General features: G+C 46.4%; 104 protein-coding genes (2 of these 104 only partly in view). 55 read left to right on the top strand and 49 right to left on the bottom strand.

Annotation, left to right across the window (positions count from 1 at the left end):
- The 3 genes in view from LFX17_RS19150 to LFX17_RS19160 are tightly spaced (at most 1 nt apart) and all read right to left on the bottom strand, a layout consistent with a single transcriptional unit that may run on beyond the window.
- Window positions 1-605, bottom strand: the start of a protein-coding gene (locus LFX17_RS19150) for an AZOBR_p60025 family cell surface glycopolymer formation protein (RefSeq protein ID WP_238748441.1). Its footprint begins 643 nt before the window's first position; only the first 605 of its 1,248 coding nucleotides appear in the window; its start codon is at window positions 603-605; its stop codon lies off the left edge, out of view.
- A gap of 1 nt (window position 606) precedes the next feature.
- Window positions 607-2,178 (bottom strand): hypothetical protein, encoded by a 1,572-nt coding sequence (locus LFX17_RS19155; RefSeq protein ID WP_238748461.1) that lies wholly within the window; start codon window positions 2,176-2,178, stop codon window positions 607-609.
- On the bottom strand, window positions 2,175-2,576 hold the full coding sequence (locus tag LFX17_RS19160; protein ID WP_238731796.1) for a Fur family transcriptional regulator: 402 nt from the start codon (window positions 2,574-2,576) through the stop codon (window positions 2,175-2,177). The genes LFX17_RS19155 and LFX17_RS19160 overlap by 4 nt, the downstream gene beginning before the upstream one ends.
- Before the next feature lie 334 nt (window positions 2,577-2,910).
- Between LFX17_RS19160 and LFX17_RS19165 the strand changes: the two genes are divergently transcribed.
- Window positions 2,911-3,588 (top strand): biliverdin-producing heme oxygenase, encoded by a 678-nt coding sequence (locus tag LFX17_RS19165; protein ID WP_238731797.1) that lies wholly within the window; start codon window positions 2,911-2,913, stop codon window positions 3,586-3,588.
- Window positions 3,563-4,780 (top strand): MFS transporter, encoded by a 1,218-nt coding sequence (locus LFX17_RS19170; RefSeq protein WP_238748470.1) that lies wholly within the window; start codon window positions 3,563-3,565, stop codon window positions 4,778-4,780. Before LFX17_RS19165 ends, LFX17_RS19170 begins: the two co-directional genes overlap by 26 nt.
- A 128-nt stretch (window positions 4,781-4,908) precedes the next feature.
- Here LFX17_RS19170 and LFX17_RS19175 read toward each other — a convergent pair whose 3' ends face one another.
- Genes LFX17_RS19175 through LFX17_RS19185 form a run of 3 tightly spaced genes read right to left on the bottom strand, consistent with a single transcriptional unit; the run spans window position 4,909 to window position 8,331 of the window.
- Entirely contained in the window at window positions 4,909-7,038 is a 2,130-nt protein-coding gene (locus tag LFX17_RS19175) for a TonB-dependent receptor plug domain-containing protein (RefSeq protein WP_238731799.1), read from the bottom strand.
- A 6-nt stretch (window positions 7,039-7,044) separates the two neighbouring features.
- Window positions 7,045-7,749: an HmuY family protein gene (locus LFX17_RS19180; RefSeq protein WP_238731800.1), complete on the bottom strand. Its 705-nt coding sequence runs from the start codon at window positions 7,747-7,749 to the stop codon at window positions 7,045-7,047.
- Between the two features lie 18 nt (window positions 7,750-7,767).
- Entirely contained in the window at window positions 7,768-8,331 is a 564-nt protein-coding gene (locus LFX17_RS19185) for an LIC20153 family lipoprotein (protein ID WP_238731801.1), read from the bottom strand.
- A 247-nt stretch (window positions 8,332-8,578) separates the two neighbouring features.
- Between LFX17_RS19185 and LFX17_RS19190 the strand changes: the two genes are divergently transcribed.
- A complete protein-coding gene (locus LFX17_RS19190) occupies window positions 8,579-9,343 on the top strand; it encodes a leucine-rich repeat domain-containing protein (RefSeq protein WP_238748760.1) in 765 nt (254 codons plus the stop codon).
- 12 nt (window positions 9,344-9,355) lie between these two features.
- Here LFX17_RS19190 and LFX17_RS19195 read toward each other — a convergent pair whose 3' ends face one another.
- Window positions 9,356-10,123, bottom strand: coding sequence for a hypothetical protein (locus LFX17_RS19195; RefSeq protein ID WP_406600718.1), 768 nt, complete (start codon window positions 10,121-10,123; stop codon window positions 9,356-9,358).
- 99 nt (window positions 10,124-10,222) lie between these two features.
- Between LFX17_RS19195 and LFX17_RS19200 the strand changes: the two genes are divergently transcribed.
- Entirely contained in the window at window positions 10,223-11,758 is a 1,536-nt protein-coding gene (locus LFX17_RS19200) for a peptidase M30 (RefSeq protein WP_238731802.1), read from the top strand.
- A gap of 34 nt (window positions 11,759-11,792) precedes the next feature.
- Here LFX17_RS19200 and LFX17_RS19205 read toward each other — a convergent pair whose 3' ends face one another.
- From LFX17_RS19205 to queA, 4 genes are all read right to left on the bottom strand, one after another.
- Complete coding sequence (locus LFX17_RS19205; protein WP_118957249.1) at window positions 11,793-12,101, bottom strand: YbaB/EbfC family nucleoid-associated protein; 309 nt, start codon at window positions 12,099-12,101, stop codon at window positions 11,793-11,795.
- 159 nt (window positions 12,102-12,260) lie between these two features.
- Complete coding sequence (locus LFX17_RS19210; RefSeq protein ID WP_238748478.1) at window positions 12,261-13,649, bottom strand: hypothetical protein; 1,389 nt, start codon at window positions 13,647-13,649, stop codon at window positions 12,261-12,263.
- Between the two features lie 283 nt (window positions 13,650-13,932).
- Complete coding sequence (locus LFX17_RS19215; RefSeq protein ID WP_238748492.1) at window positions 13,933-15,558, bottom strand: S16 family serine protease; 1,626 nt, start codon at window positions 15,556-15,558, stop codon at window positions 13,933-13,935.
- A 217-nt stretch (window positions 15,559-15,775) separates the two neighbouring features.
- Entirely contained in the window at window positions 15,776-16,840 is a 1,065-nt protein-coding gene (gene queA, locus LFX17_RS19220) for a tRNA preQ1(34) S-adenosylmethionine ribosyltransferase-isomerase QueA (RefSeq protein ID WP_238748500.1), read from the bottom strand.
- Here queA and LFX17_RS19225 point away from each other — a divergent pair.
- The 9 genes from LFX17_RS19225 to LFX17_RS19265 all read left to right on the top strand — a co-directional run bounded on the left by LFX17_RS19225 (window position 16,839) and on the right by LFX17_RS19265 (window position 27,260).
- Window positions 16,839-18,287, top strand: coding sequence for a glycosyltransferase family 87 protein (locus tag LFX17_RS19225; RefSeq protein WP_406600719.1), 1,449 nt, complete (start codon window positions 16,839-16,841; stop codon window positions 18,285-18,287). The genes queA and LFX17_RS19225 overlap by 2 nt on opposite strands.
- Window positions 18,288-18,309: 22 nt before the next feature.
- Window positions 18,310-19,455 (top strand): glycosyltransferase family 4 protein, encoded by a 1,146-nt coding sequence (locus LFX17_RS19230; protein ID WP_238748509.1) that lies wholly within the window; start codon window positions 18,310-18,312, stop codon window positions 19,453-19,455.
- Between the two features lie 4 nt (window positions 19,456-19,459).
- A complete protein-coding gene (locus LFX17_RS19235; RefSeq protein WP_238748518.1) occupies window positions 19,460-20,062 on the top strand; it encodes an LIC20162 family protein in 603 nt (200 codons plus the stop codon).
- Window positions 20,063-20,398: 336 nt separating this feature from the next.
- A complete protein-coding gene (locus LFX17_RS19240; protein WP_238731809.1) occupies window positions 20,399-21,784 on the top strand; it encodes a hypothetical protein in 1,386 nt (461 codons plus the stop codon).
- Between the two features lie 73 nt (window positions 21,785-21,857).
- Window positions 21,858-23,273, top strand: coding sequence for an MBOAT family O-acyltransferase (locus LFX17_RS19245; protein WP_238748520.1), 1,416 nt, complete (start codon window positions 21,858-21,860; stop codon window positions 23,271-23,273).
- Between the two features lie 14 nt (window positions 23,274-23,287).
- Window positions 23,288-24,448 (top strand): SGNH/GDSL hydrolase family protein, encoded by a 1,161-nt coding sequence (locus LFX17_RS19250; protein WP_238748528.1) that lies wholly within the window; start codon window positions 23,288-23,290, stop codon window positions 24,446-24,448.
- On the top strand, window positions 24,445-25,842 hold the full coding sequence (locus LFX17_RS19255) for an MBOAT family O-acyltransferase (RefSeq protein ID WP_238748530.1): 1,398 nt from the start codon (window positions 24,445-24,447) through the stop codon (window positions 25,840-25,842). Before LFX17_RS19250 ends, LFX17_RS19255 begins: the two co-directional genes overlap by 4 nt.
- Window positions 25,843-25,851: 9 nt before the next feature.
- Window positions 25,852-26,919, top strand: a complete 1,068-nt coding sequence (locus LFX17_RS19260) for a DUF1574 domain-containing protein (RefSeq protein ID WP_238748539.1) — start codon at window positions 25,852-25,854, stop codon at window positions 26,917-26,919.
- A complete protein-coding gene (locus LFX17_RS19265; protein ID WP_238731814.1) occupies window positions 26,916-27,260 on the top strand; it encodes a nucleotide pyrophosphohydrolase in 345 nt (114 codons plus the stop codon). Before LFX17_RS19260 ends, LFX17_RS19265 begins: the two co-directional genes overlap by 4 nt.
- Here the strand turns inward: LFX17_RS19265 and LFX17_RS19270 are convergent, their stop codons facing one another.
- Both LFX17_RS19270 and LFX17_RS19275 read right to left on the bottom strand, forming a co-directional pair.
- Window positions 27,261-27,674 carry an ExbD/TolR family protein gene (locus tag LFX17_RS19270; protein ID WP_238731815.1) on the bottom strand — a complete coding sequence of 138 codons (414 nt, stop codon included), beginning with the start codon at window positions 27,672-27,674 and terminating at the stop codon, window positions 27,261-27,263.
- The gene (locus LFX17_RS19275; protein ID WP_238731816.1) at window positions 27,671-28,204 is read right to left on the bottom strand and encodes a MotA/TolQ/ExbB proton channel family protein; all 534 of its coding nucleotides are present in this window, start codon (window positions 28,202-28,204) and stop codon (window positions 27,671-27,673) included. The genes LFX17_RS19270 and LFX17_RS19275 overlap by 4 nt, the downstream gene beginning before the upstream one ends.
- A 237-nt stretch (window positions 28,205-28,441) precedes the next feature.
- Between LFX17_RS19275 and LFX17_RS19280 the strand changes: the two genes are divergently transcribed.
- The 3 genes from LFX17_RS19280 to LFX17_RS19290 all read left to right on the top strand — a co-directional run bounded on the left by LFX17_RS19280 (window position 28,442) and on the right by LFX17_RS19290 (window position 32,658).
- The gene (locus LFX17_RS19280) at window positions 28,442-29,182 is read left to right on the top strand and encodes a ubiquinone/menaquinone biosynthesis methyltransferase (RefSeq protein ID WP_238731817.1); all 741 of its coding nucleotides are present in this window, start codon (window positions 28,442-28,444) and stop codon (window positions 29,180-29,182) included.
- 148 nt (window positions 29,183-29,330) lie between these two features.
- Window positions 29,331-31,226: an LruC domain-containing protein gene (locus LFX17_RS19285; protein ID WP_238748560.1), complete on the top strand. Its 1,896-nt coding sequence runs from the start codon at window positions 29,331-29,333 to the stop codon at window positions 31,224-31,226.
- Window positions 31,227-31,269: 43 nt separating this feature from the next.
- Window positions 31,270-32,658: a PrsW family glutamic-type intramembrane protease gene (locus LFX17_RS19290; protein WP_238748590.1), complete on the top strand. Its 1,389-nt coding sequence runs from the start codon at window positions 31,270-31,272 to the stop codon at window positions 32,656-32,658.
- On the opposite strand, the gene LFX17_RS19295 is transcribed toward LFX17_RS19290, so the two are convergent.
- From LFX17_RS19295 to rpmG, 3 genes are all read right to left on the bottom strand, one after another.
- On the bottom strand, window positions 32,641-34,704 hold the full coding sequence (locus LFX17_RS19295) for a hypothetical protein (protein WP_238748598.1): 2,064 nt from the start codon (window positions 34,702-34,704) through the stop codon (window positions 32,641-32,643). The genes LFX17_RS19290 and LFX17_RS19295 overlap by 18 nt on opposite strands.
- A gap of 159 nt (window positions 34,705-34,863) precedes the next feature.
- The gene (locus tag LFX17_RS19300; protein ID WP_238731821.1) at window positions 34,864-35,319 is read right to left on the bottom strand and encodes a TraR/DksA family transcriptional regulator; all 456 of its coding nucleotides are present in this window, start codon (window positions 35,317-35,319) and stop codon (window positions 34,864-34,866) included.
- Window positions 35,320-35,336: 17 nt separating this feature from the next.
- Complete coding sequence (rpmG, locus tag LFX17_RS19305; protein ID WP_002998847.1) at window positions 35,337-35,501, bottom strand: 50S ribosomal protein L33; 165 nt, start codon at window positions 35,499-35,501, stop codon at window positions 35,337-35,339.
- A 415-nt stretch (window positions 35,502-35,916) separates the two neighbouring features.
- Between rpmG and LFX17_RS19310 the strand changes: the two genes are divergently transcribed.
- Entirely contained in the window at window positions 35,917-37,011 is a 1,095-nt protein-coding gene (locus LFX17_RS19310; protein WP_238748600.1) for a helix-turn-helix transcriptional regulator, read from the top strand.
- Between the two features lie 2 nt (window positions 37,012-37,013).
- Here LFX17_RS19310 and LFX17_RS19315 read toward each other — a convergent pair whose 3' ends face one another.
- The 12 genes from LFX17_RS19315 to LFX17_RS19370 form a co-directional block, all read right to left on the bottom strand.
- Complete coding sequence (locus LFX17_RS19315; RefSeq protein ID WP_238731823.1) at window positions 37,014-37,280, bottom strand: hypothetical protein; 267 nt, start codon at window positions 37,278-37,280, stop codon at window positions 37,014-37,016.
- Window positions 37,281-37,503: 223 nt separating this feature from the next.
- Entirely contained in the window at window positions 37,504-38,139 is a 636-nt protein-coding gene (locus LFX17_RS19320; RefSeq protein ID WP_238748602.1) for a hypothetical protein, read from the bottom strand.
- A complete protein-coding gene (locus LFX17_RS19325; RefSeq protein ID WP_238748762.1) occupies window positions 38,139-38,822 on the bottom strand; it encodes an LA_1694 family PerA/PerB upregulated protein in 684 nt (227 codons plus the stop codon). The genes LFX17_RS19320 and LFX17_RS19325 overlap by 1 nt, the downstream gene beginning before the upstream one ends.
- Before the next feature lie 32 nt (window positions 38,823-38,854).
- Entirely contained in the window at window positions 38,855-40,270 is a 1,416-nt protein-coding gene (locus LFX17_RS19330) for an LIC10707 family hydrolase (RefSeq protein WP_406600720.1), read from the bottom strand.
- A gap of 11 nt (window positions 40,271-40,281) precedes the next feature.
- Window positions 40,282-40,833: an LIC_10705 family lipoprotein gene (locus tag LFX17_RS19335; protein ID WP_238748763.1), complete on the bottom strand. Its 552-nt coding sequence runs from the start codon at window positions 40,831-40,833 to the stop codon at window positions 40,282-40,284.
- Window positions 40,834-40,892: 59 nt separating this feature from the next.
- Entirely contained in the window at window positions 40,893-41,573 is a 681-nt protein-coding gene (locus tag LFX17_RS19340; RefSeq protein WP_238748607.1) for an LA_3478 family PerA/PerB upregulated protein, read from the bottom strand.
- A gap of 13 nt (window positions 41,574-41,586) precedes the next feature.
- A complete protein-coding gene (locus LFX17_RS19345; protein WP_238748609.1) occupies window positions 41,587-42,306 on the bottom strand; it encodes a hypothetical protein in 720 nt (239 codons plus the stop codon).
- The gene (locus LFX17_RS19350; protein ID WP_238748611.1) at window positions 42,297-42,632 is read right to left on the bottom strand and encodes a hypothetical protein; all 336 of its coding nucleotides are present in this window, start codon (window positions 42,630-42,632) and stop codon (window positions 42,297-42,299) included. The genes LFX17_RS19345 and LFX17_RS19350 overlap by 10 nt, the downstream gene beginning before the upstream one ends.
- A gap of 619 nt (window positions 42,633-43,251) precedes the next feature.
- Window positions 43,252-44,196 carry a bile acid:sodium symporter family protein gene (locus LFX17_RS19355; protein ID WP_238748613.1) on the bottom strand — a complete coding sequence of 315 codons (945 nt, stop codon included), beginning with the start codon at window positions 44,194-44,196 and terminating at the stop codon, window positions 43,252-43,254.
- A gap of 199 nt (window positions 44,197-44,395) precedes the next feature.
- Window positions 44,396-45,553, bottom strand: coding sequence for an aminotransferase class V-fold PLP-dependent enzyme (locus tag LFX17_RS19360; protein ID WP_238731831.1), 1,158 nt, complete (start codon window positions 45,551-45,553; stop codon window positions 44,396-44,398).
- Window positions 45,554-45,561: 8 nt separating this feature from the next.
- Entirely contained in the window at window positions 45,562-46,446 is an 885-nt protein-coding gene (locus tag LFX17_RS19365) for a ferritin-like domain-containing protein (RefSeq protein ID WP_238731832.1), read from the bottom strand.
- 62 nt (window positions 46,447-46,508) lie between these two features.
- On the bottom strand, window positions 46,509-47,135 hold the full coding sequence (locus tag LFX17_RS19370) for a lysoplasmalogenase (RefSeq protein ID WP_238731833.1): 627 nt from the start codon (window positions 47,133-47,135) through the stop codon (window positions 46,509-46,511).
- Between the two features lie 86 nt (window positions 47,136-47,221).
- On the opposite strand from LFX17_RS19370, the gene LFX17_RS19375 reads away from it, so the two are divergent.
- From LFX17_RS19375 to LFX17_RS19440, 14 genes are all read left to right on the top strand, one after another.
- On the top strand, window positions 47,222-48,211 hold the full coding sequence (locus tag LFX17_RS19375) for a TerC family protein (protein ID WP_238748615.1): 990 nt from the start codon (window positions 47,222-47,224) through the stop codon (window positions 48,209-48,211).
- An 88-nt stretch (window positions 48,212-48,299) separates the two neighbouring features.
- Window positions 48,300-50,186 carry a methylmalonyl-CoA mutase family protein gene (locus LFX17_RS19380; RefSeq protein ID WP_238748631.1) on the top strand — a complete coding sequence of 629 codons (1,887 nt, stop codon included), beginning with the start codon at window positions 48,300-48,302 and terminating at the stop codon, window positions 50,184-50,186.
- Window positions 50,183-52,381 (top strand): methylmalonyl-CoA mutase, encoded by a 2,199-nt coding sequence (gene scpA / locus LFX17_RS19385; protein WP_238748699.1) that lies wholly within the window; start codon window positions 50,183-50,185, stop codon window positions 52,379-52,381. The genes LFX17_RS19380 and scpA overlap by 4 nt, the downstream gene beginning before the upstream one ends.
- A 14-nt stretch (window positions 52,382-52,395) precedes the next feature.
- The gene (gene meaB, locus LFX17_RS19390; protein ID WP_240009332.1) at window positions 52,396-53,448 is read left to right on the top strand and encodes a methylmalonyl Co-A mutase-associated GTPase MeaB; all 1,053 of its coding nucleotides are present in this window, start codon (window positions 52,396-52,398) and stop codon (window positions 53,446-53,448) included.
- A gap of 307 nt (window positions 53,449-53,755) precedes the next feature.
- The gene (locus LFX17_RS19395) at window positions 53,756-54,130 is read left to right on the top strand and encodes an LIC20211 family lipoprotein (protein WP_238732078.1); all 375 of its coding nucleotides are present in this window, start codon (window positions 53,756-53,758) and stop codon (window positions 54,128-54,130) included.
- The gene (locus LFX17_RS19400) at window positions 54,102-54,755 is read left to right on the top strand and encodes a hypothetical protein (protein ID WP_238748700.1); all 654 of its coding nucleotides are present in this window, start codon (window positions 54,102-54,104) and stop codon (window positions 54,753-54,755) included. The genes LFX17_RS19395 and LFX17_RS19400 overlap by 29 nt, the downstream gene beginning before the upstream one ends.
- A complete protein-coding gene (locus tag LFX17_RS21080; protein WP_406600721.1) occupies window positions 54,703-55,287 on the top strand; it encodes a hypothetical protein in 585 nt (194 codons plus the stop codon). The genes LFX17_RS19400 and LFX17_RS21080 overlap by 53 nt, the downstream gene beginning before the upstream one ends.
- Before the next feature lie 8 nt (window positions 55,288-55,295).
- Window positions 55,296-57,869 carry a TonB-dependent receptor plug domain-containing protein gene (locus tag LFX17_RS19410; RefSeq protein WP_238731840.1) on the top strand — a complete coding sequence of 858 codons (2,574 nt, stop codon included), beginning with the start codon at window positions 55,296-55,298 and terminating at the stop codon, window positions 57,867-57,869.
- Entirely contained in the window at window positions 57,869-58,387 is a 519-nt protein-coding gene (locus LFX17_RS19415; RefSeq protein WP_238731841.1) for a hypothetical protein, read from the top strand. The genes LFX17_RS19410 and LFX17_RS19415 overlap by 1 nt, the downstream gene beginning before the upstream one ends.
- Before the next feature lie 97 nt (window positions 58,388-58,484).
- Window positions 58,485-59,099: a MotA/TolQ/ExbB proton channel family protein gene (locus tag LFX17_RS19420; protein ID WP_238731842.1), complete on the top strand. Its 615-nt coding sequence runs from the start codon at window positions 58,485-58,487 to the stop codon at window positions 59,097-59,099.
- Window positions 59,100-59,117: 18 nt separating this feature from the next.
- Window positions 59,118-59,522, top strand: coding sequence for an ExbD/TolR family protein (locus LFX17_RS19425; RefSeq protein WP_135570503.1), 405 nt, complete (start codon window positions 59,118-59,120; stop codon window positions 59,520-59,522).
- 19 nt (window positions 59,523-59,541) lie between these two features.
- Window positions 59,542-60,180, top strand: coding sequence for an energy transducer TonB (locus LFX17_RS19430; RefSeq protein ID WP_135570505.1), 639 nt, complete (start codon window positions 59,542-59,544; stop codon window positions 60,178-60,180).
- 181 nt (window positions 60,181-60,361) lie between these two features.
- Window positions 60,362-60,820, top strand: a complete 459-nt coding sequence (locus LFX17_RS19435; RefSeq protein ID WP_238731843.1) for an LIC_20196 family exoprotein — start codon at window positions 60,362-60,364, stop codon at window positions 60,818-60,820.
- A gap of 12 nt (window positions 60,821-60,832) precedes the next feature.
- The gene (locus LFX17_RS19440) at window positions 60,833-63,232 is read left to right on the top strand and encodes a C1 family peptidase (protein ID WP_238748702.1); all 2,400 of its coding nucleotides are present in this window, start codon (window positions 60,833-60,835) and stop codon (window positions 63,230-63,232) included.
- A gap of 73 nt (window positions 63,233-63,305) precedes the next feature.
- Here the strand turns inward: LFX17_RS19440 and LFX17_RS19445 are convergent, their stop codons facing one another.
- The 3 genes from LFX17_RS19445 to LFX17_RS19455 all read right to left on the bottom strand — a co-directional run bounded on the left by LFX17_RS19445 (window position 63,306) and on the right by LFX17_RS19455 (window position 66,575).
- Window positions 63,306-64,658 (bottom strand): EAL domain-containing protein, encoded by a 1,353-nt coding sequence (locus LFX17_RS19445; RefSeq protein ID WP_238731845.1) that lies wholly within the window; start codon window positions 64,656-64,658, stop codon window positions 63,306-63,308.
- A gap of 103 nt (window positions 64,659-64,761) precedes the next feature.
- Window positions 64,762-66,180, bottom strand: coding sequence for a UTP--glucose-1-phosphate uridylyltransferase (locus LFX17_RS19450; RefSeq protein ID WP_238748703.1), 1,419 nt, complete (start codon window positions 66,178-66,180; stop codon window positions 64,762-64,764).
- Window positions 66,168-66,575, bottom strand: a complete 408-nt coding sequence (locus LFX17_RS19455) for a hypothetical protein (protein ID WP_238731847.1) — start codon at window positions 66,573-66,575, stop codon at window positions 66,168-66,170. The genes LFX17_RS19450 and LFX17_RS19455 overlap by 13 nt, the downstream gene beginning before the upstream one ends.
- 51 nt (window positions 66,576-66,626) lie before the next feature.
- Between LFX17_RS19455 and LFX17_RS19460 the strand changes: the two genes are divergently transcribed.
- Window positions 66,627-67,634, top strand: coding sequence for a lipase family protein (locus LFX17_RS19460; protein WP_238748704.1), 1,008 nt, complete (start codon window positions 66,627-66,629; stop codon window positions 67,632-67,634).
- A gap of 141 nt (window positions 67,635-67,775) precedes the next feature.
- On the opposite strand, the gene LFX17_RS19465 is transcribed toward LFX17_RS19460, so the two are convergent.
- Genes LFX17_RS19465 through LFX17_RS19475 form a run of 3 tightly spaced genes read right to left on the bottom strand, consistent with a single transcriptional unit; the run spans window position 67,776 to window position 71,691 of the window.
- Entirely contained in the window at window positions 67,776-68,342 is a 567-nt protein-coding gene (locus tag LFX17_RS19465) for a CsgG/HfaB family protein (protein ID WP_238731849.1), read from the bottom strand.
- On the bottom strand, window positions 68,342-70,468 hold the full coding sequence (locus LFX17_RS19470) for a 7TM diverse intracellular signaling domain-containing protein (RefSeq protein ID WP_406600722.1): 2,127 nt from the start codon (window positions 70,466-70,468) through the stop codon (window positions 68,342-68,344). Before LFX17_RS19470 ends, LFX17_RS19465 begins: the two co-directional genes overlap by 1 nt.
- Window positions 70,465-71,691 (bottom strand): TraB/GumN family protein, encoded by a 1,227-nt coding sequence (locus tag LFX17_RS19475; protein ID WP_238731850.1) that lies wholly within the window; start codon window positions 71,689-71,691, stop codon window positions 70,465-70,467. Before LFX17_RS19475 ends, LFX17_RS19470 begins: the two co-directional genes overlap by 4 nt.
- A 192-nt stretch (window positions 71,692-71,883) precedes the next feature.
- Between LFX17_RS19475 and LFX17_RS19480 the strand changes: the two genes are divergently transcribed.
- The 4 genes from LFX17_RS19480 (at window position 71,884) to LFX17_RS19495 (ending at window position 74,797) form a co-directional block, all read left to right on the top strand.
- Window positions 71,884-72,390, top strand: coding sequence for a chemotaxis protein CheD (locus LFX17_RS19480; protein WP_135780092.1), 507 nt, complete (start codon window positions 71,884-71,886; stop codon window positions 72,388-72,390).
- Window positions 72,391-72,396: 6 nt separating this feature from the next.
- The gene (locus tag LFX17_RS19485; protein WP_238748705.1) at window positions 72,397-73,248 is read left to right on the top strand and encodes an HDOD domain-containing protein; all 852 of its coding nucleotides are present in this window, start codon (window positions 72,397-72,399) and stop codon (window positions 73,246-73,248) included.
- The gene (locus LFX17_RS19490) at window positions 73,245-73,784 is read left to right on the top strand and encodes a shikimate kinase (protein WP_238748706.1); all 540 of its coding nucleotides are present in this window, start codon (window positions 73,245-73,247) and stop codon (window positions 73,782-73,784) included. The genes LFX17_RS19485 and LFX17_RS19490 overlap by 4 nt, the downstream gene beginning before the upstream one ends.
- Before the next feature lie 116 nt (window positions 73,785-73,900).
- On the top strand, window positions 73,901-74,797 hold the full coding sequence (locus LFX17_RS19495) for a tyrosine-type recombinase/integrase (RefSeq protein WP_238731853.1): 897 nt from the start codon (window positions 73,901-73,903) through the stop codon (window positions 74,795-74,797).
- A gap of 69 nt (window positions 74,798-74,866) precedes the next feature.
- Here LFX17_RS19495 and LFX17_RS19500 read toward each other — a convergent pair whose 3' ends face one another.
- The 4 genes from LFX17_RS19500 to LFX17_RS19515 are packed head-to-tail and all read right to left on the bottom strand — an operon-like array spanning window position 74,867 to window position 78,680.
- Window positions 74,867-76,297 carry an MFS transporter gene (locus tag LFX17_RS19500; protein WP_238748707.1) on the bottom strand — a complete coding sequence of 477 codons (1,431 nt, stop codon included), beginning with the start codon at window positions 76,295-76,297 and terminating at the stop codon, window positions 74,867-74,869.
- A gap of 19 nt (window positions 76,298-76,316) precedes the next feature.
- A complete protein-coding gene (locus tag LFX17_RS19505) occupies window positions 76,317-77,123 on the bottom strand; it encodes an SDR family NAD(P)-dependent oxidoreductase (protein ID WP_238748708.1) in 807 nt (268 codons plus the stop codon).
- A gap of 24 nt (window positions 77,124-77,147) precedes the next feature.
- Window positions 77,148-78,251, bottom strand: coding sequence for an MBL fold metallo-hydrolase (locus LFX17_RS19510; protein WP_238731856.1), 1,104 nt, complete (start codon window positions 78,249-78,251; stop codon window positions 77,148-77,150).
- Between the two features lie 60 nt (window positions 78,252-78,311).
- A complete protein-coding gene (locus LFX17_RS19515) occupies window positions 78,312-78,680 on the bottom strand; it encodes a hypothetical protein (protein ID WP_238731857.1) in 369 nt (122 codons plus the stop codon).
- Between the two features lie 490 nt (window positions 78,681-79,170).
- Here LFX17_RS19515 and LFX17_RS19520 point away from each other — a divergent pair, with 490 nt between their 5' ends.
- The gene (locus LFX17_RS19520; RefSeq protein ID WP_238731858.1) at window positions 79,171-80,403 is read left to right on the top strand and encodes a hypothetical protein; all 1,233 of its coding nucleotides are present in this window, start codon (window positions 79,171-79,173) and stop codon (window positions 80,401-80,403) included.
- Window positions 80,404-80,418: 15 nt separating this feature from the next.
- On the opposite strand, the gene LFX17_RS19525 is transcribed toward LFX17_RS19520, so the two are convergent.
- The gene (locus tag LFX17_RS19525) at window positions 80,419-82,593 is read right to left on the bottom strand and encodes an adenylate/guanylate cyclase domain-containing protein (RefSeq protein WP_238748709.1); all 2,175 of its coding nucleotides are present in this window, start codon (window positions 82,591-82,593) and stop codon (window positions 80,419-80,421) included.
- Window positions 82,594-82,773: 180 nt separating this feature from the next.
- Between LFX17_RS19525 and LFX17_RS19530 the strand changes: the two genes are divergently transcribed.
- Window positions 82,774-83,253, top strand: a complete 480-nt coding sequence (locus tag LFX17_RS19530) for a peroxiredoxin (RefSeq protein WP_238748710.1) — start codon at window positions 82,774-82,776, stop codon at window positions 83,251-83,253.
- Window positions 83,254-84,993, top strand: coding sequence for a M61 family metallopeptidase (locus LFX17_RS19535; RefSeq protein WP_238731861.1), 1,740 nt, complete (start codon window positions 83,254-83,256; stop codon window positions 84,991-84,993).
- On the opposite strand, the gene LFX17_RS19540 is transcribed toward LFX17_RS19535, so the two are convergent.
- Both LFX17_RS19540 and LFX17_RS19545 read right to left on the bottom strand, forming a co-directional pair.
- Entirely contained in the window at window positions 84,969-85,508 is a 540-nt protein-coding gene (locus LFX17_RS19540) for a DUF1564 domain-containing protein (RefSeq protein WP_238731862.1), read from the bottom strand. The genes LFX17_RS19535 and LFX17_RS19540 overlap by 25 nt on opposite strands.
- A 215-nt stretch (window positions 85,509-85,723) precedes the next feature.
- A complete protein-coding gene (locus LFX17_RS19545) occupies window positions 85,724-86,479 on the bottom strand; it encodes an SDR family NAD(P)-dependent oxidoreductase (protein WP_238732080.1) in 756 nt (251 codons plus the stop codon).
- Window positions 86,480-86,555: 76 nt separating this feature from the next.
- Here LFX17_RS19545 and argB point away from each other — a divergent pair, with 76 nt between their 5' ends.
- Window positions 86,556-87,428, top strand: a complete 873-nt coding sequence (gene argB, locus LFX17_RS19550; RefSeq protein WP_238731863.1) for an acetylglutamate kinase — start codon at window positions 86,556-86,558, stop codon at window positions 87,426-87,428.
- A gap of 153 nt (window positions 87,429-87,581) precedes the next feature.
- Window positions 87,582-89,330, top strand: coding sequence for a GAF domain-containing SpoIIE family protein phosphatase (locus tag LFX17_RS19555; RefSeq protein ID WP_238731864.1), 1,749 nt, complete (start codon window positions 87,582-87,584; stop codon window positions 89,328-89,330).
- Between the two features lie 196 nt (window positions 89,331-89,526).
- On the opposite strand, the gene LFX17_RS19560 is transcribed toward LFX17_RS19555, so the two are convergent.
- Window positions 89,527-90,822, bottom strand: a complete 1,296-nt coding sequence (locus LFX17_RS19560; RefSeq protein WP_238731865.1) for an ATP-dependent 6-phosphofructokinase — start codon at window positions 90,820-90,822, stop codon at window positions 89,527-89,529.
- Between the two features lie 107 nt (window positions 90,823-90,929).
- On the opposite strand from LFX17_RS19560, the gene LFX17_RS19565 reads away from it, so the two are divergent.
- From LFX17_RS19565 to LFX17_RS19575, 3 genes are all read left to right on the top strand, one after another.
- Window positions 90,930-91,874 carry an LIC_20087 family outer membrane protein gene (locus tag LFX17_RS19565; RefSeq protein WP_238748711.1) on the top strand — a complete coding sequence of 315 codons (945 nt, stop codon included), beginning with the start codon at window positions 90,930-90,932 and terminating at the stop codon, window positions 91,872-91,874.
- Window positions 91,875-91,969: 95 nt separating this feature from the next.
- Window positions 91,970-92,158 (top strand): hypothetical protein, encoded by a 189-nt coding sequence (locus LFX17_RS19570; protein ID WP_238731867.1) that lies wholly within the window; start codon window positions 91,970-91,972, stop codon window positions 92,156-92,158.
- Window positions 92,143-92,430, top strand: a complete 288-nt coding sequence (locus LFX17_RS19575) for a type II toxin-antitoxin system RelE/ParE family toxin (protein ID WP_238731868.1) — start codon at window positions 92,143-92,145, stop codon at window positions 92,428-92,430. Before LFX17_RS19570 ends, LFX17_RS19575 begins: the two co-directional genes overlap by 16 nt.
- Window positions 92,431-92,466: 36 nt before the next feature.
- On the opposite strand, the gene LFX17_RS19580 is transcribed toward LFX17_RS19575, so the two are convergent.
- The 5 genes from LFX17_RS19580 to LFX17_RS19600 form a co-directional block, all read right to left on the bottom strand.
- The gene (locus LFX17_RS19580; protein ID WP_238748712.1) at window positions 92,467-92,796 is read right to left on the bottom strand and encodes a hypothetical protein; all 330 of its coding nucleotides are present in this window, start codon (window positions 92,794-92,796) and stop codon (window positions 92,467-92,469) included.
- Between the two features lie 45 nt (window positions 92,797-92,841).
- Window positions 92,842-96,588 carry a methionine synthase gene (gene metH / locus LFX17_RS19585; RefSeq protein ID WP_238748713.1) on the bottom strand — a complete coding sequence of 1,249 codons (3,747 nt, stop codon included), beginning with the start codon at window positions 96,586-96,588 and terminating at the stop codon, window positions 92,842-92,844.
- A 46-nt stretch (window positions 96,589-96,634) separates the two neighbouring features.
- Complete coding sequence (locus LFX17_RS19590; protein WP_238748714.1) at window positions 96,635-96,934, bottom strand: indolepyruvate ferredoxin oxidoreductase subunit alpha; 300 nt, start codon at window positions 96,932-96,934, stop codon at window positions 96,635-96,637.
- Between the two features lie 76 nt (window positions 96,935-97,010).
- Window positions 97,011-98,321 (bottom strand): adenosylhomocysteinase, encoded by a 1,311-nt coding sequence (gene ahcY / locus LFX17_RS19595; RefSeq protein WP_238731872.1) that lies wholly within the window; start codon window positions 98,319-98,321, stop codon window positions 97,011-97,013.
- A gap of 1 nt (window position 98,322) precedes the next feature.
- Complete coding sequence (locus LFX17_RS19600) at window positions 98,323-99,300, bottom strand: ArsR/SmtB family transcription factor (protein WP_238748715.1); 978 nt, start codon at window positions 99,298-99,300, stop codon at window positions 98,323-98,325.
- Between the two features lie 381 nt (window positions 99,301-99,681).
- Here LFX17_RS19600 and LFX17_RS19605 point away from each other — a divergent pair, with 381 nt between their 5' ends.
- Both LFX17_RS19605 and LFX17_RS19610 read left to right on the top strand, forming a co-directional pair.
- Window positions 99,682-100,278 carry a TetR/AcrR family transcriptional regulator gene (locus tag LFX17_RS19605; protein WP_238748716.1) on the top strand — a complete coding sequence of 199 codons (597 nt, stop codon included), beginning with the start codon at window positions 99,682-99,684 and terminating at the stop codon, window positions 100,276-100,278.
- Complete coding sequence (locus LFX17_RS19610) at window positions 100,275-100,721, top strand: acyl-CoA thioesterase (protein ID WP_238748717.1); 447 nt, start codon at window positions 100,275-100,277, stop codon at window positions 100,719-100,721. Before LFX17_RS19605 ends, LFX17_RS19610 begins: the two co-directional genes overlap by 4 nt.
- A 108-nt stretch (window positions 100,722-100,829) precedes the next feature.
- Here the strand turns inward: LFX17_RS19610 and LFX17_RS19615 are convergent, their stop codons facing one another.
- A complete protein-coding gene (locus tag LFX17_RS19615) occupies window positions 100,830-101,660 on the bottom strand; it encodes a TIGR01458 family HAD-type hydrolase (protein ID WP_238748718.1) in 831 nt (276 codons plus the stop codon).
- Window positions 101,661-101,771: 111 nt separating this feature from the next.
- On the opposite strand from LFX17_RS19615, the gene LFX17_RS19620 reads away from it, so the two are divergent.
- The 6 genes from LFX17_RS19620 to chrA all read left to right on the top strand — a co-directional run bounded on the left by LFX17_RS19620 (window position 101,772) and on the right by chrA (window position 107,706).
- Entirely contained in the window at window positions 101,772-102,764 is a 993-nt protein-coding gene (locus LFX17_RS19620) for an LEA type 2 family protein (RefSeq protein ID WP_238748719.1), read from the top strand.
- A gap of 163 nt (window positions 102,765-102,927) precedes the next feature.
- Complete coding sequence (locus LFX17_RS19625) at window positions 102,928-103,443, top strand: LB099 family protein (protein ID WP_118957181.1); 516 nt, start codon at window positions 102,928-102,930, stop codon at window positions 103,441-103,443.
- Between the two features lie 21 nt (window positions 103,444-103,464).
- On the top strand, window positions 103,465-104,031 hold the full coding sequence (locus LFX17_RS19630) for a tetratricopeptide repeat protein (RefSeq protein WP_238748720.1): 567 nt from the start codon (window positions 103,465-103,467) through the stop codon (window positions 104,029-104,031).
- 74 nt (window positions 104,032-104,105) lie between these two features.
- Complete coding sequence (locus tag LFX17_RS19635) at window positions 104,106-105,560, top strand: polysaccharide deacetylase family protein (RefSeq protein ID WP_238748721.1); 1,455 nt, start codon at window positions 104,106-104,108, stop codon at window positions 105,558-105,560.
- Window positions 105,561-105,604: 44 nt separating this feature from the next.
- Window positions 105,605-106,351 (top strand): class I SAM-dependent methyltransferase, encoded by a 747-nt coding sequence (locus tag LFX17_RS19640; RefSeq protein WP_238748722.1) that lies wholly within the window; start codon window positions 105,605-105,607, stop codon window positions 106,349-106,351.
- Window positions 106,348-107,706, top strand: coding sequence for a chromate efflux transporter (gene chrA, locus LFX17_RS19645; RefSeq protein ID WP_238748723.1), 1,359 nt, complete (start codon window positions 106,348-106,350; stop codon window positions 107,704-107,706). The genes LFX17_RS19640 and chrA overlap by 4 nt, the downstream gene beginning before the upstream one ends.
- Here the strand turns inward: chrA and LFX17_RS19650 are convergent.
- On the bottom strand, window positions 107,697-110,579 hold the full coding sequence (locus LFX17_RS19650; protein ID WP_240009333.1) for an adenylate/guanylate cyclase domain-containing protein: 2,883 nt from the start codon (window positions 110,577-110,579) through the stop codon (window positions 107,697-107,699). The two genes, chrA and LFX17_RS19650, sit on opposite strands and share 10 nt — an antisense overlap.
- Before the next feature lie 373 nt (window positions 110,580-110,952).
- Between LFX17_RS19650 and LFX17_RS19655 the strand changes: the two genes are divergently transcribed.
- The 3 genes from LFX17_RS19655 to LFX17_RS19665 form a co-directional block, all read left to right on the top strand.
- Entirely contained in the window at window positions 110,953-112,692 is a 1,740-nt protein-coding gene (locus LFX17_RS19655; protein ID WP_238731883.1) for a diguanylate cyclase, read from the top strand.
- Between the two features lie 128 nt (window positions 112,693-112,820).
- Window positions 112,821-114,758 (top strand): long-chain fatty acid--CoA ligase, encoded by a 1,938-nt coding sequence (locus tag LFX17_RS19660; protein ID WP_238748725.1) that lies wholly within the window; start codon window positions 112,821-112,823, stop codon window positions 114,756-114,758.
- Window positions 114,759-114,931: 173 nt separating this feature from the next.
- Window positions 114,932-115,343, top strand: partial view of a DoxX family protein gene (locus LFX17_RS19665; RefSeq protein WP_238731885.1) — the 5' portion only. Its footprint extends 8 nt past the window's final position; the window shows 412 of its 420 coding nt (coding positions 1-412); it begins with the start codon at window positions 114,932-114,934; the stop codon falls past the right edge of the window.

Below are 115,343 nucleotides of genomic sequence, written 5' to 3' on the forward strand. Positions count from 1 at the left end.
CACATCCACTTCTCTTTTTTATAAAACCAATATGTGATCACCAAAAGTCCCGTTAGAACGGCGTCGCTGACTAAGAGCGCATAACTTCCCAAGAGGAACGGAGAGAATAAATAGAAGCTTGCATAGATCCCGAATTTTTCTCGGCATAAGTCGCGCAGCAAATGCCAAGAGACAAGAATTGCGGCCAGATTGAGGAAATACATTCCGAAAACGGTTCCCCAGGGGCCGAACCATCCGAAGATCGAAACGAACAACGGATATCCGATTCGGGGCGCTCGAATATTTTCCTCGAATCCTTTCGGCCATTCCAAATGGAATTCGCTTAACATTCTGGAATAATAGTAAAAGATTTGTCCGTCGTATCCGGCGCCGAGATCGCCTGGCCGACCTAAAAATATGACCGCCCCTTTCGGAGTCGTTTCCGGGTTTTGAACCGCGAATTGCATTCCGAAGTTGATCTGCGAACTCGGGTTCCAATCGTATTTTCTCCAGATCAGAAGGGAGGCAAGCGCGTATAACGCGAAAAATAAGGGAAGAATTACGAACGGGTTTTCAAGCCAAGAACGAACTTTGCCGAAAAAGGAATTCGTCCTTTCCGTCCGCATATCATTTTCTTTCCGGAGAAGAATTTAAAAAATCCTGAATCGCCTGCCGATAAAGGGAAGAACTGCGTTTTGCCGCGTTGAAAGTCAGGTGATGCGGGTCCAAAAACGATTTCTTGTCAGGGATCGCGTCCTTGAGATCGTAAAAACCGAAGATTTCGTTTTTATGGGAATTCAGAAATCCGAGATAACCGGAATACCACTTTCCATTTTTATAATATTTGCTTTCGATCGGATTCTCGGGAGAATTGATTACGATCAGCTTCTGCCCTTTCGCCTTAAACTTCTCGATCGTCTTTTCCAGGAACCGAATTTCGGACCAAATAAAATACGGGGAATTTCCTAGGATTTCCTTGTTTCGTTGGATTTTCTTGAGACGATTGAGAGCGCCTTCGTTTTCGGGATTAAAATAAAGACGTCTTTCATAGTCTTTGAAATAGTCTTCATCGGACATGTTCCCCACCCTGTCATCGTCCAATCCGTGAATTCGATCGTAGGAAATATCGGAACGGACTTCCCTTCTGCAGAAATTCTGCGTGAGGCGGATTCCATACGTTGCAGGAATTCCGAAAATTCGCGCATCGACTTCGTCCGAACTGGTCGTCGGGGATACGGTGAATCGTAAGTTTGCGAATTTCGTTTTTACACCCGGCTCGTCTTCGAATTCAATATCCAGAGACTTCCAACCCGGTTTATCGTATGTCTCTTCGAGTAAGGCCGGGTACTTCATCGGCGCTCCGCTCGGAGTGATCTCTTCGATGGAAACTCGTATGCCCGGTTTTTGAACGAAAATTTCTTCCGATAACTTCCCGTCTTTGAGTTCGCATTCGATCGTGAATTGGGGAGGAGTCCAGCCTCTTAGAAAAATCCCTTCTTTCGGCATCGCGCCGGTGTAATAGTGATAGGAACGCATGGTTCTCGTATGATGTTCCATGTATTCCGTCCAAGGATCGTATAAGAAACTTCTAAAACGATTGAGGAGAATCGCGGCCTTGGTCAACTGCGCGAAAAATTCTCCCTTCGTGTATTCTTTCCAGTGGTCGGCGAGGAATTCTCCGGGAAAAATGAATCGATTCTGATGACGGATCTTGTAATCCTTCATCCGAGCCTGTTCGTCGAAACTCGCCGAAGAACTTTCCGTTTTTTGAATATAATCTAATTGTAAATCGGCCGGGTTTAGAACGTAAACGACAAGTTCCGGTTTTTTCGCCAGGATGTCGTCCGAGTAATAATAAAAGTCAGTGGGAGACAACGCAGGATGGGAATAGAATTCCGCTCTGAAGGTTTCGGCGTCTTTTGCCCCGGAAGATCGAAGTTCTTCCGTGATTTGTTTCGGATAAGAAGAATACAAGGCGACGCTGCTTCCTGTCACAAGAATCCCTTTCTCGTTTGGATCGAAGCGGATGTTCCTGCGTTTGTGAAGAAAGTTATACCACGGAGAGGTATCCCATTCGAGTTCGTTCGGAAATTCAAAGAGTGCGAAGGGAAAGAGGATTCTATCGATGAAAATAAATCCCAGGATAAGAAGGAGAGAGATCCAAATTGTTTTGAGTTTTACTTTAGATTCGGAATTCATTTTGCCTTGGAATTACAGTCGGAGCAGGTTCCATAGAGAATGATCTCATGGGTGTCCACGGTAAATCCTTTCGGACTTTTGTCCAGAGGAAACGGACAGATTTCAATATCGAACACTCGATCGCATTGTTTGCAGTGAAAGTGATGATGATGGTGAAGATGGCTCGCTTCAAAGCGCGAGGATTCTCCCGGCAAATGGATCTCGTTGATCGCTCCGGTTTCCATCAAATGATTGACCGCTCTGTAAACGGTCGCGATTCCTAAGTTGTCCAGATTTTTGCGGGATAGTTCGTAGATCTCTTTGATCGAAAGCGGACCTTTAGCGGTTTCGAGAACCTTGAGGATTTCCCCCTTTTGTTTCGTGTTTCTGAGGGCGATTTTTTTCTCTTCTACTTTCATGGGAACGACAAGTTTGCGATCCTCTTAATTCTCGGCGGCCGACCTTTGCCCTGTCAATCGCAAATAACCCAGTGGGACTTTGTGGGAACTCATACAAAACCTCTCTTTCAAGGGAGAATTCTTCCGTTGCAGTGGGAATGCAGGAGTTCCCACAAAATTTTACGGTTCGATTTGGAAATTCGAAGGAGTTCCCACCGAGTTTCCGCATTCAATTTGAGAATCCGCAGGAGTTCCCACAAAATTTTTCAGTAAAACAACCTTTCTTCTTCAAAAATAAGTTTGATTCTCAGTATCAACTTCTGAGAATTGTCACAGTATTGTCAGGAGAACCGTAATGAATTTAGCAACACTACTTCGGGAAGGAACATCCGAAGAACACAAAGCCGCAGAAAGTTCCGCCTTCATTCGCTGTTTTATGAAAGGGGTTTTGGAAAAAGGAACTTACGCGCGCCATCTGGAAGCATTTTACTTCGTTTATGAAGCGATGGAAGAAGAACTCGAACGTCACGCAGACAACGTCGTACTCAAATCGATTCGTTATCCGGAATTGTATCGCAAGAACGCACTTTTAGAGGATCTTCAGTTTTTTTACGGATCTTGGAAGGCGGCGGATCACAAACCGACTGCTGCGACACAAATTTACGTGGATAAGATCCGTAAAATTTCAGCGACACAACCCGAACTCTTAGCGGCACATTCTTATGTTCGTTACTTAGGGGATCTTTCCGGCGGACAAATTCTGAAGAAGGTCGCTGCAAGAGCGTTGGCGCTTCCGGAAGGAAAAGGAATTTCTTTCTACGAGTTTCCGGCGATCACCGATATGAACGCGTTTAAAGGAAATTACCGCACCGCTCTGGATTCGCTTCCTGTAAGCGATGACGTAAAGCAGCAGATCCTAACGGAATCTAAGCAGGTATTCCTCTTGAACCAAGGAATTTTCTCCGAGCTGGAACAGGATCTGATTTCTGCGATCGGTAAGGAAGCGTATGACGCAGTTCTTGCAAAAGGCTGATCGAAAAAAATCCCCTTATTTTTTACCGGTGGCAGTCTTTCTGGCGATGCTTCCGGTAACGATGATTGTTCCCGTATTTAAGGAAATCGTAAAGGACCGTTTTCAATCGGGTAATGGAGAAGTCGCCTGGTTCCTGAGCATTGCGATGCTCGGGTCCTTTTTCTTTTCTCCCGTTGCGGGATTTCTTTCGGATTATTTCGGAACCCGCAGAAAAATCATCGTTCTTTTCTGCGGCTTGGACGCGTTGTTGTTGGGACTACTTCCGTATGCGGACAATCTCGCCACCCTTCTACTGCTTCGTTTTTTGGAAGGAGGCGCGCACGTATTCGTGATCGGACTTCTTCTCGCTTCCGTCGCCGACGTGGAGCACGGCGAATCCAAACTCAAATTCGGAAACGGCGCCTTGATGGGTTTGTCCGGTATGCTTCTTTCCTTGGGAGGGGCCGTCGGTGTTTCACTCGGCTTTCTCGGTAAACACGATCCCACTCTTCCGTTTCGGATGGGTTCGGGGATCTTACTCTTTCTCGCGTTGGTCGTTTATCAATTTGTCCCCGAAGAAAAGTTCAATCGAAGCAAAAAACATTCTTGGAAAGAATCCGGTATCGTCTTTTTATCCCATCCACTTCTTTTATTCCCCTTGGCGTTTCAGTTTCTGGATCGCTTCACTTCGGGTTATTTTATGAGTTCTCTCAATCTTCGTCTTCGCGAAGAATTTTCCCTCAATCCTTCCGAGACGGGAAGAATGTTGTCCTTGGTTTTTTTACCGATGGCCTTGTTGTCGTATCCCGCGATCCGTCTTTCCAAACGAACCGGTAAATACTTTCCGGTCGCGATCGGTTCTTTGATCTACGGAATTTCATTGACTCTTTCCGGAATGTTTCAATCCGTTTTGTGGATCGGCGTTTCATTGTTGTTCTGCGGATTGGGTGCGGGTTTAATGTTTGCGACATCGTTGCGTTTGGCTTCTTCTCTTTGTACGCGTGAGAACAACGGCCTTGTCATGGCGGGTTTGACCGGTTTCGGTTCTCTCGGTTTCTTTTTGGGTCCGATTTCTTCCGTGGGTTTGGATCGTATTACCGCTGCGGTGAATCCTGCTTGGAATTCTTCTTTGACCGCGGTTGTGTTCGGACTCGCTCAGATCGTGATCGTTCTTGTCAGCGTTCCATTTTACAAAACCTTAAATAAGAAATAACTTTAGAATCTTATAAAGTTATTTAAGCGTCATCGATTCGAAAGCGACGAATGGTAAAATCCGTTTTCAATCGACGCGTGTGAAAGGTTCGTTAAGAGCTACGCCGCCCTCCGAAACCGTGCCGTTTTTTAAAATTGAGCCGAAAATCCGCCGTAGTAGAAGCGAGGCCGCGTCGGGTTGTAGGCGAGTTCGTATTGATTCAATACGTTGTCCACACCGACAAACAAAGCGAAACGTTTTTCAAAGAATTTCTGTTCCATGCGGATGTTGATGATGGTGAACGGTTTCCCGTACGTGACCGGAGGATTTTCGTTCAGCTTGACTTCGGTCGGAATGTAATCCTGTCCCGCTGCGGATAAGTTGTTCGTAGAACTGTAGAACGGACGTTTGTCGAGATGTTTTCCTCTCAGGTTGAATTGAAAACCGCTCGGTGTATTGTAGATGAAGTTCGCCGAAGCCTGATGAAGCGCTCTTCCTTCCAGAGGACGGTCGGTCGTTAAGTCTCTCGTGTCAGTGTGGTTGTATCCCAATTCCAACGTGAAATGTTTTAAGAACCGGTATTGAACTCCGAATTCTCCGCCTCTCGTATATGCCTTTGCGATATTCTGCAATTCGAATTCGGCGAATTCTTTTCCCTTGTTGGAATCGAACTTGTATTGAATCAAGTTGATGATGTCGTTTCGATACAAGCTGAAAGAGAATGTAAGAAAACTGAACGGCGTGTATTCCAAATCGGAGTTGATCGTGATCGATCGCTCGGGTTTTAAGTTCGGATTTCCTTCCACTACGTAGCCCACGGCCGGGTTTTCGAAACGAAGATACAATTCCTGAAAGCTCGGAGGACGAAAACCCCGTCCGTAACTCGCTCTCCATACCAAGTTCTGGAGAATGTCATAACGCATCGCGAACTTCGGAGTCGTTTGGTTTCCGAATTGGGAATCGTCGTCGTACCGAACTCCGGGGATCACTCGGATTCTGGGAGAACGGGAGATCGTCCATTCGTCTTGAAAGAAGGCCGCCTTTCTCGTTCTATATACATAACGATTTTGTAATCGATCCGATTCCAATTCGTTCGCGAAGGATTCGGCTCCCATCGTGATAAAATGTCGGTCGGAAGCTTCCATATCCAATTGAACGGTTCCCTGAGAAGTGAGTTCGGCGTTCAACTGTTTTACGTCCAGCTCGTCGGAACCTCGTTGGTTATTGTAGTATTTGTTCTCCCATTTGGATATATTTCCGCGGAAGGAGATCAGATTCTTTCTTCCGAATCCGTATTCCAAAGAACCTGTCGCTAAAAAGTCGTGCGTCTTGTTGTTTCGATCAAAGACGGCCTTGGACTGAGTTACGTCGACTCCGTTCTGATCCCTGTGTTGGTAGAGAATTCTCGTTTTACCCTTGAACTTTCCGTCCGGGTTAAAGGTAAGATTCATCCCCGCGTTTAAGTCTTGGTATGCGTTTCCGGTCGTCGCCTGCGAATCAGGAACCAATCGATATCCAGGATTTTTATTATAACCTGCGGATACTGCGCCGCTCACCATCTCGTTGCGGAATCCCATGTTGGCCGTGGTATTGAATTCTCCCTCGGTATTGAAGTTTTTCCGACTTCCGTTTCCGTATGTCGTCCGCATTTCGTAACTGAGCTTTTTATCCGCTTCCCTCGTAATGAGGTTGATGACTCCTCCGATCGCGTCAGCTCCGTATAACGCCGATGAGGCGCCCTTTACGATTTCGATTCTTTCCAGGTTTTGCACCTTGAATCGGCTGAGATCCACCGCGTTGTTGAGACGTCCGGAAATTCTTTCCCCGTCTATGAGAATAAGAACGTATTGAGAATCAAGTCCGAGCATTCGAACTCTTGATCCTCCGAAAAACGGAACCACGTCGATTCCGAGTTGCGTTTCCAAAACTTCGGCGGCGTTTCTCGCACCGCTTGCTTCGATTTTTTTACGGGAGATGACCTCGGTCGCAACCGTGGAATCTTTCAGTCTCCGTTCTCCGCGCGAACCGGTGACCACGATTTGCGAATCTTCGGGAGGTTGTCCGTTCTGGCCGTTTTGTCCCGTTTGACCGTTTCCGTTTTTAGGTTCGGTCGAGATCGTGTTTTCCTTCGCAGTATTCGTGTTCGGCGATTCTTTTTCGGAAACTTTATTGTCCTGTTTCGTCTTCTCATCTTGCGCTTCGATGGGAAAACAAAAAAGAATCAGAAACAATATCTGAATCGTTTTACGTTGAAAAATTCGGCGCATGGGAACGGTCATGAGAGGTTAGTAAGAGATCTGTTTCCACTTGATCGTAGGATATGCCGAAGTTCCTTCGGAGCTATAATAACCCGTCACTTGGAGCAGATAGTACTCGTTGCCCGTGTGAGAACGAACCACGAACAGTTTATTATTCGGTTGCAAAAAGGCTAAAGTATAGTTGAACCATTTGTTGAGAACGTCGCTTCCTACATATCTGGTTTCAACCCCTCCTGCAGCCACTTCGATTACGTTCGTATCGGGAGAAAACGCCGCGTTCGGGCAACCGAGAGCCGTGGATGTACTCGCAGCCGCGGCGTTAAAATCGGTAAGAACCGGATTGGTCAAACAAGCCGCGCCTTGGGCCGAAGAATTGGTCAATCCTCCGTTGGTTTGCAGTTTGAATCTCTGAAAGCCGATGTCCCAACCGGTCGAAACATCCGGCACGTTGGCTTGTGCTTTATTAGAAAAACTGAATTTGATCCACACGTCATACGAGACCGCTCTGACCTTGGTCGTGAACGATCCGTCTCCGTTCGGTTCGGTGGAAAGAATTTTGGAACTGTTTGCTTCTTCGATTTGTTTTTGGATCGCGAGAATCGATTGTCGAAATGCGAGTTCTCCTTCGTCGATCGCGGGATGTTGTCTTGCGCACGAAATAAGAAGCGTGAAAATCCCGAACCCAAGCAGGGCTTGTTTCCAAATCGGACTGAAGTTCGGGATCAAATACATTTTCAGTTGGTTACTATCTTATTGAATTTGGAACGTAGTCGTCGGTGGTTCCGCCGTTCTGCTCGCGAGATAGAATACGAAGTAATAGTCTCCGCCCTTAGTCGCGTTCAAAGTATACGTAAACGGGCCGTTTCCGGAGTAAGTTCCTTCACTGCCGCCGGTGTACGTGGATCTAGCGGTATCCAAAGAAGGATCCAACAACGGGCAAGAAGACGCCGTGTAAACCAGAGGAGCATTTGTATTACTGGAAGTCCCTTCGTCGAAGTCGGCAACGTTACGCCCTGTAAAAACGACTTTCGTTCCGTTTACTGCACCCGTAACTTTTACGGCCGCGATGGAATGATTCACAAAGGGAACTTTTCCGTAAACTAAAGTTTGAACGGATGTAGTTGCGGTCATTGCAGGAAGTCCTGCTACTCTACCGCCGACATTGGCGGAACAGTTGTAGCCGTTTGCCGCAAGTCCTAATAAAAGAAGATTCAATGTATCATCGTCCTTCTCCTCTTTTTTGCACTGTAAGAGCGCTCCGAGGATGAGACTAAAAATTACTGCCGTTTTAGCATACTTCTGGATGGTTCTCATAATGACTCCTTCTGTCTTTGAGAGTCATTCTGAAAATGTGAAGATGAGAGTCAAACTCAAAATCAGGCAAAAATGAGCAAAGACTCAAAACTTTAGAAACGGAATGGAGGCACGTTATTTGCAATTTGTCCCAAAATTGAATCTACTTGGATCGAAAGCCAAACGGCAAGATTCTTATCCTTCTGCCATAGGTTTTAAAAAGAATTTGGTTTCTCTTTCTTTCCATTTGGGTTTTTATCGTTGTATGATGCGATCGGATCGAAACGAAACTCGATGGAAACAAAACCGATACGCGCGCGTAGTCGGTTGCTTCTTTACGCTTTCTACATTGTTTTTCTTTCTTTCTTGTTCGCTTTTAGAAAAAGAACCGGTTTCAGGGGGAATCCCCGTCTATTCCAAAGAAGGAAAGATTCTTCGTTATTACCCGTATCAAATCCGATGGATCGGCTTTGGCGAGAACGAACTTCCCGACACGGCCAGTCTCGTCGATTTTCGGAACTTGGTTTCGCTCGAAATTCTTCATCCCGAATTTGAGAATCTGGAAGAACTCAGTTCCTTAAAGACGATCGGATTTTTGAACGTCAACGGAACCAAGGTGAAGAATCTGAGTGCGTTGAACAAGCTTCCCGCGCTCCACAGTTTGTATCTGAACGAAACTTCCGTGGATGAAAAAGATCTGAAACGTTATGCGTCCGTCGGAACTCTGACCAAACTTGGTTTGTATAAAACGAAGATCAAGGATCTATCGTTTATCGGTGCGGAATGTAAGCTGAGACAACTCGATATTCGGGAAACGGAAGTGGCTTCCTTGGAACCGATTTCGATCTGTAAAGATCTTTTGGAACTTCGAATCGGATATACGAAAATTCGGGAAATCCGCCACGTTTACGAAATGAAGGATTTGCGTTATCTCGAGTGGAGCGGTTTAAAACTTTCCAAAGAAGAATTGGATTGGATTCGCGAACAGCTTCCCTATCTCAAGCTCGTCCCTATGCACATAAATCCTTTATAATATTCGATATTTTTAATACGTAAGGGGCCCCGATTCTCCCGGGTTCGAATAAAGAAGAATGTCCCCTTTTTCGACGGGAACACCTTCCGCGGTCACCTGCCCCGTGGTCTCGATCGTTTCGAGTGCGCGGACCGGATATCGTTTTCCGTTCTCTTTTTCTAAAACGATGGACGCGTTTTTTCTCACTCGGGAAAGTCGGAGTCCCCAGACTTCTAAGATCGTTCCGCCGCTTTCCAAAACGAGCGCGCTGATTCGAGACGGATCGGAAGACGCGGATTTTCTATAAACTCCGATCGGAGTTCCCGGAATAAAATCGGGCGCGATGGAGATCCGGTTGGATTGGTTCGATTCGATTTCGAAGGAAAGGTGATCGCAGTCGTACGCGCGGAACAGGGCCCATCGGTTTCCCGATTCACGATTGGTAAATACGCGGCAGGATTCGGGAATCAATCGAAAACCTCTGCTGGTCGCTTTTGCAATTCCTTCGATTCTAGTTTCTTCCCGGTTTTTGCTCAACGTTACGCTTAACTGAGTGAAGATGAATTTTCCCTTTTTTGCGGTCGTATCGAGAAACAACTTTCTTACAAAATAACCTTCTTCTAATTTTTGAATCGGAGAATAGTATTCCCCGGAAAGAACGGGGAGAGAGGGTTTTGACGCGGACTCGTTTTCGAGCCTTTCATTTCCTAAGGAACAGAATTGAATCGTAAAAACGGCAATCGCGAAAAACGAAAGAATTCTCCGCGTTTTCAGGTTGAACTTAGGAAATATTTTATCCAATGTTGATTGCTCCGGATGGAAGGCGCCAAGATGCTGACAAGTTACGGGGGCAAGAGAGAATCTCAATCAAGTTTCTTTCGTCTAAGATCTTTCATGAGAATGAATTTCGGAAAAAAACTTGCGCTTACGTTCTGGATTCTTCTCTGGATCAGCTTTTCGAACGCCTGCTCGTTAGAAAGCGTTTTCCCTTCCTTCTTTCCCTCCGACAAACCGAAGCTCGGAACGCAATACGTGCAAACCTTGATCCTTACCGCGATCGGTTGTTCTGGTCCGGGCAAGTTCTGGGTGCGCGACATCACCAAAAATTCCTCCTATTGTCTGCAGGCTAATCTCGTGGGAGAAGGAAGTTCGGTCGCGGTTTACGCCGAATACGGACAAGAACACGTTTTGGATTACGCAAACATCGTTCGCGAATTCGATCAGAGAATTTTTCCGAAAGTGACCGCCGCGTTCGGTGTTCCTTCCGATATGGATCAAAGCGGAAAGGTTCATATTTTGTTTTTGGATATTCGCGACGGAGCAAAACCGGGCGGTTCTTTCGTGGCCGGTTTTTTTGATCCTTTCGATTTTTTTGCGGACGACGCCCGATCGAGCGTACGTTCCAACACAAAAGAAATTTTATATATCGATTCGGTTCAATTGAAGGAACTCGCGGAGAAGGACGTCGCGTCCGGTAAATCGGATACTCTTTTGTCGACGATTGCGCACGAGTTTCAACACTTGATCCGTTTCCAATTCGAACTTCCCGATTATCAATCGCAGAAGGCGCGGGACGAAACCTGGTTGAACGAAGGGACGAGCGAGGTCGCCAGCGATATCGCGGGTTATTCTCCGCAAACGAATCGGATTCAGTGTTATCGAGGAAATATTTCCGGAGTTTGCGCACGGGGTGTGAACGGTTCCACCTTGTTCGGTTCTGCCAATTTTTCTTCGATCGTGGATTATGCGTTCGCGTACGCGTTTATGAAATATCTGTACACCGTTTCCGGTTCGAACGTCCAGGAAAGAAATTCTTTCTTTAAGAAGACCGTTGCCGGACCTTCTGTGCGAGCTAAGGACGCACAGAGTCTTGCTGAAATTTTTCTGACTTCTCCGGCGGTGACCGCTCTATCACCCGCGCAGAAAAACGATTTGGGTGTTTCCGGAGAAGCCGCCTTTGTCCGTTTGTTTGCCGCGTTTTTATGGTTGTCCACGGGAGAAACTTCCCTTTCGGAAGCTCAGTTGGGAGTGGACTCCGCAGGCGCGTCCAACTTCAAGTCGGCCATGGAATCGGTGTTAGGCGCTCTTCCCTTCCCCGCTACGAGCGACGGAAACGAACTGCGTAGATTGTATGAAACGCAACCCCTTCCGTTCATCATTCCTCTGAGCAACTTGAAGCCGGGACAGTTTCATTTTATCGATCAAACACGAAGCAACACCGGAACACAACCGGCAGTCGTTCTGCTGAAGAAAACGGTTCCTAGTTTGAAGATTTTACAGGTGAACGCCGACCCGTATCGTTTGGGTCAGGCATCTCAATCGGTGGTCAGAACGGAAGACGAAGGCGAACCGCTTCTTTTACCGGAAACCGGCGGCCCGGAAGCGGTCTGTCCGTTGGATTATTTTCATTCTATCGAAAGAACTCGAAACGATTGATATCGGATTTTATCTCGGTTCAAAAATCGCGATTTTATTCCATTCCGGGAATCATTCCGCGGAACTCCGCCATTCTTTCTTCGGCGGCGGCTTGCGCGAGTTCGAGGGAACGGGTCACCGCTTGTTTGATGCTCTTTTGTAAAAGTTTCTTGTCGTTTTTTGCGAGAAGTTCGTCTTCGATCAGAATGTCTTTGATGTTCAGTTTCCCGTCGGAGATACAAGTTACGAGGTCGTTTTTGGATTTCGCTTCGAACGAGAGGGCCATGAGATCTTTTTCGAGCTTCTTCATTCTCACTCGCATCTGATTCATCTGCTTCATTGATTCTAACTTGTTTCCGAACATTCTTTGATTCCTTTTGATTTTCTGAAGCGGCTGCGATCGTTTCGAACCGGTTGCGTCGATGGGCGATTGATTTCCGTATTGCGACGAGACGGGCGAAGCCGCAGATGCCCTTCCCGATCAAATTCTTAAACCGAAAAAAACGGGCAACCAGAAAAGAAGTTAGAAGGAAAGCTCCATTCCTAAAGAAGTGAAGTATTCCGTATAATATTGGGAAAACGCAGGAAGACGGAACGGACCGACGTCCGTATAAATCACACCTTTGGAAAGATTGTTTCGGAAGTTCATGAAAAAGATCGCGTTTTGAAAGCCGGTCTTTCCGCGGAAACTCGCGGAGAAGGACCGGAGCGGTTCGTCGACTTGCGTGTTGACTCCCGTGTTTCTTTGCGAAAGAAGATTGTAATAGTTGTTTCCGAAAAAGAGAGAATATCTTCCGGCCGGATCCAAAAGCATCGTAAATCCGAGCGTAGTCGCGTCGGATTCCGGAGTGATATAAAGGCCGTTGTTGCGCGTGGTCGGGTCCGCGGAATAACTGTATCGCACGTTCAGGATGATTTTCGTAAAATCGATGAACATCGAAAAACGCGCGGCTTCCGGACTGTAAAGACCCTTGTCCTTTTCTTTGTTCAAAACGGAAGTCTGAAACGAAAGACGTTGGATCGGTTGGATGTTCGCCTGCCATTCGATCACTCTTCCTCCGCTGTTCCCCATCGCCTGATTTCTCAAAACCGGATTGTTTCCGATGTTCGGATCGATGTTCATCGCCTGCACGTTGGAAGAATGAGGAGAATACGAAAGTCGGTTCGCGGTTAAGCTCGAGTTCCCGAACGAACTTCCGGAAACGATCTTGGTGCTGACGTATTCGTTCGGTTTAAAAGCGAAACCCGCCATCGAATAACCCTGATCTTTTTGATCGGCGGTGTAGGGAAGGGAATTCCCCGTTTTTAAGATCGCCTCCACGCCGGGAAGTACGGTATAACTGAGTTCAAAGTTGTCTAACGTAGCTTGGTTGACTCCGGTGCGATCCGCCGGGCCGAACGGATCGGATTTTCTGCCGCGCAGAGAAGGAGACAATTCTCCGAACGGATTCAAAGGACGAACGGAAGAAGTCATCTGAACTTTTCCTTGTTTACCGCCGAGAAAACGCGCGCCCGTCCAGTTCGTGTTCTGATCGTTAAAGAGCGAATCGGGTTGGTTCCAACCCAGGTTGTTTCGGGAAGGAAACGGATTCCAACCGTTGCCGACTCCGGTAAAGCTCGAACCCTTTGCATCCATCAAACCTCGATCGGTTTCCCATCCCTCAAGTATGGAAGGTTTTTTCAAACCGGAGATTTTGAAGACTTGAATGTCTTTTTGTTCCTCGTGTTTTCCTTTCCAAGTAGGATGTGATTTGGAAGGTTCGCTTTTTTCTTCCAGAGGAACGGATTCGATTTCGGGAAAATTTTCGGGGGTTTTGACTTGGCCGACGGAAATGAGAAGTCCGAGTCCGATAGCGGACAAACCGCTAACGAGCAAGGAGGATTGAATATTGATCGCCCCGATGAGTCTCATGTTCTAATTTTAATATCGGTAATCAGAGTCGAAGGACCAGACGCAAACATAAGTCTGGTTTTAGACGAAGATTTTATGGAGAATCGTTCAGATAGCAAACTTTTCTCCGACCAAAAGACAGGTTTGAAAATTTCTCCGTTGAGAAACATTCCTTTGCAAAGACAGAGCTACAATGATTCAAAAAAACGAGTTCTGATTTCCTTTCTTCCAATATAGAAGACGCGATACGCATGGAAAGAAATTTTTTCTAAGATTCTGTCTCATCCTGGACGAGTTTTGGTTTCTATAATTCGTGCTCTTCTTCTTTTTTCCGGTCGATTCGTTCCTCTATTAAATGGAACAGACTTCCCTGCGGATATTTTCCGTTTTTGCCGAATTTTCCCGCCGGAATTCCAAAAACTTCCGGAATCAATTCTTCGACGTGAGAACAGGTGAAAATTTGTAATTTTCCCTTATCCATCGCTTTGCGGATATGCGAAGGGAGATTCAAGTCTCTCAGATTCGAGGTAGGAATATAAACCCGGTATTTATCCTTTGCATTACCGACGATTTGAATCACTTCATACCAAGCGGCGATCTTCGTGTTCACGGAACCGACGGGAAGAATTTCACCATATTGGGAAAGCGCTCCGGTGACCGCGATATTGCAGGGAATTTCCAAACCGGAAAGTGCGGAAAGAATTGCGAGAAGTTCGGCGCAGCTCGCGGAATCTCCGTCGATCGGTGAATAGTTTTGCTCGAACAGAATCGAAGCGTCCAATCCGAAGGATTGGATATGAGAGAACATTCCTTTAATATAAGATTGTAATATAAAGACTCCCTTATCGTGCAAGTCGCCGGAAAGATTCACTTCCCGTTCGATGTTGATAAAGTTACCGGACCCGAGCGCGACCCGCGCGGAAACCTGATTCACTTGTCCGAAATCGGATAAGGAAGAATGAAGTAAGATCACCGAAAGACCGTTGATTCTTCCGGTTTTTTTCCCTTTCAGCTGGATCGTCGTCAAACCTTCGCGTACGCTTTCCAGATATCTTCTCTTATGAACCGCGATCCTTTTTTCGATCGTTTCGATTGCGGATTCCACGTCGATTCTCGTGAGAGTTTTCTTTTCCTTTTTGTACAGAACGAGAAGTTCTCCCACGAAGGTTTTGAGTTCCGCGAAGGAAAGGGAAAGTCTGGTTTTGCTGTCGTTCCAGCGAAGTGCGATTTCGAGTAACGTGTCCACCGCGGAAGAATCAAAACTCGGATAACCCGGTTTTTCCCAGGAATGAATCAGACCTCCGAACAACTGAAGATTCTTTTTTGTCTTCATGACGGCTTCGTACGGAAGGTGAATCTTAAACGAAAAACTATCGTAAAAGTCGGGATCGACTCCGGAAATAAAGTCCACTTCCCCCTCTTCTCCCGCGAGAATGAGCCGAAAACGCGTATTGACCGAGGGATGAAAACGGTTCATTTCCTTGGAACCGGTCATTTCCGGCAAGGTGAGAAAGTCGATTTTCCCCGTTTGCAAGACTTCCTTTACGAGAAAGTAGAGATTGGAATCTTCCGTGAGCGCGCGCATCGGAAGAAGCAGATAACCTCCGTCCGCTTCGGCCATTTTTCCGGGACGATACTCCGTGTTTCCGGGAAATCCGGCGAGCGTCAAAAAGCCCGGATGCGGATCGCAGATCACTTTGATATTCTTTTTTAAACCGGAGATGTATTCCTGAAGCAACGTGAGATTGGATTCGAGTCCGGGACCCGTGAGCAAAAGATTGGAAAAGATTCCCGGATTTTCCAAAGCCTTCGGCAAAGAACTGAGTTCCTCCCTGTGAAACGCTAAAAAATCGGGGAGCCCGTTTTTCGGTTTTTGTTTTCCCGCGTGAAGTCGGATTGCCGCTTGGTTGGAAGTTATTTTTTTGATCACTAATTACGATTCTCTCTCATGTTCTTACTACGATCAATCAATAAGTAAATCAGTATGAATTCTTTGTAGCTTCTTAGACGAATTCAAAGGGGAAAATTTAATCCTTTGAAAAAATCGATTCTTGGGCGCTTTCACAAAAGAAACTTGTTTCTTCTTTAAAACTCGAACGACATCTTTTCAAACGCCTGGACCGAAAATCAATGTTGTTTGGTCCGTTTTAAGTTCGATTCCGGTCGGATTTTTTTCTTCCCAAAATCAACATCGCGTCGCCGTACGAATAAAATCGAAATTTTTCTCGAATCGCTTTTTGATAGGCGTCCAAGATCAATTTTTTTCCGGCAAAGGCGGAAACGAGCAGTAATAAACTGGAACCGGGCAAATGAAAATTCGTGATCAGTCCTTCACAGCTTTGCAGGTTGTCATCCGGTCGAATGAAAAGTTCGGTCGCTCCCGGTCCCCCTCGGAACGTCTTTGTGTCCGGTTCGTATGCGGATTCGAGCGCGCGTAAAGTCGTTGTTCCGATCGAAAGAATTCTTCTTCCTTCTTGTTTTGCCGCGTTTAATTGCTCCGCAATCGTTTCTTCCAGGAAGAATTCTTCCCGATGCAGTTTTTGATTTTGAAAATTCTCTTCGGTGAGAGGTTGAAACGTTCCGTATCCCACTTTGAGTTCGAGAGTGCAAAGCCGGATTTTTTTCCGCCGAAGCGTTTCGAAAAGTTCTTCCGAAAAGTGCAAACCTGCAGTGGGAGCGGCGACCGAGCCGGGCGTTTTTGCAAAGAGAGTTTGATAACGGATTTCGTCCTGCGCGTCCGCATTTCTTTTAAGATACGGAGGAATCGGAATTTCTCCGATCGTTTCAAAATCTTCTTCCGTAAGTCCGCGCTGCGGTTTTAAAAAAACAAATTCCTCCTCTTTTTTTGCGACCGTAAATCCGAGTTTTTGCGTGCGGTTGTCCTTGAGTTCTTCTCCGAGTTTGAGTTTTTTAGAATTGCGGATTTTGCATTTCCAGAGTTGTTCTTTTTCTTCCAAGAACATCGCTTCGTGAATTCGCAACAGGGTTTTGAGATAGACTCTTCGTTTGCTTACCTTCGTGTGATTGGCGACAAGTATGTCCCCTTCTCTCAAATACGAAACGATGTTCTTAAACGAAGGTTCAGTTTTGATTTCTCCCGAGTATACGTCGAGAATCATGAGTTTGCTTTCGTCCCGATAAGCCGCCGGATAACGCGCAATCCGCTCCTCGGGTAAGTCGAACTCGAATTCTTTGAGGTCTTCAAACAACATGGTTTGCAGTGGATCCGCGAGCGGTCCGCAGGAGAATCCTTTTTTAGTTGGCTTTTCCAGTGCCGTTGAAAAGTGTTTCAGAATGCAATTGAGAGATCGAAAAACCTGGATTCTTGCGGGAACGGTTTTATTCTTCTCCCTTCTTTTTCTAAACGGAATTTCCAAATCGGGGAATCGATCGGATTTCCGGGATTATTATAACGCATCCGTTCGTTTCACCCAAGGAAACAATTTATACAACCTCGAACAGATCGACGAGATTCTTGCGAAACTTCAATCGGGTGAAATCAAAATCGAAGAGGCGTTCACTCCGAAGGTGTTTCTACAACTCAAGGATATGATGGAAGGTCTGGGCTCGTACATCTATCCTCCGACATTCGCATTTCTTCTCATACCGATTTCTTTTTTTCCGTACGAGATTGCTTCCGCGGTTTTTATGACGCTCAATTTCGCGGCGCTTTTGGGCTCCTTGTATATTCTTTCGATTCGTTTAAACAGAAAGTGGAATCTGATTTTTTTCGTCGTTTTATGTTTGTTGAATCTTCGTTTTCTGGAGAATCATCAGAACAACAATCAAGTCGGTTTTCTGTTGATCTTTCTGATTCTCGCGTCCGCACATACGAGCAAGGATTGGTTGTCGGGACTTTTACTTTCTCTTGCGATCGTGATCAAGCTGACTCCGGGAGCGTTCGTTCTTTTCTTTTTGATGCAAAGAAGATACGCTGCCGTCGTTTACACGTTTGTCTTTGCGCTCTTCTGGATCTTTCTACCCTGCGTCTACGCTCCTTCGTTTACGATCGAGATGACGTTGACTTGGAAGCAGTTGATCTTGGACAATTATCTGAAGTCCCCTTTGTTCCGCGCTTGGAAGAACAATCAGAGTTTGAACGCGACACTCGCGAAGTATTTTCTGAATTACGCGGACGTTTTGAATCAATCGCAACTCGGATATCCGATCCGGGAACTCAGCGAAACCGCGGTGAAAGGAATTTATTCTATTCTTTCCTTATTGATCGTGATTCCGTTTTTTGTCCGCGTTTTTATGAAGCGAAAAGCGGAATTTACTTTGGGATGTCTGTTCGTATTTTCGGTGATCTTCAGCGGAATTTCCTGGGTGCACGCGTTCGTTTTTCTTTTGGTCCCTTCCGCTCTGCTTTTGGATCGGACTTGGACGTTTGCGGAGAATGTGATTTTACCGGCTTGGAACAAATCGTCCGATTCGTTTTGGAAAAAGACGGTCGACTCCGCTGTTATTCTATTCAAAAAGGATAAAGTAATCTTTGCGTTTCTGGCGAGTTCCGTCCTGATTCTTCTGTGCAACCGTTCCCTGATCGGAGGCGGAACGGAAGAAAAGTTGATGATGGCTTCCTATCTTTTGTATTTCGCGATCTTTCAATACGTTCTTCTTTTGGTTGCGGCGAAGTCGGAAACCGCGGCGAAGAATTAAACTTAGGCACGACCGAAAAACCATGTCGCCGATTCGAACCAACGAACTCAAATACAAACCTAGGGTCGGAGTCGACGTCCGCCCTCTCGCGTACGGAATCACGGGAAATTCGAGATATCTTGCGGAAGTATTGCGAAGATTGATCACGAGCGAATCCCCTCTCGAATACTATCTCTATTCGAACAAACCGATTCATACGGTATTTTACGATATTCTTTCGAACGTGAATTCCCGTTTTTTTATGACCGGAAAACTTCCGGGCGTCGCTTGGCTCAACTGGACGATTCCGAAGCGGATCAGAAAAGATCGGCTCGATCTTTTCTGGGGAACGTTGCAGCTTCTTCCTCTTTCTTGCGGGAACGCGTTGACCGCGGTGAACTATCACGATCTCAATTTTCGTTCCGCGCCGGAAACGATGACGACCGCCAACTTTTGGCAGCATAGAATTCTTTCGCCGAAGACGTTGAACCGGGCCGATCTTGTGTTCTGTCTTTCCGAAAATACGAGACAAGACATCTTGAAGTTCCGCGCGGACTTGGATCCTAAGTTGAAGGTCGTTTATCCCGGAGTGGAATCCTTTCCTTCGGTTCGAGAACCTTTGCGCGAGCTTCCCGGAAATTTCTTATTTACAATCGGGACTTTGGAACCGCGTAAGAATCTCGGAACTCTCGTCGAGGCGTATCGAAAATTAAAACGGCAAAATCTCTCGTATCCTTTTCCATTGGTGATCGCCGGACGTTTGGGTTGGAAGTCGGAAGGTCTGACGCAACTTCTCAAAGAAGGAACCTTGGAATCGGAAGGAATCTTTTTCGTGGAGAATCCGGCCGATGAAGTGTTGGCCTGGCTCTATCAAAAATGTTCCGCCTTTCTTTTCCCTTCGATCCACGAAGGCTTCGGTCTACCTTTATTGGAAGCGCTGCGGGAGGGAAAGATTTGCGTCGCTTCGGACATCCCCGTCTTTCATGAAATTTTGGACCGAGGAACGGATCTTTTTGCGGAACCGTTGAACGTGGATTCTTGGGTTTCGGCGCTTGCGGAATTACAAAGAAAAAAATTGCAAAGACCGTCGGTTTGGGACGCTTCTCAGTGGACTTGGGACAAAACCGCGAAAAAGATCGAAGAAGGTCTGATCGATCTTTGGAAACACAGAAAGGAACTGCATCATTAATCCTATGAAACAAACAGAAAAGAAACTCTATGGCGGATGGGAATCCTTAAACGCCGACGAGATCGCTTCCGGCGCCGCGATCCGCTTACGGATCAATCTGATCCCTCCGATTCTCGTGACTTTGATCGTCTTTGCGGTGTTATACGGTTGTTTTCTTGCGGGAGAATTGTCCGCGTCGTCTCTGCAAAAGTTCACGGATTTTCTCCTGATTCCCAAGGTGCTGAATCTGCCGATTCTGCAGGACGAACGATTGTATCTCGCGGTCGGTTATCTGACCTTCGGTTATATCGGTCTTGCGTTTGTGATCGATTGGGTTCGTTTTATCGGCAGAACCTGTTTCACGTTCGTTTCACTCAAAGGCGAAACCTTGTTTCTCGAAACCGGAGGGCTTTTCGGTAAGAACGTATTTCAGTGGAACCTAAAACAGAACGGAATTCAGCTCGTTCATAAAACTGGATTCTTGCGGAAACTTTTGGGTTTGGAAAGAATCGTCATCGTAACGCCCGATCTTCGCTCGGAAGGAATCGCTTCTGAAAACGGATTGCATTCTCCGTTTTTTTTCCGAGGACCGAATGTCAATCTGATTCACGGTTTGTTTCAATATTAGAATTTTAGAATATTTCTGTTTGTGAAGATCCGTTTTAATTTGAAAGTTTTGAGATTGTGCGGGTTCTAAGATTTTATTTTCGGCCGTTTCGATCTTGTTGCCCGGCTTGGATTTCGTTTTACCGTTTTGTTTTTTTGGAGTTATGTTTTGAATTTCAGATTGCCCCGAATAACTCGCTTGCAGTACGTAGAGAACGTTGCTGCAAGTTTTTTCCGAACGGAAAGTTTGTCGGAACAACTGAAGAATCCCGCTTGACAAAAGAAAATCAGATCGCGGATCACAAGTGAATTTGTTCAAAAGAGAAAAGATGCTAAACGGCAAACAAACAAAGTCCAAATGAGATCACAGTTTCTTCAAAATAGAATCTTTTTCGGATTTCTGATCCTTTTGATCTTTGCCGTTTTTTTATTCGATCTTCGTTTTCTTTCCCGACATTACGATTGGGACGCGATCGTTTACGCCTATAATATCAATTCGGATCTTACCTGGAGAATTTTCTACAATCCGCATCATCTCGGTTTTGAAAGCACGGGATATTTGTATTTGAAACTTTGGAGAGAAATTTTCGGAAAAGATTCGGTGATGTTCGGTCTTCGTCTCCGCATTCTGGTTTCCGCTCTTTTGTTTTTGTTCTTTTTTATCTGGATGTATCGAAAACTTTATTCGGACACGTTAGGCGCCATTGTGTTGGGTCTGGCGGTACATGTTTCGCAGGGTTTTTGGTTTTACGCCCAACACAACGATACGCCGCTCATTCATTCCTGTTTGACCGCGCTGCTCTATTTGTTTTGCGTTTACTTCGCAAGAAACGGCCATTCCCCCGTTACGCTCGCGGCCCTTTTTTCGATCCAGCTTTTCGGCGTCTACTTCCACCAATCCGATATTCTCTTTTTGCCCTTGGTTCCGATCTCTATCCTATTTTCTCAAACCTGGAAGGGAAAAGAATTCCGGTTTTCTTGGAAGCTTCGGTTTATCTTTGCGTATTGTTTTCTTCTCGTGGGAATTCTTACTCTATCGTATCTCTACGTGGGATTTATTTTATTAAACCGAAATCTCAGCGCGCCCTTGGACAGCGAACGAAACTTTGCGAACTGGCTTTTTTTGTATGCGACAAAGGACAAATGGGGAAATTCTCCGGAAGCAAAAAACTACGTGATGAATTTTTATCGCGGGATCGGAGACGCGTTTTTGAATTTTGAAGGCGTCAAAAACGGCCTTCGGATCAGACCGCAGTCTTGGGAACAAAGAGAAGCCCTTCCCTACAATCTCAATCTTTTATTTTGGGTTTCGATCGTTTCGTTGTTTTTATTGAACTTGCGAAACGTATGGAAACGATTCCGCATCGAAGTCGTTTTACTTTCGTTTTGGCTCGTTCCTTCGATCGTTTTTTATACTTGGTGGGAAGGTTATTTTTTCGAGTTCTGGGTGGGGACTTCGATCGGTTTGATTTTGCTCGCCGGTCTGACGTTGAAGTCTTTGGAGTGGAGAACGTTTGCATTCGGAACAAGAGCGTTTTATCATTCGCTTCTTTTCGCTTGGTGTTTGCTTTTGTTTCTTGTGAATTTTTCTTTTTCCACGTTTCCTCGTTCCGCGAAAAAATCCGTTAGTTATATCGAAGGGATCGAATTCAAACTGGATGCGATTCTTCCCGAAAAAGTATATCCGCCCCAATCCGAAAAAATAGGGATTTTTGCCACAGATTCCAAATCTCCAAAGCCCTAAATTGAAGTTGTAAGGATATTCTAGTTTGAAAAACTGCTCTTCAGGTCTTTAAAAACAGCCTATAAGTCGAAACATGCTCTTCAACTCGCTTCACTTTTTATTTTTTTTCCCGATCGTACTCATCCTCAATCATTTGCTCAAGGGTAAGATCCAAAGAATCTTTCTTTTGGGTGCGAGCTTTTACTTTTACATGTCTTGGAGAAAAGAATTCATCGTTCTTTTGCTCTATTCGATCGTCATCGACTTTTACGCTTCGTTAAAAATCGAAGCGGCGGCTCCCGGTTCGAAAAAAAGAAAGCTCTGGCTCGTTTTATCTCTCGTTACGAACCTCGGACTTCTCGCATATTTCAAATACACCAACTTCTTGTTAGGCGTTGTGAACGATCTGACTCCGGTTGCAGGTTTTAAATTCGCGTATTATGATATTATTCTTCCGGTGGGAATTTCGTTTTATACGTTTCAATCTTTGAGTTATACGATCGACGTTTACCGCGGTCAGATCGAAGCGAGAAAATCCTTTTTGGATTTCGCATTGTATGTTTCCTTTTTTCCTCAATTGGTTGCGGGTCCGATCGTTCGCGCGCAAACCTTCTTTCGCGACTTGGAAGTTCCCCTTCCGGTCACCAAGGAAGACATTCAAATCGCGTTTTGTCAGATTCTGATCGGTTTTACGAGAAAGATCGTGTTTGCGGACAATCTCGCCAAGGTCGTGGATTCCACCTTTGCGAATTATGCGACTCTGAATCCGATCGAGATTTGGACCGGGGCGCTCGCGTTCGGTTGGCAGATCTACTTCGACTTTGCGGGTTACACCGATATCGCGATCGGCGTCGCCCGTTTGTTCGGTTATAAGTTCGATCCGAACTTCAATTTTCCTATGGTGGCGAGAAACATCACGGATCATTGGTCCCGTTGGCATATTTCCTTTTCTACCTGGATTCGGGATTATATCTTCATTCCTCTCGGCGGTTCTAGGGGAACGAACCTTCTGATCTACAGAAATATTTTCATCACTTGGTTCTTTGCCGGAGTTTGGCACGGAGCGGCGTACCACTATATCGGCTGGGGACTTTGGCAAGGTATTATGATTCTTGCAAATAGGGAATATACGAAAACGAAACTCGCGGACTTTCTCAACGAAAAAGGCGGGATCGTATACGATATCTGGGCGCGCGTTTTTACGATGTTTTGCCTAACGTTCGGATTTATCATGTTCCGCGCCGAAACGATGGAAAAGGCGATCCCGATGATGAAGTCCCTTCTATTTATCGGCCCCGACGGTTTTGTCGGAGTCAAGGGATATGGAAACTACATGTACGGGATTCTGCTTCTGGTTTGTTTTGTGGCTTCTTATCTATTCAATAAAAATAATATAGAAAAAGTCGTTCAGAGCCGTTGGAAGTTCGTTTTATTCTTTTTGGCGAACGTATTCATGCTTTTGATTTTCGGAATCACGGAAAGTCAGAGCTTCCTCTACTTTGCGTTTTAGGATTAACTTCTTTTATGAAAGAATATCTTGCATTTATCAAAGATTCTAAGTTCTGGATTCCGGTTCTGATTCTTGTCTTTTTAGAAACAGGAATGCAATTCGGCTGCTATAGACCTTTCTTAAAAAAGAATTCCTACGCTGCCAACGTATCCAGAATCACGAATCACGTTTTAGAAAAACAGAATACGTTCGATCCGGATGTTCTCATTGTCGGGACATCGGTTGCCTATCAGGGTTTGTCCATTCCGATCTTAAATAAAGAACTTGCTCCTCTTGGAAAAAAGATTCAATCCATCGCGATTCCGGGAACGGAATTGATCGTTCAGGATCTCGCCGTTCTGAAAACCCTTCCGCATTTTAAAAAAGTAAAAACCGTCGTTCACGTATTCGAGATCACAACTCCTTGGGTCGGTCAAAAAATTCTTAACTTGCATACGCTGGCGATGATCTCCGAGTTCGATCGTTCGGAAGTATATCCGAGAATTTATAGTTTCGGTTACGACGTAAATGTGGACGATCTCGCTTATATCACTCTGAAGTCGATCGCTTACAGAAGGGACATTCAAGATCTGATTTTGAGTCCTTCCAAGAGAATCAAGGACATTGGCAAACGTTTCAAACTGGAGAATTCCGATCCTTGGGATTACGAGAATTCTTACAAAGAAAAGATCAGCATGTATCCGATCAAGGACGTGCCCGATTGCGTCGCAAAAACCGATCCTGCAAACGGCCAGCCGATCCCCGAAGGTTCGGATCGTTTTCATAAAAAAGCGATCTTTGATACTTGTATCATCTCGAGCAATCCGTTGTCGAACGCGGTAGAGGACGACGTAACGAGACAATACTTCGATCGGCTTAAGATTCTGCACGATGAGATCCGTAGAATCGGCAGGGAAAACGGACAAGACATTCGGATTATCGGAGTCGTCGCGCCGTACAGTCAATTGATCCAGCAGTGGAGACTTCCGGAACGCAACGAAGTGTGGAAGCGGGAACTTGCAAGAATCCATCCGGAAAACCCTGTGCCTTTGCTCGATTATCAGGATCTTTTGGACGGGCCGGAAAACGGGGATTATTATTACGATCTGATCCATCTGAACTCGATCGGAATGCAGAAACTTACCGACGCGTTTGCAAAAGATCTGAAAGGAATTTTGGAGAAGGATAAGAAATGATTTTTACATCCACTCTCTTTCTTCTTTTCTTTCTCTGTGTTTACGTTTTTTATTGGGCTTACGACGGAAGAAAATACAGAGAATGGGTGATCGTAGTCGCTTCCGTGGTTTTTTACGCGACCTGGAGCGTTCCGTTTCTGTTTCATTTATTAGCGATTCTTTATATTAACTATCTTGCAATCTCCAGTTTGTTTAAGAAAAAAAATCCCGGAGTTTTAAGGGCCGTCATTCTGCTCGATCTGATCAATTTAGGGGTTTTTAAATACTTCTACTTTTTTACGGATAACTTTTATGCTTGGACCGGTTGGGGATTTTTGGATCAAAAGACCTTCGGGTTTCAGATCATTCTTCCCTTAGCGATCAGCTTTTATACGTTTCAGATCATCGCGTTCGTGGTCGACGTCTACCGCGGAAAGATTACGGAAAACTGCGGTTTTTTCCGATTTACTTTGTTCATTCTATTCTTTCCCCAATTGGTCGCAGGTCCGATCATGAGGCATCAGGATTTTTTTCCGATTCTGGATAAGGTAAGAATCAAACCTTCGTACATCTACGCCGGTTTGTATCTTTTGGGACTGGGGATCGCGAAGAAGATTCTTGTTGCGGATAACATCTCCTCCTTGGTCGATCCGGTGTTTCGCAATCCTTCCGAATACGACGGTTATTCTTTGTTTCTCGCGGTGCAGGGATTCACTTGGCAGGTTTATTGCGACTTTAGCGGTTATACGGACATCGCGCGAGGTTGCGCGTTTCTGATGGGATTCAACATTCCGGTCAACTTTCGTGCGCCGTTTTTCAGTCAGAGCATACAAGACCTTTGGAGAAGGTGGCACGTTACGCTTGCGACTTGGCTTCGGGATTACATCTACATTCCTCTCGGAGGTTCTAGGACTTCCGAGCCTAGAATTTATCTCAATCTCATCACCACATTCACGTTAGGCGGTTTTTGGCACGGCGCGAGTTGGACGTATGTTATTTGGGGTTTTTGGCACGGACTTTGCCTTGTGATCGATCGGTTGATGGATCGTTTGGGAATTCCGAAACTACCCGAAAAGGGATTTCTCTGGTTTGCGATTCGCGCCTCGTTCGTATATTCGATTTTCGTAATCGGTGCGATCTTTTTCCGATCTCAGAGTTTGGCCGATAGCTGGCATATTCTTTGTCACGGCCTTGTTTGGGTTTCGGAACCTGCCAAACAGGTTTTAAAGACGAATCTCGTAGTGCCGTTTTTGATCGGCGGCTTTCTGCTTCATACTCTCGAGTATTTTGAAAAGGCTCCGCGATTCTATTTCAAACATCAGAAAATCGTAATTTCCGTTTTTCTAATTTTGCTGGTTTTGCTGCTTTCCAATTACGCCGGAAAGGGTCAGGACTTCATCTACTTTCAATTTTAAGGAGGAATCATGAACGATCGAAAACAAACCGACTTGATTCCTTTATTCCGCAAAAAACTCCTTTGGGTTCCTCTAACATTTTTTATTTTCGCGTTTTCCTTGGATCGACTTTTGTCTTCCGAATGGATTCGCCCGTACACCGAAGCGGGGGCCGAATATTACTTTTACGAAATGAAAGACCGCGTCCTTACCGCTTTGGTAAAGGAAAAGTCGGCCGCAGCATCGGACCAAAAAACGATGCTCTTTTTCGGAACGTCCCACATGGGAGAATTCTCCCTGGATACGATCCGAAAAAAAAGAAAGGATTTGATCGTTTACAATTTTTCCGCGCCGTCGGCTCCGTTTTCGTATCACAACTACAATCTTGAAAAGATTCTTTCCGCGGGGATTAAACCCGATTACGCGATTTTGGAATTTTATCCCGATTCGATGACGGACTTCTGCAATCGTTATCCGCTGCGTTATTCGTATGATCTTCCGTATTTTTTAAGACACGCGGACGAGTTTTCGACAAACGATTGGGATACGTTTTTGCGATCCAGGGTTTTTAGGACGACGGTGTTCCCTCCCCGTTTTAAGGAAGCGATGCAAAGAATCAAGGATCCAAGTTCCAAGGAAATGATGCTCGCGATTCGGAACGTGCTCATGACGGAATCGGATAAGTTCAACGGAGGGATTCCGAACGTTCTTCTTACGAACACTCCTCCCGAAAAACTCGAAGAGGAATCCGCGAAGTATTACAACGACATCTATCGTTATATTACGATCTCTCCGGTTCAAAAAAACTTTCTCTTTCAATTCTTGAAGACCGCGGAAAAAAACGGAATCAAGGTCGTATTGTGGTCCCCTCTTCTTTACAGCGGACTTGAAACCAGAGTGAAGTCGGCGGAATTTTATCCCGCTTGGGAGGCGATCCGCAAAGAAGTATTAGAATTTAAGAATGTATTCCCTCTGGATATGAACGACTTCCGCGCGCAGGTTACTTGTCAGAAATACATCGATCCGCATCATTTGAGCGGGGGATGTTATCCCGAGCCGACGGAGATTTTGGTGGATCGATTGGATGCACAAAGATGAACGAGTCCGATCTTTCCCTGAATCAGGCTCAGACAATAGTGGACGAATGGATCAAAAACTTCGGGGTTCGATATTTTTCGGAACTCACCAATCTCGCGATCCTAATGGAAGAAGTGGGAGAATTCTCCAGGCTCGTGGCAAGAACGTACGGAGATCAATCCTTTAAAAAAGGGGAAGATCCGAACGGTATCTCGAAAGAAATGGGCGACATTCTCTTCGTTTTAATCTGTCTCGCCAATCAGATGGGAATTTCCCTCGAGGACGCGTTGCGCGCCACTTTGAAAAAGAACACCGAAAGGGACAAGGATCGTCACAAGGAAAATCCCAAACTACAGTCCTGATTATTCCTTTTTGACCGCTAAATGCAATTCTTTTAAATTAGAATTCTTTAAACTGTTTAGAACGAAAACGAATCTTCCGTAACCGACGGCCTCATCCCCGTAGATCCAAACGACTTCGTTTTGAAATTCTCCCTTGGATACGATTCGTTTCCAATCCTCTTCTTCGAGAGTTGCAACGCCGTATTTGAGTTTTCCGTCTTTTAACAAGAATACTTCTTTTTTGGTTCCATCCGCGCCCGACTTCGTTTCCGCCTTCGGAAGAGCGACCGGCAAAGAATGAACTTCTTTTTGAAAGCTCATCGCGACCATCGCAAAGATCAAAAGAATAAAAACCACGTCCAACATGCTCGTCATGTCGAGCGGAGAATCCTCTCCTTCCAGAAGGCTTCTTCGTTTTGCGTTCGGTTTTTTCATTCGCTGTTTCGAATCGAATTCGAGACGCCGTTGTCCACGGCGGATTTGAGTTCGATCTCCGTTTTATGGAGAATGGTTTTGAGATATTGAAACCCTAATACGGAAGGAATTGCGACACAAAGTCCTTCGATCGTCGTGTTGAGCGCAAGTCGGATTCCTTCGGAAAAAATTTCAAGGCTGACGGTTCCCGCGTTTTTCATCTCTTCGAACGCGACAGAAATCCCGATCACGGTTCCGAGAAGACCGAGCATGGTCGCGATCCCCGCTAAGTTGCGGATCCATGCGATCATCGATTCGGGAACGAAAAATTCCCGCGTAAAAAATTCGTCCGGATCTTCGAGGATCAAGTTTAAGTCCGCGTTTTGACGGTCTTTGTTTCCGTCCTGATCGTTGTCTTGTAAACGGAATAAAAGTTTTCGTTTGAGAATGGGAAGAAAGGTTCTAACTCGAATCAATAGTCCGAGATTGATAAAGCTTACGATCAGGATGAGAATCGATACCCATCCTCCTTTTGCAAACAACGTCTCCACGAATAGAACCTCCGAAGATAAGAGCAGATTATCCGTTCACGTTCGTTTGTCATTCTAATCTTGAGCGCGACTGAAATGGGATTCGGGAATCGTTCGTTGAAACGGAGTCCGCGTAAAACAGGGATCCACGATCTATTTCAAGATTCGACCGAATCAATACAATTTACTCAATTATTCACTATGAATAAAAAGTGTCCTTGCCAGAGCGAAACATTTTGAAATCCTTTCAAATAGCCTATGTCCGAATTTCAAATGCCTCAAGTCGATCGGAAGGCCGGTTTTGTTCGGGAGAATTTCAACAAGATCGCCGAAAAATACGATCGGTTCAACGACTGGAACAGCTTTCTTCTCCATCGAGTTTGGAAAAATCGTCTGGTGAACGAGATCGAAAAAAATCTTCCCGGCCACCTTCACGTTATGGATCTCTGTTGCGGAACCGGGGATATCAGCGTTCGATTGGAAAATTCTCCCTCCGTCGATCACGTGACTTGTGTGGATTTTTCGGAGAACATGCTCGAAATCGCAAAGACCCGTTTGCAGAAACAAAGCGAACAAGGCCGCGTTCGTTTCGAAGTCGGTGACGCGACACAGCTCAAGAATTTCAAGAACGCTCGGTTCGATGCGGTTTCGATCGGATTCGGTCTGCGGAACGTGGATCATCTCCCGAAAGCGATCGGTGAAATTCTCCGCGTGTTAAAACCGGGCGGTTTGTTCCTCAACTTAGATGTAGGAAAGGTAAAAAATCCCTTGATTCGATGGGCGGCCGACTTCTACTTCTTCCGAATCGTTCCGATTATGGGTTATATTCTTTGGGGTGGAAAAAACGAGATGTTCGATTATCTGCCTGTTTCTTCTCTTTCTTACCCCGATCAGGAAACTCTCAAATCCATTCTGGAAAAAGCCGGGTTTCAGGAAGTGCGTTACCGCAATTTCGTATTCGGGAACGCGGTCCTTCATATCGCGCGCAAGCCATATTAAAAAGACATAAATTAGCGAAGAATGACTTTTTCGATCGGAAAAGTCATTGGTGAAATCGGAAAAATCCCCTATAATTTCAAACCCGAATAGTATTTAATATGTAGTACTCTTCGTCTTTTATTCTAACTAAAAAAAGGATATAGGGATCATGAAGAAGATTCTGTTTATACTGCTCGCGGTAAGCATTGCAGTCGGTTGTAACGGCAAAAAAAAAGGCGCGCTTTGGCCGTTTTTATCTTTGCTCAATCAGGATACTAGTAGTTCTACTCCTGCAAACGGACAATCGGGCGTCGCCACCGAAACCGCGTCCGCTTCCAACGGTGGAACGGTTGTCATTGTGGACAATACCACGGGAAATAATACGGTAGTTTATCCTACCAACGCGACGAATACTCCACCGTCCCCCGTTTCTTCGGGGAATAGTTCCGACAGCGGTTCTTCCGCATCCGGTGGTTCCTCATCCGGAACCGGCTCATCCTCCGGCGATGGCGATGCGGTAAGCGGTGGAAGTTCCGGCAGCGGAGATTCCTCTGCTTCTTCCGGAAGCGGTTCTACTTCGGGAAGTTCGGGAGATTCCGGTACTTCCACATCAGGCGGTTCTTCTAATTCCGGTGACAACGTTGCTTCCGGCGGATCTTCTTCCAACGACGGAAGTTCTTCTTCCAATTCGGGAAGCGGCTCCAACGGTTCTTCTCAACCGGGAACCGATCCGAATGCGGGCAACGGCTCTTCTTCCGGCGGTTCCTCCGCTCCGGACGTAACCGGTGTGATTACCGTGAACGACCAAGTAGGAACTCCTCCGTTTACATACAACACGGTTCAGACCATTCCTTTGAATCTGATCGTAACCGATAAACAATCCAAGCCAGTATCGGGCGCGACCGTAATCGTTTCCGACAACATGGGAAATATCCTGTTCCAAGGAATTTCCGACAGCTCTGGAAAAGTTTCCGGAACGATCACAGTGGAGACTTCCGTAGGTCAGATCACTCTCGAGATCACTGCAAACGGAGAATCCATTTCCAACATCATCAATCTCATCAACGTCATCGGTATCAACCGAGAGATCAAATACGAAGTTCTTCTTCCGGTTGTAAACGCACCGCCTGCCGATACGGACAAGGACGGAATTCCCGATTCTTTGGACGCGTATCCTCAAGACCCGACTCGCGCTTCCATGATCCGCACGCCTGCGGAAGGTGTGAGTACCGTTGCGTTTGAAGACTTGTATCCGAGTGCGGGAGACGCGGACTTAAACGACTACGTGATCCAAATGCACAACGAAGTAGACTTGAACGCAGCGGGCGACGTGATTCGACTCAGAGGAACGTATCAGCACGTTGCAAGAGGAGCCGGATACAAACACACGTTCTTTATCAAACTCGTCGCAGGCACGGGCGCAAAATTTACCAGAAAAGTGGTGCGTGAAGACGGAAAAGAAGTCACCGCTTCCAGCACGAAAGCAGTATCTGCAGCGGACTTAACGGCCGGACTTCAGATTCACGAAGAATCGAACAAGACCACTTCCAATCCGAACGTGAATCCGGGAGGCGTATTTAAACCGGGTCATATCGCAACGATCGAAATCGAATTCGATTCTCCCGTGAAAAAAACCAAGCTCGGAAACTATCCGTACGATATTTTCATCAAGGTAACGAACACAGGAAAAGAGATCCACTTTCCGGGATTGTATAAAAATGCGGACGGAACGGACAAGTATTTGGATTCCAACCGCTTTCCTTGGGCGATCCTCGTTCCGGGAGTTTGGAAATATCCGTATGAAGGTTTGGACATCCGCAAGGAATCCCAATCCGGTTACAAGGAATTCAACCTTTGGGTGGCTTCCAACGGAACCTCTTACAAAGAGTGGTATAAACATATCACGAACGAAGCGAAGGTATTCCCGGTTCCGGACGATTCCGGTCTGATGGGATTCCTTTTGCTGTCCGTGAAAAGGAACGCGATTTTGGTCGCGGTTCTGCTGATGGCTGCGGGCGCCACAGCGGCGTATCTTTTGAAAAGAAGAACGCTTTCCAGGGCCTGATCGATCAAATGAAAGGGGGCATATTCCGATATTAAAGAGGAGTATGTTCCTTTTCTTAGGATTCGAAGAATTCTTCCTCACCCTTGTAAAATTCGGCACGGCGGTTTCCGCCGCCGGATTTTATTGGTTTTTCTACCGCAATACCTACTATCATCCGAACCGAGTCAGTTTCGATTTATCCGCGATCTTTTCCGGAGTTCTAACGGTCGGACTTGCGATTTTTCCCGAGTTGTTCATTCAAACTCATTTGGATGAGAATTCCTATTTCGACCGGGCCTTTCAAGGTTCTTCCCTATTGGAAGAAGTTCCGAAGCTCGTCGTGATCCTTTGGTATTTTAAGGGATTGAAATCTTTGTATAACACTTCGGACGGGATTTATTTCGGACTTACGTTAGGCGCTTCTTTCGGGCTTGTGGAGAATCTTCTTTATGCCCCGATCCTAGAGTTCTGGCCTTTGTTCTTACGCGCGGTCACCTCCCTTCCGATCCATACGTTTACCGGGGGAATCTACGGGTACGCGGTGATGCAATACTATCATTCCCGTCCTTCTTCGTTTAATTTTCTGATTTTGTTTTACGCGTTCGCAGGCTGTTTTCTGCTCCACGGAACCTTCAATTACATTCTGCTCATAGACGGAAACTACGTGACCTTGTTGCCGTTCATTCTCGCGGCCGGATTTTTGATTTTAGAATATCTTCTTACGGTTTCCCAGAACATGATTCCGATCGAAGTGCTTCAATCCATCGGTTTGTTTCGGGACGATTATACGGTGGTTTCCAAGTTTACCCGATACGATTCCTGGATGCGATCGAGTCAGAGCCAGATTTCGAAAGTTGTTCCGATTCCGTTTTTCCGAAATCTTTCCCGCGGGAAAATCGCGGTTTCGGTTTTTTTAATCGTAGTGCCGGCCGCATTATATTCGATTTATCGAATGTTTCCGGAAAGAATTCCCGTTTTACTCGGAGGAATTCGGACTTCGGAATTCATCGGTTTGTTTTTGATATATCCGATTTGGCTTTGTGTGTTGACGTTGTTCCGAGGAATTCTCAATCCCAAATTTTTTCGGGAAAGAGTATTGCGGATTCCTTTGTTTATCGCCGTATCCATCGTTCAGGAAGAACGGGAATATCATTCCTTGGCGTATTCTCTTTCAGGGAAGGGATTTTATTCGCCGATCGAAAAGACCTTGAAAATCGGAGATCGAGTTTACGTGACGTTCTACGTCGCAGGAAAAGAATTTCTGAATATACTTGCGATTCCGGTTTGGTTGAACGTGCGAGAAGACGATCCCGAGTTCGAACCCGGGGCCGTTTTTATCTTCGTAAAACCGCCTTGGAAATTATTGATCTGGAGATTTTCGGTTCGAGCAAAACAACAACTGCAAAATCTGATTCATCAGATCTCGCATCCGGGATCAGCGCACTCTGTTTAAACCGTCAAAGTCTTCCGCAAAAACCCCGAACTCTTCCGCGCCGGTTCCGAAAAAAGAACCGGAAAGAACTTCCGCTCTCAAATACTTGGCCCGATCCGGAACCGCGAGTCCGACCGCGCTCGCGCTTGAAAACAACGGAAGAGTTTTGGATTGAATCTCGATCCAATCCGGTCCGAGAAACGCCCAACGAACGTAAACCTTGTCTTCTTTGGAAAGTTTTTTATCCGCGGGAACGAAGGCGCGCAGGTTGATCGGTGCTCGGCTTGCCAAAACCCAGGTTGCTCCGGAGGAAAACTCGTGGTAACGAATTCCGTTTTGAACGAGGTTGGCCCGCTTTGCCATCAACTGATAGGATTTCAATTCCGAATAACGGAACTCGGGACCGCGCAGATTCGGAGCGATTCCGACTAACGCGTAAAAAAGCACAAAAGTTCCCGCAAGGAGCGCGAAAAGGTTAAACCCTCCCCCGATCGCTCTGTGCAATTGCCTCGCCGGTTGATTGGAGGACGTGATGAGCCACAGAACGAAGAATGCGGCGACTCCGCCGGTTCCCGTCCAAGGCATAAACAGGAAAACGATCGGCAAAAGAAGAAGAACGATTTTCCAGTGATTGCGGAGCGCGATTTCCAAACCGACCCAAACGAAGAATACGACGGAAAAAAGAATCCCTCCGTCGTGGAACAAAAAGACGAAAGAGTTCAATCCGAGTTCTCGGATTCCTCCCGCGGGAACCGGGTTTGTGGACCTTGAATCGATCCAGTTCAATGCGAAACTTCCTGCTCCGTTTCCGATCCAAACGGATTGTTTGACCCAGTTCCAAGCGGATCTGGTTTGGATCCAACCTTCTCCCCAATAGAGTTCTAAAAATCGAGTCAGACTACCCGCCGGTCCGCGGTAACCCTTGGCCCAAGCCTGATGGAATTCCTGCCAGGGTTCGTAGGCCCACGGAAAGGAACCCATCCAAACGATCAAGACAACGAACGCGATAAAAACGATCACACAAACGGGAACGTAAGACCATTTCCACCATCGGTTCCGGATTTTTGGAAAGTAAGAAATCGAATACGAGTATATGCAAAGAATGGAAAGTAGAATCCACGAACCGGCGCTGAAGTGTGTTCCTAAAATCGCGTACGGGAGAATCAAACCCAGACTCAAAACGATCTTTGTGGGAATTCTCCAGCCTTTCGAATGAAGATAATGGAAGAAATACGCGATCAAAAGAGGAAACAACCAGCCCAAGGAACCGGTATCGACCAGAAAACCGGCGACCGCGTATTCGCCGTTCCACATCGGAGTAAACGGAATCACGGAATGTTTTGTCAAACCCTGAATTAAGAATAGTAGAATATTCAAAAATACTCCCGCAAAGAGACCTTGTCTCCAATACTTAACGGGAGAATCGCTTTCGTGAGAGGAGGCTTCTTCCGCTAAAAAGTAGAGGATCGCAAGCATCCAGGAACCGATAAAATCCAAGCTGAGTCCGAACGCGTATCTTGAACTGATTCCGGGAAGATAAACCGTATCCAGAATTCCGAAACCCTTGAACGGGGGGGCGTTGAAATAAACGAAAAAGCGCTCTAACAAAAGCAAGCCCAAGAAAAGAAGAATTCCCGTTTTCGGATTCTGATAAAACGGAAGAGCGGATTTATAAGGACGGTTGATGTAAAAAAAACGGAAGATCGGATCTTCTTCGTTTACCGTTTGGGAGTGAAACGTGGAAATATATTGTCTTAGAAAAATTCCGAAGATCGCACCGGTAAACAATCCGCTCAAAGAACTCCAAATCACCGTCGAATCGTAGAGAATTCCGGGTAACACGAAGGCTCCGGCCATCGTGAACATTCTTCCCGGCTTGCGATGATAGAGATTGGGAATGAATCCGAATAAAAATTGGATCATTCCGATCGCGACGACGCCCGCTCCTTCTGTCGCTCTTACAAAAAGAAAACTGCGGAACAAAAGATAAGAGGCAAAGGCGCAAAGAATGAGCCCGAAAAACGTGGGAGTTCGAAGGGGTCTGAGCTTATTGAATAATCCGGGCACGAATAAAGACGATTTTGTAAAAAGATTCAGATTTCAATCGAAAAATGCGTTTGAATCCGTCTTTCGAAAAATTGAACTTCTTCTTATAAGAAGGTGAACAATTCCTTAAGGAAGATAAAATGAGAGGTTGAAACTAAAAGATCGAATCGAAGAACGAACTCAGTCGTCCATCGAATCCATGTCGGATGGGATTTTGTAGGCGCCGGTAAGACTTCCAGCGTTGCTTTTGCGCGAGAATCCCTTTCCTTTCGAAAGCGTTTCCGCATATTCCACGGTGTAGCGAGTCCATGGGATCGCTTTCAGGCGTGCGATCGGAATTTTTTTACCGGTTCCTTCGCAGATTCCGTAGGTGCCGTCTTCGATTTTTTCTAAAGCAACATCAATTTCGCGGATCGTTTCGATTTCCGCTTCGGAAAGAACCGAACTTAAGGTCTCTTCGTTGATTTCCGAGGCGATATCGGCGATATCGCCCATTTCTTTCAGGCCGGACGGTCTGCTGTTGTCTTCCCAATGGGCATACTTTTCCAAGAGAGCGTTTTTTCTCTCGAGGAGGAGCTCTGAAATTTCTTGAAGAGCTTTTTTGTCGTATGCCGGTGCCGGTTTTTTTGCAGTCATCCTGTTACCTGGAAATCTTAGACCTTAGTTTCCTTGTATTCGGTGTGTTTTCTGCAAAATTTGCAGAACTTTTTAGTAACCAATTTTTCAGTTTTGGCTTTCTTATTCTTAGTAAGAAGGTAGGTACTTCTTCCTTTCGAACAGCCTGGTTCCTGACAAACGAGCTTGATAATTTCTCTCATGGCGCTACTGTCTCGATTTCAATAAATTCCTCATCAGTAGACGGGATAACCCGCACTTTCAGTCCAATTTGTTTGAAAATTTGGAAAGAAAACCCCAAAAACGGCCGTACTGGAGGTTGTATTCTGCTAGAAAATGGGAGAGGGCTGAAAAATCAAGGAGGATTAGGGAAAATTCTCGAAAAAGAAAGGGTTTTTGGAATTTGGGGATATTTGAACGGCAATCGGAATATCGGATTCCATTACTTTGGGCCGCGGCTTTGACGGAAACCGTCCTTGTACGGGGGAGATCGCTTCATTGAAAATCCCCGTGAAAAATGAAATAAAATCTGGCCCAAACTTCGTCCATTTGAGTTATTACTAACTAGAACGGTTCGATTTCCTTTTCCCATTTTACCGTTTCAGAACAGATACAATCTTGGAAATTTTTTTCGTAGTACCGATCATGGCGGCAATCGCCAACGTAAGTTGTTTAATCGAAAACGTACGGAGGGACCATCCCTTTCATAAATTGATGACGGCGTTTTATCTGGCGATCGGATTTCAAAATTTTAGCACTGCCGCCATGTGCCTTTCTACGAACGAAGAGACGTCCTTGGCTTGGTGGATTTTTCAATGTCATTCCTTCTTTTTACTTTCGCCCATACTTGTCGGGATGGCCAGTTTTTCCACAGGCAGGAAAATTCTAAATGTCTATACTTGGATCGTTTTGATCGCCGCAGTAGTCGTCGATTTTCTTTGTTCTTCGATGCCTCGCTTATTTATCGTCGAGTTTAGAATGTTATCCTTCGGTTTATCGCCGATGATCTCGCCGTTCGGCGCGGCTTTGGGGGCCGGAATTCATCTTCTATCTCTTAGCGTCTGTATTTATCTTTTTGTTCGACCGGTTCAATGGAACGTATTCTTTGAGCGGAACTTTTTTGTCGGCGTCTTTCTCTTGTGGTGGTTCGCTCTCTTTGCGAATTTTTTTCCCATGCACGGTGTCAACTTGCCTCCGCTCCATCCCGTTGCGGACGCCGCGCTTTCCGTAACTCTTGCCGTTTATTTGAATCGGTACAATGCGGCAGGTTTCGGTTTCTGGCGTATCCTGGCTAACATTCTGATTTCGATCGCGGTGGGAGTCACGATAGGAATGTTGTTTTGGCCTGTCTTGAGGTCTATCGCCTATCACGAGTTATACGTGACTGCAATTGCGGCTTTTTGCGCCTGTTCCTTTATTTCCTTTCTTTTGTTTCATTCTTTTAGAACGGATTCCATTCTTCCTAGGCAGGAATTCAATTTGGAGGGATTCGGACTTTCCAAACAAGAGATCCGAATTTGCGAATTGCTGGAGGCGGGACACAGCAGAACCTTTATTCAGCTGATCTTGAACGTTTCCAACGGAACGTTGAGAAATCATCTGAAGAACATTTATGCGAAGGTACTGCCCGAATCCAAATCCACCGCTAAAGATCAATTGCAGAGATTGACAATTCTTCTTTCCAAACGGAAGGAAGATCGAATTACGACTTAGTTTTAAAACGAAGCCTTTGCCGAATCGGTATGACAAAAAACGCAGTTCTTTTTCAGAGAGTCCGGTTTTGATTCACGCGCATTCTCGTTGAGTTGTATGATTCGGATCATTGCTTCGTTCATACAGACGGATTTTTTTGCGGAGCCGTCCATTATCGTTTTATACGCGGTCACGACCGCGGTTCCGTTTTCTTTCGCTTTCAAGTCGTCAGCGTTTGCGCTCAATCCGACGAACAAAAGCAAGGCCGCGATTCGATTCGTTTGAAACATTTGATTCTAACCATCTCTTTTTGAATCGATTGTAACTCCCGGAGGAACTTCGTTCAACGCCCAGCTGTCACGGTTTCAAATTTCGGTTCGTTACATTTGTCATGTTTTTTGGTTTATAGGATTTATAACGGAGGATGCGGGTTCTTTTTCGCGTGAGAAAATAATATTCTTTAGGAACGAAAAGAGAATGATCGATACGAAAAACGGAATGGAAGGAGGGAGGTCAATTGCAATCGGAGTAGCGAATACCGTTGTTTTTACTTGTAACTTCGACCGAAATTGTTTTTGTTTTAGACAATTCGTTTAAACTTGGGATCGTATTTTTTTCACAAACCCATCCCGCGGTATTTCCCTGTACATTCAGATTTCCGCATCCTCCCATAAACTCAAGATTTCGCCAGACGAAAACGTTCAAGTTTCGGAAGGGAATGTTTTGGGGACTTCCGTTCGGAATGTGTACGATTCCGATCTTAAAAGAATTCTCCGCTTGAAACCGATATGTCCATTCGAACTCGGGTTCGGAAACGTTCCCGTTCGTATTGACTCCGATCGATTCCGGTATATTGCCGAGTGTTAAGGTGAATTGAACGTGAGTTGCATTGTCCTGTATGTTTCCCGAAATCAAATCGAGATGCCCTATTCCATCCGTTGACACATTTAAAAAGCCGGCTTTGACATCCCCGCTCGAGTCGGAAAAACTCCAAGGATTTGCGTATTCTCTCGGAGGACAAGGCAGGCTTGCAGTCGTCAAAAATAAATAAGGAACGTAGTTTTCGGCGACGGGTTCTTCGATCTTGTTTGAAGAACAACCGAACGAAAAACAGACGAGAAAAAATCGAATTAGTATTTTAGAATACATTAGATGCTCCAAGGACAAATCGGATACCCGGAGCCGGTTTGATAGGAGCAGGTGATTCCTTTTTGGAAGGTCCCGTTTTTTATATTCTGCGTTAGGTTGATCAGTTCCGCACTGAAGTTTAAGTCGTTCATGCAGGTTGCGGTTGTTTGAGGTATCAACGCTAGTTCGGCTTCCAAGCCGTTGAGTTGGGACAGCTCGTTTCCGTTTAACAGACGTGAAAAACTCCCCGAAACAAAAGGACCGGATTCGAGTCCGAGTCCATTGCACGTTTTCTGATTGGTGAATTGAAACTGAGATTCGGTGTTGGCTCCGTCGAATCCGAACGCGTCTTTCCAGAGCATCGAAACCGGCGGTTGAAGGTTGGAATACTTTAAGAATAAGGGCGCAGTTCCCGCCGCGCAATTGGAGAAGTTGATACTGATGAACGTAAGATCGTCCCTTCTATTTTGAAGCGTTGTCTGTGTTTTGATATTATTGAAAAAATCGAGATTGCATCTTTCCTTTTCCAATTCGTAACAGGTCGTGATCTTTCTTCCTGCGACTTGCGTATTGACTAGACATGCTTTCACGTCCGGAACTTCCGGCTTGGGCACTACATGCAACTGTCTTTCGATCAAGGCGAGTTGGAGGCTGGGATTGGATGCGTTTTCCTGAATACAATGAGATAGGAAAGCCCCGATCATCCCGAGCGCAACGAGCACGAACTTACGAAACGTCACCAGCACTTTCCGGTAAAGAGACAAATCAAAAGAAGAATGTCGATCGGTTCCGGTTGGACTTCTACGGGTTGAGGGGTTTGCTCTTCCGGCAAAGGGGTGACCACCGTATCGTTTCCGGGAACGGATACGGCTCCGTTAAAGAGAGGCGGTCCGTTTCTCAACGAATTGTGCCAATCCAGTTGAGTCACTTTGGAGGCTAATGCCCCCGCCCAAACCGTGTATCCGATGTAGTTCAAATGTCCGACTTGATCCTGATACAGCCAGGGATTGGCAACCCAACACTGACCGAATTCAAAACAGTCTCTTTGCCGAATAAAAAGATGATACATGGGTAAAAAATGTACATTTCCGTATTTTGAGTTCACCTCCGCGGCGGTTTGTTCTAACGGCCCCTGTGAAAAGAACATTCCCAGGCTTGTGACCATACTGATGTTGTTTTTGATCGTATGCAGCCACAGCCAATACCATTCGTCCTGACTCGTGGGCGAGGTGCCCGAGTTTTTGATTTGTATATGCAGCATTTCTAATTCTACGATTCCGGTTTGGATTTGAACCGTCGCCAAGGCGTTGTTGTATGCCTGTTTGATTCCGATGATTGCTTGTACGAAATCTCCGTGTAATTCATTCATATCGATCGGAATATACAATAGTCCCAACCAACCGAACGGCAACACGGCGATCGCGGCTGCCTGGGCTTCTTCATACATTGCCTTTTTTTGTTCTTCGTGTAGTTTACTCATATTGTAGGTGAACATTCCGTCGGGATGGGTTGCGAGCGGCGTGAAGTAATTGTTCGTATTTCCGAGTGTCGGACTGTAGGAAAGATTGGGAAAGTTTCCCATTACCAAGACATTTTTGTTTCTTCTTGGATTTCGGAGTTGATACAGAATCGACTTGGTATTGAAGGAAACCCTGCCGACTACGGCGCTAAACTTCCAAGGCATGAAGGTGAGCATGATGGAGTTATGCCAGAAATCGTTTCCTCCGATTTCAAAGGCGACGTTGGGTGCGGTTTTGAAATTGAAACGTTGTTCCGGTTTGATCGCGCAAGCTGCAATAAATTCATATACATTCTTTGTAGTATATCCGCCTATCGCTAAGTTTTGTACATTCCAGGAAACACCGAAATTCATCAGAGTCAGATATTTATCCCAACCGAAATATCCGTATGCTCCTTCGTCTACAAAATCTCCTAGACTGTCTCCATACAATGTGAGAAATGTTTTGTCCGGCTCAAAGGATTCAGGATTAGAATCATCGAATTGAGTATTGCAGTTCGTTTGATTAACAAGATAATCATAGGAATGATTCAGATCCGGTAAAATATATCTAAAGCTATTTTTATCGGCGGAGAGAGATGAATTTAAAAAGAGAATAGATATCATTAAAATACAGTTTGTTCGAATATTCATTTTTGATTTCCTTATTGTGGTGGATCCTGGGCTGTTGGTGTAGTGAAAGTAATATTGCCTGAGCCGCTCATTGCCGTTATTTTTGAGAAAAAACCAAGGCGTTTTTGTGGTAGTGGTGGTATAGTTAGCCTTAGATCTAAAACTTCTAATTGTCCAGATAATCCCGAGTCATCATCGGCTTTGTATTCTTCGGGACTGTTTCCGCAATATGGGCTTGTTAATTTCATGTTTTGTCCTGAAGATTCTTGAATTGTAAAAGTAAAGTATTCGGCAGGACGCCCTATATAGACTGCATTCAATCTCGCCCTATTGTCAAAGATATACGTATCCCCCGCCTGCATAAACCTTGTGTATGTTCCGGGTTCCAAGATCGGAATCTGATCTGTGGGAGGACAGAATTGATTGAAATCTAAATTCGGAGCGATAAAGAAAAACCCATACGTAAGTAAGAAATTATTATCGATGCCTGCGGTTGTACCTCGATCGAAGTCTTCCTGTTTTAGATTATCACAGTGAGCGCTTAACATGCACGCGATGATTAAAATAAAGATTCGTTTCAACATAAGAATTCCGATCGAATAGGGCTGCCACAAAGGGAAAATTCTTTCGAAGAGAAAAGACTTCATAAATTTTTCACTCCGCGTTTGATCAATTCCAAGTTTACCTTCTGCCGGATCGCCACGGCCTTTTCTCTTGCCATGATCAGAAACGATGTAGGGATGCCGGTTGCCGGATCTCCGTAATCCATCATAAACCGAATCATAACCAAGCTCAACGTAAAGTTCTCCCGAACCTTGATGAGTTGAGGCACGGTCATACCCGGAAGATCGTTTGCAACCTTTCCGTAAAAAACATCCGCCGCTTGGCTTTCTTGCTGTAAGATTTGCTGTTCGGTTCCGTAGGTGGGAGTCGGAACCGATTGGCCTTTGAGTTCCGCCTCCACTTTGGCTTCCAGTTCGGAATCGGACAAAGGGCGATTGAATAAAACGTCTTTCGAAGCCATAGAAGATTCTTTTACGAACTTTTGATCCAATTGGCCGTTTTCGTTCATCATCCGAAAAGCTTCTTCGATCGAAGCGCGCTCGTTATCCGAAATTGCGGGCAATGTCGCCAACGGTGAATCCGGCGTCGGGGTAGGAATGCCCAGGTCGGAGGGAGAATACGGGGTAACATTCGACGCGAACAAAGGGGGAAGCTTGCCCGAGCCCGGTTTGATGCAGGCTGCGGTCGCGAACGAACAGACGATAATAAATATAATAAAAATTGAATATTTTAGAGATTGAATGTTTCGGTTTTGATCCATGTTCGACCTTCCTTTAAAAGTGATGTGTAATGCCGAGTTGAATTGCGGGAATTCCGAAGGAGGAAGATCGCGTATCCGTTCCTTCTCCGATCGGTTTCAATTCCCGGTTTTGTATCTGTAAGTCTTTGTAGGTTTCGTTTTTTCCGAAACGAACGTATGCCTTGATCGTCGTGAACGTAAAAAAACCGACGGTAATCGCGGCCAGGGTTTGATATCTTGTATAAGAATTCTGGAATGTATGTTTTTCCTTATCGTTGAAACCCGAATAAGAGTTTTTTAAGGATTGATTTTGCTGATTCGTATCGACATAAGCCGCGGCGGTAAGAAGGACGAGCCCGACTTTGACCCAGAGGGTGTATGAATTCTCGAATTGTCCGTTCGGAGCGACGCTTTCGTTCGGAAAACCTTTCCATTGAGTGTCGGCCGATGCGTTCCAATAAAGAAGCGATTCCCACGCGCTGCGAAACGCGGAAGAATTCTTTATATTTTTATAATATTCTTCGGAGACAAAATCGACGATTTGTTCTTTCGGTATTTTTTTCCCGATCTTAGAATTTCGGATAAAATAATATTCTTGGAATTTCCCCACTTCTCCGGAAAACGCGGAGCCGTCCTTTAAAAGAAGAATTCCGGTGCGAAACGGGGAAGGATTTGCGTTCTCCGAAAAAGTGTCCGTGGCCGTACAGACGACAAGCAGAAAGAGGACGATCCGCGCGGTATTTTTTAAAACCATCGAACCGCCTCTGCGTCCACTTTGGTTTCTTTTTTGCGATTTCCGATTTTTTCCTGAAAGAGAATCCATCTCTTGCCTTCTGCCTTGCGGGTTGTGTAGGAAAAGAATCGGATTTTTTTGCCTTCGAGAAAGTCGGGCGGATGCGGGAGTATTTCCGCGGTCGATACGCTTTCTCGAAAATCTTTCTTTTGTGGATTGCAATCCGCCGTTTCGGGGATCGGGGTCGCGACGTTCCTCGTTTGGCTTAGATTCTGATATACGAATAGAAGATTGCAGAAAACGGATAGGATCAGAATCGGTAGAAAAGTTGCCTGATTTAATTTCATACGGGAGAGCTCGAGTAACGTTCTTTTGACATCTTCTGAGGAATGTATTCCCGAAGCAAAAATTAAAGACATATTTGTATTAAAAGTTTGTTAGTTTGTTTTTTATATCAAAATTATGGCTTCTGTGAGTTTAAGATTAGAGAGGATCCGGCCCGAGTTTCGATCTGCGTTGCTTCAGTTTGAGGAAAAGAATTCGTTTTGCGTTCGAAATTTGTGGGATCTCCCACGAAGTTGCGTTTAACAGAAGAAGACGATGATGATCTACTCAAAGTTTGGCGGCAAAACTCTCTGTCTTTCCCGAATCATTTGTAGGATCTCCTACGAAGTCGGGATCATTGGACGGAGAATTCGAAGAACGCAAGAAGCAACATAGAATGTTCCGGAAGAAACGCCGTATGAGTTCCTACATAGTTTGAACTGTAAAGCTTTGGTGGAGATCGGATCCATTCCGGTTCACAACCCGCAAGGGACACGCAAGGCTTGGTCTAAAACGCGGCTTGAAAAATCCGCTTTATGAGAAGTAATTTCCTTTGCCGAGTTTCCGTTTCGATCTTTGCGTTTTAGACCGAGCGGGACTCCGCGAGCCTGAAGTGGCCCGACCGCCGTGGCGGGTGCGGCCTTATCCCTTCGGAGTTGATTTTCTCCAGAAGGCAGCGAGCAAACTTCCGATCAGCGAATGTACCAAACTGGAAATCGCGGCGGGTATTGCGACTAACGGGTCCGGGAAATTATTTCTGGAAAGAACGACTCCCAGTCCGGAGTTTTGCATCCCTACTTCGATGGAAATTGTTCTCGACGTTTTTTGTTTTCGGATGAAAAGCCAGGAAAGGATATAACCGAAAAAGAATCCGGAGGAATGCAGGCCGACTACCGCCGCGATCAATCTTCCGGCCGACTGAAGAATCTTTTCTCTTCCCGCTCCCAAGATCGAAGATACGATCATCGTAATGAGTAGAACGGCGACGAGCGGAGAAACCGTTTGGATCCTTTTGGAAATTTGCGGGAGATAAAAGTTGAGCAGAACGCCGAGCGCCACGGGTAAAATCACCACTTGAAACGTGTCCAAGAATAGTCCGCTCGCGGACGCTTCCACGCCTTTGCCGATGAGAAAGAGCGTTAAAAGCGGAGTCATAAAGACCGATAGAATCGTGGAAGACGCGGTCATCGAAACCGATAAAGCAAGATCCCCTTTCGCGAGATAAGTAATCACGTTAGACGCAACACCACCTGGACAACAGGACACTACGATCAATCCCGTCGCGAGCGGGGCGGGCAAATCCAGAAGAATTCCGATTCCCCAGCCGGAGAAAGGCATCACCGTATATTGCAATACGACCCCCGCAAGTACGGGGACCGGAGTTTGAAAAACGTCTCGAAAGTCCCGGGGTAAAAGAGTGATTCCCATTCCGAGCATCGTAAAGCCGAGCCCGTATGTGATCCAAGGCCCGGTAAACCAAGTGAACCATTGGGGAAAGAAAAAGGACAGAACCGATCCGGTTAAAACCCAGACCGGAAATAGCAGCGTGCCGATTTCTCCGATTTTCTGCAGTTTGTTTGTCTTCATCAAGGTTAAGGACTAAAAGAAGAGATTTTCTGTAGGAGTTCCGACAAGAATCATAGTTTCTACTCGCAAAAAGTTTGATTTTCTGATATAGAAAAATTTCTCGCGGTTTCCCGCCGCCTCACCCCTCCACCCAAGATAAGGGTGGGGCCGCTTTTTTACTGAAAAATTTTGTACTACCGACAAATTGATCCTCGGGCAATCAACCCGGAAAACTTCCGAGAAGTTCCACAACCCGATCGAGCTGATCTTTTCGGTTATAGATATGCGGAGAAAAACGGACCTTGCCCAATCGAAGCGCACACATCACTCCGTTCTTCTTGAGATAGGAAACGAGTTCGTCCATCGGAATTCCTTCCTTGTACCCGACTACGATCCCCGTTCTGTTGTCCGGAAAATGATCGAGTTCGATTTGAAATCCGACGCTCTTCATTCCTTCGGAGAGATAATCCGAAAGCTCGTAGATTCTTTCCATAACCGTATGAAATCCGATCTTTTGGAGCATTTCCAGAGTGGATTGAAAGTAAACCCAATCGATAAAATTGCCGCTGGAAATCTCGTAACGATCCGCTCCCGGTTTGAGTTCCGCCCGATACGGTAAATAGACTTCGTCGTTGACCACGGAGCCGGTTCCTTTGAACGGAAACGAGAGTGTGTCGATGCGGTCTTGTTGGATGTACAACATTCCCAAGCCGAGCGGACCCAAGAGCCATTTCCAAGCGGGGAAGGCGATGTATTTCAACTTCATTTTTCGGACGTCGATGGGGACAAGTCCCACACCTTGCGCTCCGTCTAACACGAATTCGATGCCCTTCTCGTCCAGAAACGTTCCGATTTCCTCCAAAGGGAAAGGCATTCCCGTACACCAGTGAACCGCGGATAGAGAGACGATTTTGGTTTTAGGCCCGACGGAGGACTTAACGTTCTCTAAAAACTGATCGGGTGTGGAGCTCATCGGAATGAATCCGAGATTTACGCCCTTCTCCTTCCAATGTTCCCAAGGATAAATATTGCTCGGGTACTCGTTTTCCAACAGTAGAATCTCGTCTCCCGGTTTCAGTTGAAAGCCGAGCGAAAGAAAGTTCATTCCTTCGTTGGTGTTGTGGATGACGCACAGTTCTTCCACGTCGCAGTTGATGAGTCCCGCCACGATCTTTCGAATCGTATGTTTTACGGAAGCGTATTTGCGCACTTCGGTAAGTACTCCCTTGCGGGCGTACCCTTCCAAATATTCTCCGACCGTTTGGATCGTATTCACATTGCAGGGAGTCGTCCCGCAATTGTTCAACCAGATCATCTCCTGATTGACGGGATACAGATCTTGGATTTCTTTCCAATCGGTGATCGTGGTGGGCTGCATGAAATCGATTACCTTTTCTTCTTAGCCTTTGCCGCGGCTTTCTTTTTCGGAGCCGCTTTCTTGACCGTCTTCTTAGCGGTTTTTTTCGGTTTTGCCGCCGCTTTTTTCACCGCTGCCTTTTTCTTCGGCGCAGCCTTCTTCGCAACTGGTTTGGATTTGCTCGCGGCCTTTTTCGGTGCGGGAGCCGCTTTCTTAGCGGACGCCGTAGAAGCGACGGGTTTTACGGCCGGAGTCGATTTAGCTACGGGAGCGGGTTTCGCGGCAGGCGCAGGTTTAGAAGTCGGAGCTGCGGCCTTCGGTTTTTTCGGAACGGATGGAGCCTTGGAAGGTTTGGATTCCGCCTTCGCAACTTCTTCGGCTTGTTCGTCCCAAAAAAACGTTCCTTGTTGTCCCGAACCGGATTGATCCAATCCGTTCAATTCCGTTTCGAGAAGAGACTGATAGTTGTGATTGTAGTCCTTGAGTTTCGTGAAAAGAGATTTGATGTTCACGTCGTCGAATTTGTTCGCGAGTTTTTCATAGAAAGAAACGGAGTTCTCCGCTTCGCGGATCGCAAGTTCGAGCGCCTCGTGCGCGTCCTTCGTTCCAGGACCGGAAATGGTTCTCTCCACCTTGTTCATCAGTTTTTGAAGAGTCGTCTCGTGAAATTTGTGAATCGCGGTCAGTTGTTTCAGGTTCGGGAGTTCCGATCCTTCCGCTTGTTCGTACAACTCGGTGATGAACTTGATATGATCGTCCACTTCTTCCGCGAGTCTTTCGAAAAGTTCCTTTGTGTCTCCGGGAGGAAGTTTTTCATACGTGCTCATATAAAATTCGAAGTAATCTTTTTCGTGTTGGATCGCGGCCGCTACCGCTTCCAAAAATGTCGTTTCTTTTAAAGGTTTAATATTCATAATAAGATTCCTCCCGATTTCTTAGCTATCTTAGGTATGTTACGGACTGAATCAATAATTATTTAATTTTCTTCCACGGATTCATAGATGAGGAACTGCGCGGCGTAGTACGTCAGCATGATCCACGTTCCGATCATCGGAATCGGAAGCCCCGCGAACTTTCCCATCGCGATTAGACTGTCGGAAAGAATAAAAAGAGAGGAACCCGCAAACGATTTCCAATATTCCGGTCTTGGACATTCTCTGGCGATCGCTCTCCAACCCATCACACAAATGGCCGATACATACGCCGCAACCGGAACGTAAAGAGAACTTCCGATCCCGGGAAGAATCCAAGTGTAGAAAGAAATTCCGAACGCGAAGTACGGAATCAACCGAACAAGGTTTACCGGATTTCCAACGGAGAATCCGATCGAATATAAAATCTGCGCTACGAGAAACGATCCGAGTCCGAATACGAAGTAGTTTCCGGGAAGACCTAAAAACGTATCTCCGAACAAGGAAAAGATCAATCCTACGAAGACGTATTTTCCGGCGCGGTCTTTCCACTTTCCTTCAAAGAAAGAAAAGAAAATCAAAATGAGAATCGGTATGACTTTGGTCGCCAATTTGAGAGCGACTTCGCCCGGGAAAAAATAGGAAACGAGCAATTGAATCAAAGCGGTGATCGAAAATAAGAGTAAAATCATCTGAGCCTTCTTTCTGGGAATTGGGATTGTAATTTTGTACAGAGCTACGATTCTGTCACCCAAGAATCGGAAAACACAGAGGGATTATGGGATATTGGAGTTCGGGAGAATTCGTCTTAGTCGTTATCTTCACGGTGGTCTTGGGTCTTCTCGTTTATTTGGATCTCTTCGTATTAAACAAAAGAGCCCACAAAATTCCCCTCCGAGAATCCGTCTACTGGTCTCTCTTCTGGTTCAGTCTCGCGATTTCGTTCAGCATTTTGATCTACGTGATGGATCAGACTCCGAACGACCCGGACCGCGGGAAAACGAAATCCCTCGAATTCATCACCGGATATCTTTTGGAATATTCCCTTTCGGTGGATAACCTCTTCGTCTTTATCATGATCTTTCAAAAGTTTCGGATAACGCCTCAGTATCAGCCTCTGATTTTGAAATGGGGAATCATCGGCGCGCTGATTTTCCGCGCGATCATGATTTTTATCGGTGCCGGATTGATTTCTCAGTTCAACTGGATTCTCTACTTGTTCGGAATTCTTCTTCTTTATACCGCTGTGAAGATGTTTACCCATCAGGAAGACGAGGACTTTCATCCGGAATCTTCTCCCGTAGTTAAGTTCGCGAAAAAGTTTCTTCCGATGAGTCAAGCGCATCACCCCGAAAAATTCGTCGTGATCGAACACGGAAAGTATGTTTTTACTTCTACCTTTATCACTCTGCTCATCGTTGAGTTCAGCGATATTATGTTCGCGCTCGATTCGATTCCCGCGATCTTTTCGATCACTACGGACGCGTTTATCGTTTATACTTCCAATATCTTCGCGATCCTCGGGCTGCGTTCCCTGTATTTTATGCTTTCGGGAGTGATGGAATTGTTCGTATTTTTAAAACGGGGCGTTAGCGTTCTTCTCGCATTCGTGGGAGTGAAGTTATTGCTTCCGCTTTTTTCACCGTATGTTTTCGGACACGAGATTCACATTCCGATATTGGTTTCTTTAGGGGTGATTGTGGGAACTCTTACACTTTCGATTTTGGCATCGATTCCCCATTACCTCAAAACCAAAAATGAGAATTGAGGACGGGTTTTTGACTTTACACGCCAGTCTTGCAGGGTTCCCTAGAAAGAGAGCCTTGTAAAAGTCTCGATCAAAGAGAAAAAATCAAATGGCAGACCAGAAACTATTTACGGACTTCCCGCCTGTCACTCGGGAATCCTGGATTGCACTCATTCAAAAAGATCTCAAAGGCGCCGACTTTGAGAAGAAGTTAGTGTGGGAAACCGCGGAAGGATTTAAGATCCAACCCGTTTATACCAAAGACGATATCGCCGACAAGCAGTGGCTGACTTCCAATCTTCCCGGAACCTTCCCGTATGCGAGATCGACCCGCAAGCTCGTGCAGGACTGGAGCATTCGTCAGGACTTCGATTCTCCGAGCGTTTCCGAAGCCAATCGATTGGCCAAAGAAGCCGCGAACAACGGAGTTACGGCGATCGGATTTATCATCGAAAACAAAACGACTCCACAACGCGGAATTCCGGTGAACTCCGCAAAGGATTTGGAAGCTCTCATCGACGGACTCCCTTTTGATCAGGTGACGCTTCACTTTATCGCGGAAGAACGTTCTCCCGAAATTTTCTCTTGGCTTCCGAAGGGCAAGGTTCTTGTGGGCGGACTCGGTTACGATCCGTTTCGGATTCTTCTCAAACACGGAAGATCGGGAAAACATTCCATTGCGGGCCTCAAAGAAATTTTGGAAACATTCGCGTCTTCTTGGCCGCATTACAGAGGTTTGTCGGTCACTTCTTCCACGTTCCGGGACGGCGGCTCCACGATTTCGGAAGAACTCGCGTTTACATTGGCGGCTGCGGCGGAATACGTGCAGCAACTCCTCGAAGCGGGAATGTCCGTGGATACGATCGCTTCCCAGTTGATGTTCGAATTTTCCATCGGCCCCGATTACTTTTTGGAAATCGCAAAGTTCCGCGCCGCGAGAATTCTCTGGGCCGAAATCATCCGAGAATTCGGGGCCAAGGAAGAATCTTCACAGCACGCATTTTTAAGCGCGCAGACATGCCGTTACAACTACAGCGCCTATGATCCAAACGTGAATATGCTTCGCGCCACGACTGAGGCTATGTCCGCGGCGATCGGCGGTTGCGAAGTGATCAGCGTTTCTCCATACGACAGCGTTTTGAAAACGAGCGATTCCTTCTCTCTGAGAATCGCACGTAATATTCAGCTTCTGATGAAACACGAGTCCCACGTGGACAAGGTGGTCGATCCGGCCGCAGGTTCGTATTATCTGGAATCGATCACCGATTCGATCACCAAAAAGGCTTGGGAAATTTTCTGCGAGATCGAATCCGCAGGCGGATTTCTCGAAGCCGCGAAAAAAGGAATGATTCAAAAAAAGATCTCCGAGTCCAGAAAGAAAAAGGAAGAGAACCTTGCGAATCGAAAAGAGATTCTACTCGGAACCAATCAATATCCGAACGGAGAAGATAGAATTTCCGTTTCCGAATTGAATCTGCGCGGTGCGTTAGGCGACATCGAAAGTGCGGCGGGCGAAATCGTCTGCGAAACGATCGCCGACTTTAGAGCCGGAGCCGGAATCGAAGAGATCCGTTTGAAAACGGAAGCCTTCGCCAAAAAATCCGGTAAAACTCCGACCGTTCTCCTTTTGCCGATGGGCGATCTCAAGATGAAAAAGGCGCGCGCGATCTTTTCCCAAAACTTTCTCGCTTGTGCGGGAACCAAGGTGATCGATCCGGGAAGTTATGCGACACCGGAAGAAGCGTCGCAAGGTTTGAAAGAAACGAACGCCGACATCGTGGTCTTCTGCACGAGCGACGAAGAAGTCGTGGGTTTTGTGGATTCTACCTTTGCGGTTTTGAAAAAACAAAATTCCAATTTGATCGGAATCGTAGCGGGAAATCCGACCGAACAGATCGATTCTCTGAAATCCAAAGGGATCGAATTTTTCATCCACGTCAAATCCCAACATTTAGAAACTTTGAAATCGATTCAGAAAAGGCTGGGCATCCAATGAAACGTCCGAGTTTTGATCGCAAACGTTATGCGCCACAGGGCAACGGAAAAATTTCCAAATCCGATTGGGAAAAATCCGCGCTCGGTGATTTAGGGTTTAGTTCCATCGAACAAACTCTGTGGAATACTCCCGAAAAAATCCCGGTCAAACCGGTTTATACCGCGGAAGACATCGCTAAGATGGAACACCTCGACTACGCCGCGGGAATTCCTCCGTATTTACGCGGACCGTATTCTACGATGTATGTCCAACAACCTTGGACGATCCGTCAATACGCTGGATTTTCCACCGCGGAAGAATCGAACGCATTTTATCGTAGAAACTTAGCCGCCGGACAAAAAGGTCTTTCGGTCGCGTTCGACCTCGCGACTCACAGAGGATACGATTCCGATCACGAACGTGTGGTCGGCGACGTCGGTAAGGCCGGGGTTGCGATCGATTCGATCCTCGATATGAAGATTCTCTTCGATCAGATTCCTTTGGATCAAATGTCCGTATCGATGACGATGAACGGGGCCGTGATTCCTATATTAGCGTTTTATATTGTAGCCGCGGAAGAACAAGGAGTCAGCGCGGACAAACTTTCCGGAACGATCCAAAACGACATTCTCAAAGAGTTCATGGTGCGGAACACCTACATTTATCCGCCCGCTCCTTCGATGAAGATCATTGCGGACATTTTCAAATATACGTCCGATTTCATGCCCAAGTTCAACTCGATTTCGATTTCGGGTTATCACATGCAGGAAGCCGGAGCTACAGCCGACATCGAACTCGCCTACACCCTCGCGGACGGTTTGGAATACCTTCGAACCGGAATCAAGGCGGGAATGGACGTGGATACGTTCGCTCCTCGATTGTCCTTTTTCTGGGCGATCGGTATGAACCACTTTATGGAAATCGCAAAGATGCGCGCCGGTCGTCTTCTCTGGGCGAAGCTCGTAAAACAATTCAATCCTAAGAATTTAAAGTCGCTCGCACTCCGAACTCACTGCCAGACATCGGGTTGGAGTTTGACCGAACAAGATCCGTTCAACAACGTAGCGCGGACTTGTATCGAAGCCTTGGCGGCCGCTTTGGGTCACACACAATCGCTTCACACAAACGCGCTCGACGAAGCGATCGCTCTTCCGACCGACTTCTCCGCGAGAATCGCAAGAAACACGCAGATCTTTTTGCAGGAAGAAACAAACATTCATCGTGTAGTCGATCCTTGGGGCGGCTCGTATTATGTGGAATCTTTGACGCATTCTCTCGCGCACCGCGCTTGGGAACTGATCGAAGAAGTCGAGAAGTTAGGCGGAATCGCAAAGGCCATCGAAACCGGAATTCCAAAGATGAGAATCGAGGAAGCCGCGGCCCGCAAACAGGCTAAGATCGATTCCGGAAGGGATGTGATCGTCGGAGTCAACCGATACAAGGCCGTCGAGGAAAAGCCGTTAGATATATTAGATATCGATAATACTGCCGTCCGCGAATCCCAGATCCGCAGATTGCAGGAACTCAAAAAAAATCGAAACAACGCCGACGTGACCGCCGCGCTTGAAGCGATCACAAAATGTGCGGGAGGCGGAGACGGAAATCTTCTCGCTCTCGCGGTGGACGCGGCCCGCAAACGCGCGACGCTCGGCGAAATTTCGTACGCTATGGAAAAAGTATTCGGAAGATACCAGGCGACGATTCGTTCGATTTCGGGAGTTTATTCCTCGGAAATCGAAGACGATCCGGATTTCAAACGCGCGAAAACGCTTTCGGATAAATTCGCAACGTTGGAAGGGCGTCGTCCGAGAATCATGGTCGCCAAGATGGGACAGGACGGACACGATCGAGGCGCGAAGGTGATTTCGACGAGTTTTGCGGATATGGGATTCGACGTCGATATAGGACCGCTCTTTCAAACTCCGGCGGAAGCCGCAAGGCAAGCCGTGGAAAACGACGTACACATCCTCGGAGTTTCGAGTTTGGCGGCGGGTCATAAAACCCTTGTTCCGCAAGTGATCGGCGAGTTGAAAAAACTCGGAAGAGAAGACATCATGGTCATTGCCGGCGGAGTGATTCCACAGCAGGACTACGACGTTCTCTACAAGGCGGGAGTTACGGGCATCTTCGGACCGGGAACGAAAATTTCCAAGGCGGCCGCGGACATTCTGGAACTTCTCATCAAAGATTTAGAAACTTCTAAAGTAAACGCCTAAGGGAAGAATCGTCTTTGAGCTCCGGAGAACAAACCGGGAATCCTTCGAGCGGAGGAATTCGATCCACCGGAATTTCCAGAAAGCCGCTTCCTTCCGCGGAAGCATTCGTAAAAGGAATTCTCGCAGGAGATCGAGTGATGCTCAGCCGTGCGATTACGCTCGTCGAAAGCGCGCGAGCCGATCACAAAGAACTCGCGGAAAAAATCATAGACGCATGTCTTCCTCATTCCGGTAAATCGATCCGAATCGGAATCACGGGCATTCCCGGAGTCGGAAAAAGTACGTTCATCGAATCCTTCGGAATGCACGTGCTTTCTCAGGGAAAAAAGTTAGCCGTTCTTACCATCGATCCTTCGAGTCAAATCTCGGGGGGAAGTATTCTCGGAGACAAAACAAGAATGTCCGAGCTTTCCCGAAACGAATCCGCGTTCATCCGCCCTTCTCCCTCCGGAGATTCGTTAGGCGGCGTTGCGCGTAAAACGAGAGAAACGATTTATCTCTGCGAGGCCGCGGGTTTTGATACGATCATCGTCGAAACGGTCGGTGTCGGACAATCCGAAACGGCGGTTCATTCCCTGGTGGATTTGTTCTTGCTTCTTCTCATCGCGGGAGCCGGAGACGAACTTCAAGGAATCAAACGAGGTATTATGGAAATGGCGGATTTATTCGCCGTGACCAAAGCCGACGGAGACAACAAAATCAGATCCGAAGCCACGAGAATCGAAACTCAATCCGCGATTCACTTTTTTCCTTCTCATGAAAATACTTGGGTTCCAAAAGTACTTTCCTGCTCGTCTTTGACGGGAGAAGGAATCGGAGAAATTTGGAAGCAGATCCAGGAATATGAAAAAACCGTAAAGTCAAACGGATACTTCGAGATTCGAAGAACGAACCAGGCCAAATATTGGTTGGAAGAAACCGTTTCCGAACATTTGATGAGCGATTTTTATACGCGCATGAAGGATCTTTACGAGGAACTCGAGGACAAAGTTAGCCGTCACCGAATCAGTTCCTTTCAAGCCGCGGAGAAGTTGATCGCGGAATACCGCAAACGTTTGTACGGTTAGATTTTTTCTCGGACCTTTCCAAGCCGGGATTTGTTCCCAAAACATAGGGAAAACCCCTCTCAAAAGCCTCTTTTTTCGAATCCTATTTTTTCCCAAAACGGAACTTTTTTTCTATGAGATTGTCATTCCTTTCGGAAAATGAAGAATACAATTTATCAAAAGGATTCGATCCGGTTCGCCTAGGAAAAAATTTATTCTTGCATGTATATCTGACAGATAGTATCTGGTAGATATACTGTTCTTGAGACAAGAAAAACAAAAAGAACGTCTCGGGATTATCAGCGAACTTGGGTTGCAGGCAGGTACCGTGAAAGCTTTTCAAATTCTCTCCGTATTTTTGATTTCCCTGATTTTGGCGAACTGCGCGACTTCGTCGGCTGGAATCGCCACGAGTAATATTCCCGTCGCGGACCGCAAATACAAGGTGATCGGTCCGGTCGAAGGTCACAAAACTTGGAACACGTTCGACATCGCGATCGTGGGAGTTCCTCTTTCCGAACCTCCGATCGATAAGGTCGTTACCGCGATGTTGACCGAAAAAGAAGCGGACGCTCTCATCAACATCCGTTATTGGACGGATAAATACATTCTTCTTTTCCTCACCATCAACAGACTGCATATCAATGCGGAAGCGATCAAATTCGAGGATCAAAATGACCAGAACGGTAAAAAAAGAAGATAGAAAAACTCGAAAGGAGTTTTTCGGCGGAAAAGGATCCGCCGGATTTTCCGCTTCGGAACTACATTCGTTTTTCATAAAGTTAATTGCGGTTTTGATCTTCTGCGTTTTCGGGAATTGTATGGGCGCGACCTTGTTCGAACCGGGAGGACGCGTGCGTTCCCCGGGTATTTACGAATCCGCAACGATCATCCGCTCGAGCGGCTACGATATTCTGGAAGAAGCGGAGGGAGAATCCTCCACGTTCTTCGTGTTCGGTTTGATTCCGATCACGAATCCGATTAGCATCGATTATGCGATGAGCCAGGCGGTCCAGAAGGTTCCCGGCGGAAGAAGTCTTGTGGGCATCAAGGTTTGGCACGAAACGCACGTTATGTTTCCTTTGGGAACGGTTTCCGTTTTGAAAGTAAAAGGAAGCGTGATCGGCAACAAGGAAGAATCCGAACGACTGAGATTGGAAGAACAGCGCAAGAAAGAAGCCGCGGAAACTTCCGCTTCCCAATCTCAGGATGAAAAATCCAAATCGGAATCTTCTTCCGGGGGGATCAGCGTAGGCGGCGGAAAACGTTCCTCCAATGCGGGTCAGGAATCCGGCGGAATTTCCGTCGGCGGGAAAAAGAAGGATTGATATGCTCTTACATCGTTTATTCAACTCTTTGAATGTTCTTTCGGGCCGCCCGTCGGCGAAGGCTGAAACATTCCATTTTTTGAATGTTTTTCGGAAATGCGGCTTTGCGACGAACCTTCGGCCGTATTTTCGGAGTATTCTGAACAAACCGATTTTCTTTTTCAAAACGAAACCCTTCGTTTTGAACGGGAGAATTCTTCCGTTGTTCTGGATTTTAACCGCGCTCGTTTTCGCTCAGAACTGCGTGCGACCGGAAGTCGTCTCCGCGGGAGATTCGCAGAGTCAGATGTATGCCGCTGCGAGTTACTTGGCGAACAAATGCGGAACGCCGATTCCTCAGCCATTCCCGATTATATTCGAGGAAGTTCAGCAAAAAAACCTGGATCTTTGCACGATCGCGATCACAAGATCGGAATGTCCTTTTGTTTCTTATCCTTTCGCCTGTGTTCTGCTCTACGTGGACAAACCTCTCGACGATATTCCCTGGTATCTCAACTTCCAGGAAACATTCGTAAAAACTAAAATACAGTAAGGCAAACGATGAAGATGTTCGAACGATCCACACAACGAGCCGTCAAGTTTGGAAAACGGATTCCGTTTTTATTTTTCGTTTTTCTTACGATTCCGATGGCGGAGGTCTTTGCGGAAGTTTCCTTTCGAGGCCGCGTCTTTTCCCGCAATAAGAGCGCGGGAGAAGCGAACATTACCGTTCGTCTTTCGGAAACCAAGAAATTCTATCAGACCGATGCGGAAGGCTACTTTCAAGCGGTCGTCCCTTCTCCCGGAACGTATACGTTTCGGATTTTAAGAGACACGGGGATGCAGGAAATTCGGCAAGAGGTAGGAGATACTTCCGAAACCGTAGTTCTTTATACGGACAAGGCTTCTACAGCGGGCGGCGGAGTTTCCAAAGGCGGAATCAACGTTACGGGGGAACGGGAAAAACAACTCATGTCCCGTACCAAACTTCGCTTCGAAGAAATCAAACGAATGCCCGGTACATTCGGAGAACCTCTTCGTGCGATCGAAACGATTCCGGGCGTGGTTCCCGTTTCCGCGTTCGGCGGCGGTGCGAGCAACTATGTTTTCCGAGGCGCTGACCCCAATACGAACCTTTATCTCTACGACGATCTTCCGATTTTGTATCCGTTTCACTTCGACGGTTTGACCGCGACGATCAACGGAAACTTGATCAAGTCCATGGACGTTTACACGGGCGTTCTTCCCGCGAACTTCAACAACGCACTCGGGGGGGTGATCGAAATCGAATCTCCCGATAAGGTGGAACGTTCCCAGGGAAATTTTTTGACTTCTCTTTGGGCGGCTTCCGCGAACTACCAGACAACGTTTGCGGGAGGGAAAGGTTATATTCTCGGCGCGGTGAAAGTCGGTTATATCGACAAGACGTTCGAGACGTTAGGCACCATGTCGGGGGGAAGTCTTCTTCCTGACGGAGTTCGTCTTCCGCGCTACACCGATTCTCAAGTGAAGATGGTATATAACTTCAACGATCAACATCAGATCTCGTTGTATTCTTTGACCGCAAAGGACGACTTTGCGCTCAATCCTCCCGCCAAACCGCAGAACGATCCTACCAAGGATCAGCTCGCGGCGTTTGCGGGTGGAAATCTTTCCGCAGGTCAGGGTTATCGCACGCAGGCGATTCGTTATACTTGGAGACCGATCGAAAACTTCTCCAATCGGATTACGGTCATCAGTTACGATCCGTTCGTGGATTACAACGTTTCCTTGGGTTCCATCAAAGGAAAGCAAAGGGCGAGCGGGGCTTACAACGGGATTCGTCAAGACGCGTATTGGGATCCGAACAAGCACTTTACGCTGGAGTTCGGTTCCGAAGTCCGTTTCTTGAATTACAAAACGACGGGAAGCACGATTCAACAAACCGATCCGAACAACCCCGACCCGAACCCGTATGACACGGCAAGTCCGGACTTTAGAACCGTGCAAGATACGAACCGAGCACGAAGCAAATACTACAACGCTTATACTACGATGAAGTTCAAGTTCGGCGGTTTGCTGTTCGAGCCGGGCGCGAGATACGATTACATTCCTTATATCAAAAACGGGGCTTTGGGTCCTAAGGCGCAACTTTCCTACAAGTTCGAGGGAATCGGAAAGGGAACCACCGTATTCGGAGGAGCGGGAGAACACTTTAACTTTCCGTTAAGTACTCAATTCTCCGAAGAAAGCGGAAACCCTCACCTGAAGTTTCAAAAGGCATTCAAATACGGCGGAGGGATCGATCAACAAGTCACTTCCGATTGGCAGGTCAAGGGAGAAGTATTCAAACAGGAATTCTCCAACCTGATCGTGGACGATCCGTACATCACCGATTTTATCGGAAAGAACGCGGATCAGTACGGAAGAGTATTGCAGCCGTACGTCTTGAACAAACCTCTGAATTATTCGAACAACGGAACGGGTCATTCCAGAGGATACGAATTCGTGATCCGTAAAACCGCGGCTCCCGGAACGAGGGATTGGTTCGGATGGATTTCCTACACTTGGTCGCAAACATTCAGAAATTCTAATATTTATAAGCCCGACGGAATCATGGCTCCCGTTGCGACCGGACCTGAACAAAGGCTTCTTGCGCAGACCTATCACAACTCGAAAGAAACCTTATACAACTACGACCGAACTCATATCATCAACATGGTTTTCGGTTGGAGATTCAGTCAGGATTGGCAGTTCGGAGCGAGATGGTCTTATCTGACTTCCATGCCGATCACTCCGATCGTCGGGGACGACGGCGGTAAATTTTCCAATCCGGCCAACAATCAAACGATTTGGATTCCGACCTCCGCGAACAACCCGTATCTCGCGGATTATACGAACACGAAACGTATGGCGGACTATCATCGATTGGACATTCGGATCGACCGATTCTTAAACTACGAATGGGGTTACGTAAATACGTTCTTCGAAGTGATCAACGTGTATATGAGGCAGAACGTCGCCGGACAAGACTTCGACGTTACGCGCCCTTACTCTGCGACCAACCCGAAACCGTCGCAGACGTTCGGAACGCTTACGCTTCCGGGCGGAACGGTCATTCCTTTCTTTAACATCGGGATCGAGGTGAAGTTCTAATGAAACGGAATCCGTTCACTCTTCTTAAAAAAATCGTAAGAAACGTCTTTAACGTTTTTGTAATCGTGTACGTAATCTGGAACTGTAACAACCTTCCGAACGAAGACGACAGTTTCAATCGGGACAATGAGAAGCGAGTGATTCTTCAGTATCTACTTTTACCGCCTACGGACCCGATTCAGTCTTGTATCGCTTCTTTGCAGGCGGCACAGATTTGTCTGAATAAGGCTCCCGACCTTCCTACTCCTCTTTCCGAACTTGCGATCGTGACTTTATTCAGCGGAGGCGACGCGTCCGCCGGAACGTATCAGAATTTTTGCAATAACCTGGTGAATTCCGCGACGTTCGCGAAGTTTACTCCCCGCGCGAAAGCCTGCGTGATGGATTGCAACCGTTCGTATTGGGTGAATAAAAATTCCGCGGGAACCTGCGGAGAAGGCGGGCTTTCTCAGATATCGGGACTTTCCACCGGAACGTTTTCCTGTACAAAGACCTGCGTGAGTATTTCGGGAGAATGAGGAACAAGTTAACAAGTCTCGAAAAAGAACACCGTGAAAATCGAGTGACTTTGATGTCGGTTTTAAAAAATAAAGAATATTTAGAGGATCCAAAATTATGACTATGTATTTAGTTGAATACGGCGAGACGTTCATCTTTATAGTGATGCTCGTAGCAAGTATCGTCGCTCTCGCAGTAGGCACCGAAAGAATTCTTATCTTTCGCAGAAGTCTTAGAAACACGGACGCAATTCTACCCATCTTAACTTCCGAAATCAGAAAGGGAGATTTCAGCGCGGTGAAAACCGTAGCTTCCGAAAATCCGGGAAACATCTACGCGAAGTTTTCCCAGTTTTCCGCGGAGCAGTACGAAGTCGGTCACGACGCTCTTTCGGAATTGCAGGAAGGAAGAATCATCGGCGAACGAGTCGAACTCGAAAATCATCTTCCGATTCTGAATACTCTCGGAAACAACGCTCCGTTTATCGGTCTTTTAGGAACGGTTCTCGGTGTGATCAAGGCTTTTTACGGATTGGGAACTCTGGGAAGCACGGGAGCGGAATTTGTGATGAGAAGTATCTCCACCGCACTTCTTGCGACCGCGGCCGGTCTGGGGGTTGCGATTCCCGTGGTAATGGCGAACAACTATTTTACCCGTAAGTTGAAAGTGATTCAGGCAAATTTGGAGATTCTTTCCAGAGAGTTTCTTGCAAGTCTTTCTCGCAAGAAATAGAATAAGGAGAATTCGAATATGGCAGGCTCTGCTCCCTCCGGCGACGGAGAAGAAATAGGCAACATCAATATCACTCCGATGGTGGACGTGATTCTGGTTCTTCTGGTGATCTTTATGGTCACCGCGAACTTTTTGAAAAAAGAATCCATCAACATCAACCTTCCGAAAGTGGAAGCCGCGGACCCGAACGTCGCGCAATCGGTTCAAGTCGCTTTGACCAAGGACGGCAAGATTCTTTTGGAAGGAGCGGATACTTCGATCGAAAAGTTGAAGGCACATCTCGAACGGGATTCCAAGATCAGACCGAACATGCGTCTGACTCTTTCGGCCGATTCTTCCCTTCCGTATGGGAAAATCGCGGAAACGATGGGAGTGATCCGCAAAGCGGGCGTCACAAAAATTGCTCTTTCGGTAAAACGTTAGACGAAACGGGAAAGATAGAATGGTAAGCGTTCCTGAAATCAAACAGAAGATCGTCGAATTCGGATTGTTCCGTTTTTGTCTGATTGCGTCCTTTGCCCTGCATTCTCTAACGATCGGAGCGTATTTCATCGCGACTTACATTCCCGAGGCGGAGATTTCTTCCGATGACTTGGAAGCTCAGGACGTGGAAGTCGATCTGGAAGACATTCCCCCCGAATTGATCGGAGGAACGTCCTCTCCCGCTCCGGTCGAAAAACAGGAATGGGTGGAAGGTTCCAACCAAAACGCGGACGATCCCATCGACGAGGATCTCAATCCGAACGCTCTTTCCGGAAACGGAACCGATAAGGACGGATTCTTATTTTCTTATAACGGGGATAAAACTCCGACTCCGATCATCGATTTTGATCTCAGAGATTTTTTCCCTCCGCAGGCGAAATCGGCCGGGATTGTTTCCAAACAAGTCGTGGTGATCGTACAAATCGACGAACAAGGAAATTTACAGGGCGCCAAGATCGCTTCCGGAAAAGCGGGATTCGGCTTCGACGAAGCGGCTATCAAGATCGTGAAACTGGCTCGTTGGAGTCCGGGATACGTTCAGGGAAGACCGACCAAGATGTCGCATCGGGTTCCGATTTCCTTCAATCTCGAAGATTGAATTTCTCCTTCGATCTTCGAAAGTTCGTTTTATAAAGTTCCCGTTCGCGAAATTTTTTCGATTCTTTGGAAAGAAACGAAATACGCATCCGCTTTTAAAAATTAAAAAATTTCTTGCGGTGTCCATTTGAAGGCCGATACTTCACCCTTGGTCGAAAAGAATCGGCCAGATGGAGACAAAGATGAATCTAAAAGCGTTTGCTTGGATCGGTTTACTTATAATCACATTGCCGCTTTGGTCGGTACCCACTCCTCCCACGCTCGAAACTCAGGTTAAGAATTCTGATTATATCGCGTTGACTCGGATCACGAACGTCCGCGAGAAAAAAATTTCCGAAACTTCGATTTCGGTGACCGCCACCGTTGAAATTTTAAAACCTTGGAAAGGCGCCGAAAAACTTCCGGTTAAATTCGAAATCGGTTTTATGATCTTCCCCGAACTTTTGGGAAAATGGCTGAAGGCCGCTCCTCCGGAAGGAGATTACATCCTATTCTTAAATCAGAAAACCGTAAAAGACAGCAAGGGCATCGAGTCCTCCTTGATCGCTCTCTACGAACCGCATCCTTTCGCGTTTAAGGAATATTCCAGAGAGACCGAGGACAAAATCCGGGAAACGATTCAGGCTCAAAAAGGAGAGTAAGAGGAAACGTATATGAGAATTTTAAAATATACTATTTTATCTTCCGTTCTTTTGTTCACGGCGTATTCTTCCGTTGTCGCTCAACCTTCCGTGCGCGGTCTCGGAATGAAACAGGAATCCGCCGAACTTCTTTCTTCTTTGAAGGAAACGAATCCGTACGGAATCTCTCACAGAGGTCTTGCTTCCAGCGTAGACTTGTCCTCTTCCATGCCTCCGGTCGGAAATCAAGGCGAACAAGGTAGCTGTGTCGCTTGGTCCACGGCTTACGCGACGAAAAGTTTCCAGGAATACATCGAAAGAAAAAGTTCCCAGAATTGGTCTTTGCGGACAAACGGCGGAACTCCGGACTACAGCAAAGTTTTTTCTCCCGCGTTTATCTACAATCAGATCAACGGAGGAAGGGACAACGGATCTCTCATCTCCGACGCGATGCGCGTGATGGTGGAAATGGGCGCGGCTCCTTGGGAAACCATGCCTTACAATCCCGCCGATTATAGGGCCCGTCCCCCGCAAGCCGCCATCGAAGCCGCCGCAAAATACAAGGCGAAAGAATTCTTACGCGTGAAGACGACCGATATGAGCGAGATCAAAGCGCAATTGGCGGAAGGAAAGCCGGTGGTTGCAGGAATTTTGGTATATGAGAATTTCTTCAATATCAAAGGAAATCAAATCTACAAAGACGGACTCGGTAAAACCTACGGAGGTCATGCGATCGCTCTTGTCGGTTACGACGATTCTAAAAACGCGGTGAAGTTCATCAACTCTTGGGGAACGGATTGGGGCGATCAAGGATACGGTTATATCGATTATCGCTGGTTTACTCGAATCTGCCAAGGCGCGTTTGTGATGATCGATCAAGTCGAAGCGGTAAGCGATCAAGGCAAACCCGATTCCAATACGCCGGAACCGACGAGCGTTGCGAGCGATTCCAATCCGGTTGCACCCGCGTCGATCACCGCTTCCCAGGGAAGTTTTACCGATAAGGTTTTGATCAACTGGGAAATCGTTCCCGGCGCGATCGGTTATGAGATTCACAGAAAGGGTCCGGGAGATTCGGGTTTTGCAAAGATCGGTTTGTCCGGAACGAACAGCTTCAATGACGACGGAGTTCAACCGAATCTCGCGTATCGATATAAGATTCTTACGCTGACGGATTCTTCCTCTTCCGATTTGTCTCAAGGAGAAGTGGTAGGTTTCGCGAAAACGGAAGAATTAAAACCTCCTCCGAAAGTTCTCGGAGTGAAAGCGACGCAAGGACAATACGATAATAAGATCGAACTTACCTGGGAACCGGGCGACGCTTCTTCCGAATATCAGATTTTTAAATGGAATAAAACTCAGAAACGGTATAACCCGATCGGAAATTCCAAGATCAACAATTACGTGGATAATTCCGCCGCGCGAAAAGGTGTCGTCGAAATCTACGTCGTTTCCGCAAAACTCGGCGGCAAAACGGGAGAACCTTCGGACGCTGCGAGCGGATTTACCGCGCAACCGAAAACTCCTCCCGCAAAACCTCTGGGGTTGACCGCGAGTCGAGGTTCGTATCAGAATAAGATCGAGTTGAAATGGCGAAAGGTTTCCGGGGCTTCGAAGTATTACATCTTTCGATACGTGAAGTCCGGTTGGATCGGAGGCGGCGCTTGGGAAAAAATTTCCGAAACCGGAGCGGAAGAATTCATCGATGAGAATCTTCCCGCACGGTACGCGTATTACTCCGTAACCGCGGTGAACTTGGAAGGAAAGAACGGCCCGTTCTCCAGTTTCGCATATGGATTCACGGATCCGAACAAACAAAGAGGAGTAAAACTACCTTCTCCGGAAAACCTCAAAGGGGTTCTGGACGCAAAGGCAGGGAAGATCAGCCTCACTTGGGATAAAACCAAGGACGCATCCGAATATTATGTTTTTCGCAAGAAGCGAGGGGAATCCAAATGGACCTTTTTGGCTTCTGCGGGAAATAAGAATTCGTATGTAGCCGACGTTCCCGAAAAAGAAGTTCTCTTTTTGTATTCCGTTACTTCCAAGACCGATCTCGGCGGAGAAAGCGGGAACTCGTTGCCGGTTTCCGCCGTACTTTCTACCGCCGTGACCGCTCCTAAGAAAAGAACCTTCGGCGGAGATTCCACACTGGAGAAGTTCAAAGGACCTTGGACGGCGATGGCGTGGGACGGAAGCAACGGCGTGAGTCAGGTTCTTCTGGAGATCGAAAGCTCGGATAACGTCAATTATACGGTTAAGTTCAACAAGAAGAAGATCTTCGAAGGAAAATACGTGGAGGAATCCCCGATCATCGATAAGGACGGAAAGTTCAAGATCGAAATCGAAAAAACCGGAGACGCACTTTCGGTTACGATGAAGGATCCGAGCATCGTAAATCAAAAATCGAATCTTTCATTCTTGAAAGAATGATTTAGGAAAACTGCAACATTCGAAACACGATCGAATCCCGCCCGTCGACGATCGACCGGCGGGATTCCCGACTTTAAGGCATGAGTTCGAGTTCTTTGGCGAGCTTGAAGATGTTTCCTTTTTCCTTTAATTTTAGAAGCAGTTCTTCCGAATTCAAAATCTTGTTCACGACCGCTTCGGGAAGATTCTGCATGTCCTTAAAGATTTCCTTATATTCTTCGATGGAAATTTTCGTACAGAAAAGATTGGCTTGAAAGTAATATACTTGGTGCGTGATGAGAAAGTTGAGCGAATCGATATCTTCGAGGGCTTCCGCCGTGATGATCGCTTCCCGGTTGTCCGAAAGTCTTCTGCAATAATCGATAAACGCAAGGTTGTCCAAGAATTTAGTAAGATCCTGATCGGCTTTGAACTTGAAACTGATCGGATCGAGTTTGAATTCCTTGATCATTTCCCCCAAATCCAAAACGATCTGGTGGCTCTGACTTTTGACTCCGAAATCGTCCGCCGCAAAACTGATTCCGAAATTCCAGAACCGCTTGCAGACGCTTTTCAGAGTGATATTTTCTTCTTCATACGGCTTTTCGATCAGTTCCATTCTCACGAGAGCCGGATTCAAGTTTTGATTGAGAAGAAGGTTGTGAAAGCGCGTGACCTTTTCGTCCGTATCGAATGTATCGATCAAAGTCTGAGGAGAAATGTTGAACTTCAGAAGACCGGGCGCTCCGTTGCAGCACATGGTCAGCTTTTCCAAAATCAAAAGTTCGATCCGGTTCAAATCCTGATCGTGAGGAATATCGCGGATCAGGTCCGCATAACCCGCGTAAGCTTCTCCGCCCACGAATACTTCTCCGCCCTTCATGGAATACATGTGCGTCTTGTGATTGTAGTGGATGATCGGCTGAATGACCGCGTCCGCTTTTTCACCGGCAAAGTAATCGTTGACCCGGTTGAGATAGGTCCAACTCCAACGAATGAGATTGTCTTTTAAATTCTTGAGAGAAGAAACTTCCAGTTCGTGAAAGATCTCGTCCACGTAGGAGATATAATTGCACTGCGTTCTTGCGATCCCGAAATCGAAGTTCATCGATCCGCTTTTGATCGAAACCTCGCGGAAACGCCCGAGCACCGAATCGAAGTTTAAAAACCCGTTGGAGCCCGTCGTATGAATCGGAGCCACTCCGATCAGTAGATTCTTCTTATCCCCGTAACAATAATAGGAATAATGATTTTCCGCGCCCGGATGCAACTCGGAGATTTTGGTGGGAACTAGTTGAAGAAAATCGAGAAAGGATAAGGACTTTATATCTTGAAACCGGAGAAGAACGATGGGTTTCCCGCGGTTTTCATTGATGAATACGTTTTTAAATTGTTCGATCTCCCCCTCGTCAAAGGAGCGGATCTTCGGACTTTTAGAAGTTGTCATTTTAGCCTTTGTATTCAAAAGATCCGTTGGAATGCGGATTTGAAATCCGTCCATCAAGAAGGTTCTAATAAAAAGATCCGATGGACGATTTTCTTTGTAAAGCCTAAAAGGAATATTTTCCGGACTCTAAGATTCCTGAATTCAATTCCGAGATCTTACGAGGCGAGGAGCCGTTATTCTCAATCGTTACGTCACCCACAATCGTGATTTTTCGATCAAACAGCACTTCTCCTTTGACTTGAAGCGAAGTGCAGCGCACTAAAGAAGGAATTTCCGGAAAGAGACGGTTAAAATCCTGAATCTTCTTATAAAATTTGTCATCCAATGAAATCAAAACTTCGCCTAATGCCGATTTTTTTCTCTCTTCCGACATGGTGATGGAATAATCGTCGCGCAAATGATATGCGTCCGATCTGCGGACCAAATAGTCTTCGCACTTTTTCACCGGAGCGAATCGATCCCGCGGAATGATGATTCCTTTTACGCGATTGAAATTGCGGATTGCGGAACCCATCGCGGTTTCGAGTTGCAGAACTTCTTTTCCCTCCACGGTTTTCGGATTTACGATCAAAGAAAGTTCGAAGTTTCCCTGAAGAATTCTTTCTTTCAGAGCGACAAGATCGATCCAAAGATTGTTCGTCGAAAAGGTTCTGAATTTGCCGAGCCCTTCGAATTCGTGCATGTGATTTGCAGGAACCTGAGCCGTTTCGAGCAACTGATAGTTTTCCGGTTTTCCGTTTACGATTCTTCGATAGATCGCCCCGCCCTTTTTGTCCGCGAGAGTTTTCGGAGTCATCTCCATGCAGAATTCCAGCTTTTCCTTTAACATATAGGAAAGAATTCCGGGATGAACCGTAGCACCTAAGTTATCCCCGTTGGATACGAATGCGATTTTGTAGCCGTTTTCTATCAGGGTATCAAGCAGTCCCGTTTCCAAAAGGGAAATCCAAATGTCTCCGTGGCCGGGAGGGCACCATTCGTCATCGGGGTTTTGGCACCGAATCGGTGTTAAGTCCTCTTTCAGAATCCGCGGGACCTTGTGTTGCAGAAAGGAAGTCGCGAATTTTTGCGAGAATCCGATCCGTTTCAGTTCTGCCTGACTTTCCTTTTGCGTGTTGAAGCTGTCCATCAGGATCAACGGGACGGACACGTTATACTTGCTTTGAATGACCTGCGATTGTTTCGCGAAAATTTCCAGAAACGACATTCCGTCTTTGAGAGGAATGAGGGATTTGGGACCGGAAAGCCCCATCGACGTTCCGAGTCCACCGTTCAATTTGATGACGACCAAGTTCTTGAGAATTTCCGGATCGGGAGAATGTTCCGTTTCGATTTGTTCGAGGGTGATTTCGTCCTTTGCGGGGTCCAGATCGCTTACTTCTTCCCAACGAACCATGCCGGTTTCCCCGTTTCGAACCTGGTCCGTCTTTTTTAAAAAGTCCTGAATGAAGGTCTGCGACATCCCTTCGGAAGACATTTTATTTCGGATCAATTCCTCCGATTTCGTTTTCATCGAATCCATCGCACCACCGATTTGCTGTTGTATTGTTCGTCGAACTCGGTGAACTCGATCGAGAATTTCTCGGACGGGTTCGAAGGTTCGTAGAAGAGTTTCACCTTTACTTCTCTTCCTTTACCCGGAATTTCTTTGGCAACTTCTTCGTTTTCCGTGTAAAGAGGAAGAAAGACGAGATACGTATAAATATAAACGGTTCGTTCGGGAGTTTTTTTATAAACGAGAACGCCCTTTCCCGTTAGATCCCGTTTCAAAAGTCTCGCGTAAGGAACGGGAAAGTTTTTTCCCCAGGCTTCCTTGAAATTTTTCTCCATCCCGGAGTGCGTCGGTATATTTGAATAGACAGCGGAAGGGAGGATGAAAAAAATCCAAAGGGAAAGAATCAGCTTCTTTGTTTTCATGAAAGACTCTGACAGTCTTGTCTTTTCACCCCATAACTTCAAGCCATTCTCATGAAAAAAATCAGATCCGCTTTTAGAACGTTTTTCTACTTCCTTTCGGAAATTTTAGAATTTATCGTTTCTGTAATCTCTTCGTTGTTTCCGACCGGCACGGACCCGAATCTCGCACGAGGGGATATCTACATCGTAACCGGATATCTTTCGGGGGCTTTGTTTTATTCCAAGCTGCGCCGCGCTCTGGAAGCGAAGGGTTATCAACCGAGAATTTTAAGAATTCCCCCTTTTTTCTGGAGCACCAAAAAAGCGGTCGAGATTCTTGCGAAGCAGATGGATCAGATTCCGCCCAAATCCGTTTTGATCGCTCATAACACCGGCGGTCTTTTGACGTTGCTCCTTCCCGATCGGAGTCGTCAAAAGATCCGAGGTTTGATTACTTTGGGAACTCCGTTCCGTGGAAGTCATTTGTTTACGATTCTTCCGGGTACGGGTCTTCGATACGGTTCTCCGTATTTGAAGGAATTGTTTAAGACGTTTTTATTTATGGATCGTTTTCATCCTCTTGCGCCTTTGAAGGAATTTATTTTTTTACCGGCGTCTTCTTCCATTTACGGAGAAGAACGGGATCTGTGGTTTGACATTCCGGGCAATTACAATCAAGTTCGAAAAGCGGAAAACATCCGAACGATCTTGGAATATCTCGTCTTTCATTATCCGAGCGCGGCTTCGATCGAGGCGGAAAAGAACGCGCTTTTGAACGAGGCGAAAAAGAAGGTCGTTTTATCGTCGTCGCGTACGGTTTCTTCACTCAAAGAGAAACAAAGTTCTTCTCCGACTTTGCAAGGGAAGAATTCTTCCGCGAAGTCGAAAAACGTTTCGCAATCCAAAGGGAAGCCGACCGTAAAACCGGCGTCCAAGTCGTCTAACAAGACCAAGGCGACAAAGGCGACTTCTAAGTCGAAGGATTCCAAGCCGACAAACTCCGCTAAAACGAAACGAGTCGTTTCGGCGGCAAAGAACAAAACCAAAACGAAAGCCGCACCGAAAAAGAAGAAACGTTAGACGAAATCTCCTGAAGGGAAATTAAAGCAAGTTTATTGTCGTTTTGAACGCATCCGAGAAATTAGAAAATTAAAAAAGTGCGGAAAAGAAAGCTTTGCAATTGTTTTCATTGATCGAGTCGGAATCGATCTCACCGACCGGTTAGTGTTCGCGGATCATTCGATATTGATTGTAAAGAGTATCGTCCGAATCGAAAACGGCTTCGGATAAGGCGAGGATTTCTCCCGATTGAAGAGATACAACGCGAAGCTGAAGCAAAAACGTCTGATCGTTGAACTGAACCGTTCCTAAAAGCAAAAGATCCACTCCCGATAACTTCCCGATTTCCAAACTTTTGTCCGAGAGCACCAGCCCCGATTTTTGAAAACTTTGCTCGTCGATGAGCCGGCCCAGTTGCGATTTTTCCACGAGAATCAGCTTTCCGGGCTCTGACATCTGCGGTAGAAGCTGAGAAGAAATCGTGCTTCCGAGCAGGGTCGGCGCTCCGTTTTCGTTTAATAAAGGTAAGATCGCGAGTTTGAGGGCGTTCTTTTTATCAGGGAAAGAAGCCGCGCGGTTGGTTTGGATTTGTTTTTTCAAAGCGGAAGAAGTTTCTTCCAAAACGGTATTCAACGGTTTTGCCGTGTTGTGTCTCGCGGATCTTCCGTTGCCCGCACAAGCGAAGATCAAAAACGAACTTAGGAATATGATAAAAATAGAATGTTTCATCAGAAGTATTTGACCAAGGTCACCCTGTTTCCCGTGGAATTGAACTTAACTACGTCGAACGTGGAAAGAGCGTAGGCGACTCCTCTTGTTTGAAGGGGAGTGTTATCGTCCGTCTTTGCAAGAGCGTTTCGGACGATTCTCGCGTGATTGAATCCCTTCCCTTCGTCCGTGATTCTGTAACCTACTTTCTGTCTGGAAAGAAAATATTCCACGAGAATTTTTTTGTCCCGATAATACGGATCGTTTTGACGTGCAAGAATGAACTGAAAGTAATTTCCGTTTTTCAAGGACTTTGCCTTGTCTTCGTTGGAAATATTCAGATTTCCGTGTTCGATCGCGTTGATGAGCATTTCCCGAAGACTGGTGCGGATCGAAAGGGTCACGGTCGGGTCCGTAAAACGCACAAGATTGAACGTCAATCTTTGACTCAACAACTCCGCGTTTTGAAGATAGTTGTTCATGGAAAATACGATTCGTTCCTCGTCCAAAAATCTTCCCATAAGATCCTGATCGGGTTCAAAGGCCCGTCCCAAAATCTCCCTTCCCGATTCGTGTTCGAGAATTTGAAGACGAACCTGCAATTCCTTCGGTTCCTTGAGGTATTTCTGCAGGAAGTCCGCGCGGAAATACACAGGTTTTCCGCTGGAAGACAATTCTTCCATTCGTTCCATCACATACAATTTTTTGAATGCGTCTTCGAGTCCGCCGGTGTTGTACATCAGTTCGAGAAAATTTTTCCCGAGAACGTCCTGCGGCTTGAACCCTAAGAAGGTGGAAATGGATTTGTTGCTTCCCGTAATGATCCCGTTCGCGTCGAGATCGAAGAGAAAATCCTCTTCTCCTTCGTAGAGATTTTTATATTGAACCGCGGATTGTTCGTGTCTTTGTTTGAGCATATTCAGATTGGCGGCCTGCGTTTCCAGATTCAACGAAAGTTGTTTGATCCGATCGGCGAGACCTAAGGAAAGAAGCACGACTTCGATCGCGGAACCGATCTGCAATCCCCACTGCGTGAAAAAATTATCCGGAAAAATTCCGAACGCCTTCATCGCGTATAAAAAACTTCCTAGGATCAGAACGGACCAAGCAGTTAAGAAGAATCGGGCGGGACGATGTCCCTTCCAGGCGCACTGAAGACTGTTGACCAAAAGCAGAATCAAAACGATCAACAATACGAGAATGCTCGAAATCACGCTGAAGGTATAACTGAAAAACGTAAGCGAGCCGACGCAGCCGAAGGCGCAGATTCCCATGATCGGATAATAGAATTTGTTCGTGATCGGAGTGATTTTCGAGGATTCCAAAAAGGATTTTCCGAAAAGACAAGCCGCCAAAAACGCGGAGAACATAAAAAACGGAAGGCTCACGTTCCCCCATTCGGGGTTGTTCGGCCAGAGAAACTGAAAGGATAAACCGTTCAGGGTCAACTGGAAAAGAATATCAAAAAAAATGAATATACTGTAAAAGAGATAACTTTTGTCGCGAGTAGTCAACAGAAGAAAGAGATTGTATACGAACATGACCAACATCGTTCCGTAATAAAAACCGAGGGTCGTATACTCTTTGGCGGTTTGTTCCAGAAATTCGGTTCTTGAATACGCGAACAAAGGAACCACGATCGAACTCTTGGATTGGATGCGGACGTAATAGTCGTTTTTGGAAAGCGGAGGTTCGCTGAGTTGAAACGGAAAATTCCGGTGTTCTGCGAGCCTGGACGAAAAAGGAAGTTCGTCTCCGGAAATGACCAATGGCAAAGAACCGTTTCGTTCCGAATACAACTGAAGAGAATCGATCAAACTGTATGTGAAAACCAGAACCCAGTTTCGTGTGCCCTTCTCCCGATTGGCGACGGGAACACGGATCCAAATCGCTGCTTCGGAATAACCGAGGCTGTTGTTGAACAAGGGAATGGATTTTCCGGATCGAAAGATTTTCTGAATTTCAGGAAGAGAAAGTTTTCCCGAATGATCCTCGTAATACGTGAGATACGGTTGAAGATCCAAGCCTTCCATGATTACGCTCGGTTCGAATTCGGAAGAGGAGGTTTGTGCGGGAAGGGAAAAAACCCCGGAAACAAACAAAGTCCATCCGAGAAAGACTTTGAAGATCCGGAGTTTGCAGATCACAGAAGACCCTTGAGGACGCGGAATAAGTCTGCGGTGACGATAAAGGTTCCGATGCTGCTTCCGATCTGAGGAAGCATAAACACGAGAAAAATGCGGATCACGTTATTCTTCCAATAACCTTTCCAGTGTTCGGAATCCTGCGCGATTCTTTCGAAGTCTTCCACCAAAGGTTTGCGGAGCCAGGATTCGGATAAGGCCGCAACCCAACCCGGTTTAATCACGGGATTGAAGTTTCCGATCGGAGCGGCTAAAAACGCAAGAACGATCGAAAGAGGATGGGCGAGCGAGATAAGAGCGCCTAACGCGGCCAAGCCTCCTTTCACTAAAATCCAACGAAGAACGAATTCCTGACCTTGTTGTCTTCCTCCGAAATAAAAAACGGTTAGAATCAAACCGAGAAAAATTCCGGGAACCAAAAGCCCCTTCCAACGATCCAAAGCGGTTTTTTGAGGAAGATGGTCGAGATGTGCAATTTCCTTCTCGTCCTGGACGTGGTTCATGATTCCCTGTAAATGCCCCGCGCCAACGACCGCAAAAACCTTTTTCCCGTCTTTGGCGGCGTCGCGGATTCTTTGCGCCAAGTAAGAATCGCGTTCGTCGATGATTACGTTCTTAATGGATTCGTAACGTTTCGGAAGCTGAGAAAACAGATCTTTGAGGACGTCTTCGGATTTCATCTCTTCGATTTTTTCTTCCGAAATATCTTCCTTTACGAAGAGAGAAGTCAAAAGCGCGGAAAGAAGAAACATACGATTGAAAAGCCCGATGTTCCACCAAGCGCGTTTGAGAGTCGTGGAAACTTCGCGGTCGATCGGAACGATCTTCGCGCCGATCTTCTCCCCTTCGGAAATCGCCATTCTCATCTCGTCTCCGGGACGGATGGAACCCTTGCCGAGTTTCTTTTGAAACGCGGAAAGAATCAGACTCGAAAGAAGAAGATACATTTTTCTTTCTTTAAAAACTTTGAATATATCCAGTTTCTTCCAGTGTTCGCTGTCCTTTACGGAACGCATTCTGGAGTTGCAGAGTTCTACGCAGACCGTGTCCGGTTTTTCTTCCCGGATGATTCTTTGTACTTCGTCGATGCTTTTTTGGCTGATATGCGCCGTCCCGAGAATCGTCACGGGAACCTTGCCGAGTTTAAACGTTTCGATCGGTTCCGAGCTGGGAACGTTTTTTTTACGCTCGGGTTTTGTCTTTTCTTTGAGTGATGATTTTGCCATTCCAAATGCAGTGTATGAAACCGAGATCCGAGAGTAAAATGAAATTCTCCCTTTTTTGAAATCGATTTCCGAAGTGGGATTCTCTTCTTTCGGAACGTCTCAAAAAAGTATTGAAGAATTGAAGACGATCCAATAATGTCTCGTTACTTCTTAGAGAACTAGATCTATTTATCACCGGGAATTCTGGACACAATGTTGGCAAAAGGAACGAAAGTAGTCAATGTAGGCATCGCCGATCTGCAAGGGGCGCAATCTCCCGAAATTTTGAGAACCACTTTGGGTTCCTGTATCGGCGTGGTTTTTTACGCTCCGGATAAAAAGATCGGAGCGATGGCGCACTTCATGCTTTCCAAAGATCCGGGCGGAAAAGACTCTCAGAAAAATCCTTATAAATACGCAGAGACCGCCATTCCACTTTTGATTAAGAAGATGAGCGAGATGGGTTGTAATCCCGGCGATTATTCCGTACGTTTATTCGGCGGAGCTTCGATGTTCAAGGGAGTTCAATCCAGCTTTCTGCAAAACATCGGCGAACAGAACATTCTTACCGCAAGAGCCATTTTAGAGCAAAATAAAATCCCTTTGATCGTGGAAGACGTCGGAGGCAACGACGGTAGAACCATCAGCTTGTATTTGGACGACGGCCGTGTCCTTTTAAAAAAGGGCGGGTTTGAAAAGTACCTCTACAAGGTCAGGTAAGAAAAGATGAAAGAAAAAATAGACCAACTCTTTTTAAACGACGCTCAGCTCCCGAGAATTTCATCCGTGGTCACGAAAGTGATGCAGATGGTTCAAAAACAGGACGTGGCGATTCCCGATCTCGCAAAAGAAATTTCGAACGATCCTGGTTTGACGACCGAAGTGATCAAACTTTCCAACTCCGCATACTATCGCGCCGCGAAACCGATCAAAACCGTTCAGGAATCCCTGATGACATTGGGAATCAAAACGGTAAAAGACATCATTCTTCTTACCGCCGCGAGAGGAATCATGAAGAAGGATCTGAAAGGATATCAGGTCGAAGCGGATGACAACTGGATTCATTCTCTCACCGTTGCGGAACTTTCCAAACGAATCTGCGAACAAAAGAAACTCAAAGTCGGTTCCGATCTCGCTTTTACCGGCGGACTTCTGCATAACATCGGTAAGGTGATTCTCGCGGATTTTTCCCCTGCGGTGATCGTAAATCTTAGGGAAGAATTAAAGGCTCATTCTTCTTCTTTTGAAGAACTGGAACGCAAACATTTCGGATATTCCCACGAAGAAGCCGGAGCGAAACTGTTAGCAAAATGGAATTTTCCGAAAGAATTGATTCACGTAGCGGAACATTACAGCAAGCCGGAAAACGAAACCGAATTTCCCGAATTGGTTTCGGTGATTCATGTCGCTCATGCGATCACCATTACTGCCGGTGTAGGAATCGACATCGCGGGATTGTCGAATCCGATTTCCAATAAAGCTTTGCAGATTTTAGGAATTACGGATTCTGACTTGCAGATGTATTATACGGTTCTTCCCGAAATACAGAAACATATCCGTGAGTTAATCCAGGCTTGAAAAAAAACCTCGCTTTGATCGGCCCCAGGGGGGTCGGAAAATCCAAAGTCTCCCGTAAACTTTCCAAACTGACCGGGATGCCTGTCGTTTCCACGGATATGATCGCCGTGTATGAAATCGGAGGAATTTCCATTCCCGACTTCATTCAAAAGAATGATGGAGACTGGAGAGCGTTTCGAGACTTAGAGTTTCGAATATTAGAAAAATTAAAAACTTCCAACGGAATCATCCTGGATTGTGGCGGGGGAATATTATTTGATTTGGATACAAAAGGAAAAGAAATCCTCAGCACCCGCAAAATTGAACTTTTAAAATCGATTGCATTCGTTTTCGGACTTTCTCGATCCACGGAAACTCTCGTGGAAAAGATTCAAAACGATCCGACCCGCCCTCCTTTAAGCGCCGTTACATCCTACCGCAACATTTTGGAAACTCGGCTTCCCCACTACAAAAGCGTTTCCGACTATTACTTAGAAATCGATGATTTGAAAGTCGAAGAGGTTTGTTCCAGAATTCTGCAGAAAATCGAATATTGAATTGACACATTTTAGAAATATTTGGTTCCCTTTTTTCAAAGCTTTTAGAAAAACAATAATAAAACCGTATAAAGGCAACTAACGAGCCCTAAAAACGGGATGAGCAGGGAAGAAAGATGTCAGAATTGGACGTTCCAAAAAAGAACAAACACTCGATCGAAAGACTTACCAAGATTATCCGGCAGAGAAACTACAAGAAAGCTACGGCTTATACTTACCTAAAATACAATTTAGACTTTCTGCATTTTGCGGATAAGCCCGCGGAAAAGATCACTCTCAAGGACTTGAACCGTTATATGGATCACTTAAGGAAGAGAAAGGTCTCCTCCTCCACGATTCAAATCAACGTCAGCTCCTTAAAAATGTTCTTTGAAGACGTGATGAAGATGGATCTGTTCCGCGATTTTCAAAGACCCGTGCGGGAATACAATAATCCGAACGCGATCACTTTTAAAGAGATGCAGAATATTCTAAGAACCGCATCTATCAACGCGAAACACGAATTGATGTGCGGTTTGGTTTATTTCGGAGGCCTTCGTGTGGGAGAATTGATCTCTCTTCGATGGACGCATCTGGATTTAAAACGAAGATCGATTCAGATCAAATCTCCGATTCTTTCCCAATCGAGAACCGTGGAGATTCCGGCGGAGCTAGGAATGTTGATTAAAAAATACGAGAAGGAAGTTTTTACCGTAGCGAACGCCTATCTGTTTCCGGGAAAGACTTCCGGATCGCATACGACTTCGCGTAACGTGGAACGAATCATTTCGGAAATCGGAAGAAGTTCGGGGATTTCCAGTCCGGTCACGGTTTTTACGTTAAGACACAGTCGAGCCTTGCATCTGATCGCGGACGGTTCTTCTCTGAATCACGTAAAGGATTTTCTCGGTCACAAAACCTTGGCGAGTACCGAATCGTATATTCCGGTTAAGAAAAATCTTCGCGCTTCCGTACGGGAAAAATCGAGACAGGACGCTCTGCGAAACATCCGTAAGAAATTTAGAACAGGCTGAGCAAATAACGATTCAAAAAAGAATGAATCGAATCTCCGTTTCCAAATAAAAAAATTAGAGTGAGTTCCCCTACGAACGATTCGATCGATCGATTGTTCGCAAAGCCCTTTTTCTCAATAGAAGCGATTGGATCCGTTCATGTCTTTCTTTCGTAAGAGGCATGAATAAAAAGAGAAAGGATCCGATAAGAAAAAAACTTCCTACAACCGGTCCGAATAGAATCGAAAGCCGAAATCCGAGTTCCGGAATCTGTTCGATCGATCCTTCTTGATATCCGATCGCGCCGAGTAAAATCCCTCCGAGACCGAGTCCCAGCGCCCTTGCGATTTTTGTGGCCATCTTCCAAAGACCGAAAAACCAACCTTCCCGTTTTTCTCCGGTTTTGAGTTCGTCGTAGTCTACGATGTCCGCAACGAGAGAATCGAAAAGCAATACGGCACCCGCAAAAAATCCTCCGAATACGGCGGCGAACAGGATCGGAAAAATCCCTCTTTCCGGGAAGAGAGGATAAACGACCACAGTCATCGATCCTAAGAGAAACACACCCCAGAACGCGGGAGTTTTTTTCCCGAACTTTCCCGCGAGAAACACCCAAAGCAGGATCGAAAGGATCAGACAAAATACGAACGGAAGCAGGATCGCCAAACCGATTTCCGTTTCGGTCAAACGAATTCTATATTTGTAATATAGATTTACGATCGAAGAGTTAAACGTCCTCCCGAAGGTGGCGGTGATAAAGGCGAGTAACAACGGGAGAAAATAACGATTTTTGAATACGCTTGTGATTTGACGGGACCAGGAAAGACTTCTCCGTTTCGAAACCGAATTTTGATTCGGCATCGGGTCGTTCCGATCCCTTCCCCGCGTCGCTATAAACGTCAGGACCGCCGTCGCCGTCAAAATACAGGCGATCGTGATCGAGGTATAGCTCCTCGTGATCAACAGTCTTTCCGTCTCAGTCGAGGTCGGGAAGACGGCGGAATAAACGGAAGGCAAAATCAGAACGAGAATAAATCCGATGTTGCTGAAGAAAAATCTCCAACCGAAAATTCTTGTTCTTTCTCGGGGTTCGAAAGACATTTCTCCGCCGAGAGCGATATGCGGTACAGCAAGAATCGTCATCGACGTGTTTACGAGCAGATAGATTCCCAATAAAAAGAAAAACTTCTCCGTTTGCGTATCCAATGCGGGAGGGGAAAACATGAAAAAAACGGAAAGTCCTAAAAGAATCCCTCCGATCAAAATATACGGTCTCCGTTTACCGAATCTGGATCGACTGTGATCGGAGATATATCCCATCAGCGGATCGGAAACCGCGTCCCATAGAACCGCTACGGCCAGGGCGATGCCGGCTAACGCGGGTTTGAGTCCGATCGCGGTTACGAAAAATTCGAGTAAATAGATTTGAGCGAGAACTTCAACGGCTGTGATTCCGATCTCGGCGGTCGCATATCCCGCCATAACTCGGACGGGAATGGGTTTTGAATTTGGGCGCATCATCGCAATTGCGAACGAAAGTCTATCCTTTGACGTAAGTCGATTGTTTCTTTAAACCTTTGCGTTTGAGCATCGGACCGAGAATTCCCGCCGTTGCAGGAAAAGCGTTTCCGATCTTGGCAAGAATTCCTCTGCTTCCCGGTATCAAAACTTCCAGCGGCTTTTTGGTCAGAACTTTTCCGAGGATAATTCCGGTCACTTGTTCCGCGGTTAGTACCTTATCTCCGGAGAATGTCATGGAAGCTTGTTCGTAATCCTTTTGCAGGTCGAGCATCGGAGTTTTGATCGCGTCGGGGCAAACAACGGTCACGAATACGTTCTTTTCTTTTAGTTCCTGTGCGATCGCGAGTGAAAATCCGCGGACCGCAAACTTGGAAGTGGAATACAAGGAGATTCCCGAGATAGGCGCGACTCCCGCAAGAGAAGCGATGTTTACGATATGCCCGGCGCCCGAGGCCACCATTCTTGTCGCGGCCTCTCTTGTTCCGTACATAACGCCCTTTGCATTGATGTCCATGTGACGATCGATATGAGCCGCAGGAACCTCGTAGATATAACCGGGAAGAAGATAACCGGCAACGTTTAAAAGCGCGTCGATCTTCCCCCATTTTTTATACGCGAGATCCATGACCTTCTTCCAATCGTTCGGCGACGTTACGTCGAGTTTGGAAACAAGGACTCGGTTCTTTTCGTTTTTCCAAGGAGAAGCGAATTTTTTGAGTTCTTTTTCATTGATGTCCGTGATCAAGATCGAATGTCCAGCGGCAAAGGCCTCTTTCGCCAACTCTTTTCCGAGTCCGCCCGCACAACCGGTAATCATTAAAATCATAATATTCTATTTCCTTACTATAGATTAAACGACCGGAGAACCGAAAGAAAGTCTTCCGAAACTGAACGTAGGCGCGGTTCCGGGAAAAAGCCAATAGCTCGTCATTTCCGAGGAAGGCATCACGTTGTAGAAATTTGGATTCCGAGAGGACTTTCCCGCCATTTCCTTTTCCTGAACCATGGAGATATATTGTTCCAAGCCGATTTCGAGAGTGTTTCCGTTCAAAATCACTTCCATTCCGGTCGCCTTTGCGTATTTACGAACGCCCGGAATTCTCGAATGCAAAGGAGAATAACTGTCCGCGCTCACTCCGTTTTCGCTCGAAACGAAAATTCCTTCGGGAGTATGAGCCACCAAAGAATGATTTCCCGCGGTATGACCCGGAGTTCGGATGAGCGCAACCCCTTGTCCGAGTTCTACGTCTCCGTCCAAAACGACGATACGATCGCTCGCGACTCCGCCCGTTCCGTTCGGACAATACCAATCCGATTGAGGAGGAAGAAGTCCTTGTACGGAATCCCATTCCTGTTTCATGACAAGAAGTTTCGCGTTCGGGAAATATCCTTTTTCTCCGTTTGCTCCGAGCCATTTGCGGATGTCCTGCGTATGAAGATGATCATACGAAATATAATCCACCTTTTCCGGAGAAATCCCCGCGTCTTCGAGACATTCTTCCACCGTGTTTAAGATCGGTGCGATGATCTTTTTGCCGATGGATTGAAAGGGACCGAAACTTTCTGCGAGCCGTTTAAAGAACGGGGTTTCCGCATTCCCGTCCAAGTCGGAAGGAGAAAACAAAAGCGTTTTGATTCCTTCCGAAGTTTTGTATTGAACGATGAACAATCGATTGAGGATGTGCATGTACGGAGTCGGAAGGCTGTACGCGTTCAAGAGCGCATAACGCGTCGGATATGGAACCCGCACGAGATCGTAGGATCTGTAAAAGACAACCTGCGAACCGGATAACATCTTCTCCCGAAATTTCCGGGAACGTTTTCGAACGTCTTCCAGGCGATCCACAGGATGCGGAAGGTCTCTGGAACCGACAAAGTCCGGAATGGGCTTGATCGAAGAATCCTTTTTCGTTTTGGAAGCGGACGTCGTTTTGTTTGCGGTTGCCTTTGCCATCTTCAATTTCCTCGATTGATCAGTATGATAAGATTCGAATCCTCGCCGATACAAACGATCTTAGAACGGTTTGTAGAGAACGATGTACGAAACGACGAGCCCGAGCAACGGGAAGCCGAACCAGAACACTTTTCCTAGAGAAGGTTTTTTGTAAACCGCGGTCAAAAGTCCGCCGTATGCGAGCCAGATCGCGAACTTTGCGATCACCCAACCCGGCCAAGGCCAAAGAATTCCGAGCCTTGCAAGCATTCCGAATCCGCCTAACAGGATGAAGAACATTCCGATTCCGTGCGTGATTGCCACGATTTTACGATTGGTGAATTCTTTATTTCCTCCGTTGAGAACGTGAAGCGTCACCCCGCCGAGCGCGGTAAAAAGGAGAAGAATTCCGAAGATGTGAACCATTTTATAGACTGTGTAAGAAATCATAAACCAGCGTTTCCTTATTGATCGTCGTATGTTCTCCGATCGAGAACCGCCTGACTAGGCGACCGAGGGCGCAATGTGCCGCTCACGGCAGTCCAATCTTCCGGGGAGAATGGACTTTGGCAACGATTGTTTGTCGAAAGTAGCTGTTCTACGAAGACTTCTTTCTAAAAACATAGGATCTGCAAATGGGTCTCCTCAAATGACAAGAGTCGGCTAAATGGTAATTATAAAATAAAAATCTCGGTTTTTACAAAAGAGCCGCAGTTTTTAAATTAAATTTCTCTTGCATTACTTTCGTTTGTGATTTCTATGGCTATAGAATATCACAAACGAGATATTTTTCAAAGTGAAGATTGATTATTAACAAACGTAACGAATTGAAGAATTTTTTGCTACAAAGTTTCACTGTATTTAGAATCGTCAAGAATTCCTTGATAGACTTTATCGTGAAAAATATCCGCGATTGTGAGCATACTTTTGGGAGATTCGCATGAATTTAAAAGGGAATTTGATTTTATTATGTTTATTTGCGCTAAGCGTTACGGAGATAGCCGCGCAAAATCAGGGAGATGCACCATCACCGGCTCCGTCTTCATCGAAAGAAAGAAACGTTGAAATGTTCTTTAGAGTGACCGATAATAATATCGACTCAGCAACGGCAAAGAATGCAATTCTAACGCAGAATTCTTTGATGTTGAACAAGGCATTCGGTGGAACGAGTTTCATGTCCTTTCCAAGTGCTCAAAATTTTAAGGGCAAGGGTTTCGATTGGGGAATGGGAATTCAGAACGGGATCTATAAAAGTAATATTTTAGTTTCGTACGCTGGTCTAAAAACGGACGGTTTCCAAAATTTTGAATATGAGAAATCAACGTTAGCTCTTGGATCCGGATCAACCGCTAGCCGGATGACTACGACTTTGTTCGACGACTATATTTATGATAACAATAAATTGAGAACCGCTCGGATTGGCTATGTCGGTGAGATTCTTCCATGGCATGCCAATGCGAATAAATTCCTCTCAAATATCGGTTTTAGATTCGGGTTGGAATTGAATGGAAATTCTACTCAGCTTAATTCTACTTATAACATTTATTCTTCCAGTTTTTCCTCGACAGCGAGTTCGGGCGCTACTACAACCTCTCAATTGAGCTCGATAGACTTTTTAACACAAAGAAAAATCGATTATTACGAAGCGTTTGTCAACGGAGTGATCGGATTAAGTTATACTCTTGAACTTAAGGAAAAGCATAGATTCTTTTTTAGCGTTGAACACTTTGAAAGCGTAGCAAATAGCGGGAAATACTCCGAAGAGGTAAAAGCGTTCGTCAACCTGGGCTCTGCATTCGGTTCTTCATCATCAAGCTCTGCAAGTCCTTTGTTAATTCCGTTTACGACAAAAGTAAAGGGCGGCGCTACAACGGAACTCGTCGGAAATCGATTTCAATTCGGGTATACGTATCAGTTTACTGAATTATTTGGTTTAAATCTTTCTTACGGATATTGGGACGCAACGCATACGGTTACCGATTCGAAAGTGAAAGAGACGGCAAATCCGCTCACGTTAATCGGTTCGATGTTTTCGAGCTCGTCTTCTTCGAGTTCGTCAATGAGTTCCGCATTGCTGGGCTTTTATTTTTCGGGAGCGCCTGCGCTCGGACCGTTGCCATCAACTCGTGACGTAAGATCCCAAATTTCGATCGCAGCAACGCTTCGATATTGAGGATAAGAATACGGTTTACTTTTCGAGAAGATGTTGAACTCCGATCCAGTTGCCGGTCGGAGGGGACGCAATGTATTCCTGACAACGCTTGCGGTACAGAATCGAAACGATGTCTTCCGGAAAAACTTTGAGCGCTTGTTCGAAATTGATCAGCGCTTCCTGAAAGTCCGCGACCTTATACAGAATGATTCCTCTCGTAAGCAAAGGAAGGGTCGTGTCTTTCAGTTTACGGATATGAGGCGCGTCGGCTTCGTAAACTTCGTAGATGATGATCGGATCGGTTTTGCCCTTGACGACCACCGAATCGATTTCACGGATCGCAAGACCGTCCGCAATCGTCATCGAAGAGAGCGTGTTCTTTGTGATGAGAATATCCGCGCGATACAGGTTCGTTAAACTTTCCAAACGGGACGCAACGTTGACCGTATCTCCGATCACGGTCGTGTCGAGACGGGAACGGCTTCCCACGGTACCGAGCATCAAGTTCCCCGTGTTGATTCCGATTCCGATCTTCAACCCGCGAAAGTGAGAATCCTTCGCTTCCGCGTTGATCGACTGCACCTTCTTTTTCATTTCGATCGCAGCGAGAATTGCCTTGTCCGCGGAAGTTTTTCCCTGTAGACTCGGATGCATCGCTTCTCCTTCTCCCGAAAAAAGCGCGAGAATTCCGTCGCCCATAAACTTATCCACAAAACCTTCGTGTTTCTGAATCACCGGTTCCATGCTTGCGAGATAGTCGTTGATAAAACGAAAGTTTTCCTCGGGTGTCATCTGCTCGGAGATCGTGGTGAACGAACGGATGTCCGTGAATAAAACGCTCATTTCTTTTAAAACCGAGTCGCCTAAATTAACTTCCACGGCGGAATCTTTTCCGAGAACGTTTAAGAATTGCACCGGAACAAAACGAAAAAACGCGTTCTTTTGTCTGGCGAGTTCCAACTTCTGTTGACTGAGTTCGATGTTTAAGTCTTCCGATTGACGATACAAGGAAATGAATCGGTTTGCAAGAATCGTCGTCAGCGCGACGACGAACAGAAAATAGGCGAACTGAGTAAAACGGATTCCCGATTGAAAAAAGACCGAATCGATCACGTCGTAGACGGCGATAAAGACCACGGTGAACATGCTCGTCGCCAGAAGAATCGCGTCCTTCTTTCTTAAATAAACCGCCTTGCTCATAAAATAGAGAAGATAAACGAGCGTGGGTAGAATCGAAATCTGCCAAAGACGAAGACTGGTCATCGTATAACGGAATGGTTCCACAAGAGTTGCGATCGCGATCAAAAGACTCAGGACAAGAATTCCGAACAAAACTTTGGAAAACTTCGCTCTTCCGTAAAAATAATCCTGCATAAACAGAAGAAACATCGGCGCCAAAAGGGAAACCGAAGCATATTCAATTCTTGTAATCCAAGTCGTATCGTGAATGACGTCGAAGGCGAGATTGGATCGGGAAAGGGAATATAAGGCCATCGAAACGCTGAAGATTCCAAAGTAAAGATTGTAACGATCCTCCCTTCGTTTCGCGTAGATCAGAAGGTGATACAAACCGAAAAAGATATAAATCGTATTGAGACAAAGATTGACGAGAGTTGAAATCTCGCCGGAAAGTTTTTGTTCGGTCGTGATCGAATAATCTCCGTCGATGTAAAAACCGAGATCCACGTTCTTAGAAAGCGCGGAAGCCGGAACGTCGCCGATCAAACGGAACGTCAGAAGATTCTCCCCCGATTTCAAAAGACTGGAATCCAAAGGAAGACGAAGGCTGCGGATGGTTCTTCGAACCAGCATCTCTTTGCCGGAAGAATCCAGATGAATTTCCCGATCGAGAGAATGACCGTTCAAATAGATTTCCCAGTTTTCTCCGATGGATTCGAGATATAAGAAAATAGGTTTGTAGATTTTCGTTTTCTGAAAATCTTCCTCGATTTGAAACCGAGTCTGCAAAGTGAATTCTTTCAAACCCGTTCCGATCGGAGTTTCGAAAATTTCGTTGAGAACGATCGGAAAGGCAGTGATCGTTTTCACTTTCGGAGAAGAAGCGTCGATTCCTTTGAGATATTCTTTTTGAAAGTTGTCGATCGCGATCCAATTCCCTTTTCTTAGATCGATCGGTTTCCAAGCCTCTTGCGATTCGGAAAAGAGTACGGATGGAATAAGAGCGCAAAAGAAGAATAGAATCGTTTTCAAAGTAGATGGTTTCCGTTTGGGAGAAGAATTGGTTCTCTTGAGAGAAGTATATGGATTAGAAGTTTAGATTGTCTAATTTTCAACATTTTTATTCCAAACGTCGTCCAAATCTTAGAATTCGTTTTGAAAAGCGGTTGCATCCCGGTTCCAATCTTTATTCTTGCTACGGAGGAAATTCGAATGTCAGATTCAGTTTTGGGGGCCAATGTTCCCTCGGTCAGTTTGGAAAGTACGGAAGGAAGGAGCGTGAAACTTCCGGACGACATCGCGGGTTCATGGACTTTATTGTATTTTTATCCGAAAGACGATACCCCCGGTTGCACCAAACAAGCCTGCAGTTATCGAGACAATATGGGAGAATTCAAAAAGATCGGAGCGAAGGTCTACGGAGTGAGCTTGGACAATTTGGATTCTCACGGAAACTTTATCCAAAAGTATTCCTTAAACTTTCCGCTTTTATCCGACCCCGATCATAAATTGAGCGAAGCTCTCGGCGTATACGGAGATCAGGAATGGAGAGGCAAGGTGTTCAAGGGACTTTCCAGAGATTCGTTTTTGATTTCTCCGGAGGGAAAGATCCAAAAGGTTTGGAGAAAAGTTGACCCGACGACCACGGTGGAAGAAACTCTCCAGGAGATTTCCAAAGCCAGCGGTAAATGATTGTCTAAACTTCGTTTTGTAATTCAAGAGTATCAGCTTACGGGACACTATCTCCAAGTGGAATTGGAGATGGAGTCTTCCAAAAAAGAAACGATTCTATCCCTACCCGTTTGGTCTCCCGGATCGTATATGGTTCGGGATTATTCCAGACATATCCACAAGCTCGAAGCGTTTGCAAGCGGTAAGAACGGCAAAAAGTTAGAAGTCGTCGAAATCGGTTTGGATTCCTGGAGCGTTCGTTCCGAGGGAGAAGCCTTTCGTGTTCGATACGTGGTCTACGGATACGACTATTCCGTCCGTTCGAACTATTTCACCACGGAATATTGTTTGCTTCATCCGCCCGCCTTGTTTTTGTACCCCCGCGACGAGGAAATTTCCGAAATTACATTAGAAATCTCGAATGCGCTTCCGTTTGAATATTGTCATTCCGGTTTGAGCGGAAAGGGTCGCAAACGTTCTTCCGCTTCGCTGGACGAATTTTTGGACGCGCCTGTTCTTTTGTCGAACCGACCTTCGATTCCGTTTCGCAGCGGAGAATGCGATCATGAGATCGTACTTGAGGGAGAACTTCCGAAATCCGTTCGAAAAAACCTTATCCCCGATCTTCAAAAGATCACGGAGGAACAGATCCGTTCTCTCGGAGGATCGCCAAACACGAGTTATCTGTTTGTCCTGATTCTTTCCGAAGGCGCCTACGGAGGTTTGGAACATCTCAATTCTTCCGTGAACATGTATGATCCGCTGAAGGCGTTGTCGAAGGACGGATATCTAAAACTTCTCGAACTTTTATCCCACGAATACTTTCATCTTTGGAACGTGAAACGGATTCGCCCGATCGCGCTCGGTCCGTTCGATTATCAGAAACCTAATTTAACCCGCGAACTTTGGATCGCGGAGGGAATCACTTCCTTTTATGACGCGTATTTTTTGGTGCGAACCAAACATCTGAACCCGGAATCGTATCTGGCAAAGGTAATGGAAGACCTTCAGAGTTTGGAAAAGTCCGAGGGAGAAGCTTGGATGAGTTTGGAGGATTCTTCGTACACGGCTTGGACGAAATTCTACAACCGTCCGAACGATCCGAACGCGAACAACACGGGGATTTCGTATTACGTTAAGGGAGGAATTCTCGCGCTTGCGATGGATCTGCATCTTCTGTCGGAAACGGGAGGCAAACATTCTTTGCTGGATGTGATGAACGAAGTATATCAAACGTATTACGTCGGAAAGAAACGCGGTTTTACGAAAATCGAATTCTTCGAGTCCGCAAAAAAACGGACCGGAGTGGATCTGAAATTGGAATTCGGAAATTATCTGGATAAGGCGATTGCGATCCCGATCGAGAATTACTTTCACAAAATCGGTGTTAAACGGTCGGATTCGAACCCCGGAGTGGAACTCGGCTTTTCCACGCGGGAAGAACGGGGAAATCTCGTGATCGGCAAAGTTGATTGGAAGATTTTGGACGCTTCCGTCGATCTAAGTCAAGGAGACGAATGGATCGCGCTGAATGGAACTCGGATTCATTCCGGAAATCGAAAGGATCTTTTGAAGCAGTTTAAGGCCGGAGATAAGATCGAACTTTTGATCGCGCGGCGAGGTAAGATTCTCAAGCGAAAGTTGAAACTCTCGAAACGATTTCAAACGAGTCAGTTTAAGTTCGACGAACTCGCGAACGACGAACAAAAAAAATTGCGCGGACTGTTCTTCGGAAGTCAGGAAGGGAACCAATCTCGGTAATCTAACGTGTGGAAATACGTGTCCGGTCCGCATTCGAGTTTGCGGATTGCCCGGTTGTCAAGTAAGTCGAGGTGGAGGATGTAACTGTAATACCTGTGAAATGTGGGAACTCCCTCATTCATCGGATTCACGATAGAATCTCCGACTCCCAGTTCCTCCAGCCACAAAAGATAATTAAACAGAAAACAGCGGGACACGCCGTGCGCTTGAGCCAACGTTCCTAAAAAAGTCCAGCTACCGGTGCTAATCCGAGCATTCACACGCACCATTTTCTTTTTACCCTGACAAGGTTGATAAAGAGTTCGCCTCGCATCTTTTCCGATGCGCTTTGCAGCGGACATATATTTCCCATACCGTCTCAAAAGCTCGGGAATTCGTTTCGGAAGTTTCTTCGCGTCCCGCTCTGAAAAGCGTCGCAAGGTTTGTTCCGGAATTAAAAGAGTGACCGTAATCGAATACCCATCTTGAAGTCGCGAACGGATTTCATGATCCGTATTTAAAAGCATGGTTCCCATATATCGGATACGGTTCCGCAAAAAACCGATGGAGACTGGTCGGCGCGGGTTTTTTAAGGAAACGCCGTTTTTTTACGAAGAGCCTGATCCCAAAACGGGAAAAAAATTGTAATAGTTCCCACAAATACTCCTTGGCTTTTCAAAGACGGTCTCGCCGTTTGAAAAAAGCAGGAGTTCCCACACGTTCCCGGTTTTGGGACGGGCATTAAAGTCTGCTAAACAGCCGTAATTCCTCCGTCCACCGCCCAATTCGCTCCGTTGATATACGAAGATTCTTCGCTTAACAAAAACGAAACGACTCGCGCCACTTCCGAAGGAGAAGCGATTTTTTTGGAAGGTGTCATCTCTAAAATCTTTCGTCGATGATCGGAAACCTGATCTTCCTGAATGCCCATCGACGTTTCCATATAACCCGGACTGATCGCGTTTGCGGTGATGCCGAATCCGCCCCATTCGTCCGCCAAGGACTTTGCAAAACCGATCAACGCGTGTTTGGAAGAGGAATACGCGACCGAATTCGCCGACCCGATCAAGGATAAGGAAGAAGCGATGAATAGCAATCTTCCAAGTTGCAGATTTTTGAATATAGGTAAAAGAACCTTCGTGATTCGGAACGCGGAACGAATGTTGATCGAAAAAATCCGATCCCATTCTTCCGGACTTACTTTCGTAAGATCGTGATACGGACCTCCGTAGCCGGCGCAGTGGATCAACGCATACGGAACTTCATCCTCGGAAGCGATACGATTCTTCCATTCCGCCAAAGAAGAATCCAAGCGTTCGTCCTTTGTCAGATCCGTTTCGCAGAAGAATTCTCCCGAAAGAAGCGCAACGGGAGGACGAACGTCCAAATTAAAAACGGAATATCCTTCCGTGGTAAGAGACGCGGCGATTGCTCTTCCGAGACCACCGCTTCCGCCGGTGAGAATCACGTTCTTTCTTTGTTTCGATTTTGGATCGTTTCGAGTCACTCTTCTAACTCCGTTGGTTTCTTCTATCCCGTATTTCTGGATGACAGAGAGCGGCACAAGGAATCTTTTGTTTCTCATGGAAAAACTTTTGGAAAGAGTCAATCATATCCTCGAAGCCCTCCCTTATATCACCAAATACGCGGGCAAGACGGTCGTGATCAAATACGGCGGAGCCGCAATGGCAAAGGCTGATTTGAAAGAATCTTTCGCAAAGGATATCGTTCTTTTAAAATACGTGGGAATTCATCCCGTAATCGTTCACGGAGGCGGACCTGAAATCAACCGTCTCTTGGAAAATCTTAAGATTCCTACCGAGTTCGTTCACGGACATCGGGTCACGGACGCGCAGACGATGGACGTCGTCGAAATGGTTCTCACCGGAAAGGTGAATAAACAGATCGTTTCCATGATCAACGCACAAGGCGGAAAGGCGGTGGGAATTTCCGGCAAGGACGGCAATCTCGCAAAGGCGATCAAAACTCCGATCGAGATCGAACTCGAAGGAAAGGAAAAAGAACTCTTCGACGTGGGGCTTGTCGGAAAAATCGAATCTGTAAATCCGGAAATTCTCCACAACCTTCAGAAGGAAGGATTCATTCCCGTTATATCCCCGGTCGCCGAATCGGCGACCGGGGACAGTCTCAACATCAACGCGGATACGTTCGCGGGAGAAATCGCGGGCGCTCTCAAAGCGGAGAAGTTGATTCTTCTTACGGACACCGAAGGAATTCTCATCGACGGAAAACTGGCCACGGGTCTCAATCGAGGCAAAGTAAAGGATTATATTCGAAAGGGGGAAATTTCCGGCGGAATGATTCCAAAGGTGGAATGTTGTCTCACCGCAATCGATCAAGGTGTGCGAAGAACTCATATCATCGACGGAAGAGTTCCTCATTCGATCCTGATCGAAATTTTTACGGACCAAGGAATCGGCTCGTTGATCGAATAAAATTCCGCCTTTCAGAAAAATAAACCTTTTGGTTAGGTTCGTTTTTTTGAAAAATTTCCGCGCGTCGATTGTTACCGAAACTCCTTGACAGAGAACACTTTCTTGTGTCCAATGATTGAATTCTTCTTTTAGAACGGTCCGTTAACCCCCCTTATGAGTGAAAGGCAACTATCCTTATCCCTAATTTCCGATATTACGGCGAGAATCAATTCGACCGACGACCTGGAAGAACTTCTCGGTATCATCATAGAAACAACAAAGGACGTTCTCAACACGGAAGGATGTTCTCTTCTTCTTTATGACCGCGACGAGGATTGTCTCGTGTTCAACGTCGCCAAGGGAACCAAGGGAGAATCTTTGACCGAACTCAAGGTTCCCCGCGGGAAAGGAATCGCCGGTATGGTTTTGGAAACCCTCGAACCGGTCATCGTCAACGACGCCGCCAACGATCCTCGCATTTATAGAAACATCGACGAAACCGTCGGATTCGTGACCAACAACCTCATCTGCGTTCCTATGAGTACTCAGGGAGAAATCCAAGGTGTGCTCGAAGCGGTCAATTCCCTGGGAAGGGAAGAATTCACGAGCAAGGACATTAAGGTTCTGCAATATCTTTCGGATCTCGCGGCGATTGCGATTCGGAATCGAAGACTCATTCGCGACCTCAAAAGCCGAGCCAACGAATTGGATTGTCTGTTTCAACTCAGTCAGGCGATTTCGAACATCGAGGCGATGGATCAGTTTCTCAATCTCACCGTAAACTCGATTTCGGAAGTGATGGGAGCGGAACGTGTTTCGCTCATCTTCTTCAATCCGAAAACCGGAAAATACGAACTCAAAAAAAGCATCGGCTTTAGTCTCGAAGACGAGGAACACTTCATCAACGAAAAGGAAGGAATCATCAAACATATCATCGAAACCGGAGCGCCGATTCTCGTTCAAAATACGTCCGGCTTCATGGAAGAATGGGTTCGTCCCGAACGATACAAAACGAAATCCTTTATCTCCGTTCCGATCCGACAAGACGGAAAGATCATCGGAATTCTAAACTCCGCGGATAAAAAATCGGGGAACAGTTTTAATAACGCGGATCAAAACGTTCTGAGTACGATCTCGAATCAGATCGCGGAAGCGTACAATTCCCTTCTTTCCAAGGATCAAAAGGAAAAACTCAATTCGATCCGAAGAGATATGCAGATCGCTTCGCAGATTCAGGTGAATTCTTTACCGAACATTCCGAAAAAGATACAGGGACTCGAACTCGAAACGAGTTATATCGCGTCCAAGGAAATCGGCGGAGACTTTTACGATCTCATTTATCACAACCCCGACGAGGTGAGCGTGCTGATTGCGGACGTTTCGGGAAAAGGAATCGCCGCCGCGCTCTTTATGGAATTCTCCAAGACGATCATCGCGGGAGAAGTCTCCCGGAATTCTTCGACGAGCATCAGTTTGATGAGCGCGAATCGGATCATCCAAGAAAAGTCCGGTTATTTTATGTTCGTCACCGTTATGCTCGCTCGGATCAATATGGCCAAACGAAGAATCCGGTATTCGAGCGCGGGCCACAACGAACAGCTTCTCTATAAGGCCAAAGAAAAGAAGGTCACGAGTCTTTCCGGAAAAGGAATGCCTCTCGGGATCAAGGAATCGGAAATCGACGAACACGAAATCGATTATTCTCCCGGAGATCTATTGATTCTTTATACGGACGGAGTGAGCGAAGCGATGAACGAATCGAACGAGATGTACGGTTTGGAAAATCTGACCAAGCTCATCGAGCGAAACGGAGAAATGCCTCTCAGCGCTTTGAAGGAACTCATCATCGATACCACCGATGCGTTCCGCGGAGAAGCAGATCCGCACGACGACTACACTCTTTTTATGGTGCGTCTTCCGTAACGCTGCGATCCGTAGAGAGCGGCGTTTCCGCGGAAAATTTCGGGCGTCTCCTTCCGATCTGCGATCGGAAGGACCGTGCTTGCTCCGGGTTTCGTCGCGTAGCGACTCATCCTTCGCCTTGTTTCAACGGAAAAGATTCAATTTTTTGAATATGGCTCAGGACGCTCGCGCCCTCCGCATCACTGACGCGTTTAGGTCACTTCGCTTCCATGTGAGCCGGTTGTCCGGTGGAAGCCAAAAGCGATCTCCAAAGAGTGCTCTTATCCGGTTGCAACACCTTTCTTTCCTGAATCGCCACCGCGATGGGAAGGTGCGTAAAAACGTTGTTCCACATTCCTACGACCATATCCGTTTTGCCCGCCATCGCGGCGTGAACCGCATTCTGAGCGAGAAAGCCGCAGAACACCGAATCTTCCGCGTTAGCCGGAATCGATCGTATGATGTAACTCGGATCGATGTATTTGATGTTTACGGGGATATTCTCCTTTTTGAAAAATTCCCCCATCGTATCCTTGAGAAACAATCCGATGTCTTTCAGCTTTAAGTTTCCGGAAGGATCTCGTTCTCCGGTAACGTCAAAAAATTTTTGACCGGCGCCTTCCGCCGCGATGATGACCGCGTGTCCTTTTTTCAGGATTCTTTTTTTGAGATCGTCCAGAAACGCACCGTTTCCAAAAAGATCGAAGTTCACTTCGGGGATCAGGCAGTAGTTTACGTTCCGGGACGCAAGAGCCGCGTTGACCGCGATGAATCCGGAATGACGTCCCATCAACTTGACAAGGCCGATTCCGTTCGGCGCGCCTTTCGCTTCCACGTGCGCGCATTCCACCGCTTCCATCGCCTTGGAAAACGCCGTGGAAAAGCCGAACGTTTTCTGAACGTAGTTGATGTCGTTGTCGATGGTTTTCGGAATTCCGATCACGGAGATTTCTTCTCCGCGTTTGGCGATCTCGTCCACGATTTCGCGCGCACCGCGTAGGGTTCCGTCTCCGCCGATACAAAAGAGCATTTTGACCCCGTACAAGCTCAGATAATCCACCATATCCACCGCGGATTGATTTCCGCGGGAAGAAGCGAGCATGGAACCGCCTTCTTCCACGATATGCGCCACCTTTTCCGGAGTGAGTTCGATCGGTTTGTGGGAATATTTTTTGACGAGACCCTGATACCCGTACTGAAAACCGAGGATGCGCGAAACACCGTAACGATAGTAAAGTTCCATCACGATCCCCCGGATCACGTCGTTGATTCCGGGACAAAGTCCTCCGCAAGTTACGATTCCCGCCGTCACTTCCTTTGGGTGGAAAAATATTTTTTCCCGAGGACCGGCTTGTTCGAAAAAATCGGGATCGTTTTGTATATAGGAATTCCAATCTTCATCGGATTGAAACACCGTTCTGAATAAAAGCCTGGAAGAATCGCTAGTATAGTATTCATAATCCGCGGGACTGGGAATTTTACATTCGCCGAAATTTTTGATTCGTGTATCCATGTTTCCTCGCGCAGATATTCCGGGAATTCGGGGAAAAATCACCTCATTTTGCAATTTTCTACTGACAGTTCTGTTCTATTTCTATAGTCTTACAGACAGAACGGTTTATGAACAAAAAGAGATCCTTTATTCTTTCCTTATTTTTGTTTCTGTTCGGAGTCTCCGTTTTTTCGGTGGAAGATCCGACGTTCAGCCCGTTTTCACCCTACCACCTTTCCCGCGATTTCGATCTCAATCGTCAAAAATATCTGCAGGTGGTCGCCATTCCCTATAAGGACCCGATGGAACTCAAACTCGGACCGGAATACGAAACCGCACTCGAAAAAAAATCTCCCGCGCCAACGTTCATCGTAACTCCGGGTCTCTCCTTTTCGGGAATGTTTCAGCCGTTTTTATTTTCCGTCGTTCCGCACGGCAGCATTCAATTCTTACCCGTGTCCGAAACGGTTTTCGTAAACGAGCCTTCTTCTAAAACGGGCAAATTTGTATCCGGCGCCTTCTCCGAAAAGAGAACGATGGATCGAATCACCGATTCCAGAAACCAAATCCAAGGTTTCGGTTTGCAGACGTTCGGTTCTAATCCGCTTCAAAACGGAAGCAGTTCGGGTGTGATGTTTTTATACATGAAACGTCATGCGGGATTGGAGATGGATTTTAACGCGAGAATGATCGGAAACCAAGCCGGACTTGCCGTGCTGGAATCCGCCAAGTCCACGATCGCATTCAATTATTCCGTATTTCCGGAAATCGGAGAAAGTTCCAAGATGAACTTCTTCCTTCAATTCTCCAGCATCAAACGCTTTCAAGACCGCAACCTCGGATACGGAGGAACGGGCGATCCGGGAAGCAACAACATGCGCGGTTTAAAATCGTATGAATACTATTTGAATCCGGGGATTTCCTTTTCTTCCAGAAACTTAAGCTTGGAAGGAATGGTACGCGTTCCCGTTCCCACCGCGGCGCAACTCGCGGGAGAACAACATCAGTGGATGCAGGACGTGCAGGGAATTTTGGGAATCAAATACAGCTTTTCCGAAACCTCTTCTAAATAAGAAAATCGAAAGCGTTCTGTCTCACGTTCAATCGCATAGATTAGGATGATCGAATTCTATTTGACAATCTCAATTTTAAGACGTAAATATCAATCATGTCCTCAACGAAGCAACAGGCCATCAACCTGATCGAAAACTTACCTGATGATTCATCATTTGATGATATCATGGAAGAACTTTTCTTTTCGAAGAAAGTTCAAGAGGGCTTGTCGGATTTGGATAACGGTAAAATAGTTTCTCACGAAAAAGTCGTAGAAGAAATTGCTAAATGGCGAAAGAGATAATCTGGTCTCGGAAAGCTCAATCCGATTTGCATGATATCTACGATTATATCACTATAGATTCTGAAATTTACGCGTTTAATGTAGTCAATCGGATCATAGAAACTGTAGAAAAAATACCGTTGTTCCCGTTTTTAGGACGAATGGTTCCGGAATTTAATATTGAAAGTTTGCGGGAACGATTTTCGGGCAATTATCGAATCGTTTATAGAATTAACGATTCAGAAAATATTGAAATAGTTACGATTCACCATTCTTCTAGGTCGTTAAAATGATCTCTTTTTGAATCGACGATTGTTTACTTTGTAGGGTTACTCGATGATTCCCTGTTTTTTGAGGGAGAAGGCCAGATCCATCTTGCTGATCAGATGTTTTGCTCTTCCAAAACGAATCATACGTTCCGGCGCCGGATTCTGTTTGTTCGAAAAAATCTCTAAACAAGTTTCGATCACCGGGCAAGAATGATCCGTACATCCAATTTCGGTTAACGTAAGAATTTCGCTGCCCGTAAGACCGAGCGGTTCTTTCAGCCATGAAATCAGCGTGGGATGAAAGGAGAATTCTTCGGACGCGTTTCTAGTCTCCGAATAAACGGGACCGTGATTGTGTACGGAAGAATGATTGGGGACCGCCGGTTTCATAGCTTCTAGTTAGACGAAAAAAAAATCGGATTCTTTCCAAGATTCCTATTTCGCAACGGAAACCGCGAGAGGATCGTACGCGAGGTTCGGCGCAAGCCAACGTTCCACCTCTTCCACTCTCATCCCTTTTCTTTCCGCGTATTCCTCGATCTGATCGCGATTGATCTTTGCGACGGCAAAATACTTGGACTCCGGATGTGCGAAATACAATCCGCTGACCGAACTTGCGGGCCACATCGCGAAATGTTCCGTAAGCGTGATTCCCGTGTTTTTCTCCGCTTGTAATAAATCGAATAGAACCCGTTTTTCGGTATGATCGGGAGAAGCGGGGTATCCCGCCGCCGGGCGAATTCCTCTGTATCGCTCGCGGATCAAATCCTCCGGAGAAAGATTCTCGTTCTTATCGTATCCCCAGTATTCTTTCCGGACTTTATAGTGCATGTATTCCGCAAATGCTTCCGCAAATCGATCGCCTAACGCCTTCGCCATGATCGAATTGTAGTCGTCTTGGTGGTTTTCGAAATCTTTCGCGAATTCCTCGACTCCGTGTCCCGCTGTCACCGCAAATCCTCCGATATAGTCGATTCTTCCCGATTCTTTCGGAGCGATATAATCCGCCAAACAGTAGTTAGGTTCCGTAGCGTCCTCTTTCTGAATCTGCTGACGCAGAGTATGGAATACGGTGAGAAGTTTGGAACGTTTTTCGTCTTCGTAGACTTCGATATCGTCTCCGACAGCGTTCGCGGGGAAGATTCCGATCACTCCCTTGGTTTTAAAAAGTTTTCCGTCCACGATCTTCTTCATGAGTTTTTGAGCGTCCGCGAAAAGTTCTCTCGCTTGTTTTCCGGTCGTTTCGCTTTCTAGAATCGCGGGGTATCTTCCTTTCAGTTCCCATGCGGTAAAGAACGGAGTCCAGTCGATAAAAGGGATCAACGTTTCCAAAGAAACTTCTTCGTCAAAGACGCGAACTCCTGTGAACGCGGGTCTGTCGATCGGAGTCGTCGCCCAATCGATGGGATGGCGATTTTCTCTGGCTTGTTCCAAAGAAATCAACTTTCTTTCGGCTCTGGTATTGAAGTAATTCTCCCGTGCCGCTTTTTGATCTTCTTTTACTTTTTGCGTATAAGCTTCGTTCAAGTCCGGATGGAGAAGCTGGTTGACCACGTTCACGACGCGAGAAGCATCCACAACGTGAACAACCGGTTGATCGTATGCAGGCGCGATCTTAACGGCCGTATGCGCGGAGCTCGTGGTTGCGCCTCCGATCAACAGAGGAACTTCGAATCCGGTGCGTTTCATTTCGGACGCTACGTGGACCATTTCGTCGAGAGACGGAGTGATAAGTCCCGAAAGACCGATGATGCTTACGTTATGCTTCTTTGCCTCTTCGAGAATCTTATCGGAAGGAACCATCACACCGAGATCGATGACCTCGTAGTTGTTGCAGGCAAGAACGACGCCCACAATGTTCTTGCCGATATCGTGAACGTCTCCTTTGACCGTAGCGATCAAAAACTTAGGACGCGCTGTAGCCTCCGACGATTGGTTCTTTTCCTCTTCCATAAAAGGAAGCAGATAAGCTACGGATTTTTTCATCACGCGCGCGCTTTTTACGACCTGAGGCAGAAACATCTTTCCCGCGCCGAACAATTCGCCCACGATCTTCATCCCGTCCATCAACGGACCTTCGATGACGGTTAACGGACGCCCGTATTTCACGCGCGCTTCTTCCGTATCTTGATCGATGTATTCCACGATCCCTTTGACGAGAGCGTGGGAAAGTCGCTCCTCGACGGAGGTCCCTTCTCTCCAAGCCTCTTCTTTTTTCTCGGACTTGTCTGCGCCTCCCGCTTTGATGCTTTCGGCAAATTCAACAAGACGCTCGGTCGCGTCCGGTCTTCTATTCAAGATTACGTCTTCGACATATTCCAATAGATCCTTGGGGATCTCTTCGTAGACCGCCAGCATTCCCGCGTTTACGATCGCCATGTCCATTCCCGCTTGAATCGCATAGTATAAGAATACAGAGTGCATCGCTTCCCGTACGGGATTGTTTCCGCGAAACGAAAAGGACACGTTGGACAAACCGCCCGATACTTTTGCGCCGGGACAGACTTTTTTGATCTCGCGGACGGCTTCGATAAAATCCATCGCGTAGTTGTTGTGTTCTTCGATTCCCGTTGCGACCGTAAGAATATTCGGATCGAAGATGATGTCAGTCGGACTGAAGTTCGCCTTTGTAACGAGAAGATCATAGGCGCGTTTGCAGATACGGACCTTATCGTCTTTGGTTGCCGCCTGGCCTTGTTCGTCGAACGCCATCACGATCGCGGAAGCTCCGTATCTTCGGATCTTTCTTGCGTATTCCAGAAACTTCTCCTCTCCTTCCTTGAGGGAGATCGAGTTTACGATCGGCTTCCCTTGAATGCACTTCAACCCTTCTTCGAGCACGCTCCACTTGGAAGAATCGATCATAAACGGAACTTTCGCGATATCCGGTTCGCCCGCGATGAGATTCAAGAAATGTCTCATCGAAGCCTCTCCGTCTAACAACGCTTCGTCGAAGTTGATATCGATGATGTTCGCGCCCGCTTCCACCTGTTGTAACGCGACGGAAACCGCCTCTTCGAAGTTTCCTTCGATGATGAGTTTTTTGAATTTCGGAGATCCGGTTACGTTCGTTCTTTCGCCTACGAGTAAAAATCCTTTGTCCGGAGTGATATTCAACGGTTCGAGACCGGACAATCGGGTGACTTCGGGAATCTGCGGAAGAATTCTCGGCTTCTTCCCGTGAACCGCTTTTGCGGCCGCCCCGATATGTTCGGGCGTCGTTCCGCAACAGCCGCCCGCGATATTCAGCCAGCCGGAACTTGCAAATTCTTGAATGTATTTTCCGAATTCTTCCGGAGTTTGATCGTAACCGCCGAATGCGTTCGGCAATCCAGCGTTCGGATAACAGCTGATGTAACAGGAGGAAACTCTCGCGAGTTCTTCGATATATGGACGCATTTCGTCGGCGCCGAGCGCGCAGTTGATTCCGACCGAAAGAGGATTACAATGCGCGATCGAGTTGTAGAACGCTTCGACCGTTTGACCGGAAAGGGTTCTACCCGAAGCGTCCGTGATCGTTACGGACAAACAGACCGGAATTCGAACTTGCAAATCTTCGAATACTTGTTCGATCGCAAATATCGCGGCCTTCAAGTTGAGAGTGTCGATGTTCGTTTCGGGAAGAAGAAGATCGACTCCCGCTTCCACAAGAGCGCGCGTTTGTTCGTAAAAAGTAGCGACGAGATCGTCGAATGTCACCGCGCGAAACGCGGGATTATTCACATCCGGAGAAAGTGTCGCGGTCTTTGTAGTCGGTCCGATCGCCCCCGCCAAGAAACAAGGTTGGTTGGGATTCGTCTTTTGAAATTTCGCGATCGCATTGCGCGCGCAAACAACCGCGGCCTTATTCAAGTCCGCCACCAAAAACTCGGTTTTATAGTCGCCTTGCGAGATTTGATTCGAGCTGAACGTGTTCGTTTCGAGAATGTTTGCGCCCGCTTCCAAAAACTTCAAGTGAATCGCTTCGATCACGTCCGGTCTCGTCAAACAAAGAAGTTCGTTGTTTCCCTTCAACGGATGCGCGTGGTTCTTGAGAATTTCTCCCCTAAAGTCGTCTTCTTGAAGGGAAAATCTTTGGATCATCGTTCCCATCGCGCCGTCGATTACGAGAATTTGTTTTTCGAGAAGGGAGAGCAGCTCCTTGGAGGAGGGATTCGTATAGTTCTGAACTTTATAAGTCATGAGCAAACTTCTTTGATAATTTTAAAAAATAGTATAACGTAAAATTCTAATATTCCGGATTGATACATCCCTCTTTTTTCAAAGGAACTTTCACATCCACAATCACGGGAGAATGTTTCGATTGTACCGCATTCTCCGCGATCCATCCGTGCCACACGGAAGGAACTTCGTAGTCCGGGTAGATCGCTTCCACCGGACATTCCGGCCTGCATTTGTTGCAATCGATGCAGACGGAAGGGTCGATGTAAAGACAATCGCTTCCTTCCCGAAAGGCCTCCACGGGACAAACCGCGGCACAGTATGTGTATTTACAATGCCTGCAGGGTTCCGCGACTACATAGGCCATTTGATTCGGAAAGACCGATTCTTCCGATACGAAAACCCGGGTCGGTAAACCCGGGATTCCGCGTCGAAACGTCGGCTTAGTATCTGTAGTGCTCCGGTTTGAAAGGTCCGTCGACCGGAACTCCCAAATAGTCGGCTTGTTTTTGGTTCAGTTTTGTTAAACGAACTCCCAACTGTTCGAGGTGAAGAGCGGCAACTTTCTCGTCCAAATGTTTCGGAAGAGTGTATACTCCCAACTCGTATTTGTTGTTATAAAGTTCGATCTGAGCCAATACCTGATTCGTGAAAGAACAAGACATCACGAAAGAAGGGTGACCGGTTGCACAACCGAGGTTTACAAGACGTCCTTCCGCGAGAACGATGATGGATTTACCGTCCGGGAAAGTGTATTTATCGACCTGAGGTTTGATTTCCTTTTTGGTTACGCCTTTTTCGCCGTTCAGTCTGGACATTTGGATTTCTGTGTCGAAGTGTCCGATGTTACAGAGAATCGCTCCGTCTTTCATCGCTTTCATGTGTTCGAGAGTGATGATGTCGTCGTTACCGGTTGCGGTTACAACGATGTCCACTTGTTCGATGATGTCCTCCACACGAAGAACTTGATAACCTTCCATAGAAGCTTGAAGAGCGCAGATCGGATCGATTTCGGTTACGATCACTCGCGCGCCGAAGTTACGAAGAGAAGCTGCGGATCCTTTACCAACGTCCCCAAAACCGCAAACGAGAGCCACTTTACCGGCGAGCATCACGTCGGTCGCTCTTTTGATTCCGTCCGCAAGAGACTCGCGGCAACCGTAGAGGTTGTCGAACTTGGATTTCGTAACGGAGTCGTTTACGTTAAACGCGGGAACCTTCAATTCTCCTTTCTTAAGAAGTTTGTAAAGACTCTTAACTCCCGTGGTGGTCTCTTCGGAGATACCGCGGATTTCGCTTAACAATTGAGGATATTTCTCGTGGATGTAAGCGGTGAGATCTCCCCCGTCGTCGAGGATCATGTTCGGTCCTTTTTCTCCGAAGAAAATTGTCTGCTCGATACACCACCAGTATTCTTCTTCCGTTTCACCTTTCCATGCGAAAACGGGAATACCCGCTTTTGCGATCGCAGCCGCTGCGTGATCTTGGGTGGAGAAGATATTGCAAGACGACCAGCGAACCTCCGCTCCCAATTCCGTCAGGGTTTCGATCAGAACGGCGGTCTGAATCGTCATGTGAAGAGAACCGGCGATTCTCGCACCTGCCAAAGGTTTTTTACCTTTGTATTCTTGTCTTAAAGCCATAAGACCCGGCATTTCTTTTTCGGCCAGAATGATCTCTTGTCTTCCCCACTCTGCCTGGGAGAGATCTTTTACTTTATAGCTTAAGCCTTTTTCCTGTGTTGTTGCGGACATTCTAGTCCTCCTTTTTCGTTGCTTGAATGATCAAAATTTTGAAAACGTTACCCGTATCGAATTCTTCGTGCGCCGTAATGGTGAAGCCCGAAAGTTCCAGCCAATCCTGAAGAAGAGAATAATCGAAGCCCAACCAAAGATCGGAGAAATTATCCCGCATGAATTCCTGATTGTGTTTTTTCAAATCCACAAGACAGAACACGCCGCCGGGCTTTAGAATTTTATAAATTTCGCGAATAACCGCCGGAGGATTGGAAAGGTGATGAAGCACCATCGAAGCGACCACGGCGTCCGCTTCCTGAGTCGCGGAAGAAGCCACATTCTCCAGTTGAGAATGAATCAGAGATACGTGCGAATTTCCGGCGAACGCGACCTGCGCTTCTTCCACCATTTTCGGGGAAGAATCCACTCCGATGACTTGATCGGATTTGGTAAGAAGATACGGAATTAAACCGCCCGGTCCGCAACCTAGATCGTAAATCACGGAAGACGCGTTAGGCAGATAGGAAAGAATTTTTTTGCGATACAAGGCGGGATCGAGTACATCCTTCTGAATGGATTCCCAATCCTGCGCTACATTATTGAAATAGAATGTGTTTTTTTGATCCCTTCTGGAAAGGATTTCCGAAATCTGAAGTTGATCCGGAGTTCGAAACGGAAGATCGTCCTTATAGGAAAGAAGAAGTTCGGTGACTTCCGAGGCGAAATCAGGTTCTTTTTTTTCTTCCGGAATCCGGTAATAAACCCAGGAACCTTCCCGTTCCGGAATTAGAAAACCTGCGTCGGTTAAGATTTTGAGATGTCGGGAGACGCGTGACTGGCCCATTCTCAAAACTTCCGTGATTTCTTGTACGTTCAATGGAGATAGCGATAGGATATGGAGAATTCGGACTCTCGTTTCGTCCGAGAGCGCTTTGAGCGCGGAGAGAATCTGTTTCGGGCTGCTTCCCGAAAAAACTCTGGCTTCTAAAGTCTCCATTTAGGAGAGGATATCAAGATATCTTGATATCTGCAAGACTTTTTATGAGGTTGCCGGATCTTTTTTGAGTTTTGGGGGAGTTCCCACACAGTTTGAGGGACAAAGTAGGCCTTCTTCTCGAAATGGACCTGGACTTCTTTGTAAAAAACGAGGAGATCAGCCGTCCTTCTGGATTTCGTATGAGTTCCCACAAAATTCGAAAAACGAACGAATCCTCCAGAATCGAAAAATCCCTTTCCCGGTCATTTCGGCCTAAATCCCCTTTCATTTGAATTTTCGAACGAATTCGCAATTTTCGCTTGCATTTAATATGACCAGTCGCTTTAATTATTTCAAACAACCTAGACTCGAAATCAACATTCGAAAAACTACAAAAACCGCATGAAACTCTCCGCAGCAGATTCCGCAATCAAACGAAAGACGATCCTCGAAGCGGGAATTCGTCTCATCCGACAAAACGGTCCGGATGGAATCGGAATTCAAGAAATCGCAGACGAAGCCGAAATCCCCAAGGGTTCCTTTTACAATTATTTCTCTTCCAAAGATCGATTTTTAATCGAAGCCTTGGAAGATTATACACAAAACGCAATCTCCTGGAACGATCAAACCCTGCAAAAGGCGGGACGCGGAAGGTCCGCCCTCTTCTCTCTTTACCAAGAAAAAGTGAAGCTCGAAAAACATTTCTTAAAGGACGGGCTTTCCTGTTTGATCAACGTTTTATCCCAACATTCTTCCGAAAAAAAGCCGGAACTGAGAAAGGAACTCGCTCGTTCTTTGGAAGCGATCGCAAATGCGATCCTCGATTCTTTGCAAGTTTCTGCGGACGACTCGACCGCGGACAAAATTCTCCTGCTGATCCGAACCGTGGAAGCGTCCTGGAGAGGAGCGATGCTTTTGGCAAGGGCCACAGGAGATGAATCGTATCTCGAAAACTTCTTAAGTGTTCATCGAAATCTCGTTTTAGGAAAGGAACTATGAAATCGGAAACTTCTTCGCCGATCAAAAAAGATCATAAAACTCAAATCGTGGTTCGTTGGGACGAACTCGATCCGAACAATCACGTGAACAATAAAAACTTCCAAGGATATTTGGACGAAGCTCGCATGAGAGCCATGCGCGATTGGGGTTTTTCGATGGAGAAGCTGCGTAACGAAGGGTTCGGTCCGATCATTCTTTCGATTCAACTTGAGTTTAAACGGGAAATCGCGTATCCCGAAACCATCAGGATCGAATCGGATTTGTTTTTAAAGTCTCCTACCCGCGCGGTCTTCAAGCAGAGAATCATTTGCGGCAGTAATCAAGCGCTTTCCTGCAACGCAAGTACGGATTGGGTGATTCTAAATTTAAACTCGAAACGTCCCGCCAAATTTTTGGAAGCGATCGGGCTTCCGCAATCTACGTTAGAATTTTTTAAAATTTAGAATCGATTTAAACGAATTTCAAATCGAAGTTGATCTAGCATTCGTTAAACGAACAAATCCAAAAAACGTTCGGTTGTACGCATACGTTACGCGTTCTTTTGCGAGTATTCACTCATATTCGGAACCTTCCCCGGCTTGATTTTGGAAAAAAGGAATCAAAGAACCTATGTTTTCCCAAATTTCATCGGGTCGTATGTTTGAATTTTTTAATATTCCATTTCTATACTTCCCGGTTTGAACGAGGATTCCTCCGATTCCGTAGGCTTGTGCTCCGCCCACATCCGAATCGAGATCGTCTCCGACGAGGATCGTGGAGGACGGATCCGCGGAAAGAATTTTCAGAGCCGCGTTGAAAAAAGCGGGTGAAGGTTTTCCGATGACCTCCGCTTTCACTCCGGTTGCGTATTCCAATCCCGCCACGAACGCTCCTATATCCAACTGCAATCCTTCTTCCGTTTGCCAATACTTTCCTTTGTGAAGCGCGATCAAGCGCGCGCCACTCTTCACCTTTTGAAAGAGATCGTTGAGAAGCGCATAACTCCATTCTTTCCCGATATCTCCGATCAAAACGGCTTCGGGATGTTTCGTTTCTTGAGGAATTCCTTCCAGATCGTTGCGCGCTTCCTCGTTCATGACGAAAAAGGTTTTTGGATTTCCTGTTTCTAGAATGTATTCCCGCGCCGCGCTCGGCGCGTTGAGTATTCTTTCCTCTCCGATCGGAAGTCCGATCCGTTGTAAGAAAAAAGCCAAAGCCTTTCTCGATTTCGTCGTCGTGTTCGTAAGAAATAAGTGCGGAATCCGATTCGTTTGCAGATACGAAACTGCGTCCTTCGCTCCGGGAAGGAGAACGTTGCCCGTATGCAATACCCCGTCCAGATCCACCAGAACGGCTTGTACGGGCGTTTTGAGAATATTCCGTAGATTCCTGTTTTCCTGCATAGAATGCGATTCTAACGCATTTTTCCGAATTTGCGATTCTCTCTTTTGAAAATCTTTGTTTCCAATTCTTTTCCGCTTCCCTATATCAGTATTACAAATTTGGAGGATTCCTTGAAATCAAAAATAACCCTTCTCCCGTTCTTCTTTCTTTTGCCGATTCTCGCGGGTTGTGCGGAATTGCAGACCTTGAAAGGAAAGATCAAAACTCCCGAAATCTCCTTTGAAAAGGTGGAGATCGCGGAAATCACTTTGGAAGACATCAAACTCGTGATTCAATCCGAAGTTCGAAACCCATATCCGATTTCTCTTCCCGCTTCCGGTCTCGAATTGGATGTGAAGATCGAAGGAACGCAGTTCAGTAAGGTGAAACTCGCACTCGATTCCATCCAAGGTTCTTCCAAAAAAAATCTTCCGATCGAAGTGAAGTTGAAATACGCGGACCTCGCCGCCTTGTATAAGAAAGTTCCCGGTAAAAAAGAACTTCTGGTCCGAGTGGAAGGCGAAGCGTCTCTTCCGATTCCTTCCAAATATGCCGCATTAGCGGGGGCAGACGCGTTGAAGTTTCCGTTTCAAGACGAACGATTGATCCCCGCCGTTCTTCCCAACATCGAGATCAAAAACTTTAAGATCATCAAACCGGACGTTGCAAAGATTACGGAATCTGCAAATAGTGCCGAACTCGCGAAGAAGGCGGTTTCATTTTTGGACGCTCTTCTTTCTCCAAAAGCGAAGAAGTCTCCCGGCTCCGCTTTAAACGCCGGATTGGAAGCGTTGGATATTTCCATCGATACCGAGTTCGATCTCGTATTGAACAACAAGGCGGCTTCCGATCTTCGCTTTCAGGATCTGAACTTCGAACTCTTTCTGGAAAACGATAAGTTCTTAACGGGTTCTCCGGTGAATATCGCGAACAACGGTAAGGAATCGATTCTTACGATTCGTACAAGCTTTCCTTTGAAGTCCGTATCCAATTCGATAGCAAACGCGGTTACGAAACGGAGTTCTTCTTTTCGTTTAACGGGAAAGGCCGCAGTTGTATGTCCGGGAGTTTCAAGTGATTCGATCGGCTTCGGATTTATAAAAGAGGGTAACTTTCGCTGGTAAGTATTGAATTACATCGGATGTATTTGAAACGATTACAAATACATTCGAGAAATTCTTTTTTGTTTCATAAAAATGTTTTCAAGTTAACCATATTATGATAAGAATAGTTCCTGAGTTTGGAGAATTTCAATTCTCCGAATAGGATAAATGAGCGTAAAACAATATGGAAATCTACGAAAAAGAAAAACGGAAACTATTAGCAGCATCGACACCGGAGCAGTACATCGAGTTATCGATTAAATCGAAACTGACTGGACCAAAAAAATCCAGCATCACTTCGGAATGGTTAACATCCACCGGTTACACGATCGATGACATCAAGTATGCAAGAAACCGACACCCCTTCTGGAGAAAGAAGAGGAACCAAGGTTCTTACGAACGCAACAGCAAACGTCTGGAACAACACAACTACTACCGAACCGATCAAAAGATCGTTTGGGATAAGGATAAGCTTGCAAAGTTCTTCGACCTCAACTCGAAAGGTTTAACCGATCACGAGTTGGCGAGAAGTTTCAAAACTTCCATCCCGGCGGTAAATCATATTCGCAGAAAGTTTCGATTTGCGTCGCAGCTTCTCGAACTCGAGAGACAAAAACCGGCTAAGGGCGGAATTCTGAAACTCTGCTCTCACAGCGAATCGGTCTTAAAGAGATTGATCAAGGAGAAGGAAGGAAAATAAACTCCTAACGGAGGTTTTCCGATGCTCCCTTTTCATCTTGGGCTTCAACTCGGCTCGATTTTTATTTTTTGTCTCAGCATTACCCAGTTTTCTTCCTGTTCATCCGAACAGGAGAAAACTCCGGAGCGGCTTCCTCCGCAAAAAATCACTCCGAATCCTTTCCAACAGGGGAATTCCAAACTCAAAAACGGAGAATTCCTGGACGCAATCGAGTTCTATTCCAGGGATTTGGATATAAATCCGAATAATCCAGCTTCGCTTAACAACAGAGGAATCGCCAAAAGCAAGTCCGGTGACGAAGCGGGCGCGATTTCCGATTATACGCAAGCCATAGAACGCCAGGAAAACTATGCGATCGCTTACAACAACCGCGGTTTTGCAAAGATCAAACTTTCCGATTACCCGGGCGCGATTCGGGACTTTTCAACAGCGCTTCGCCTGAAACCGAATTACGCAAACGCATGGAACAATCGCGCCGTGGCTTACTGGGCGATCAAGGATCGGCAAAACGCCTGCGAAGATTGGAACAAGGCCGAGGCGATCGGTCACCGGGAAGCCGCAAAGTCTTATCTTAAATTCTGCAATTAGAATTCTCCGTGAATCGCTTGCCGAGGAAGGTGCTTGAAAAACACTAACCGGAGAATCTTTACCCGGACTCCGGAATGCAAACTACAAAAATTATTTCCAAAAAAACACTTACTCGATTTTCTTCCCAGCTGACCTTTGCCGTTCTTTCGTTTACGGCGTCTTCCATTCTGATCGCGTCTCCCGTGGACGACTTCCTCAATCCGGAGAAAAAAAGAAAGACCTCCGCTTCTTCTCCTAAAAAAGAAATACCCGCTAAGACCGACGCGGCTTCTTCCGCAAACGAAGACGCAATTCCCGAAACCGTTTCCAAAAAGAATCGGAAGGAAAAAACGGAATCCACCGAAACTTTAGCAGGCGATTCCGATGCGGAAGGCAAGACTTCGCGTAAAAAATCAAAGAATTCTAATGTAAAAAATAAGAAAGAGGAGAAGTCGAAGGAACAAAACGTTTCGACTTCTAAAAAGAAAAAATACGAGGACGCGCTTCCTACCGTTAAGGACGATACCCCTTCCACTCCTTCTTATTCCACACAAGGAGTGGAATCGGTTTCCGGCGGCGGAGTTCCGGTTCTTTGTTATCATCACTTGGCTGCCGAAGGCGGTCCTATGGGAGGTTATAACCTTCATCCGAATCTTTTGGAAGAACAGTTTAAGTTCTTGAAAGCCGCGGGTTATAAAACCGTTCGACTGGATCAGTTCTACGCGTATATCAACGGAAAAAAACCTTCGGACTTTCCGGACAAACCGATTCTTCTTACCTTCGACGACGGTTCCAAAACGCATCTCGAAGTTCTCGTCCCTTTGTTGAAGAAATACGGATTTACCGCTTCGGTCTTTATTTATCCTTCCATCATTTCTTCGGGGAAGAAGTATTACATGACCTGGGAACAACTGAACAGCGCTCTCGACAGCGGAGTGTTGGATTTGGGTTCCCATACATTATATCATCCTAAATTACCTACGATGAGCAGAACCTTGATCCGCAAACAACTCTTGGAATCCAAAGAGATCTTGGAAAAGAAAACCGGAAGAAAGGTGGTGGATCTTGCGTATCCGTTCGGGCTTTTCGATCCGAGAGTGATCGAAGAAGCGAAGGCCATCGGTTATAGAATGGCGTTTACCGTAAATCCGGGGAAGAACGTTCCGGGCGTTCCGGTTTACAACGTGCATCGATCCTTGGTTCCTTGGGGACAATCCCAATCCGCGTTCAATTCGATCCTCACTATGGCCCCTCCCCCTAAAATTTCGATTTCGATTTTGGACGGCGCTTGGGTGAAGACCGGTCAGGAATTTAAGATTCATTTGGAAGGAGTTCAACCCGAATCCGTAAGTATCAAGATCAAAAGCAAGAACGTGATTGCGGAAAGTCAGGCTCCCGATTATACGGTGCGGATTCCGGATTTTGCGCGGAAATCCACCTTTCTTCCGTTGATGGTCCAGGCCAAAACGAAGGATGGAAAGCAGATTCAATATCAATATCTTTTTATCAATCAGAAAGAGTTTAAAAAACACCCGGACGGAAGCTTCTAAATTCCTACTTGAGTTTTGAAGATGATCTCTGTAAGCATGGAAGTATGAGTTTCAGAGATCATTTTTCGTCCCACTCCGCAACTTATTCCGAATACCGACCCGGTTATCCGAAAGAATTATTCGTTTATCTCAAAAGTCTCGTACCGAACGGAACGACCGTTTGGGATTGTGGAACCGGAACGGGACAAGCCGCGGTTTCGTTGGGAGAAGTTTTCGACAAGGTAATCGCGACCGATCCGAGCGCCAATCAGATCGCGAGCGGCGAGCCTCATAAAAACGTGGAATACCGGGTCTGCAAAGCGGAAGAATCCACACTCGAAAATCATGAAGCAGATTTGATCACGGTCGCGCAGGCGTTTCACTGGTTCGATTTCGAGCCGTTTTACAAAGAAGCCGCGCGCGTCGGAAAGAAAAACGGGATTCTCGCGATTTGGGGATACGGACTGCACCGAATCATGCCCGAAATCGACGCGCTCGTAGACAAACTTTACGGCCAGATCGTGGGTTCGTATTGGCCTCCTGAAAGAAGATACGTGGAAGAAAAATACGAATCGATCCCTTTTCCGTTCGAGGAAATGATTCCGCCTCCCTTCAGCATGAAGGAAGAATGGACCGTAAAACAGGTGTTAGGTTATTTGAGAACTTGGTCCAGCGTTCAGAAATACATTCAAAAAAACGAATCCGATCCGGTGTCTCTTGTGGAAACGGAAATCGTCAAGGCTTGGGGCGGCGTTTCGACCAGACTTGTGGAGTGGCCTTTGTTCTTTAAGATCGGAAGGCTTCCGGGTTGATCCCTTCCTTCGGAGAGGCCGTTCGTTTCTGGTTTCGCCTCGGTTGGTTGAGTTTCGGCGGTCCCGCCGGACAAATCAGCCTGATGCACAAAACTCTTGTCGAGGAAAAACAATGGATTTCGGAGGATAAGTTTTCCCACGCTCTCAACTATTGTATGTTGCTTCCCGGTCCGGAAGCTCAACAACTTGCGACCTATCTCGGTTGGATGATGCACGGGACCAAAGGAGGAATTTTTGCGGGTCTTTTGTTTATTCTTCCTTCGATTTTGATCTTTATCGGCATTAGTATATTCTATTATACGTATGGTTCCGTTTCATACGCAATTTCGTTTTTAAACGGAATCAAGCCCGCGATCCTTGCGATCATCATTTTGACCTTTGGAAAGATGGTTCGGAAAAATTTGCAGTCGAACGGACAGAAACTTTGTTTCGTTTTGACCGCCGCTGCGATTTTATTTTTCGGCGTATCGTATCCGATTCTTCTTTTGTTTGCGGGCGTTTTGGGAACGATTGCGTTTTCTAGCCGAAAACGCGGTTCGGATAAAAACGTCGATGCGCTGGATGCGAATCTTCCGAACGCGGCCGACGATTCTTCTATCCAAGGGATCGATTTACAAACGGCCTTTGACGATAAACGAATTTATACTTCGGAGATTCTAAAAAACTTAAGTCGAGCCGCCAGCATCGGATTGATTCTTTGGATTTTACCGGTTCTCGGAATTTTATTCTTTCTCAAAACCGAATTTGCGTTTTGGAAAGAATTGATCGTATTCTTCACGAAGACCGCCTTTGTGACGTTCGGCGGAGCATACGCGATTCTCCCTACGGTTGCGGATTTCGCGACGAGACAAGCGGGTTGGATTCGCACAAACGAAATGATCGACGGACTTGCCTTCGGAGAAAGCACACCCGGACCCCTGGTGATGGTATTGACGTTTATCGGATTTTTAGCGGGGGCGCATCGATTTGGTACGATCGGTGCGGGAGTGTTCGGACTTTTGCTGACCGCATATTACACGTTTCTTCCTTCGTTTCTTTTGATCTTAGGCGGAGCTGCCCTTGTCGAAAAAACCAAGGAATCCGAATTCTTTCGGATCGTATTGAGTTATGTTACCGCGTGCGTCTGCGGAGTAATCTTTTATTTGGCGGTTTTTTTCGCGCATTCGATCCTTTTTAAGACGGGAACAGACTGGGGATCCTGGTTTCACAATCCCCTCCCGCAGACGAATTGGTTGCCCTTGCTCTGGACGATATTCGGCGTATTCTTCTTAATTCGTAAAAAAGAATATTCTATTTTTTGGATATTCTTCAGCGGGGTTGTCTTTTTGGCCGCGGAAACGTTCCTTCATTTATGAGTTCTCGTATAAACTCCGTCCCAGGCTTTTTCGGGCGGATTGTGTTTGTATTCCTCGCAGCGATCGATGAGAAGAACCGCGGCCTTATCCTTGCTTCCTCTTGTGATCTGCGAACTTTCTAGAAGTTCCTGCGCGAGAGACCATTCCCGATTGAGATACGCTTCGAATCCTTTCGTAAATTCGAGTACGGACGCTTCGAGTCTTTCGGACACGTTATCCGGTTTTCCGATCAATTCGTAAAGGCGGACCGGTTCGTTCTTTCCTTTGACGCGAACCACGTCGAGAAGCCTCGTAAAAAACTCGTCTTTGATTTCGTGCTGCATCGATTCGCTCACGAGAATGCTGACTCCGTAGTCTTTTCCTGCGGCTTCCAATCGCGCGGCGAGATTGACCATGTCGCCCATCATCGTATACGCCGAAATCGAATCCGTTCCCATAAAGCCCACTTTCGCAAGACCCGTATTGAGACCGATTCTGATCTGCATCTCCTGTGCCTCGGGGATATAAACCTTTTTGGCCTTCCAATCCTGCCGAAGAGCTTCCAGAGTTTCGATCATCTCGACGGAAGCGCGCGCCGCTTTGAGACAGTGTTTGTCCACTTCCACGGGCGCGTTGAAGATTCCCACGATCGCGTCTCCGATGTATTTATCCAAAACACCTTCGTGTTTTTTAAGGATCAGGGTCATCGCGGAAAGATATTCGTTTAACAAAGACGCTAATTCGACGGAAGTTAATTTTTCACTAATATTCGAAAAGCCGGCCACGTCCGAAAAGAAGGCCGTAATCCGTTTTTCGCTGCCTCGTTTGAGAGCCGCGAGATCGACCATCGCTTCGCTGACGACAACGGGATCGATCATCGTCCCGAGAATATTCTTGATCTTCTCGCGTTCCTTCAAGCCCGTCACCATCGAGTTCAAGGCCACGGTCAAGGTTCCCAATTCGTCCTTGCCGCCTTGTTCGAACTGAACTTCCAGATTCCCCTGGCCGACTTCTCTCGCGTGAAAGATGATACGTTTGATTTTTTGAACGACGAAACCGGAAATCAAGATCGCAAGAACGATCGCCGCGGAACAGATAAGCATCGCCATTCCGATCGCGGAATTCTTGTTCTTCTGAATCATTTCCAATCCTTCCGTCCGATCGACGAGGGTTCTGGAAATACCGGAAAGATTTGCGGAAAGAATCAAAGAGCTGACCTCGTCGCCCGAATCGGCAAGAAGCGGTTTGGAATCGAGGTTCCAAAGAATTTCCTCCGCTTCTCCCCTCGAATTCGCGATGATTCCGTGCGGGACCAATTTTTTCAGTTGAGGAGTCGGTGTTTCGCTTTTACCGGAATAAATCCATTCGCGAATCGCTTCCCATCGTTCTTTCGAAAGATCCTGCTCTTTCGGATTGCGGAGATAATCCTGATAATCGCCCGAGGTTTGACTAAACCGTAAAACGATGAGATCTTCCAATCCCGCGTTCCTAAGCTCGCCTAACGCGTCGATAAGAACGTCGGCTTCACTTTGGATGGGATAGGATTTCGTCGCGGGAATCGGATGTTTGCTTTTAAGAACCTTGAGCTTCTGGGCGGCTTCCACTAAGTCCTTCTTATCTTCCGAATGCTCGTCGCGGAACCTTTCAAACGCCGCGTTCCGATCCTGAATCAGTTTCGCATAACGCGCATAAAGATCGTTGAACGATTTGTCCTTAAACGGAGGAATCGGCGGTTTTTTCTCCTTCAACTCCTGAATTCTTTTTCGCAAAGGAATTACGAGATCGCGGATCTGCGTCGCGAATGCGGCGTCCTGTTGCAGATAATGCACCGCGAAGTCGTGCAATTCTTCCCGAAGACGGGTCGCTCTTTCGGTGGAATTTTGATTTCTAAAAATCGGAGAATAAAGGGTCTGCAGTTCCATCTTCCCGATCGTATAAGAGTTTCGATCCGTATCCTGCGTAAAATCCAAGGAAAGAATTTTCGCGATCGAATCCTTTAAGTTCGCATCGATATCGTGCAGAAAGATGTTCGAGTTGATCGAAACGTCCGGCTTGAAGATCTTCGTATCGAAGGAAGGAGTGAGGTTTTCCTTGATCTGATTGGAAATCACGGGAAAGGTTTGAATCCGATATTGCGACATGTTCAAACCGAGTTCTTCGATCTTTCTATGTTGTTTGGGAAGCGCGATTTCCAAGATGGAATGATCCAGACTCGATCTTGTCTTCTCGATTCCGTTTTTAAGATTGTCCATTCCGCGTTCAAGATCCTGTTTTTCGCGCTCGGTGGTTTTCTCCTGAGAATGCAGTTCGTCCCACCTTTGTTTTTGTTCGTTCAGATCCGCTTCCAAAACGGCGATCTGATGTGCCATGTTTTTGAGTTTGGAATACGTCGCGTCCGAAACCGCAAGACCGTTCGGATCCTTTAACAACGATTTGGTTCTCTTTTCGAGTTCTTCGATATCGGCTTTGGAAAGATAAACGGAATAATACGTGTCCTTGATCGAGGACTTTTTCTCTTTGCCCAAAACTCCGAAGAGTTTGGTTTTGAATCCGAAAAAACTGACTTCCTTCGCTTGTTGAGTGACGACTTTCGTTCTGTATTTGCGCAACGCCTGACTTTGACGTTTGACTCGTTCCCGGAAGGATTCCACCCGAATCAAACTGCTGGAGATGTTTTCCAGTTCGAGAACAAGGCCGCCGATGTAATGTCTTGAAATCGCGGCTTCTTTTTCGTAGCTTTGGGTAAGAATCGCGGTTTGTTGATGAACGTCGATCGCGGAAAGAATCATCACGGTCAAAGCGATCAAAGCGCCGGTAAACAGCGCGAGCTTGGCTCGGATTCCCAGATAAAAAAGATTTTTTATATCGACGAGAAACGCGAAACGTTTTCTCAATTTTTCCGGGAAAAACTTTCCTTCGGATGTTTCTGTTTGGGTCGGATCGCTAGCCACAATGGTATCCTTTTTTTCTCGGTCTATTCTCACCAATTTGGAAAACACCCGATACGCGAGTCACGAATTTAATCATTCAGTATAATGAATTTTACGAGTCCGGCAAATCCGAATTTTCAGGCAATAAATTCTTTTTAAAGCCGTTTTAAAAGTCCGAAAAAGAGGGATTCTTTTTTGCATTTTTTACGGAGAATTCGGATTCCCGTCGAGACGAAGAATCTGCATTTCTTTCGTCTATGAAATCTAAATTCTCCCGATGAATGAACAAATTTCGAAAGTCTTTGACAAATCCAGAATACGACCCAATTTGTTCCGGATGCGAAATTCCTTTCGAAAGAAAATCTGGTATGTTTGTTTCTACGTTTTTCTTTCGGCGCAATCGTTATTTGCGATCGATCCAGTCACGGTCATCCGATCAGACTTTCCCGGAAAGCTCCCGCTTCTGAAATCGGTGTATTTCGTACGCGACCCGGATTCCCGTTATCTTCCCGAACAGTTTTTTTCCGACCTTCAAAACATTCCCGTACAGGAAGTGAAGAACAGTACCTTCGGTTTCGGATACGATCCCGTTCCCTATTGGCTGGTGTTCGACGTGGAAACTCAGGAAACGATCGATCAGGAATTTACGTTAGCGTTTCATTACCCTCATTTGGATCAGGTGGATCTTTATTACCGAGCGTCGAACGGCGCCAAGGCGGAGTTTAAGACGGGAGACACTCTTCCGTTCTTGTCCAGACCGATCGAAAACAGACTTTTTTTATTTCCGCTTCCTCTGGGAACCAAAGGCAAGACGAGAATTCTCGTTCGTGTTTTTACGGAAGGCGCTTTGAGTCTTTCGATGACCCTTTACGAAAACAAAGCCAGAATCCGAGACACGAAAGTCGAACTCGCGAAAGATTCCGCGTTTTTCGGAGCGCTGGCAGTGATGGCTTTTTTCAACTTCTTCCTTTACGTGGGGATTAGGGAGCGATATTTATTATATTATTCTTTTCTAATTCTATCGGTCCTGATTCATCAGATTATTCTTCCGGGTTACGCCTTCGAATGGTTCTTTCAGAATCAGCCGGTCTTCATCAATCAATTCCATTTGGAAGCCGTTGCGATGATGATGATCTTTATGGCCTTGTTTCTTTCCTCGTATTTGGAAATGAAAAAAAACTCGGCCCTGCTCAACCTATTTCTAAAAGGATCTCTTTGGGTCGGAGTCGCGCTCGGGTTTCTGATTCCCATCGTACCGGGACGGTATTTGATCCCGTTCACTTCTTTGTTTCCATTGTTGCAGATGACAGTGATCTTTCTGATTTCGTTTATTCGAGCTTTAAGAGGAGATCGGAAGGCGATCATCTTTTTAACGGCTTGGTTCTTTACTCTTTCGGGAGGAATCATCTTCGCGCTGAGCCGATTCGGATTCTTTCTCAAGGACGCACCGGCGATTCCTTTTTTACAAACCGGAATCATTCTGAGCGTATTGTTTTTATCCCTTGCGCTTTCGGAACGAATGAGGACGATTCGGAAAGAAAAAGAAGAAATCGAGGAATATGCGGGAAAACTCGAAGAACTTTCCTACATGGATCCGTTGACGAGAGTCTTCAACCGAAGATATTTCGACGAACAGATCCGCATGGCTTGGAGCCGGGCAACCAGACATCATTCTCCGCTTTCGCTTTTGATGATCGACGTGGACTTTTTTAAACAGTTCAACGATACTTACGGTCACGTCGAAGGGGACCGCGCACTCGTCCGCGTTACTAGGGAAATCCGCGCGAGCCTCAGAAGATCGCACGATATGGTTACTCGATACGGAGGGGAAGAATTCGCCGTCATTCTTCCCGACACGCCGATCGAAGGCGCGGTCGTTGTCGCATTAAATATTTTGGAAAAGGTCGAAGCTTTGGAGATCGCTCATATCAAAAGCGCTTTTGCCAAGATAACGGTGTCGATCGGAATTGCCTGTAGTACCGAATCGGAGATCGGGACGGTGCAGGATTTGATTTCGATTTCCGATCAGAACCTCTACCAAGCCAAAAGTTCCGGAAGAAATCGCATTCAACACTGATCTTTTGTTCCTATTTTTTCATTCTTTGCATGGAATCGAACGAAATCCCATCGTATAATTTAGGATTTTATCGATAATAAAAAATTTTCTCGACTAAGAAAACGGTTTTTGTAGAATCCTTCCCTGCTATGAAAACCAGTACGATCCCTAAAATTCCATCCAGAACACTATACCACGTGATGAAAGCGTCCGCGGAAACGTTCGCGGATTCCACCGCTCAATACTACAAACCGGATGGAAAGAATTATCAACCGAACAGCTTTAAGAATTTATATGAAACCGTTCAACAAATCGGCTGCGGTCTGATCTCTTTAGGACTCGAACACGGAACACCGATCGGTTTGATCGCGGATTCAGGCGCACGCTGGATTTGGTGCAGCATGGGAATCACCAACATCGGTTGTGTGGACGTTCCCCGCGGAACCGATTCCACCGCGGAAGATTTACGTTATATTCTGGGTCACGCGGAATGTTCGATCGCGTTTTTGGAAAACGAAACCGCATTGAAAAAAATCCTGAGCCAAAAAGCGGACTTCCCTCATCTGAAAAAGGTGATTCTGTTCGATCAAAAGGGAACGATCGACAACGCGGAACCGTTCGAAATCATTTTGTTAAACGACTTGATTCAAAAGGGAAAAACTTGGATCCAGTCGAAAGGAAAGGACGAGTTCCATAAACGCGGTTCCGCGGTCCGCGAGGACGACTTAGCGACCATCGTCTACACTTCCGGAACCACGGGAAAACCGAAAGGAGTGATGCTGACTCATAAGAATATCGTATTCAATGTGGACGGCGCGCTTCAAGGAGACGATCTCCAAATTTATCCGACGGACAGAAGCATGGCGTATCTTCCTCCTTGGCATATCGCCGAACGTCTGGTGGAAACCGTTTGCATCCGCGCGGGCGGAGCGGAAGCGTTCACTTCGATTTCCACGCTGAGTCAGGATCTCGCGGATATTAAACCGACATTGCTTCTTTCCGTGCCGAGGGTATGGGAAAGTCTTTACAACAAAATCCACGATAAGGTAAGAAGCGCTTCTCCCTTACAACAGGCGTTATTCGGAGCATTCAAGGAAATCGCGGTCACCTACTACAAACACGTATCGAGACTGCAAGGTTTGGAATATTCTCTCGTGGAACAATCCACCTTCGCATCTCTTTGGCAAAAATTTATTTCTTTATGGATCGTGCTTCTTCTCTGGCTTCCGAATCAGATCGCGCAGCTCGCATTCAAAAAAATCAAAAAGGGATTGGGGGGAGAATTGCGTTTCGCGCTTTCCGGAGCCGGAGCCTTGCCTCAATACATCGATACGTTCTTCAACGCGATCGGAATTCCCATCTTGGAAGGTTACGGGATGACCGAATTATCCGGAATCTCCACGAGAAGAATTTTCGGCGAGATCACCGTGGGAACACTGGGACGTTGTATCCCCGGGGTACAGATCAAGTTGGTGGACGAAAAAGGAAACGAGATCACAAAGCCGGGCGTCAAAGGAGTCGCGTGGCATAAGGGCGATCACGTGATGAAAGGATATTACAAGGAACCGGAAAAGACGAAGGAGATTTTGAGTTCGGACGGATGGTTGAACTCGGGAGATCTTTTGGCATGGACGACTTCGGGAGAATTGAAATATTCCGGAAGAGCCAAGGATACGATCGTACTTTTAGGCGGAGAGAATTTGGAACCAGAGCCGATCGAGTTCGCGCTCGTCCGCAGTCAATTCATCCTGCAAGCGATGGTGGTCGGACACGATCAGAAAACGCTCGGGGCGTTGATCGTTCCGAACGAAGAGGCTTTGGAGAAATACCTGAAGGATCTGCGTTCTAAAATGTTAAGCGAAGTGAAAAATCTGAACGGCGACGCGGACGTGATATCTCTGTTCAAGAACGAGATCAAAAATCTCGTTTCCAACGAGAACGGATTCAAAAATTTCGAAAAGGTATCCAGCTTCCGGATTTTGGACAAGAAGTTCGAGCCGGGCGACGAGCTCACGCAAACGATGAAAATCAAACGAAACGTGGTGGCGGATAAGTACAAAAAGGAAATCGAAGAGATGTATCGATGAACATCCTCTCGTCTTTTTAAAAAAAGAGAGAGTGTTTCGAAAGGATGCCCGTTGCGGAACGTTCGGTTCCCATCGGGCTTTTTTATTTTTTAACGCGGACAAAAACCTTCCAAAGATGTAACCCTTGCGTTGCTGCTTCGAAGAAGTTTGCAAGAAACTTAGGAGACTTGTTCTTGCAACCATCGGACCCTTCCCGCAAAAAAATCCTTCTCTATCTTCTGCGAGCGATCGTCGCATTTATCTTTTTACAAACCCTCTTTTATAAGTTCACGGCCGCTCCCGAGTCGGTCGCAATCTTTTCCAAATTAGGGGCGGAACCTTGGGGAAGAATCGGAACGGGGATCTTGGAACTTGCCGCGTCGATCCTACTCTTTCTGTCCGACCTGCGTCTGCGTTGGACAGGCGCCTTGCTCGGACTCGGTTTGATGTCGGGTGCGATTCTTTCCCATTTGTTCGTGATAGGAATCGAACAGGAAAGCGACGGGGGACTTTTATTTTTTCTCGCGCTCGCAAGCGCGATCATATGTGCACTGCTTTTGTGGCTGGAGAAAGAAACTCTAACGGACGTTTTGCGGAAACGAAACC

Source organism: Leptospira sanjuanensis (genome assembly GCF_022267375.1).
GTDB lineage: Bacteria > Spirochaetota > Leptospiria > Leptospirales > Leptospiraceae > Leptospira > Leptospira sanjuanensis.

Excerpts from the sequence above, each read along its gene's own strand:
- LFX17_RS19575 (WP_238731868.1), top strand. The coding sequence starts at position 92,143 with ATGGCGAAAGAGATAATCTGGTCTCGGAAAGCTCAATCCGATTTGCAT.
- LFX17_RS19375 (WP_238748615.1), top strand. The coding sequence starts at position 47,222 with ATGGGATATTGGAGTTCGGGAGAATTCGTCTTAGTCGTTATCTTCACG.
- LFX17_RS19425 (WP_135570503.1), top strand. The coding sequence starts at position 59,118 with ATGGCAGGCTCTGCTCCCTCCGGCGACGGAGAAGAAATAGGCAACATC.
- LFX17_RS19400 (WP_238748700.1), top strand. The coding sequence starts at position 54,102 with ATGACCAGAACGGTAAAAAAAGAAGATAGAAAAACTCGAAAGGAGTTT.
- LFX17_RS19270 (WP_238731815.1), bottom strand. The coding sequence starts at position 27,674 with ATGAAAAAACCGAACGCAAAACGAAGAAGCCTTCTGGAAGGAGAGGAT.
- LFX17_RS19420 (WP_238731842.1), top strand. The coding sequence starts at position 58,485 with ATGACTATGTATTTAGTTGAATACGGCGAGACGTTCATCTTTATAGTG.
- LFX17_RS19495 (WP_238731853.1), top strand. The coding sequence starts at position 73,901 with ATGTCAGAATTGGACGTTCCAAAAAAGAACAAACACTCGATCGAAAGA.
- LFX17_RS19300 (WP_238731821.1), bottom strand. The coding sequence starts at position 35,319 with ATGACTGCAAAAAAACCGGCACCGGCATACGACAAAAAAGCTCTTCAA.
- LFX17_RS19155 (WP_238748461.1), bottom strand. The coding sequence starts at position 2,178 with ATGAATTCCGAATCTAAAGTAAAACTCAAAACAATTTGGATCTCTCTC.
- LFX17_RS19560 (WP_238731865.1), bottom strand. The coding sequence starts at position 90,822 with ATGGATACACGAATCAAAAATTTCGGCGAATGTAAAATTCCCAGTCCC.
- LFX17_RS19530 (WP_238748710.1), top strand. The coding sequence starts at position 82,774 with ATGTCAGATTCAGTTTTGGGGGCCAATGTTCCCTCGGTCAGTTTGGAA.
- LFX17_RS19655 (WP_238731883.1), top strand. The coding sequence starts at position 110,953 with ATGCGAAATTCCTTTCGAAAGAAAATCTGGTATGTTTGTTTCTACGTT.
- LFX17_RS19635 (WP_238748721.1), top strand. The coding sequence starts at position 104,106 with ATGCAAACTACAAAAATTATTTCCAAAAAAACACTTACTCGATTTTCT.
- LFX17_RS19475 (WP_238731850.1), bottom strand. The coding sequence starts at position 71,691 with ATGGCAAAATCATCACTCAAAGAAAAGACAAAACCCGAGCGTAAAAAA.
- LFX17_RS19170 (WP_238748470.1), top strand. The coding sequence starts at position 3,563 with ATGACGCAGTTCTTGCAAAAGGCTGATCGAAAAAAATCCCCTTATTTT.
- LFX17_RS19285 (WP_238748560.1), top strand. The coding sequence starts at position 29,331 with ATGAAGAAGATTCTGTTTATACTGCTCGCGGTAAGCATTGCAGTCGGT.
- LFX17_RS19430 (WP_135570505.1), top strand. The coding sequence starts at position 59,542 with ATGGTAAGCGTTCCTGAAATCAAACAGAAGATCGTCGAATTCGGATTG.
- LFX17_RS19290 (WP_238748590.1), top strand. The coding sequence starts at position 31,270 with ATGTTCCTTTTCTTAGGATTCGAAGAATTCTTCCTCACCCTTGTAAAA.
- LFX17_RS19565 (WP_238748711.1), top strand. The coding sequence starts at position 90,930 with ATGAACAAAAAGAGATCCTTTATTCTTTCCTTATTTTTGTTTCTGTTC.
- LFX17_RS19640 (WP_238748722.1), top strand. The coding sequence starts at position 105,605 with ATGAGTTTCAGAGATCATTTTTCGTCCCACTCCGCAACTTATTCCGAA.
- LFX17_RS19365 (WP_238731832.1), bottom strand. The coding sequence starts at position 46,446 with ATGAATATTAAACCTTTAAAAGAAACGACATTTTTGGAAGCGGTAGCG.
- LFX17_RS19280 (WP_238731817.1), top strand. The coding sequence starts at position 28,442 with ATGTCCGAATTTCAAATGCCTCAAGTCGATCGGAAGGCCGGTTTTGTT.
- LFX17_RS19315 (WP_238731823.1), bottom strand. The coding sequence starts at position 37,280 with ATGTTTCAAACGAATCGAATCGCGGCCTTGCTTTTGTTCGTCGGATTG.
- LFX17_RS19380 (WP_238748631.1), top strand. The coding sequence starts at position 48,300 with ATGGCAGACCAGAAACTATTTACGGACTTCCCGCCTGTCACTCGGGAA.
- LFX17_RS19605 (WP_238748716.1), top strand. The coding sequence starts at position 99,682 with ATGAAACTCTCCGCAGCAGATTCCGCAATCAAACGAAAGACGATCCTC.
- LFX17_RS19615 (WP_238748718.1), bottom strand. The coding sequence starts at position 101,660 with ATGCAGGAAAACAGGAATCTACGGAATATTCTCAAAACGCCCGTACAA.
- LFX17_RS19485 (WP_238748705.1), top strand. The coding sequence starts at position 72,397 with ATGAAAGAAAAAATAGACCAACTCTTTTTAAACGACGCTCAGCTCCCG.
- LFX17_RS19165 (WP_238731797.1), top strand. The coding sequence starts at position 2,911 with ATGAATTTAGCAACACTACTTCGGGAAGGAACATCCGAAGAACACAAA.
- LFX17_RS19235 (WP_238748518.1), top strand. The coding sequence starts at position 19,460 with ATGAAACAAACAGAAAAGAAACTCTATGGCGGATGGGAATCCTTAAAC.
- LFX17_RS19555 (WP_238731864.1), top strand. The coding sequence starts at position 87,582 with ATGAGTGAAAGGCAACTATCCTTATCCCTAATTTCCGATATTACGGCG.
- LFX17_RS19505 (WP_238748708.1), bottom strand. The coding sequence starts at position 77,123 with ATGATTTTAATGATTACCGGTTGTGCGGGCGGACTCGGAAAAGAGTTG.
- LFX17_RS19590 (WP_238748714.1), bottom strand. The coding sequence starts at position 96,934 with ATGGCCTATGTAGTCGCGGAACCCTGCAGGCATTGTAAATACACATAC.
- LFX17_RS19350 (WP_238748611.1), bottom strand. The coding sequence starts at position 42,632 with ATGAAATTAAATCAGGCAACTTTTCTACCGATTCTGATCCTATCCGTT.
- LFX17_RS19320 (WP_238748602.1), bottom strand. The coding sequence starts at position 38,139 with ATGTATTCTAAAATACTAATTCGATTTTTTCTCGTCTGTTTTTCGTTC.
- LFX17_RS19600 (WP_238748715.1), bottom strand. The coding sequence starts at position 99,300 with ATGGAGACTTTAGAAGCCAGAGTTTTTTCGGGAAGCAGCCCGAAACAG.
- LFX17_RS19445 (WP_238731845.1), bottom strand. The coding sequence starts at position 64,658 with ATGACAACTTCTAAAAGTCCGAAGATCCGCTCCTTTGACGAGGGGGAG.
- LFX17_RS19245 (WP_238748520.1), top strand. The coding sequence starts at position 21,858 with ATGCTCTTCAACTCGCTTCACTTTTTATTTTTTTTCCCGATCGTACTC.
- argB (WP_238731863.1), top strand. The coding sequence starts at position 86,556 with ATGGAAAAACTTTTGGAAAGAGTCAATCATATCCTCGAAGCCCTCCCT.
- LFX17_RS19500 (WP_238748707.1), bottom strand. The coding sequence starts at position 76,297 with ATGATGCGCCCAAATTCAAAACCCATTCCCGTCCGAGTTATGGCGGGA.
- LFX17_RS19435 (WP_238731843.1), top strand. The coding sequence starts at position 60,362 with ATGAATCTAAAAGCGTTTGCTTGGATCGGTTTACTTATAATCACATTG.
- LFX17_RS19570 (WP_238731867.1), top strand. The coding sequence starts at position 91,970 with ATGTCCTCAACGAAGCAACAGGCCATCAACCTGATCGAAAACTTACCT.
- LFX17_RS19180 (WP_238731800.1), bottom strand. The coding sequence starts at position 7,749 with ATGTATTTGATCCCGAACTTCAGTCCGATTTGGAAACAAGCCCTGCTT.
- LFX17_RS19355 (WP_238748613.1), bottom strand. The coding sequence starts at position 44,196 with ATGAAGACAAACAAACTGCAGAAAATCGGAGAAATCGGCACGCTGCTA.
- LFX17_RS19450 (WP_238748703.1), bottom strand. The coding sequence starts at position 66,180 with ATGGATTCGATGAAAACGAAATCGGAGGAATTGATCCGAAATAAAATG.
- LFX17_RS19360 (WP_238731831.1), bottom strand. The coding sequence starts at position 45,553 with ATGCAGCCCACCACGATCACCGATTGGAAAGAAATCCAAGATCTGTAT.
- LFX17_RS19520 (WP_238731858.1), top strand. The coding sequence starts at position 79,171 with ATGAATTTAAAAGGGAATTTGATTTTATTATGTTTATTTGCGCTAAGC.
- LFX17_RS19410 (WP_238731840.1), top strand. The coding sequence starts at position 55,296 with ATGAAGATGTTCGAACGATCCACACAACGAGCCGTCAAGTTTGGAAAA.
- LFX17_RS19465 (WP_238731849.1), bottom strand. The coding sequence starts at position 68,342 with ATGAAACATTCTATTTTTATCATATTCCTAAGTTCGTTTTTGATCTTC.
- LFX17_RS19175 (WP_238731799.1), bottom strand. The coding sequence starts at position 7,038 with ATGACCGTTCCCATGCGCCGAATTTTTCAACGTAAAACGATTCAGATA.
- LFX17_RS19230 (WP_238748509.1), top strand. The coding sequence starts at position 18,310 with ATGTCGCCGATTCGAACCAACGAACTCAAATACAAACCTAGGGTCGGA.
- LFX17_RS19340 (WP_238748607.1), bottom strand. The coding sequence starts at position 41,573 with ATGGATCAAAACCGAAACATTCAATCTCTAAAATATTCAATTTTTATT.
- LFX17_RS19260 (WP_238748539.1), top strand. The coding sequence starts at position 25,852 with ATGAACGATCGAAAACAAACCGACTTGATTCCTTTATTCCGCAAAAAA.
- LFX17_RS19460 (WP_238748704.1), top strand. The coding sequence starts at position 66,627 with ATGAAAAAAATCAGATCCGCTTTTAGAACGTTTTTCTACTTCCTTTCG.
- LFX17_RS19325 (WP_238748762.1), bottom strand. The coding sequence starts at position 38,822 with ATGATCGGGGCTTTCCTATCTCATTGTATTCAGGAAAACGCATCCAAT.
- LFX17_RS21080 (WP_406600721.1), top strand. The coding sequence starts at position 54,703 with ATGCGGGTCAGGAATCCGGCGGAATTTCCGTCGGCGGGAAAAAGAAGG.
- LFX17_RS19480 (WP_135780092.1), top strand. The coding sequence starts at position 71,884 with ATGTTGGCAAAAGGAACGAAAGTAGTCAATGTAGGCATCGCCGATCTG.
- LFX17_RS19610 (WP_238748717.1), top strand. The coding sequence starts at position 100,275 with ATGAAATCGGAAACTTCTTCGCCGATCAAAAAAGATCATAAAACTCAA.
- LFX17_RS19455 (WP_238731847.1), bottom strand. The coding sequence starts at position 66,575 with ATGAAAACAAAGAAGCTGATTCTTTCCCTTTGGATTTTTTTCATCCTC.
- LFX17_RS19515 (WP_238731857.1), bottom strand. The coding sequence starts at position 78,680 with ATGATTTCTTACACAGTCTATAAAATGGTTCACATCTTCGGAATTCTT.
- LFX17_RS19440 (WP_238748702.1), top strand. The coding sequence starts at position 60,833 with ATGAGAATTTTAAAATATACTATTTTATCTTCCGTTCTTTTGTTCACG.
- LFX17_RS19540 (WP_238731862.1), bottom strand. The coding sequence starts at position 85,508 with ATGGGAACCATGCTTTTAAATACGGATCATGAAATCCGTTCGCGACTT.
- queA (WP_238748500.1), bottom strand. The coding sequence starts at position 16,840 with ATGTTGTTTGAAGACCTCAAAGAATTCGAGTTCGACTTACCCGAGGAG.
- LFX17_RS19510 (WP_238731856.1), bottom strand. The coding sequence starts at position 78,251 with ATGGCAAAGGCAACCGCAAACAAAACGACGTCCGCTTCCAAAACGAAA.
- LFX17_RS19250 (WP_238748528.1), top strand. The coding sequence starts at position 23,288 with ATGAAAGAATATCTTGCATTTATCAAAGATTCTAAGTTCTGGATTCCG.
- LFX17_RS19660 (WP_238748725.1), top strand. The coding sequence starts at position 112,821 with ATGAAAACCAGTACGATCCCTAAAATTCCATCCAGAACACTATACCAC.
- LFX17_RS19330 (WP_406600720.1), bottom strand. The coding sequence starts at position 40,270 with ATGAATATTCGAACAAACTGTATTTTAATGATATCTATTCTCTTTTTA.
- scpA (WP_238748699.1), top strand. The coding sequence starts at position 50,183 with ATGAAACGTCCGAGTTTTGATCGCAAACGTTATGCGCCACAGGGCAAC.
- LFX17_RS19210 (WP_238748478.1), bottom strand. The coding sequence starts at position 13,649 with ATGAGACTCATCGGGGCGATCAATATTCAATCCTCCTTGCTCGTTAGC.
- LFX17_RS19185 (WP_238731801.1), bottom strand. The coding sequence starts at position 8,331 with ATGAGAACCATCCAGAAGTATGCTAAAACGGCAGTAATTTTTAGTCTC.
- LFX17_RS19370 (WP_238731833.1), bottom strand. The coding sequence starts at position 47,135 with ATGATTTTACTCTTATTTTCGATCACCGCTTTGATTCAATTGCTCGTT.
- LFX17_RS19240 (WP_238731809.1), top strand. The coding sequence starts at position 20,399 with ATGAGATCACAGTTTCTTCAAAATAGAATCTTTTTCGGATTTCTGATC.
- metH (WP_238748713.1), bottom strand. The coding sequence starts at position 96,588 with ATGACTTATAAAGTTCAGAACTATACGAATCCCTCCTCCAAGGAGCTG.
- LFX17_RS19265 (WP_238731814.1), top strand. The coding sequence starts at position 26,916 with ATGAACGAGTCCGATCTTTCCCTGAATCAGGCTCAGACAATAGTGGAC.
- LFX17_RS19160 (WP_238731796.1), bottom strand. The coding sequence starts at position 2,576 with ATGAAAGTAGAAGAGAAAAAAATCGCCCTCAGAAACACGAAACAAAAG.
- LFX17_RS19625 (WP_118957181.1), top strand. The coding sequence starts at position 102,928 with ATGGAAATCTACGAAAAAGAAAAACGGAAACTATTAGCAGCATCGACA.
- LFX17_RS19345 (WP_238748609.1), bottom strand. The coding sequence starts at position 42,306 with ATGGTTTTAAAAAATACCGCGCGGATCGTCCTCTTTCTGCTTGTCGTC.
- LFX17_RS19205 (WP_118957249.1), bottom strand. The coding sequence starts at position 12,101 with ATGTTCGGAAACAAGTTAGAATCAATGAAGCAGATGAATCAGATGCGA.
- LFX17_RS19225 (WP_406600719.1), top strand. The coding sequence starts at position 16,839 with ATGGTTTGCAGTGGATCCGCGAGCGGTCCGCAGGAGAATCCTTTTTTA.
- ahcY (WP_238731872.1), bottom strand. The coding sequence starts at position 98,321 with ATGTCCGCAACAACACAGGAAAAAGGCTTAAGCTATAAAGTAAAAGAT.
- LFX17_RS19630 (WP_238748720.1), top strand. The coding sequence starts at position 103,465 with ATGCTCCCTTTTCATCTTGGGCTTCAACTCGGCTCGATTTTTATTTTT.
- LFX17_RS19200 (WP_238731802.1), top strand. The coding sequence starts at position 10,223 with ATGAATTTCGGAAAAAAACTTGCGCTTACGTTCTGGATTCTTCTCTGG.
- LFX17_RS19335 (WP_238748763.1), bottom strand. The coding sequence starts at position 40,833 with ATGTTGAAACGAATCTTTATTTTAATCATCGCGTGCATGTTAAGCGCT.
- rpmG (WP_002998847.1), bottom strand. The coding sequence starts at position 35,501 with ATGAGAGAAATTATCAAGCTCGTTTGTCAGGAACCAGGCTGTTCGAAA.
- LFX17_RS19190 (WP_238748760.1), top strand. The coding sequence starts at position 8,579 with ATGCGATCGGATCGAAACGAAACTCGATGGAAACAAAACCGATACGCG.
- LFX17_RS19255 (WP_238748530.1), top strand. The coding sequence starts at position 24,445 with ATGATTTTTACATCCACTCTCTTTCTTCTTTTCTTTCTCTGTGTTTAC.
- LFX17_RS19580 (WP_238748712.1), bottom strand. The coding sequence starts at position 92,796 with ATGAAACCGGCGGTCCCCAATCATTCTTCCGTACACAATCACGGTCCC.
- LFX17_RS19415 (WP_238731841.1), top strand. The coding sequence starts at position 57,869 with ATGAAACGGAATCCGTTCACTCTTCTTAAAAAAATCGTAAGAAACGTC.